Source organism: Mycobacterium sp. SMC-4, assembly GCF_025263265.1.
Taxonomy (GTDB): domain Bacteria; phylum Actinomycetota; class Actinomycetes; order Mycobacteriales; family Mycobacteriaceae; genus Mycobacterium.
On the sequence record NZ_CP079869.1, the window covers coordinates 57,672 to 170,402 of the forward strand.

Sequence of the window (112,731 nt, forward strand, 5' to 3'; positions counted from 1 at the left end):
CCGCGCACTGAACAGCGAATCATCCTGCAGCTCACTGCGTTCCACGCTGATGTCACGCAGAGTGTCGCGGTGCACCAGCCGCGCGCCCTGCACCGCGTGCGCTGCCGACGGCGTCGAATCGACCACCACGAACAAGCACTCGCCGGGGGAGCCGCGACTGGCCAGCAGCGCCGCGACCTCGCTGTAGTCCGAGCCGAACTTCGCGTAGGCGGTCCGCTGGGCAAGGTAATTGGGCATCGCGGCGACACCGATCACCAGCAGCGCCAGCATGATTCGCCGAGATGTGCCCGCCGCGACCACGACGCAGAGCCCGGCCAGCAGCGCCAGCGCCGGGGTGGTGAAGGACAGGTAGTGCGGCTGATACAACGGATCGACGAGAAGCGAGTAGGTGATCAGCGCGGCCGTCGGCACCAGAATCCACACCCCGCAACCCCACAGCAGGACCCGTGCGCTGCCGACACGTCCGGCCACGTCTCGCCGGCGCAGCACCGCGACGACCGCCAACCCGACCAGGACGATGATCATGGGCGCGACCCGCGCCCATCCCTGCATCGCCACCCCCAACTGCTCGGCGGTGAGCTCCTGCTGATCCGGCCCGACCACGCGCAGTCCGTCGGAGTACACCGACGGGAAGTACTGCTCGCCGAAGAACTGACCCAACGTGACGGTGCTGATCGGCCAAACCCAACCGATCTGGCCCCGCTGGGCGAACACCGCCGTCGCGAACGGCAGGACCGCCACAGCCGCGGCGGTCGTCGTCACCGCCCACGTCAGTACCACCCGCCGGGCCGCCGCACCGGCAACCAACATCGCGCCGTGGGCGAGGATCACCAGCGGCACAAGGATGTTGACCACCGCCGACACGACGAGCAGAGCGCCGTAGCCCAGCCACCACCACCGCCGTCGGTGTCGCGCGGCAGCGACGAACACGACGGTCAGCCACACCGCACACACCATCGTCAGCGCGTACGGGCGGGCTTCGATGCCGGCCAGCGTGACACGCGGCAACACGGCGAACACCAACCCGGCAGCCAGGCCGACGCTGCGGGTGCTCAGCTGGGTTCCCAGCACCACCACCCCGGCCGCGGCCAATCCGACGAACACCGCGCTGGGCAGCCGCATCCAAAACTCGGTCACCGGGAAGACCGTCAGCCAGCCGTGCATCAGCAGGTAGTACGCACCGTGGACCAGGTCCACGTTGCCCAGTAGCGCCCACAGCGCACCGAGGGACCGGGTAGACGCCGACACCGTGGCCGCTTCGTCCACCCACAGTGACGGGCGGCCCCCGCCGAGCGCACTGATCACGGCCGCGAACACCCCGACCAGCACGGCAGCGCCACCGGAGCCGGACCGGTTCGCTATCGCAAGCACACGACCCCGACCTGCATGCCGAGCCATGTTGCCACTCATGCTGGGTGCCAAACCGCAGGGGCCGCGTTACTCTCGGCGCGTGAGCAGCCAACAGGTCCTCGGCGGGGTGGTCCACGAACTGCCACCCGACCTGGCCACCGCGCTGGCCGACAACGCCACCGCGCTGGCCGCCTGGAACGACATCACACCGCTGGCCCGCAACGAATTCATCTGCTGGGTCGAAGACGCCAAGCAACTCAAGACCCGGGAACGCCGAATCCGGCGCACCCAGGAAGAGCTCGAAGAAGGTAAGCGTCGGCCCTGCTGCTGGCCCGGCTGCAAGCACCGGGAACGGACCGGCAAACCCTAGCGGTTGCGCTGCGTTTCGCGCCGATTGGCTTTCTCGATCTCGGCGACCAGCTCGTCCTTGTTCATCGTCGAGCGGCCCGAGATGTCGAGTCGGCGCGCGACGTCGAGCAGGTGCTTCTTGGTGGCGTTGGCGTTGACGCCCTCGTGGCTCTCGCCGCGGGGATTGGGCCCGCCGCTCTCGGCGCGCTCGTCGGAGGGGCCACGCTGGTCCTTCTCCTCCCAGTGGTCGCCGACCTTCTCGTAGCTGTGCTTGAGCGCGCTGTAGGCGACCCGGTGGGCCCGTTCGTCGTCGTCGTACTGCTCGACGGCCGCATCGTGCGCCTTAGCGAACGTCCGCTGCGCTTTGTCGTCGGATTTCTGCAGGGTGCTGGGTAATTCGCTCTGCTTGGGTTTTCCGGACTTCGTGGTCTTGGGCATGATCTCTCCTTACCCTTCTCCGCCGAGCAGACGCGTAAACCCCTCAAAGTGGCCCATATTGGGGGCCTACGCGTCTGCTCGGCGGAGAAGTTACGCGCCCCGGCCGGTCTGCTGCTGCAACGTATCGATCAGTTCGGAGGCCTGGGCCTTGGTCAGGTTTTCGTCCACCTCGGTGCCGGCCTCCTGGGCCAGCGTCTGCAGATAGCTGCGTTGCGGTCCGGTCATCGGTTCCTCACCGGTCACCCACTGCGACGGGTCCTTCTCGGCGTTCTCGTTGGGGGCCTGCTCGATGTTGTCAGTCATGGTTTCCGTTCACCTCCGCAGCGGGTGTAGCCATCGCACACGCGTTCGAAACCTGGTGGTGGTCTGTCGCTGCGGCGGCTCACCTGAAACCATGCTTGATCGTGGGCAGAAACGAACGCGCGAAGATCGTCATGACCGACGGCGAGATCGCCGAATTCCTCGAACGAAGCCGGACGGCGACCATGGCCACCCTCTTGCCGAACGGCCGACCGCACCTGGTGGCCATGTGGTACGCGGTGATCGACGGGGAGATCTGGTTCGAGACGAAGGCGAAGTCGCAGAAGGCGGTCAACCTGCGCCGCGACCCGACCGTGACGGTGATGGTCGAGGACGGCCTGACCTACGACACCCTGCGCGGGGTGTCGGTGGACGGGACTGCAGAGATTTACGACGACCCAGAGACCAATCTGCGGATCGGGATCAGCATCTGGGAGCGCTACACCGGTCCTTACACCGACGACGTGAAACCGTTTGTCGACCAGATGATGAACAACCGCATCTGCGTGCGGGTGGTGCCGTCGCGGATGCGCAGCTGGGATCACCGCAAGCTGGGCATGCAGGCGATGCCGCTGTCGGGCAGCACAGCGCAGTACCTCTAGCCGATACCACCGGCCGGGGTGAAGCCCGGGTTGGCCAATGCGGTGGCGGTGGCGGTACCGATCGGTCCGTCGGTGTCGACGAGCACCGCGGTCCCGGTAGCGACGCCGTCGTCGCTGTGATGGGTCAGGGCGGCCAGTCCCAGGTACTCGCTGCGCGGCAGCCGGCTCAACGTCAGTGTGTAGTCGGCGTTGATGAACGGCAGTCCGTCGGCCCCGAAGTGGGTCAGCGAGCTGGCCATGTCGCCGGCCATCGCGGCGCGGGTGAACGGCGTCAATTCCACGCCGTCGACCAGCGGAACCAGGTCGCGGACCCACATGTACTTGGGCCCGGCGTGTGCCCACCCACCCAGGCCGCGGCTCGGCCGATCGCCGTCGTTGCCGAACGTCCACACCAGTGTGGTGACGTCGGCCTCGATCGGGTCGGGGTCGGGAGGCAGCGGGGGCATGGTGATCGGAGTGGTCCACCGATCGCCGGACGGCTGCTCGCCGCGGCGCAGGTACAGCGCGCCGGCCCGGGCGACTTCGACGCCGTTCTGGGTCATCGACGCGTCGAGCAGGTGCAGTCTCCGACCGGAACGGCGCACCGAGGTCTGCAGCTGCACGGGCGCCATGGCCACCGGCCGGAGCAGGTCGACGGTCAACCGGGCCGGGTGCAGCTCGGTGTCGGTGACCGCGTTGTCCACTGCATAGCCGAGAAGTCCGCCGGCGTAGTTGCCGCTGACCATCTGCCCCCAGGGACCACGTGCCCACGAGGTGGGGACGAAATCCTCACCGTCGACGTCGAAGAATGCCCGGCTGCTCATCGCCGATGACGATAGCGGGCGGTGTGTTCAGCGCCGCGCGAGCAGTCGTTTCACGTCGGTGGTCACCGGGTCGGTGATGTCGGCGAACTCGGGATGTTTGTCGATGAACGCCGCCACCATCGGACACACCGGAACGATCCGCAGACCGGCGTCGCGGGTCTGTTCGAGTGCCTCCCGCACGAGAATGGTGCCCAGTCCGCGGCCGCTGAACTGGTCATCAACCTCGGTATGCGGGAAGATGCGCTGCCCGTCGTGGTCGACGATCTGGGTGAACCCGGCCTGCTGACCGGCGACGGAGATGGTGAAGCGGTCGGCTTCGGCGTTCACCTCGGTGGGTGCGCCGGTCTTGTCGGTGGCCATCACGCCTTCCTTTGCACCAGGCCCGCGAATTCGGGGTTCTTGTCGATGAACTCGGCCACCATCCAGCATTGAGGGAGGACCTGCAACCCGGCTTCGCGGGTGGCCTCCAAGGCCTCGCGGACCAGGATCGTCGCCAGACCGCGGCCCTGATAGGTCGGGTCGACCTCGGTGTGCGGGAAGACGCGGGTGCCGTCTCGGTCGTGGAAGTCGGCGAAGCCAACCGTGCGGCCCTCGACGGCGATGCTGAACCGGTCGGAGTCTGCGGTCACCACGGTCGGGGCGCCTGTTCTGTCGGTGCTCATCTGTCCTCTATACCCGCGACGCGAAAGCGAACACAGCTCGGCTACAGCACCACCGGTCTCGGTGCGAGAACGACGCGCCAGCCGTCGGGGTCTTCGAAGGTGAGCGCGCCGGTCCGCTCCCAGTAGGGGTTGTCGGCGTCGACCGGTTCATGGCCCCGTTCGGCGAGGCGGGCGACAGTGTCGTACATCGCCGACTCGACCTCGAAGTACAGGACGAGCAGATTCTCTCTCGACGGCGCTGGGCAGGGGCTGCCGGCGTGGCTACTGGTGAACTCCAGGTGATGGCGGCCACCGGGTAAGCCGAGCATGACGCCGTCGAAACCGTCGTGATCGGCGAATCGGTACAGCACCGGCAGCCCCAGATGGCCGGCGTAAAACTCTTCGACCTCGGCGAGCTTGTCGGTCGGTCGCGCGACACGCACTTGGGCGACGCGTAACGCGGCGGGCCAAGAATCTTCGAGGATCGGTGTCGTTGCTGTCACGGGAACTCCTGACGACGTTGAGCGCCAACATGGTTCGCAGGTCGACCGAGGTGGCCGAGACCTGCGCCGTCGACCGTAGAACCTCAACCATCATTGAGGTCAAGCGGCACAGGTGTGACAGACCCATCCCGTGCGGCACTCAGCCGAGCGTCGACGGGTTAAGGTCGCGCCATGGGTGAGGGTGGTTTGACGGCCGAGGATCTGCGCAACGTGACGTTCGACAAGCCGCCGTGGGGGCAGCGCGGCTACAGCGAGAAGTCCGTCGACGACTTCCTGGCACTGGCCGCCCGACGACTGGACGGGCGCGGCCACCTGTCATCTGATGACGTGCGCCACGTCGCGTTCAACAAGCCCCGCATCGGCAAGCGCGGCTACAACACCGCCCAGGTCGACGAGTTGCTGGAGCGGGTCGCCGCGGCGATCGACGCGCTCGACGCCTGAGGCAGGGATTAAAGAACGCGGTACGTGCCCACACGCGCGCGGCGCGCTGTGGGTGGGGGACATTTGGGGACGGTGCCGCCTGCGCCTCTCGGCGGATGGTCGCTCGAAGCGACTGATGTGGATGGGGCCCGGGGCATGCCCGGCACCGTCGGGAGATGTAACTGGTGCGGAGGTGTGGGTATTCCCCTGGGGCGCCCGTCCGCCGCCGACCCCCCGCGCTCGGCGGCGGACGGGACAGCGTTAGGCGGTCTCGGCGTAATACACGCGACGGGGCCGCACCGGGTAGCCGTGCTGTTCGGCCAGCGACTTGAGTTGGCGCAGTGCGAAGGTGCGCCCGCGGCCGGCCTCTGGGACGTAGATGCCGGCCCACAGGCCTTCGGCCCGCGGTGACTCACACGCTTCGCGCGCGCACAGCCACCGTCGCGGGCAGGACCGGCAGATGGCCTTGGCCTCGTCGTCGGCGGTGGTGGTCCACCGCTCGGGGTCTGCGGTGCACGCGCCCACCGGTGTCTCGTCAATCGGCGTTGCGTTCATCGTGTCGCTCCTCTGTGCGTGACGGCTGGATGCCGTGATGCCGCAGAAACTATCCGACAAACCGTAGCGATGCAACAGTTACTGCTACAGGTTGATCGGCGGCGGTGGTGCAGCGACTCGGTCGTGGACCCGCCGGGGACGCGTCGACCTGCTAGATGACCTGCGGACATGCCGGGGATCACGCCAACGGTTCGGTGGGCCGCGGCTGAGCGCAAACACCGCAGCATTGATGCAGTTTCTGCCGCCGCAACGGTGTAACTTTGATCTCGAAGCCCGGCGGTCGAAGTCGTAGCGGTCAGACCGTTGCGGATGACGGCGGCGACCGGCCGAGCGCAATGATTCGAGCAAGTACGAGGTACCCGGGCCACATGACGAACGCGGAGTCGATCGACGGATCGGCCGGCGCACCGGATCCCGGGATGCTGCGCGCAGGCGCCGCTGCCGCGGCTCGTCGACGCGAACTCGATATCAGTCAGCGTCGGTTGGCCGCCGAGGGAATCATCAACGCCGGCGCACTGATTGCGTTCGAGAAAGGCCGTAGTTGGCCTCGGCAGAGAACCCGGGCGAAACTCGAAGACATTCTGCGATGGCCGCCCGGAACCATCGAGCGACTGCGACGCGGAGAGCCGGCGCGGCCCACGCCGCAATCGGCGGGGCCCAGGGGCGACGAAATTCCGTTGATCGCCCAGGCGGTCATCACAGCGGCCAGCACGCTGCGGACGTCGATGGCAGCGCTGCCCGGTGTCGATGACGAGGCTTTCACGCCGCGGGCGACGTCATTGCTGGCAGATCTGCGGCAGCTCGAGGCAGTCGCATCCCGCGCCGCGCGCATCGGGCAGGTCACCCCGTCATTGATCAAAGCCCTCAGTACCGTGCGCAGCCTGTACGACGAGCTCACGCTGCTCGCTGCCGGGGCCCCGCACGCGACATTGGGTCAGCGGCTCTATGCCGTCCGCCGCGGTGCCAATCTCACGATCGCCGAAACCGCCCAGGCGGCCGGGGTTTCGGAGGATGCGGTGCGCAATGTCGAGTCCGAGGAGACGGTGTCACCTGCTGATGTCATCGCCATCGAAGCGCTGGTCGAGCAGATCGCTTGAACATTCAGCAAACTACTCGAAGCGATCCGTAGGTCCTGCGGGTTGCGGTCGTGCGCATTCGGTCGAGGGTCGTACGGGTGGCGCTTGCGGCATCACCCCTCTCGTGTCCCTGGACCGCAGTACCTCTGCGGCCGGACTCTTCGGTAGCTGCATGACCTGCTGTTAAGGGTGTGCCGCAGTCTCCAATTCCGCGGCAGGTGGTTGCGAATTCGTATACCGAATTGGTGTCGGAAAGGGTTGCGCAGCGCTGGTACTGTGCTCCAGGGAAGGGGGTGAACGGGTGGATCTCAGCGACCTTTACGGTCTGTCGGGCAAATCATTGCCCCACGCCGATACAACGTCTGCGCGGGTCGCGCATCGGCGGCCCACCGACATTGCAGCACTCAAGAACGCGGTGGGATCGCCGATCCTCGACGCCGGACAGCTCGTCATCTCCGGGATGCGACTGACCACCGGATGGGGCGACCCGGAGGACGGCGACGTGTTCGAGCGGGCCGCCACGCGGTTCGACGCCGCCGCAGCGACGTTGGCGACCGCGCACCCGACCGCGGACTGGGAAGGAGCCGGCTCGCAGGCTTATGCCGTGGCCAACCATCAGCAGGCCGGCCGGACCGACGCGATCGCCGTACTGGACCGAGGCGTGCACCGGGTGGTCTCCCGTCAGGCGCGTCAGGTGGCGATCCATCGCGACAACCTCGACGAGCAGTCGAACTTCCTGGCTGACTTGAGCTACACCACCTGGGCTCTGGCCTTGATCCCCGGCGTCGGCAAGGCCGCGAAAGCGACGGTGGAACTGGCCGCGGTGGCCACGGCGCTGCAGATGAGCGGCCAAGAGTTGCACCTGCTGTCCCAAGAGGTATCCGAGAATGCGGCCGAACTGAACCAGCTGGCGACGCAGTACACGACGTTGACGGTGCCTGAGAGCCCACCGCTGCTCGACCGGGACCTACGCGCCGACGACGACGTGCAGGACGACACCCCCACCGGCACCGAGGATCCGTCACCTCCGGATACCGCACCCGTGGACGACCCAGACACGGTCGCACCCCTGGGCGCAGCCGGCGGTCCTTCCCGTGCGGCCTCACCTGGTGCGCCACCGGTAGTGGCCATGCCTGCACCGGCGGTAGCGGGCCATGGTGCTCCCGCCGGCTCCCAGCCTCCTGCCGCGATGCCATCCGCCCAACGTTCCGATCCGTTATCCGGGATGACGTCGGCTTTCGGCGCCATCGGTGGAGTCGTCGGCGCCATCGTGGCTCCGCTCACGGCCGCGGTCGCCGGTGCGGCCGGCGCGGCTGGCCAAGCACTTTCGGCACTGACAGATGCCGGACCCGACATCCCCGAGGAAGACAAGGATGCGCCCGCCACCGAGACGATCGATGCCGCCACGACGGCTGCGGAGGACGAGCCGCTCACCGGCGACAGCACCGAGGCGGTGAGCTCAGTCGACTCCGAAAGTGCCACGGGCCCCCCGCCTTCTACGTCGGCGCCGGTAGAAGCCGTGCCGGCGCCCGCAGAGGCCGAGGATCGCCGCGCTCCTGCGGCTCCGCCTGCCGCGACTCGGCCCCCGCAGTGAGGAACAGCTATGCATGACGAAGCGCTACGTGTCGCGACCGCTCATCTGCGTGAGCTGGCCGCCAAGCAGGGGCAGGCAGCTGTCGAACTCGTCTCCGCGGCTGAACTGGTGAGTGGCGTGGACAGCCGAATCCGGGTATCGCACGGCGTCATCGCGTTGTCGTGCGCGAGCGCCGTGGAGACCGTAGAGCGTACGCGGCGCACAGCCGCGCGCGGTATCGCGCAACGATCCTCCACGCTGTCCAGCGCGCTGGTCGGGGCCGCTGAGCGCTACCAGGCCACGGACGACGTGTCGGGGTCTGCATTGGACAGGCAGGTGGTGCCGCAGTCACGGAGGCCCCGATGACGGCCGGACCATTCCTGGGCGACGGCGAACCCACCCACTATGACGACGTCGTCGGTGTCGAGCTCACCATCGACGGCATCCAGTTGATCGCCGACCTGCTGCATCTCGTCGATTTTCCGCTGGCGCTGGCCATTCGGCCGAACATCCCCTACGAGGAGCAACGCGCAATCGTGCGGGAGCACGTGACACGGGACTTGACCGCGCAGGGCGTCTTGACAGCATTCGGCGACCCACATCCGGAGGTCGCGGCGATGGTCGATGTGCTGAGCCGGCCCGACCGGACCCTCGACTGCCGGTGGTGGCGGCGCGATGTCGGTGGCAAAATGGTGCGCTTCGTGGTTTGCCGCAAGGGGGAGCGTCATGTCGTCGCCGCGCGCGATGAGGACATGTTGGTGCTGCAGCGCGTCGCACCGCAGATCGGACTGGCCGCCATGGTGAACGTCGTGATCGGGGATGCGCCGGCGGCCGACGTCGAGCCGCTGACCGGCCTGGCCCATCGACTGTCTGGTGTGCGCTCTGCCGACCAACTCGCCAGCTACGGGCAGCCACCTTCGTCAGCGAAGATCTATGCCGAGGCGACGGCGACGCCTACCAGCTGGGTCGAGATCACCGCCAACGAGCGGCATCCGGGCGGTACCTACTCGCCTGCTGGTGTGGGCGCTGGTGTGCTGGATTCGGCGCACGGACGAATCGTCTCCCTGCCCAGACGAGTCAACGGCGAGCTCTACGGCAGCTTCCTGCCCGGCACCCCGGAGAACCTGCAGCGCGCCCTCGACAGTCTCGTGGAATTCCTGCCGTCGGCGGAATGGTCCGACCACACAGCTGCCGGCGACTGCGCGTCTGCGAACCTTCCCCACTGACAAGAGAGGCGAGACAACGGTGCCCAACCCGCCCGGCAACCCTGGCGGTCCCCCCACGGAGGGGGGCGGCGAGGACATGGCTGCGCTGGATTTCAGCGCGACCGACGATGCCGTGGACGACATCGATCTCGGGCTTGTGCTCGGCAACTACAACCCCCGCGAGGTCGAGGATGCCGATACCGCGCTCACGATCGAGGGCGGCCGCAGGCACGACGAGGACGCCCCGGCGACGTTCACTGTGACCAACCCGCCAGGGACCGTGTCGGTGACCACCTTCATCGACGGTCGCGTTCACCAGATCGACCTGTCACCGAACGTGGTATCGATGACCGAGCGCGGACTGGCTGACGAAATCGTGGTGATCGCGGGGCTGGCGACCCAGGACGCCCGTTCCGCGCAGTACATCTTCATGTTGGAAGGCATGCGGGAACAAGGGCATGACAACGCCGCCACCCGGGACTTCCTCAGCCGCGATCTGGATCTGCCCACCCCGGAACAGGCGCAGGCGGCCCGCGCCGAACTGTTCATGACTCGATATGCAGGTGAGGAATGACCGAGCATCTGGCAAGTCTGTTCGGCACCGCGGTGGGCATGTTGCCGACCGCGCCGCAGCGATCGCTGGAACTGTTCACCGAGATCACCGATATCGACGAGTCCGCCTGTGACGCATGGGTGGGCCGTATCCGATGCGGGGACACCGACCGGGTCACGATGTTCCGCGCCTGGTACTCCCGCAACAACTTCGGCCAACTCGCCGGCGCCGCGGAGTCGCCGATCATCGGCCTGGGTGCCCGCGTACCGATTGGTGGGATGTACGGCGACATCACCTATCCGGTCAACTCGCCGTTGGCCATCACTATGGGGTTCGCGGTCAAGGAAGCCGAGGTCGCCAACTACACCGACGCGCTGGAGGCGCTCGAGGCGATCCCATCAGCCGGCGCAGAACACCTGATCTCCTGGGGCAGGGCGGTGGTATACGGCGCCGCTCAGCGCTGGACCGATGTGATCGACGAGGTGCGGGGGGCCAACTCGTGGCCGGACCCGTTTCTGGCGGCCGCCGCCGGGGTTGCCCATGGCGTCGCCGCAGCCAATCTCGGTCTGTTCACCGAGGCCGAACGTCGCCTCGTCGAGTCGAATTCGTCGCCGGCTGCGGAAGCGTGCGCTCGGGCGATCGCGTGGTACCTGGCGATGACGCGGCGTGGCCTGGGCAACGAAGATGCGGCGGTGGCTTTGCTTGAGTGGTTACAGGCGACCCACCCGACTCCGCAGGTCACTGCTGCTCTGCGGGATCCGAACGTACGGCTGCACACCACCACCGCTGAACAGATCGCCTCGCGTCGCGACGTCTGGGACCCCGACAGCGTCGAGGCGGATACATCGGGCCGGGACACGCTGCTCGCCGACGCTCAGTCCGAACTCGACCGGCAGATCGGATTGACGCGGGTCAAGGAGCAGGTCGAGCGATACCGCGCTGCCACCCAGATGGCCAAAGTCCGTGCGGCGCGGGGTATGAAGGTCGCGCAGGCGTCCAAGCACATGATCTTCACCGGGCCGCCGGGCACGGGCAAGACGACCATCGCCCGAGTGGTGGCCAACATCCTCGCGGGGCTGGGCGTCATCTCCGAACCAAAGCTGGTAGAGGCCTCTCGTAAGGACTTCGTCGCGGAATACGAAGGCCAGTCAGCGGTCAAGACTGCGCGCACCATCGACCGTGCGATGGGTGGAGTGCTGTTCATCGATGAGGCCTACACGCTGGTGCAGGAGCGCGACGGGCGGGCTGACCCGTTCGGCACCGAAGCCCTCGACACCCTGCTGGCGCGGATGGAAAACGACCGCGACCGACTGGTGGTGATCATCGCCGGCTACAGCGGGGATATCGACCGCCTACTGGAAAGCAATGACGGACTGCGCTCTCGGTTCGCCACCCGCATCGAATTCGACTCATACTCACCGGAAGAAATCGTCGACATAGCCAAAGTCATTGCTGCTAGTCATGATTCGTCGATCAGCGAGGAGGCGGCCAAACATGTGTTGGAGGCTGCGACGTTGTTGAGCTCCAGCGCGGTCAACGGCAAGCCCGCCCTGGACGTGGCCGGGAATGGCCGCTACGCCCGCCAACTGGTCGAAGCCGGCGAGCAGATCCGCGATATGCGCTTGGCCCGCTCGCTGGACATCGACGCGCTCGACGACGACCAGCTCAGCGAGATCAACAGTGACGACATGGCCGCGGCGATCGAGTCGGTGCACGCCCGACTCAGCATCGGCGGGTAACCATGGCGGGATTTCGGCTCACCACCAAGGTCCAGGTCAGCGGCTGGCGCTTCCTGTTGCGTCGTGTCGAGCACGCCATAGTGCGTCGCGACACCAGGATGTTCGACGACCCCTTGCAGTTCTACAGCCGCGCCGTGACCGCTGGAATTGTGATCGCCGTCCTCATCTGTCTGGGCGCTGCGCTGTTGGCCTACTTCAAACCGCTGGGAAAACGCGGTGGCGACAACCTCCTGGTCGACCGTGCGACCAATCAGCTCTATGTGGTACTTCCCGACAACGGCCAGCTGCGGCCGGTGTACAACCTGACGTCGGCCCGGTTGATCCTCGGTACCAACGGGACGCCGGTCGCGGTGAAATCCGAAGAACTCGACAGAATGCCCAAGGGGCAACCGTTGGGCATCCCGGGTGCCCCGTACGCCACTCCGGTATCGCCGAGCCCGGAGTCACAGTGGGGCCTGTGTGACACCGTCGTCAAGCCTCAGAGCATTGCGCCCCAGGTGGACTCGTCGGTTCTGATCACGGCACTGGCGCTGGACAACTCGGTCGGCCCGATGAGGCCAGATCAGGGCATGCTGGTGACCTTCAACCAGCAGGACTGGCTCGTCACCGCGGCCGGACGACACGCCATCGACATGTCCGACCGTGCTGTGACCTCCGCAGTGGGCATCCCGGTGACTGCCCGCTCGGCACCGATCTCGCAGGGGTTGTTCAATGCGCTGCCCGATGCCGGGCCGTGGCAGCTCTCCGACATCGCGGGCGCCGGGGCCCCCAACAGCGTCGGGCTGCCCCCGGAGTTGGTCGTCGGCACCGTATTCAAGACCGTCACAGAATCCGACCAGCAACACTATGTGGTGCTGATCGACGGGGTGGCCAAGGTCAACGACACCACCGCGGCCGCACTTCGCGCCACCAATTCCTACGGGCTGATCGAACCGCCGTCGATGGAGCCCAGTGCGGTGTCGCGGATCCCCGAGCAGGTCTACGAATCGCCGTTGCCCGATGCCGCGATGACGATGCTGTTACGCCAGGACATCCCGACGCTGTGTTGGTCGTGGGTTCGCGAGCCAGGTGATCAGGCCCCCAGAACCATGGTGATCGCTGGACGCCGGTTGCCGCTACCGCCTGGTGCTCTGAACACCGGGATCGACCAAATCAATGGGGACAACACGGTGTACGTCGACGGCGGCCAATACGTTCGGCTGCAGGCACCAGACCCCGACTTCGGGGAAAGTCTCTACTACGTCGACCCGCAAGGGGTGCGCTACGGTCTGCCCGACGAGGACACCGCACGCGACCTCGGACTGTCCGTCCCACGCACCGCGCCGTGGCAGGTCGTCAGCCTGCTCGTCGACGGCCCGGTGTTGTCCAAGGATGCCGCACTGGTCGAACACGACACCCTGCCGCCGAATCCCAACCCCCGCAAGGTCAACAGCGGAGGTGCGGTACATGCGGGCTCGATGACCGGAGGTGGCCGATGACGACCAGGAAGTTCACCCCGATCATGAAGCGGGGCCCACGCCTGACGCCAGGTGAGATCAACGTGACGCCCCCCGACGACCTGGGTATCGACATTCCGCCGTCAGGTATGCAGAAGGCGCTGCCGTGGGTATTGGGCGGGTGCATGCTCGGGATGATCGCCATCATGATGTTCAGTGGTATACGCCAACTTTCGCCGTACATGCTGATGATGCCGCTGATGATGGTGATGGCCGCGGTCGGCCTGATGGCCAGCGGTGGAACCGGCGGCAAGAAGGTGCCCGAGATCAATGCCGACCGTAAGGAGTACCTGCGGTACCTGGCTAATCTACGTACCCGGGTGACGTCGTCGGCAGCAGCGCAGGTGACGTTCTTCAACTACCATGCGCCACACCCCGAGGACCTGCTGTCGATCATCGGGACTCACCGGCAGTGGTCGCGAGCGGCCAACGCGGACTTCTATGCCGCGGCCCGTATCGGCTTGGGATCCGAGCCGGCGGTCGATCGCCTGCTCAAGCCCGCCGTCGGCGGGGACCTGGCTGGGCCGTCCGGTGCGCCCCAACCGCATCTGGAACCCGTGAGCCACATGTGGGTGACCAAGTTCTTGCGCACCCACGGATTGATCCACGACTGCCCGAAACTGGTTCAGCTACGTACATTCCCGACAATCGCCCTGGGTGGCGATGTCGACGGCGCTGCTGCGCTGCTGCGCGCCATGGTCTGCCACCTGGCAGTCTTCCATCCCCCAGACCTACTCCAGATCCGCGTGCTGACCGACGACCCGGAGGATCCGAACTGGGCCTGGTTGAAATGGTTGCCCCACACCCAGCACCCGTCCGACGTCGACGCTTCCGGCCCGACTCGGATGGTGTTCACCCGGCCCGACGGACTGAGCGATCTGGCGGCCCGCGGTCCGCACACCGCCGATGCCACGCCGAGTGGCGCCTACGTTGTGGTCGTGGACCTCACCGGCGGTAGAGCGGGCTTCCCGATCGACGGCCGGGCCGGTGTCACCGTCTTGACCCTCGGTAACCACCGCTCGTCGTATCGTATTCGCGTCGACGCGGACGGGACGGCTGACGACAAGCTACCCAACCAGTCGTTTCGTCTGGTGGCCAATCGGGTGGATGCGATGACACCTGGCCAGGCCGAGCGGATCGCCCGCAAGCTGGCCGGTTGGTCGATCACCGGGACGATCATCGACAAGAGCACCCGCGTACAGAAGAAAGTCGCCACCGAGTGGCACGAGATCGTCGGCGCCCAATCGGTGGAGGAGGTGACGCCTGCGCGGTGGCGGATGTTCGCTGACACTGACCGCGACCGGCTTCGCATTCCGTTCGGCCACGAGCTCAAGACCGGCGATGTGATGTATCTCGACATCAAAGAGGGTGCGGAGTTCGGCGCCGGTCCGCACGGCATGCTGATCGGTACCACCGGCTCTGGCAAGTCGGAGTTCCTCCGTACGCTGATCCTTTCGCTGGCCGCGACGCACCATCCTGACCAGGTCAACCTACTGCTGACCGACTTCAAGGGCGGATCGACTTTCCTTGGTATGGAGAAACTTCCGCACACCGCTGCAGTGGTGACCAACATGGAGGAGGAGGCCGAGCTCGTCAGCCGGATGGCGGAGGTGCTCTCCGGCGAACTCGACCGCCGCCAATCCATCCTTCGGCAAGCCGGCATGCAGGTCGGAGCAGCAGGTGCGCTCTCCGGCGTCGCGGAGTACGAGAAGTACCGCGAACGCGGAGCCGACCTGGCCGCGCTGCCCACGCTGTTCGTCGTGGTCGACGAGTTCGCCGAGTTACTGCAGAACCATCCCGACTTCATCGGCCTGTTCGACCGGATCTGTCGGGTGGGCAGATCACTGCGTGTGCACTTGTTGCTGGCCACGCAGTCACTGAATACCGGCGGCACCCGTATCGACAAACTCGAGCCGAACTTGACCTACCGTATTGCGTTGCGTACCACCAGCTCTGCGGAGTCCAAGGCGGTGATCGGCACACCGGAAGCCCAGTACATCTCCAACAAGGAGAGTGGGGTCGGCTTCCTGCGGGTGGGCATGGAGGATCCGGTGAAGTTCCAGAGCGTATACACCGGCAACGCCTACGCACCGTCCGTCCTGGACCTCGGTGACGACGATGCCCCCGGCAAGCATGCCGACAGGTCTATCCGCATCCACCGCTTCACCGCGGCGCCGATCACCGACGAGCGCTTGCGCGAGGAGAAGATGGGCACCGACGAGCGCTTGCGCGAGGAGAAGACGACTCGCGATGTGGCGGTGACCCCATGAGCATCGATACCGGGCAGAAGGTGTTGCGGGAAGTGGTGCTCGAACAACTGTCGACGAGCGAGAACCACGCGTATCGAATGTGGTTACCGCCGTTGGCCGACCCGACGCCGGTCAATGAACTCGTCGCCCGCGACTACGACCGGCGGCCGCTGCGCATCGGTCTGGGTGTGATGGACGAGCCGCGGCGCCACCGCCAGGAGGTCTGGGGTATCGATGTGTCCACCGCGGCCGGCAACATCGCCATCGGTGGTGCGCCGCAAACCGGCAAGTCGACCTTCCTGCAGACGTTCATCCTCTCGGCGGCTGCGTCACACACCCCGCGGCAGATTCAGTTCTACTGCGTCGACATGGGCGGTGGCGGGTTGATGTACGTCGAAGACCTTCCGCATGTCGGCGGCGTCGCTACCCGCGCTGAGCCCGACCGCGTCAACCGCGTCATCGCAGAGGTGAAAGCGGTACTGAGACAACGTGAGCAGACCTTCAAGCAGTACCGGGTCGGTTCTATGGCCGACTACCGACAATTGCGCGACGACGCTGCCCACCCGGCGTCCGCAGACCCGTTCGGTGATGTGTTTCTCGTCGTCGACGGCTGGCCGGCGTTCGCGGCGGAGTTCCCTGATCTCGAGGCAACGGTCCAAGACATCGCGGGGCAGGGTTTGTCCTATGGCGTGCATGCCATGATCTCGACGCCGCGCTGGACGGAGCTCAAGGCCAGGATCCGGGACTACCTGGGCACCAAGGTGGAGTTCCGGCTGGGTGACGTCAACGAAACGCAGATCGACCGCATCACCCGTGAGATCCCGCTGAACCGGCCGGGCCGGGCGGTCTCGACGGAGAAGCACCACTTGATGATCGGGGTGCCGCGGATGGACGGGGTACACAGTGCCGAGGGACTCGTCCCCGCGCTGACCGCGGCGGTCCAGGAGATCGCCGGCCGCCACACCGACGAGGCACCGCCGGTTCGAGTGCTACCGAGCTGGATCCATCTGCAGCAGCTCGATCCGACTCCGCCCGGGCCCGAGTCGGACTACCGGACGCGGTGGACGGTTCCCGTCGGCGTGCGGGAGTCGGACTTGACCGTCGCCTACAACAACATGCACACCAGTCCGCATCAGCTGATCTTCGGGGCGCCCAAGTCGGGCAAGACCACGATCGCCGCCGCGGTCGCGCAGGCGATCTGCGCGCGCAACAGCCCCGAACAGGTCCGCTTCATGATTGCCGATTACCGGTCGGGTCTCCTCGAAGCCGTCCCCGACGGGCATCTGCTGGCGGCCGGTGCGATCAACCGCAACCACACGACCTTGGAGACGTCGATCAAGGCCCTGGCGATCAACCTGACCAAACGGTTACCGCCGGCCGACCTCACGCCGGCGCAATTGCGGGCGCGCTCGTGGTGGACCGGACCCGACATCGTGTTGTTGGTCGATGACTGGCACATGATCGTCGCCGCCGGGGGGATGATGTCGCCGATGGCACCGCTGTCACCGTTGTTGCCCGCGGCCGCGGACATCGGACTGCACCTGATCGTGACGTGCCAGATGAGCCAGGCTCACCGCGCGACGATGGACAAGTTCGTCGGCGCTGCCTACGGTGCTGGGACCCCCACGCTGTTTCTCTCCGGCGAAAAACAGGATTTCCCGTCGCGCGAGATCGTCGTCAAGAAGAGGCCTCCTGGCCAGGCATTTTACGTCTGCCCGGACGGCAAGGAAGTCATTCAGGCGGCCTATGTCGATCCACCGTCAGAAGAAGTGTTCGTAGCACCCCCGGAAGGCGGTTAAGATGGCATTCTGGCGGTTCTAGCAAAGTCGCAGAACATGCCTGGAACATTTGAGTCGGGGGATTCAAACAGCAACCACCGGCCATTGGCGCGCGCCGATCGGCAGACCGGCGCCTGGATTCGTGAACGAGTGGCAGGAGTCAGCAAATGCAACCGTTGAGTCATAACGCCGGCGCTGCAGGTATCGGGGGTCAGGTCGCCGCCAATGGTGCCCGTGGGCTGGCAGCGGGTACGGCAGCGACCGCTGAAGTCAGCGCGCTGGCCCCGGCCGGAGCCGACGAGGTGTCGGTGATGGCTGCTGCGGCCTTCATGGCCGAGGGAGTCCAGACCTTGGGAATCAACGCGTTGGCCCAGGAGGAACTGGCCCGGGCGGGTGCCACCGTCATCGAGATTGCCGGCATCTATCAGGCCGTCGACGGAGAAAACGGCGCCACTCTGGCGTGAGCCGGAGAGCCGACTGAACGGTAGCTGCCCATGGCTGTGCCTACGATTCCGATCCCGCCCATCTGGGGAGCGTTTCCTCCTGAGGTGAACACCTCCCGCCTGATGGCCGGAGCTGGGCCCGCTCCCATGTTGCAGGCTGCTGCGGGGTGGGAGGCGTTCGCGATCTCGTTGGAAACCCAAGCCGACGAATTGGCCGCGAGCTTGGCGTCGTTGGCGCAGATGTGGCAGGGCATGGGAAGTGAACGGGCGATCACCGCAGCGATGCCGATGGTGGTGTGGCTGCGGATGTTATCGCTGCAGGCTCACAAGCGGGCGATGCAGGCTTCGGCGCAGGCCACCGCTTATTCCACGGCGATGGCAACCACTCCACCGCTGGTCGAGATCGAACTCAACCACATCACACACGCGGTGTTGGAGGCCACCAATTTCCTTGGTGTCAACGCCATCCCCATCGGACTGAATGAAGCCGACTACGTGCGGATGTGGGATCAGGCTGCTGCGGTGATGGGCCTTTACGAGTCCGAAACGATGGTCAACGCGACCTTCGAGCCGGTGGCCATGCCCAAGCCGATCGTCCTCCCGGGGGCCGCCGAGGCAACCCTGGCCAGTGGGATGGCCGGGGCGGCCCCGTTGATGGGTGGTGCCGCGGTGCGTAACGCGGTGTTCGCACAGGTCAGCGGACAGGGCAAAGCCGACGAGGCCAACCTGAAGGCCGGTCGCGCCGAGCAGGCTGCCGCGCAGGCGGCCAATCAAGGTCGCACGCACAGCGATCCGGGCCGAGGCCCGCTTCAGGACCCTTCTCAGGGAATGCAGATGGGTATGCAGATGGCCTCACAGCTGGGATCCACCCTCGGTCAGTTACCCCAGCAGATGATGCAAGGTGTCACGCAGCCATTCCAGCAACTGACACAACCGCTGCAGCAGGTGTCCTCGATGTTTGGCCAGATGGGCACCATGATGGGTGGTGACCGAGGTGCACAGGTCGGAATGCTGGGTGCGACACCATTTTCCAACCACCCGGCAATCGGCGGCAACGGTGCTGCAGCCGGCGCCGGACTGGTTCGGGCCGCGTCGCTTCCCGGGGCCGGTGGTACGTCTGCCCGCACGCCGCTGATGTCCAACCTGCTCGGTACGCCGGGCATGAATCCGGTGTCTGTGGGCGTCGGTGCGGCGGCGGCCGGAGCCGGCGCGGCGGGGCTCGCGCCGGTGGCCGCTGGCGGCGGCATGGGTGGCCCGATGGGCATGATGGGCCAGCGGGGCCAGGCCGGCGGTCACCGCTCCGGACTGAACGCTCCGGCCCCGTTGGCGCACGACCTCAGTGAGGACGAAGAAGACGACTGGTAGGTCGTCGCACATACAAAGACTTGCCGGCCGCCTGGGTCGGGGAGCTCGTCGAGCAGACGAGAGCACAGGTAACCAAAGAGAGGGTCAGCAATGGGATTGGTGAATGCGGATACCCCGCAGTTGATGGCGGAGGCGGCAAATTTCGACCGCATCTGCGGCGAGCTGGCTACCGTCCTCGCCCAGGTCGAGTCGACGGCCGCGGGTCTGCAAGCCAGTATGAACAGTGAAGGTGCCGGCGCTGCGGCGCAGGCGGCGTTGATTCGCTTCAATGAGGCCGCCGGGCAGCAGATCCGTCTGCTGGAGGACATCTCGCAGAACATCAACATCAGCGGGCAGTCGTATCAGAACACCGATGCGCAGAACGCTGACGAACTCGCAAACCAGATGCTCTGACCGAGACCACAAAGACGAGGAGAACTGACATGGGACTTATCGAATACAACTTTGCCGGAATCGAAAGCGGTGCAGGCGAATTGCAGGCCGCAGTGCAGCGCACCCTGGGCCTGCTCGAAGAGGGACAGGGCTCACTGGCTCGGCTGCAGGCTGCCTGGATGGGCGAGGGCTCGATGTCCTATCAGGCTGTGCAGCAGCGCTGGGACAACAACTCCATGGAGATCAACCAGGCCTTGCAGAGCCTCGGCCACGCGGTGAGCAATTCGGGTCAGAACATGGGAACCACCGAGAACGGTGTGATCGGAACCTTCACATAAGCGCAATCGTGCACGCCGGTGGGTGATCGACCGACACTGAATGATCGCCCACCGGGTGTGCCTGAGCCCACGACAACAACCTTGAGAGGTGCACATGTCGGCCGACTATGACCGGCTTTTCCACTCCCCGGATGCGCTGCGCACCGTCGATGAGGACCCGGATCGGGAGACACCACCGATTGGTCGGGATGTGTCGCCGCCACAAGGTGGCGTCCACCGCACCGACGCGCCGGCCCCCATTCCCGCCGTTCCCCTCAACCCCCAGGCCGCCGCGGCACCACCGCCTCGCCAGACTGAGGTGACCGCGCAGATTCCGCTCACCCAGGCGCCGATTCCGCAACCGTTGCCCGACAACGGGTTGATGCGCATACCGCAGTCACAAAGTCAGACGGGGGCCCGGCATGAGGCGGCACGTCCCGCTCCTGCGCCGGCACCGCGGCAGGCTTCCGCGCCGCCGCCCAGCCAGCATTTCGCCGACGTGCCAGCGGAGCGCCGGCCGGCAGTTGCGCAACCGCCGACATCGGCGGCAGCGATGGGTAACCACCGCGCGATCGACGCCTTGTCGCATGTCGGCGTGCGCTCAGCGGTGAAGTTGCCCCCGCAACGCGGGTGGCGGCACTGGCTTTACCTGCTGACCCGCGTCAACCTTGGGCTGTCGCCCGATGAGATGTACGAGATGGAGCTCCACACCAGAATTCGCCGCAACGCCCGCGATTCGTACCAGATCGGAGTGTTCGGCCTCAAGGGTGGCGTGGGCAAGACCGCTGTGACCGTTGCCTTGGGCTCTGCGTTGAGCAGCATCCGCGGTGACCGCATTCTGGCCATCGACGCCGACCCGGACGGTGGTAACCTCGCCGATCGGGCGGGTCGGCAGTCCGCGGCGACCATCGCCGATCTACTGTCGGACAAGGAACTGCACCGCTACAACGATATTCGTGCCTACACCAGTATGAACAGCGCCAATCTCGAGGTGCTGTCCTCCGAGGAATACAGTGCAGCCCGTCGTGAGTTCAATGACGAGGACTGGCGGTCTGCGACCGAAATCGTTTCGCGCTACTACAATCTGGTTCTTGCCGACTGCGGGGCGGGACTTTTTCAGCCAGGGGCCCGCGGTGTGCTGTCCACGGTGTCCGGGCTGGTGATCGTGGCCAGCGCGTCCATCGATGGCGCGCGCCAAGCTGCCATCACGATGGACTGGTTGCGGCAGAACGGATATCAAGATCTCCTGGGCCGATCCTGCGTCGTGATCAACCACGTGGTGCCCGGTAAGCCGAACATCGACGTCGAGGATCTGGTGCAGCAATTCGAGCGGCATGTTGCACCGGGACGTGTCGTCGTCCTGCCCTACGACAAGCACATTGCTTCGGGCACCGAGATCCAACTCGGGTTGCTGAACAAAGCTTTCGAGCGCAGGGTCGTCGAGTTGGCTGCCGCGCTGTCTGACGACTTCGACAGGATCGAACGGCGTTGACCTCGACAGCTGCGTCCCCGGCGTCGGCCGATGTCGCACCCGGCCGGCCGGCCACCACGCGGGTGACCATCCTGACGGGTCGGCGGATGACAGACCTGGTCTTGCCGTCCGCTGCGCCGATCGAGACATACGTCGACGAGACGGTGTCCGTGTTGGCCGACACGCTGTCTGACACGTCGGCAGAGGATCTGGCAGGGTTCGACTTCAAGGCACAAGGAGTGTGGTCCTTCGCCCGGCCCGGAGCGCCGCCGATCAGACAGTCCGCCTCACTCGACGAAGTCGGGGTCGTGGACGGGTCGCTGTTGACGTTGGTTCCCGTCAGTCGCACCGAGCGGTACCGCCCCCTGGTCGAAGATGTCATCGATGCGATCGCGGTTCTCGACGAGGCACCGGAGTTCGACCGCCAGGCATTGAACCGCTTCGTCGGCTGGATGCTGCCCTTTGCCGCGGCCACAGTGACCGTGGTCGCGGTGCTGTCGTGGGCCTCGGCGGGACAGCACTGGTGGTGGGCTGTTGGGTTGGGCGTCCTGGGGATGTGCCTACTGGCGGCAAGCCTGCGGGCGCAGAAGCGGTTTGATGATGTCGACATGGCGGAGAGCCTGTTGGTGTCCTCGCTGCTGACGCTGATCGGAGCGGTGACGCTGGCCATACCGTTGCCGCGAGGGGTGGACTCACTCGGAGCCCCACAAATCGCCGGTGCGGGGGCGCTGGTCCTGCTGATGGTGTTGGCGACGCGTGGTGGGCCGCGGCGACGAGCTGAGATCGCGGCGTTCTTGGCGATGCTGGCGCTGGCGGTGACGTGGGCGGCGATCGCGTTCGGATACGGCTGGGGTGACTGGGTTCCCGCGGGGGCTATCGCGTTCGGCCTGATCGTCGTGACGAATGCAGCGAAGCTGACCGTTGCTGTGGCCCGAATCGCGCTGCCGCCTATTCCGGCACCTGGGGAAACGGTGTCCAACGACGAATTGCTCGATCCCGTCGTCACGCCTGACACGTCGGAGGAGTCCGAGACGTGGCAGGCCATCATCGCATCGGTGCCGGATTCGGCCGCTCGGTTGACCGAGCGCAGTCGCCTCGCCAAGCGCCTGCTGATCGGATTCCTCACCTCCGGCGCGACTGTCCTCACCGTCGGCGCGGTTGCCGTTGTCGTGCAAGGACATTTCTTTCTGCACAGCATGATCATGGCCGGCCTGGTGACCCTGGTGTGCGGATTCCGAGCCCGTCTCTATGCCGAGAGATGGTGTGCGTGGGCGCTGATGGCAGCCGCGGTAGCCATCCCTACGGGTGTGGCCGTGCGCCTGTGCCTGTGGTATCCCGAGCGAGCCTGGCTGATTCTGGCGATCTACATAGTCGCGGCGCTGTGCGCGGTCATCGTCATCGGTGCCACCACCGGTATCCGACGGATATCACCGGTGACCAAACGGATCCTCGAACTGTTCGACGGCGCAGCGATCGCCGCAGTAATACCGATGCTGCTGTGGATCGCCGGCGTGTACGACCTCCTTCGCAATCTGCGGTTCTGAGATCGCATGGCTGGAAAGTTGAGGGTCAACACCGACGAATTACGCACCGTCGGCGATACTTTCACCGCCGCCGGCGATCGTCTGGCATCCAGCGACGTTGACCGGCTTCTCGGTGACGCGGCCGTGGGGGTCACGGCATTGCAGACCGCTGCCGCGTGCCGAAGCGCGCAGAACACCATGGCTGCAGAACTGTCAGCGCTTGCCCGTGCCGCGCGCAGCTACGGGGACAAACTTCGTGACGCGGCCACGCAATATGAGCAGACCGACCACCGCTCGGGCGAACAGATTCGCAGAGTCGACATTCCGCCGCCGGTGCCGAGCTGAGTTGAACACACCGTGGCTGCGGAAGCCGACGACGTCCTCAGGCCGTCGCGATCCCGCCCGGTGACATCGGCCGAACGGGGCGCCACGCGGTAACCGTCACGCTCCGTCGGAGAGGTCGGAGGTGATCTCGGCAACCACGGCGTCGATCCGTTCCCGGTCCGCGTCAATGGACGCCGAGGCCTCGTGGTTGGCTTGGTGTAGCGCCTCGTTGACGCGATCCTCGACGGTCTCCGCGCCCAGCCGCAGGAGGCCGTCCCGGATGTGGACGTCCTTGATCCAGTGATGTCCGTTGAGCGTGACTTTGATGGTCTCGTCCTCGTCGGATCCGCTGAACGAGTCGGAGGCCATCTTCTCCAATTGGTCGTCCATCAGCGACTGCAGTCGCCGGGCCTGCTTGAGGACCGCGGCGACCTCGGGGTGCATGTCGTCGGTCACTACGACTCCTTCCTGCTGTCGTCGGACGCACCACGGCGCCGTGCCCGGTTGCCGACCACCGGCTCTGTCCACGGACGGTCTTCGGTGTAGAGTTCCTCGTCTTCGGAGAGCTGCGGATTACGCTTCTTCTCGCCGGTATTGCCCTGCGCGCCATGCATCATCGGGGCCATCCCACCCATGCCGCCGCCCATCGCGGCACCACCAGAGCCACCGGCACCCTGCGCGGGCGCAGGTGCGCTCGGCGCGACGACCGGGGTCGGCGCCACGGTCTCGGCACTGACAGCCGGCTGCAGCGGCCCGGCCGGAACCCCGGCGCCACCACCACCGCCGCCCGCCCCGGCGCCGCTGTGCGCGGCCGGCTGGACCGATGGACCCCGCGGGAATGTGGGCTCGGGCTTCGGGTGGGTGGGCGCGGTCGAGCCCGGGGAGCCTGCACCCGGAGCGCCCCCAGGTGTCGCCCCGCTCGGCGCCCCGGAGGAAGGGGCACCGCCTGAAGGGCTCCCGGCCGGCGAATTGCCTTCGGGTGCTTGCGTTGCTGCGGGCGATCCCCCAGCCGGCGATGTCGCGGCGTGCTGGGTGGGCCGTGGGGCACCGCCGCCGGCTTCCGAACTGCTGCCGTTACCCGCGGACGGGGCGCCGCGACGGCTGTCATCTGATCGGGGGTCTGCGCGGCGGGCGTGTCGATGATCCTGCAAGGTCACCGGGACGCCCGACACCACCGGGTTGGGTGGTTCCTCGGGGGTGATCTGGTAGGGCTGTCCGTCGCGGGCGTAGGCGTTGCGTAGCGACTCAGACCGCGCCTGCAGTTCGGCCATTCGTTCCATCGTCGAATACGTATAAGGGCTCAGCGGTTTACCCATGACAGAGTCGTGGAGCTGTTGGTACTCGTCAGCCACCGGGTGGTGGTCCTGTCGAGCCGTGCGATGCGCCTGGGCGATGCGATCGGCCTCACCGGCGAGCCGTTTCCACGACTCGGCCAGCCCGATCAGCCAGTCGCGGTATCTGGTGAACTTCGCGTAGGCGGCGTCCGCGGCCGCGCCTTCCCACAGCACACTGTTGACTTCGAACTGACGTGCAGAGCCCTCCAAAGTCTGTGCGTTGGAACGCCACAACTGCGCGACTGCCTGCAGCGATGCACCGTGGTCGCCGGCATCGAGTGCCCGTTGGGCATCTGGAGGGAACATCATCTGATCAGCCGGAGGTTGCCCTTTCGGGATCGGCATCGCCGGCGGCCGTGGTGGGGCGGGGGTGGTCACCGCCTTCGGGTACACCGTGGTGTCGGCGAGCGGGGTGCCGTCGCCATCGATCGTCGCCGCGATGTCCTGGGCCGAGGCCTGGTCGATCTGAGCGTACGCGTCGGCCACGTTGTGCAGTGTCTGAGCCAGTCGGGTGCCTTCGATCTTGCCGAACTGCTGGTGCGCCCATAGTGCTCTGGCATTGACCGCCAAATTGGTCACGGCCACGCTGCTGACAATCAAGGCGTCGGGTGCCACCAGTTCGGGCTGCGCCGATGCAGACGTCCACACGAGACTCTCGATCTGGGTCGCCTTGCGGTGCAAGTCCTCAGGCTCGACCTGAACCTCCTCGGAGCTCATGATTCCAGCACCATCTGGTAGCGGCTTTCCTCGCGGGGATTGATCAGTCTGATCGGCAATTGCTTATGCCGGGGGGTGGCTATGAAGTTGTCTCGCAGCACAACCCGTCCCAGTCCCGGATGGGTGCCGAGATACGTGGTGGCATGCGGCCATGACACCTTGGCGACCGGCCCGGTCCGCGCGTTGACGTACCCGGCGAACTCCCGGAACTCTGGCGCCAGCGTCACCTCGGCGCCGGCGGCTGTCGAGCGCACGACGAACTGCGTGAACAACCGCGCGTCACCGAGATTGATGCAACTGTCGACGTCGTCGAAGGGCATGTACACCGGATAGCGGTCAGCAGTCTCGCCGACCAGGACACCGGCAGAGCCGACCGGCAGTTCGTAGTGTCGGTCGGTGACCGGGCTTTGACCCAGCAGGGCGGCGCGCTGACCTCCGTACAAGCAGGAAAACCCGCGCGGTGTCGAGGGGTTGGCCAGCGTGGTGAGTAGCACGGTAGCCGTCGGAGCCGACCCCGGCGTGATGCGCACCTGGGTAACGGTGTGGTCGGCGCGCGCAGACCACCAGACATCGGGTCCCCCGGGGGCGGCGTAGGCCGCGGTAAAGGTGCTGCGGCCCTTGATCATCGACCAGGTCTCGCGTTCGAAGCTGATCTCGGTGGCACGGTCGAAGTCGTCGAAACTGCGTGCCGGACGGGCGTCGACCCCGCGGCTGGCGAGGTGGTCGGCGATGCGGGTGGTCGAGGACACCAGGTACTGCGCCAGCCCTGCGACTCCGACGTTGCGGCGGACGGCGGATTTCTGTGTGCGCTCGGGGTTGGCACGCAACACAATCCAGGTTCGTCGGCGGGCCGGCGCCGGATACGGTCCGACGACCTGTTCGTAGAGCGCGACCAAAGCCGACGGTGCGGTCTTCCCGACACGGTAACCAGCTGAAACCACATCGGCGTGGAGGTCGGGGCAAAACGCGCGCAGGAGGTCCTCGACGACGCGGGTGTGGATCACGTCGTCGGTGAACGCCGCCCCGTTGACGATCACCGTGGGTGTGAACGGCCGCGGGACCAATTCGATCACCGACACCAAGTGCTCACCCTGCCACCGCACCGCGACGTGGTCGGCAGGGACCACCGTCGCCCCCACGGCCGGCTCCGACGGTGCCGGCGGAGGCTGGCGATGCCGGCGCCGCCAGGCGACGAGCGCACCCACCCAGCCGGTCAGACGCCGGCCCCGGATGGTGACCACGGCGCTGAGCCCGGTCACAACCGCCAGCGTGATGCCCAGCCACGACAGGTTGATCGCGTTGAAGAGCAGGACAACGGCGGGAATCAGCACCGCGGCCCCCAGCGCGTGGCCGGTGGTGAAGCGCAGACCGAAGATCGACCGGAGATTTCTCATCGCCGCCTCAACGATCGTCGGGCCAGTGCGCCGATGCCGAGAGTGAGGGCGACGCCGAAACTGACGAGGACAACCGCGGTGATCGGGCCGCGGTCGGGTGGTGGCACGTGTACCGGCGGGGGGATCGTCTTGACCTGGTAGGGAACCTGGGCCGGGCCGGGCGGCACCTCCCACGTGAGCGCGGCGACCGGGTCGATCACCCCGGCCCCGACGACGTTGTCCACTCCGCCGCCGGGATGCCGCGCGGTTGCCGTGATCCGATTGATGACCTGAGCGGGGGTGAGCTCGGGAAAACGCTGGCGCACAAGCGCTGCCAGTCCGGAAACGTAGGCGGCGGAGAACGAGGTACCGGAGATGGGGATGGGACCGTCCTCGCCTTGCAGCGCGTTGACCGGGTTCCCGTCGTAGCCGAGGGCTACCAGGTTCTCACCCGGCGCGGCCGCGTCCAGCCACGGCCCGTGCATCGAGAATCCGCTGGGCTGGCCGTTCGGTGCGATGCTGCCGACGGTGAGCACCAGCGGGGAATACCACGCCGGCGAGACGATCGAAGACACTTTCTGCCAGCCGCGCGGATCCGCGGGTACAGCCGGATCGGGTCCGGGGTTCTGCGTACAGTCGCCGCCGGTGTTACCCGCGGCGACGACGATCACTGCACCCTTGACGTTGACCGCGTAATCGATTGCGGCACCGACCGCGTTCTCGTTGATCGGGCGGGTGGTCTTGTAGCAGGCCGCCTCGCTGATATTGATGACCTGGGCGCCGATATTGGCGGCGTGCACGATGGCGCGTGCCAGGCTGCGCAGTGACCCGGCGGTGCGGGTGGTGTTGGGATCATTGGGATCGTTGCGGGTGCCGACCGGCTGGAAGCTGTCGGAGGTCTGCCGCAGCGACAGTATGCGGGCATCCGGGGCGACACCGACGAACGCGTCGGTGGGAGCGGGCCGGCCGGCGAGGACAGCCGCGGTGAGCGTCCCGTGCGCGTCGCAATCGGACATGCCATTGCCGGCCTGGTCGACGAAGTCTCCACCGGGCTCGGCGGGTACCCGGGCCGATCCATTGGCTCCGGTGTCGATGACGGCGACCGTGATGCCCGCCCCGGTGGCAAAGCGGTGAGCATCGGACAGGCGTAGGTAGTCGCTGGCCCACGGGCGGTCGGCGAAGTTCGAATCCGGAAACACCGTAGGTGCTGCGCACACCCGGCGCTGCTCCATCGGTTGGTCGGGACCGGTTTCGTCGGGCGGTATCGCCGCAGGGTCGATCACCGGCGGTTCGATCGCCCCAACCGGCGGTGCACACACGACCAGCAAGAGCAATGCGGCGACCACCCCCGCTACACGCCGCATTTGGTGTCACCCCCTGCCGACATCCACCCGTGGATAGTGTGCCGACAGCTACCCGGCAAACCCAAAGCACCCCCCGCGGGTCAGGCAAAGAGCTACGTTAGGCGCCCCTGTCGGAAGCACACCGGCTAGCTTAAGGGCGCCGCACGGGGAGTCATTTCGCTTTCTTGTGGCGACGACGTCGCGCCGCGATCAGCCACGACGTAATGCGCTCCCCGTCGTTCCCCTTGCATGGCCAGAGCCCCGCGCTCAACGAGGCGTTTCAGGGTTTCGCGCGCGTGTTGGGGCGTTGTCTGACAGAGCTCTGCAGCTTGGCCACGGGTGATCGATCCGTAGGCTCCGACGTAATCGAGGATCATACGTTCCTGCTGGAGGGGATCTGCGCCCTTCACGCGTACGTAGGCACTACGGTCCTGCGCGAGGTCGTAGAACCGAGCAGTGAGATGGAACTTCCGGCTGCGGCCAGCCCCACGTGCTTCAAGAATCCCCGCTTCAACCAGCCGCGCGAGAATGCCCCGGACTGTCGCAGGTATCAGATTGAGCGCGGAGGCGACCTCAGGACCAGTCGCGGATCCGGATGACTTGACTTCGTGCACAGTGCGGATCTCGTCGAGGCTCAGAGGCTGTTGATGAGCGTCTTCCCACGTGAGCAGGAATCGCACCAGGTCGAGGTCCGCGCTTCCAAGTGGCACTGTCACGACGACCGATTCGGCGGTGCTGCGAGAGTAGTCGGGGGCGTCTCGGCCAGCTCGCAACTGTTGTTCGAACATGTCGTTGACACCCTTGCCGCGACGCTCCACGAGACCCGCGCGCTTGAAGGTGGCAGCGAGTATCGGACTTCTCGGCCGCGACTGATCGAGGATGTTGGTAAGGGTCACTCCCGGTGGAAGGCCACCGGGATTCGAAACCACGAACTCGCTGCCGGTGATTTGCACGAGAGTGGGACCAACGGCCGCGTAGTCGCGGTGGACCAGCGCGTTGGCGACGGCTTCTCGGCGCGTCACCGAAGGAATGAGTGAGATTTCGACCTTCTGCAGACCCACCGTCAGCTCGGTAGTTGTGTTGCGCTGATCGATCAGCTTGCGCAGTTCTTCCGCGGCTCGTAGGAGCGGAGCCATGATACGAACGTTGGCTGACATGTTGTCCGCACGAAGGTCCTGAAAGAGACACTCGGCGTTGGGAACCCAACGCTGTAGGGACTCCTCTGTTCCGAACAGGAGAATCGCGCCGAGGCTCACGGGTTCGTTGAGTGGCACAAGACCCAGTGCGCGCAGAATGTCGATGTCGGACAAGCCACCTAGGTCATCTCCAGCGGTGCGACAGAGTTTCCGAAAACGGTCGAATTCTGCCGGATCCAGGTCCGCCAGCGTGGCTCCGCGTGCCTGGGCTGCGGCGAAATCCTGCCCACGCGTCACCATTCCCATGCTGACGATCTCATGGGGGGTCATCGGCACGCAGGCAGGATGACCTGTCGTGTCGAGGACCCTTCGGGTGAAGACACCGAGCTTCGTGCCCACAGGTCCGGGGTCCGCCCGCGGAACGTCGACACGGATGATCTCGCGCTTGTCGATGATTTCGACTGCGACCTCAACCGCTAGCGCCGGCTCGGTGTTGGCCTGTACGTATGCAGCGACCCTGGCGGGGTCGGTGCGAGTACCGTGACGGGGTCTCGCGCCTATCACCGTGCCGTCGTCCTCGACCCCGATCAGTAGCACCCCGCCGTCGCCGTTTGCTAGGCAGGCGACTACTCGCGCCAGCTCCTTGTCATTGATCTCGGACTTGAACTCGGCAGTCATACTTTCGCCGGCTTCGAGGATGGCGGACGTGTCCACACAGTCCATTATGCATAACTATGGAGATGTTATGCCATGAACTTCATGGAATCATAACTTATGATTCCGTAAGGTCCCGCGTTCCGGGCAAGCGGTGATGTCTCGTCAGGTTCTGTGGCCGTCGTTCAACTCCCGTGCCAGTCCGACGCGGCGAGACTAGTCAGATACTTCGCGTAGTTGGGACCGCGTGATTAGGCGGGACATATGTGTACATGAGTGTTCGCATGCCGCCGATTTGATGCCCCGATGCCCGACTCTGAGCAGGCAGGTATTCACACTGCCGCATCAGTTATGAAACAGCCCCCATATTCCTTCCACGGAGTCATAACTTATGAAAGTTATGAAGTCGGCAAACTGGCGCGCAAGATGGTGCATCAGCTGGGCTAGCCGTCCAGCAAATGTCGTGTCATGCAGCAACCTCGGAAGGTCCACTCCACCAGTTACCGGATCGGGCCGGTGGGCAGGCTTCGGCAGAGAGCTGTTGTAGGAGCCCTCAAACCGGTGGTCCTGAGCCCGCGACGGACCAAGGCGCACCCGTGTCGTTCAAGTTGCGGCGTGGAGTGAGCTCTGGCGCTGCGTTACGACCGAGATCCCAGCACCCTCAGCACTCAGGCGTCGAGGTCCTGCTGCACCAGCTCGGCGACCTTGTTCAGGGCGGCCTCGTCGTCGGAGGCGACGGTGACCTCGGCGCCGTTGCCGGCACCCAGCGTCATGATCATCAGCGCCGAGCCGGCGTCCACGGGCTCACCGCCGTCCATCGACAGGGTGACGGGCACACCGGCCTCGACGACGGCCTCGGCGATGATCGCCGCGGGCCGGGCGTGCAGTCCGATGGCCGAGCCGACGATGACGGTCTTGGTGGGCATAGGGGTTCTCCTCTGAGTGGTGGGTTGGGTGTCGGTCGGGTCGGTGGATGGGGTGACGGTCAGGCGGCCACGAGCTCGGATTCGGTTCTGGCGCCGGGCTTGATGAACTGCTTGGCCACCACGACGGCCAATGCGCCGGCGATGGTGCCCGCGATCAGCGCGATGACGAAGCCGAGCTTGTTGTCGATGGCGAACAGCACGAAGATGCCGCCGTGCGGGGCCCGTGAGGTCGCGCCGAAGGCCATGCACAGTGCGCCGGTGATCGCGCCGCCGAACATCATCGACGGGATCACCCGCAGCGGGTCGGCCGCGGCGAACGGGATGGCGCCCTCGGAGATGAACGACGCGCCCAGCAGCCACGCCGCGCGGCCGTTCTCCCGCTCGGGCTCGCTGAACAGCCGGGGCCGGATGGTGGTGGCCAGCGCCATCGCCAGCGGCGGCACCATGCCCGCGGCCATCACGGTGGCCATGATCTCGAACGAGGCGGTGGTGGCCGCGGCCAGCCCGGCGGTGGCGAACGCATACGCCGCCTTGTTGACCGGGCCGCCCAAATCGAAGCACATCATCAAGCCGAGGATGACGCCGAGCAGGATCGCCGAGGTGCCCGACATTCCGCTGAGCCACTCGGTGAGGCTGGTGTTGACCCAGGCCAGCGGACGGCCGACCAGGAAGAACATGATCAGCCCGACCGCCAGCGACGCGAACAGCGGGGTGATCACCACCGGCATCAGGCCCCGGAACCATTGCGGCACCTTGATGTTGGAGATCCACAGCGCCGCGAAGCCGGCGATCACACCGCCGACGATGCCGCCGATGAAGCCGCCGCCGATGAACACCGCCAGCGCGCCGGCGGTGAAGCCGGGCGCGATGCCCGGCCGGTCGGCGATCGCGAACGAGATGTAGCCGGCCAGCGCGGGCACCAGGAAGCCGAACGCCAACCCGCCGAGGGTGAACAGGATCGCGCCCAGGTATTCCAGGAAGCCGCCCGGCGGCAGGCTGGTCAGCGAGTAGTTCAGCGCGATGTCGTTGCCGGTGTCGGCGATCTCGTAGCCGGCGAACAGAAAGCCCAGCGCGATCAGCAGACCACCCGCGGCGACGAACGGGATCATGTAGCTCACGCCGGTCAGCAGGATCTGACGGGTCCGGGTGCCCCAGCCGACGTCACCCGACGGTGCCTGTGCGGCGTCCGCACCCGACCCCTCGACGCGCGGTGCATTCGGATTGTCGGCTGCGGCAACGGCTTCGGCGATCATCTTGGCGGGCTCGTTGATGGCGCGCTTGACGCCCGAGGCGATCACCGGCTTGCCGGCGAAGCGGCCCTTGTCCTTGACGCCGACGTCGGTGGCGAAGATGACCGCGTCGGCCCCGGCGATGGTGTCAGCCGGCACCGGGGTGCTGCCCGAGGAACCCTGGGTCTCCACCACCAGCGTGACGCCGGCCTCCTTGGCCGCGGCGGCCAGCGCATCGGCGGCCATATAGGTGTGGGCGATACCGGTCGGGCAGGCGGTGATCGCGACGACCGTCTTCGTGGCCGTCTCGACCGGCGAGGCCGCGGGCTGCGCGGCCGGGGCAGCCGGTGCCGGGTTGACCACGCCGTCGACCAGCTCGACCACTTCGGCGGCGGTGCCCGCGCTACGCAGCGACGCGACGAAGTCCTTACGCACCAACGCCCGCGCCAGGCTGGAGAGCAGCTTCATGTGCTCCTGCCCGCCCGACTCCGGGGCGGCGATCAGGAACACCAGGTCGGCCGGGCCGTCCGGGGCGCCGAAGTCCACCGCCGGGGTCAGTCGCGCGAACCCGATCGTCGGGGTGTCCACATAGGGGGAGCGGCAGTGCGGGATCGCGATGCCGCCGGGCAGGCCGGTGGCCGACTGACCTTCGCGGGCCATGGCGGCGCCGAGCAGGCCCTCGGCGTCGGAGGTGCGGCCCGCACCGGCCAGGCTGGCGGTCAGCCGGGCGATCACGGCTTCCTTGTCGCCGTCGACGGCGACGTCGAGCAACACCAGATCGGTGGTGATGATCGGCGCTGAAGGAGTGGGGCTGGTCATGGCACTACTTTCGTCGTCCGGCGTTACCGGTTGGCAGGAATCGGTGAAATCGGCGACACCACAACGGCATCGAGATCGAGTTCGGTGGGACCGGGCAGGGTGGTCCCGGGCAGGGCCGCCGCGGCACTGCCGTAGGCCACGGCCATCCGCAGCCGCTGCGGCGGCGTGGCAGCGCCGACCTCGGCACGCACGTACCCGGCCAGCGACGAATCACCGGCGCCCACGGTGCTGCGCGGCACGATGGGCGGCGGCGTGGCCATCCACGCCCCGGTCGCATCGACGAGCACCGCGCCGGCCGCCCCCAGGGTGGCCAGCACCGCGCCGATGCCGCGGTCGGTCAACCGGCGCGCGGCCACCACCACGGGTTCGGGATCGCCCTGGGCCACCGCGTCTTCAAGGGCCTGAGGGGATTCGCCGAGCACTCCGGCGAGCTCCTCGGCGTTGGGCTTGATCAGATCCGGGGCGCCGCGGTCCAGGGCGGCCACCAACGCGGCCAGCGGAGCGTCGGAGGTGTCCACCGCGACGCGGCAGCGCTGCTCGGCCATCAGCGCGACCACGTCGGCGTACCAGGAGTCCGGCATACCGGGCGGCAGTGACCCCGACATCACCACCCAGTCGGCGTCGCGGGCGGCCTCGAGCACCGCATCGGTCAGCGCGGTGACGGTGCCCGCATCCAGCGTCGCACCCGGTTCGTTGATCTTGGTGGTGGTGCCGTCCGGTTCGGTGATGGTCAGGTTGGTGCGCGCGGGCTCGGATGTCGGCACCGCGCGGGCCGTCACCGCGGCGGTGTGCAGCGCGGACAGCAGTGGGTCGTTGGGTCCGGCCGGGAGCACTGCGACCGCGTCGAGGCCGGCCAGGGTCAACGCGCGCGCGACGTTGACGCCCTTACCCCCGGCCTGACTGGTCACCGACGTCACCCGGTGCACGGCCCCGCGGGTCAGCGGCGAGGGCAGCGTGACCGTGCGATCGATGCTCGGGTTGGGCGTGACGGTGACGATCACTGGTGGCCTCCTGCGCAGATGACCTCGACGCCCTGCTCGGTGAGCTCGGCGCTGTCGGCGGGACTGATCTCGGTGTCGGTGATGAGGGTGTCGACGCTGGTAATGGGGGCGAAGCTGACGAAGTCCTCCCGGCCCACCTTCGACGAATCGGCCGCGACGACGACGTAGTTGGCCGCGCGGACCATGGCGCGCTTGACCGCGGCCTCGTCGCTGTCGGGGGTGGACAGCCCGTGGCGCACGCTGAGCGCATTGGTGCCGATGAAGGCGATGTCGACGCGCAGGGTGTCGAGCACCCGCAGCGTCTGTTCGCCGACCGCGGCCTGGGTCAGGCCGCGCACCCGCCCGCCCAGCAGCTGCAACGACACCGTCGGCATGGTGGCCAGCCGGGCGGCGATCGGAACCGAGTTGGTGACGACGATCAGCTCGCGGTCGGTCGGCAGCTGGGCGGCGATACGCATGGTGGTGGTGCCGGCGTCGAGCAGCACGGTGGCGCCGGTGAGCGGGAAGAACTCCGCGGCAGCGAGCGCGATGGCGTCCTTGTGCTCGGCGCGGGTGGTGTCGCGCTCACCGACGCCGGGTTCGACCAGGTGCAGGGCGCGGACCGGGACGGCTCCGCCGTGCACGCGGCGCACGATGCCGGCCTTGTCCAGGACCGCCAGATCACGCCGCACCGTCTCGGTGGTGACGTCGTAGGCCTGCGCCAGCTCGGTCACCGAAGCCCTACCCTGGGCGATCACCAGGGACGCGATGGCCTGTTGACGCTCTTCGGGATACATGGAGCTCCGTAGCTGCGGTGCGGGTTTATGTGACTGTAGGTCCGAATTGATGTTGATACATTTGGTTTTACTCGTGAATGTGTTGACTTGTCAACAGTTTCTTGTAACCTGGTTCACATGACCGCGTCGCCATCGCTCAGCTCACTATCCGCCGGCACCGTCCTGCGTGGGGTGCCCGTTGTGGCCGGAGTTCAGTACGCACCCGTGATCCGCCCGGGCAAGCTGCCCGACATCGACGCCGGCGCCAGCCCGGACCTCGGCGAGGCCGACCGGCCCGGCGAAGTCGAGCGTTTCACCGCCGCCGCGTCAGCGGTCGCGACCCGGTTGCGCGAGCGCGCGACCCATGCCAGCGGAGCTGCCGCCGAAGTGCTCACCGCGACGGCGACGCTGGCCCAGGACCGGGCGTGGATCAGTGCGGCGCAAAAACGCATCACCGACGGCGCGCCGGCGGTGCGGGCGGTGACCGGCGCGATCGACCAGTTCGTCGACATGTTCACCAAGATGGGTGGCCTGATGGCAGAACGGGTCACCGACCTGCGTGACATCGGCGACCGGGTGGTGGCCGAGCTGGCCGGCCTGCCCGAACCCGGGGTGCCGGTGCCCGACGTGCCGTCGATCCTGTGCGCCGAGGACCTGGCCCCGGCCGACACCGCCGGACTGGACCCGACGCTGGTCGTCGCGTTGGCCACCACGCTGGGCGGCCCCACCAGCCACACCGCGATCATCGCCCGCCAGCTCGGCATCCCGTGCGTGGTCGCCGTCACCGGACTCGACGACGTCACCGAAGGCACCGCCGTCCTCGTCGACGGCACGCTGGGCACCGTCACCGTCGAGCCGGACCAGGCCACGGCCCGCGACGCGGTCGCCGAGGCACAACGACTGGCCGCCGAGGCGGCCCACTGGTCGGGTCCGGGCGCCACCGCCGACGGGCATGCCGTCGCGGTGCTGGCCAACGTCCAGGACGGCGGGGCGGCGCGCAAAGCCCGCGACACCCCGGCCGAAGGCGTCGGCCTGTTCCGGACCGAGTTGTGCTTCCTCAACCGCGACACCGAGCCCACGGTCGACGAGCAGGCCGAGATCTACGCCGAGGTGCTCACCGCGTTCGGGGGCCGCAAGGTCGTGGTGCGCACCCTCGACGCCGGATCGGACAAGCCGCTGAAGTTCGCCGGTCATCCCGACGAGGCCAACCCCGCCCTCGGGGTGCGCGGCATCCGGATCGCCGAGGGCAACCCTGGGCTGCTGACCCGTCAGCTGGAAGCGATCGCGGTGGCCGGCCAGCGCACCGGCAACCCGCCGTGGGTGATGGCGCCGATGATCGCCACCGCGCTGGAAGCGCAGAACTTCGCGGCGCAGTGCCGCGAGCACGGGCTCACACCCGGGGTGATGATCGAGGTGCCCGCGGCGGCGCTGCTGGCCGACAAGATCTTGGCCCACGTCGATTTTCTGTCGATCGGGACCAACGATCTGGCGCAGTACACGATGGCCGCCGACCGGATGTCGGCTGAGCTGGCCACGCTGACCGATCCGTGGCAGCCGGCGGTTTTGGCGCTGGTCGCGATGACGGTGCGGGCCGGCACCGCGGCCGACAAGCCGGTGGGGGTGTGCGGTGAAGCCGCGGCCGACCCACTGCTGGCGTGCGTGCTGACCGGGCTGGGAGTGACGTCACTGTCCGCGGCGTCCGCAGCGGTGCAGTCCGTCGGCGCGAAGTTGGCGCAGGTGAGTCTGCAGCAGTGCCGCGAGGCCGCCGATGCGGTGCTCGCGACCGCCAGCGCTGCCGACGCGCGGGCGGCAGCGCTGGCAGTGCTGAGCTAGAACCAGACTTTTCGACCGCCGACGGGCCGGCCCACCGCGCCGAGGATGAACAGCACGATGCCGATGACGATGAGGATGCCGCCGATCGTGTAGAGGAACGGCAGCGTGGTGAAGTAGCCGATCAACAAGAGGATGATGCCGAGCACGATCATGGGTGATCCGTTTCTGTAGGTTTCCTGACAACTACGTCCGCGTTGTATTTGCCCACTTCGTCAGTAACGAAACCCTGACGGAATGCTGCGCTGGCAGACCGATGAAACGGAATCGAGTAAAACCGGCGAGTCGGAGTTGGGTGGCGTCCGGGCTTCGCAGACGAAGCCCGGACGTTCCCCCTCCTGAAACACCCCCCGGCGCCGATCAGAACTGTAAGAACAGCGACGTCCTCGGCGCGCGCGTAGTGCACTACCTGTTTCTGCGTAGGCCCGCAGACAGCGCTGTCGCTCACTGCTGTCGCGAGGGGATCGGGGCTCTGATCAACGGCGCCACGGCGCGCGCCATGCGTAGTCTTCTTCTTCACGACGCGCAGAACCCCGACCGCCGGGGTGGTGCTGGGGGGCAGCCACATGAGCTTGTCGATCGGTGACGTGCCGGAGAAGACCGACTACCTGGTCATCGGAACCGGTTTCGGCGGTTCGGTGATGGCGGCGCGGTTGGCGCAGGCAGGCCGCCAGGTGTGCGTGCTGGAGCGGGGCAAACCCTACCCGCCGGGATCGTTTCCCCGCACACCCGACGGTCTGGCGGCCAACTTCTGGGATCCCGGCCGCGACCTGCACGGCATGTTCGACGTTCGGTCCTTCATCGGCATCGACGCAATCGTGGCAAGCGGTCTGGGCGGCGGATCGCTGATCTACGCCAACGTGATGCTGCGGATGGAGCCCGACGCCTTCACCCAGCCGCACCCGGACAATCAGACCCTCTGGGAGAATTGGTCATTCGACTACGAGGATCTGGAGCCGCATTACCGTGCCGTCGAGCGCTTCCTCGACATCCAGACCGTGCCGGTGGACCACGCCGATTTCGACCTGACCAAGACGCGGCGGTTTCTCGACGGATCGGACGGCCAGGCCGAACTGGCCAGCCTCGCGGTGCAGTTCCGCGGTCCCGATGGCCGGCCGGTGGTCGGTGGCGAGATGCCGAAAGCGCACTACGGCAACATCTTCGGAACTTCTCGGCGCACATGCAAGCTGTGCGGCGAATGCGACATCGGATGCAACGAAGGTGCCAAGAACAGCCTCGACCACACCTACCTGTCCGCCGCGTCGCACTGGGGTGCGTCGATACACACGATGACCGAAGCGCGCATCATCGTCCACCGCCGCTGTGACCCCGACGGCTACCTGTTCGAGGTCGCCTACACCGTTCATCCCTGTGACCCGGCCGACGAGACCGGATGGCGGTGGGTGAAAGCCAAGCAGGTGATCCTCGCTGCGGGGTCGTTGGGCTCGACCGAGCTGCTGCTGCGCAGTACCGCTGGCAATCACGTGCGGTTGCCGTATGGCGTGTTGCTGGGATCGCGATTCTGCGGCAACGGGGACCTGCTGGGCTTCGCAGTGCCGCGCACCGCGTCGCAAAACTTCGAGGGGACGCGGGGGCCCGTGATCACCGCCTACCGGCACCTGCGATACCGGACCGAGCGCGACAGCACGGGCCTGCGCGCCGACGTCGACATGTACCTGGAGGACGGTGGATTTCCCCCGCTGATCGCCTGGCTGGCCACCATCGGCGACCCCCGGCTGCTGCTGGGCAACCTTGCCCGAGGCGCGGCGCCCTATCTGTGGGGTCGGTTCCGAAACGCCCATGAGACCAACGTGTCCGCACTCGTGGGCGGTCTGCTGAAAGGCTCGGCGGCCGCGCGGGCTCTGCCGCTGCTGGGGATGGGACGCGACACTGCGGATGGGGAACTGTTCCTCCGTCGTGGTGGTCCACTCGACAGCACCTGGCGGCTGAAAAGCTCGCGCGCCTACTTCGAGCAGGTGCACACCCAGATGCGGGCGATGGCGGCCCGGCTGGGCGCCCGGTACGTCACCAACCCGCTCTGGGGCCTCAACCGGGTGATCACGGTGCATCCGCTCGGCGGATGCCCAGCCGACACCTCACACTCTCGCGGTGTGGTGGACCGATTTGGCCGCGTTCACGGCGTGCCAGGCCTGCGGGTCTGCGACGGCTCGGTGTTCCCCGGTCCGATCGGCGCCAACCCGTCGCTGACCATCGCCGCGTTCGCCGACTGGTCAGCCACTCAACTCCTGGACGAAACAGACGTATGAGCTGACGGCGCGGTTCACCACCGCGCGCGCAACAGGTAGGTCTTGGCCAGCCCGGCGAGAAAGAACCGGGCGTAGCTGAACACCAGACGCGGTGTGTCCAGAAAGCCGACGTCACCGTGCGCCCGCATCGTGGTCAGTTGCGCAAGGAAACCGGAGGGACTGAGCCGGACGACGCCGGCCGCGCCGCGGGGACGCGCCGATTCGGGGTCCTGCGGCGACGGCGGTGTCTCGTCGACGAGTGCGAGGTGCAGCGTGGTGGTGTCCCGCCACAGCCGCCACGGCCAGCCGGGCTCGAGGATCTTCCGTGCGAACATCCGGTAGACCCGGTCGTTGTTGAATATGACTGCGGTATAGACCATCTGCTGCACCGGTCGGCCGTTGTGCCCGGCGCCGCGTTCGAAACAACTGAACTGCCCATCGCGGGACAGAAAGTGCCCGCCCAGCACCGGAATGACCAACTCGACGCGCAAGCTGGCGCAGTGCCGATCGGCGCCGACGAAATCGGCCACGTCGTCGATATCGACGCGCGCATGCAACGACACTGCTACCGCCGTCGCGGACGCGTACCCGGCCACCGGATCGGCGCTGCGCAGATCGATCAAGCCGGTCATCGTCTCCCGGAACCGCAGGCCCTTCACTGGTTCTGCCGTGCTCGATTGGCCATCACGGCGAACCACCCGGCCACCGCGCACCACCCGGCCGCCCACGCCCACACACTGCCGAGGGGGACGGTGGGCCTGCCCCACAACAGAATCAACCCGATGACCGCGGCCACCAACGCCGCCACCGCCAGCCAGCGAAGGCCCGACAGTACCTCGGTGCCGACCATGACGGCGGCCAGAACTGTGGCCGTGATCGCCCAGGACCTGGCGTCAGCCGGCGTCATCGTCATCACGGTCTGACCGCGCAACCCCGAGCCGAGTCCAGAGCCAGCAAGCACCGAAAGGCAGAGCAACAGAACACAATTGCTGAGCATCAGCGTCTTCGGCATGGTCAGTCCCGCAGCCATCCGAGGATATGCGGGAATACGTCGTGGGCAGCGTACTGGCCTAGGAAGATGTCGAGATGGCCGTATCCGCTGAAGGTGTGGAAGCGGTGTTTGTCCGGTGTGTGACGGTCCAGATAGGCGAAGCTGCGCTGCATCCCGGACGGATGGAAGGTGCGGTTCTGCGTGCCGGTGATCAGGGTGAACACGGCGTCGGTCTTCGGGGCGTCGACGCCCAGGCGGTGCGGCAGTTGCGGATAGTTGCGTGCGGTGACCAGGTGACCGGCCACCAGACAGTCACGCGTCTGCCGGAACAGGCTCACCGGGACGTGAGCGAACTCGCCCTTGATCCAGTCGTGGGTGGCGTCGTCGAGGTTGTCGTGGTCCCACATCGTCGGGAAACCGAACCCGTAGACGAAGCTCGAATGCTTGCACACCGCGTTGCGGCACTCGTGATGGAAGGCGCGCACCATCCAGTCCATCACCTTGGGCAGTACCCGCGGGGCGTACAACCCGTACTGCGGATTGAAGTAGTCGGTCAAGTTTCCGAAAGTCCACAACGCCAGCGGCAGCTTCACCATGGCGGCGCGCCGAACCCGGGGGTGCAGAGCTGTCGAGTTCGCGACCACCCGGGTGACGTCGGGCAGCAGGCCCGCGGTGATCGACATCATGAAAGCGTGCGATCCCTGACAGTGCACGACTGCTTTGACCTTGTCGTGGCCCGTGCGGCGGGTGATCTCGGCGACGGCAGCGGGAAAGTCATGGACCGCAGCATCATCGAAGGTGTACTGCGACGGTTCCAGATCGATGCTGGCCCGCCAGTTGAGCATCCACACGTCAAACCCGGCAGCGGCGAGCATCGCCGGCAGCGTGATGATGCTCGGTGAACAGAACAGGTTGGCGCGCACACCAGAGCCGTGCACGAGCATCACGGGCCCCAGGTCCGGTGTGCCGGGCGCGCGCGAAAGATGCTTGAAATTCAGCGTGAAACCGTCACCGGCGGTGAACCACACCGTCTCGACCGGCGCGAGCGTGCCACCGTGCGGTGCGCGCAGCACTATCTCGGTATGCGCGGTGCTCAGGTGCGAGGTGAAGGACATCAGCGTGCCTTCCGGGTGGGGCCGTTCGGCACGTCCTGAAGGTGGCCCGCGGTGACAGCGGCCGCGAGCTGGCCGCGATCGGCGACCTCGAGCTTCGAACACGCCCGGTAGACGTGCCCTTCGACGGTGCGCACCGACACGCAGAGCCGGTCGGCGATGTCCTTGTTGGACAGGCCATGCGACACCATCACGGCGACTTCGCGTTCCCGGCCGGTCAGCGGCAACGGCTGCAGAAGGCGCTCCAGTGCCGGTGTCGACGGCCGTCCGCAGCGCTGTGCCCGCTGCACGGCAACCGATTTCGCGTCAGCCGCGGCAGAACGCTGCCCAGCGGTCTCGAACGCTGCCGCGGCCTGGGCCGCCACGTCCGCGGCTGCGGCGACCATGCCGATGTCGGCGAGTTCCTGGGACACCGCCTGCAGCCGGTCGCCGTCATGGCGGCTCAGCGCGTGGGCGTGGGCCCGCAGGATGGTCTCGAACCGGCACGACGGCGGTCCGTCGGCATCGAGGACGCGACGGGCGGTGCGTCCGTCGCCCAGGCGCAGCCCGTCCTGCAGCGCGCGAAGTGCGATGGCCTTCTGCTCGGTGCCCGTCGCCGCGGCTGCTGCGTCACGGGCAGCGCTGATCGCCCCCGGCATGTCACGTGCCGCTGCGCGGGCCCAGGCCTTGGCCAGGGCCAGTTCGGGCGCGTAGAGCCGTGCGCGCATCCCGAGGTTGGCCTGGGCCCGCTCGAGGTGTGCGGCTGCCTCGGCCGCCCGACCCAGCTGACCCAACGCTGTTGTGACGTTGACCAGTGCGAGCGGACCCCACGAGTATCCGGTCGTGGTCAACGCCGCGGCGGCCTGCTGCAGCAGCGACACCGCCTGGGGGAGGTCACCGCGTGCGAGCAGGGTGTGAGCGAGCAGCACCTCGCCGATCGCCCGGCCGGGCTGTGCGAAGCTGGCGAAGCCGAGGTAATGCCGGGCGATGTCCTCGGCAGCGGCCAGCTCACCGTCCATGATCATCGCGGTGGTCTGTCCGAGACCGATGGTGAAGCGAAGCAGGCCCGGGTGGCTGGCGGCCAACCCCCGTTCGGCCAGCGTCGCAACCTCGGCGAACCGACCCAGCCGAGCCGACGACAGGGTGGCCGTGGCCGACGCCCACGCCACAGCCAGGTCGTCGGCGTCGGGCGCAGCGAGCACGTCGGTGGCCAAATCCGCTGCCCGGCGCGGTTGCCCGGAGCTCATCGCGAAGGTGGCGCGCAGGGCGTCGATGGTGTGCAACGCCGCGGGCAGCTGGAGCCGGTTGCGCACGTTCTCGAGGAAATCGATGGCGTTCTGCGAATCACGCAGCATCCAGAACTGGTTGGCAGCCTTCGGTAGGGCCCACGCCATCAGCTCCCACTCGGACAACGACTCCGGGTGCACCGGATCCAGGACGTCCTCGGCGTCTTGTCCACGGCCCTGCCAGGACAATGAGTGGGCCAACGGCAGACGGGCCGCAATGTCACCGGTCTTGTCGAGCGCGGCGCGCGCGAACTGTTCACCAAGGACCAGATCGCCGAGTTGCATTGCCTCCCAGGCAGACGACACCAGCTCCGACGGTGCAGGCGCAGAATCGGTGTCGAGTGCGAGCGCCGCCAACCGCAGCCGGTCCACGACATTGCGCGCCGGCGCACTGGCGAGCTGTTGGACCAGCTCGGTGCGTCGCCGACGCGCCGCCAGCCGTGGCGTCGAGGCCCGCACCGATTCGGCGTAGAGCGGATGCGCGGGAAAGATGAGTATCTCCCCGTGGTGGTCCTGCGCGGTGATCGCGTGGGCGGCTTCGGCGTGTTCGACCGCATCGATCCCGCACAGCTCGGACAGGTCGGACAGACGCAGCGGCTCTTCGACGGCGAGGTATTCCAGCACGGCGCGCACCGGTGCGGGCAACGCATCCAGATGCGAGTCGATCAGCGTCGACAGTTGCGGAGTCAGCGGCGCGGTGCCGCGCATCTGCCACACGCCCTCGACCGGCCGTAAGGCGCCGGAAGCCAATCCGCCTTCCACCAGATGGCGAAGATACAGCGGGTTGCCACCACTGAGTGTGTACAGCCGCTCGGCGCTCGCGGTCTCGATGAGCCCGTCGAGTACGGCGCACAGCAGCGCGTCGGTCTCGTCTCGGGTCAGCGGCTCGAGGTCGACGCGGGCCAGGACGCGGTCCTTCCACAGCGCGGTGACGGCGTCGGGCACCGGACTTTGGCTGCGGACCGTGAGCAGGATCCGGGCCGAGCCCGCCAGCGCCAGTTGATGAATGAGGGTGGCTGACAGCGAGTCGAGTTGATGCGCGTCGTCGACGGCCAACAGCAGGCCATCGCCAGTGTCGGCGAACAGGGCGTGGCGAGCCGCTTTCAACAGCGTGACCGATTCGCCCGACGCCGAGCTTTCGATGAGGTGACTGAAAGCGCCCAGCGGGATGTTCTTCGCCGAGGCCGTCCCCGCCGCCCAGTGTGTGGTGGTGCCGGCGTTCTCCGAGACGTACTGCTCGACGACTGAACGCAACGCGACCGTCTTGCCGACACCGGCGGGTCCGACGATGACGGCGCCGAGTTGCGCGCCACCGGCCATGGACTCGACCAGTTCACCGAAGCCGTCATTTCGCTGGGCCGTGATCCAGCGAGTCCCCCTCATTCGGAGATCGTAAGCGAGCGCGACGCTGGTCACCGAGGCAATCGGCCGATGTCAGCCGTAACGCCATCTGCCATTGGGCACTGGCGGAATGGCCGCCATCGGTTGCCGAGGGCAGCCGCGCTGCGGAATTATTCGGACTATAGTCCGGTTGCATCAGGCATGCCTGCTGTCACAGCCGATACCCTGACCCTCCCCCGTCTGGCCGGCCCATCCGCGTCGGACACCGAGCGCCCGGTGCGCTCGGTCACCGCCGGACCGACCGGCTTCGAAGGTGAAGGCTTCCCAGTCGTCCGGGCCTTCGCCGGCGTCAGCCACCGTGACCTCGACCCTTTCGTCCACATGGACCAGATGGGTGAAGTCGAATACGAGCCCGGTCAGCCCCGCGGCACCGATTGGCACCCGCACCGTTGCTTCGAGACGGTGACCTACATGATCGACGGGCGCTTCGCCCACCAGGATTCGCACGGCGGTGGCGGGCTGATCACCGACGGCGCCACCCAGTGGATGACCGCCGGCTCGGGCATCCTGCACATCGAGACACCGCCGGCCGAACTGGTCGAGAGCGGCGGACTGTTCCACGGCATCCAGCTGTGGGTCAACCTGCCCAAGAAGGACAAGTTCGCCGCGCCCAGATACCAGGCCATCGAAGGCGACCAGGTCACCCTGCTGGCCTCGACCGATGGCGGAGCGCTGGTCCGGGTGATCGCCGGCGAGGTCGATGGCACCAACGGCCCCGGCGCGACCTATACGCCGATCACCATGGCGCACGCCACGATTGCCCCCGGCGCACTGCTGAACATGCCGTGGAACCGTGACTTCAACGCGCTGGTCTACGTGTTGTCCGGCCGCGGTTCTGTCGGGCCGGTGGGACATCCGATCCGTCAGGGACATCTCGCGGTGCTCGGACCAGGTGACCGCATCACGGTGGCCGCCGAACCGACCCAGGACGCGCACCGTCCGGCGCTGGAAGTGCTGCTGCTGGGAGGAAGGCCGATTCGTGAACCGGTCTTCCAGTACGGACCTTTCGTGATGAACTCCAAGAGTGAGCTCATCGAAGCCGTCGAGGACTTTCAGGCCGGCAAGTTCGGCACCATTCCGCCCGGCGCGCTGATGCCGCACCATCCGTAGCGGCGAAAGTGCCGCTGCGGTAGTGGATTCAGCGGTAGAACTACCGTGGCGGCACTTTGGCTGACGGGTCGGGATCGGGCTGCAGCGGGTAGATCAGCTCCAGCTCGCCGAGCAGCGCAGCCACCGTGAGCAGTGGCAGCGCGGCGGCCACCCCGAGGTCGTCGTGGCGGACCTCGGAGCGCAACGCGCACACGAACTCGTCGCTGATCGGCGCCGAGGGCCGGTCCGGGTGCGGCGTCCCGCACGCCCGCGCGTACACCGCCTCGGTGTGCGATTCGAGAACCTGCCGGACGCCCGGATAAGCCGTCAACGGCGGCGGTGTCGGGATGTCGGCGATCAGGTCGGCCGCCGAACGCAGCCGGATGGCCCGGTTGAACGCCCGCACCACAGGGGCCCGAAAGTCCGTCTCACCGCTGCTCTCCGAGAGATACTGGCGCACCGCATCATCGATCACCCGCGAGGCGTTCAGGGCCTGATGACCGGCCGTCGCGACCTGATCGGTGCGGCCTTCGAACGCGCCTCGGGTGATGCGCAGGACCGCCACCTGCAGATAGCGGGCGAAGATGCTGCGGGCCGAGTCGATGGCACGGGTGACCGATGCGGTGGCGCCCCGCGGCCACAGCAGTACCGACACCGTCACACCGACCAGCGCGCCCACCACCACGTCCTCGACCCGGATCAGGCCGACCTGCCACCCGCTCGGCGCGATCAAGTTGAAGAAGATCAGCACCATCATCGTGAACGCGGCCTGCCCGGCGGTGAACGACGCGATCTCGGGCACATACGTCGAGCCGAACACCGCCAGCGGCATCAACACCCACAGCACGGCAGGGTCGACACCGACCACCGCAATCAGCAGCGCGCCCAACAGGAATCCGACGCCGGTGCCCAACACCGCGCGCCACACCCGCGTCCCGGTGGTCAAGGCGCTGCTACGCAGCACCGACAGCGCGCCGAGCACCACCCAGAACCCGTGTTCGACCGGGAACAGGTGGGTGACCGCGACCGCCGCGGCCAAACCCAACCCGGTGCGCAGCGCGTTGCGCAACGCCACCGCCCGGTTGGCCACAAACCCCGCCGTGATGTGTGCGAGGGCAACGGTTTCCGGCAGTAGACGGTCCGAGGCGCCGGTCGGTGGCAGCCGCAACCCCAGTGCCCGGGCCCATACCGGCCGGGCATCGGCCGCGGCCGCGGCGACGATGATGCGCCCGGTGGCTCCGATCGTGGCGGCCACGGTGCGTCGCTGCAGCAACAGGCGACCAAGGGTGACCGCCTGCTCGTCGTCGGCGGCCCCGAGGATCGCCTCGAGGTCCTCCCGCCACCGGCCCTGCGCCACCGTGCGCAGCTCGCTGAGCGCGGCATCCAGATCGGCACGGGCCGCATCGCGGCGCGCGGGACGGGAGATCCGCAGCACCGCCGCGGCCGACCGCAGTACCGCCACCACCGCGGCTCTGTCGCGCAGTGGCACCCCGGTGTCGTGACCGATCCGTTCGGCGACCCATTCCAGGTCGTCGACGACGCGGACCAGCGCACGGCTGCCGGCCGACAGGCCGACCGGCCGGAAGTCGGCGTTCAGGAAGGTTCTACGAAGGGCGTCCATCGCTGCGGTGACGTCGGCGGCCGAGGCTCGACCATCGAGCCGATCGGCCAGCGCCTGACAGGCCCGGGCGGCACGTCGGCGCAATTGCCCGTGGTGGCGCGGCGGGAGCACGAACAGCGCCGCCGGCACGCACACCGCCAGCGCGATGGCCCAGCCGAGCAGACGCTCGCCGATCGGCCCGACCGGGGTGCAGGCCGGCAGCACGAAGACCATCAAGGTGGCGCGCTGGCCCGCGGCCAACGTCTCGCTCAGCACACCGGAGAAGGTGACCACGACGCCGAGAACGAACATCACCAGCACCGCCGGCCCGGCATACGGGGCCACCAGGGTGCCGAGCGTGATCAGGACGAAGCCGTTGACGCCCAGCCCCGCGTAACCCAGCGCGCGGCTCTGCCGGTTGCCCGGAAAGTCCGAGAGCACCAGCAGGGCCACCGAACCGAACAGCGTGAACAGCGGCGTCTGGGCGGAGTCGCCGGCCACCGCGAAGCTGACCGCCGCAGCCAGCGGCACCACCACCGCGGCGCGCACGGCCCGCCGCAGCGCGTCGTTGTCGGGGTCGCGGTGCTGCAATCTCCGGGAAATGCGCGCCCGCCCGCCGACCGCGCGGGTGGGCATCAGTGTGCGAACACCTTGATCGCGATGACCAACAGACCCAGCCCGGCCAGCGTCACCACGGTCACGATTTGCTGCCACAACGGCAGCCGGGTGCGGCGCACCGCGGCCAACGCGATCACCCCCAACTCGAACACCAGAATCCACTTCGCGATCCACATCGCGTCGTCGGTGTCGAGCAGTCCGATACCGGCGGCGCCGAGCACCACCAACGGAAGGACACTGGCCTGCAGGATCTGTCCAGAGGACTGCAGGACGCGCAGACGCTCGATGCCGCGCGGCGACTGCCCGTGCACGCTGAGGTGCGCGACCCAGTCGGCCAGCAGACTGGCCGCCCACAACCCGCCCATCGTCACCGCGACGTCGAGCATTCGGGCCCAGGCGCTGGTGTCCTCCCCGGTGTAGCGGGTCAGCACCGCCAGGGTCGCCAGGCAGGAGATCGCGCCGTAGAGGCGTTCCCGCAGCATCGCCACGACGTGCGGGATCGGGACATCCCCGCCATCGCGGTCGGGCCCGGAGGCATGCTCGGTGGCTTCAGTCATCGTCGGGTACCGAGGCGAATCGGCCGGAGTCCAGCGTGTCGAGCATCTGGTCGACGATCCACCCGAGCCCGGCGAGATCGGCGGGCAGGGTGGCCTGCTCGTAACCCACCAGCAGGTACACGCCCCACGCGGCGAACAGCTGCGCCTGCCGCGGGTGGTGCAGGATCTGCAGCGCGCAGTCATGCAGGGCGTCGAAGCGCTGACGGTCGACGGCGGCCTGTACCGCACGCACGTCCGGGTCGACGGCACTCCAGGCCCGGATGGCGCCTTCGGCACTGTGCGGCAGGGTCAGCCCGTTCTGGATCAGCCGGTCGATGCGCAGCCGCGGATCGGGTTCGGAACCGGCGGCCTCGATCACCGCGTCGGTCGTGCTGTCGCGCCAGTGCATCACCAGCTCGCGGGTGTAGGCCGACCAACTGGAGAAGTAGTGGTAGAAGGAACCGGTCGTGACCCCCAACCGCTGACACACCACGGCCAGCTTCAAACCGCCGTAGCCCAGATCGGCGAGCACCGTCAGCCCGGTTTCGAAGAACGCCTCCCGCGACGACACCGCCCCCACGGCCGCCACCCTAATTCCCCCTCGGTGGTGCTGTCGGGGCGTCGCGTCGATTACCCGTCCGAACACCCGCGAGAAGGGCGCGCCGCGGTTTGCTGAATCGTCGCCGCCGCGCGCGTCGCCGCGCCGGGCGAACCGGTCCCAAGTGGCGTGTGGCACAATTTGACCGTGCCGTACACGGCGAGTCGAGGGCCAGGCCGTCCTCCCGCAGCGAAGGCCGCGGAGACGCGGGAGCGCATCGTGCGCGCTGCTCGTGAAGTTTTCAGCGAACTGGGTTACGACGCAGCCACTTTCCAGGCTATTGCGGTTCGTGCCGATCTCACGCGTCCTGCGATCAACCACTACTTTTCCAGCAAACGCGTGCTGTGGGCTGAGGTGGTGCGGCAGACCAATGCCTCGGTTGTTAGCGCCGGCATTGCCCGCGCGCACGATCACACCCGTCTGGTGGACCGGCTGGCGGCGTTCCTGGTCACCGCCACCCAGGTCGATTCGGACAACCGGGGCGCGGCGGCGTTCCTGGTGACCTCGGTGCTGGAGAACCAGCGCCATCCCGAGTTGATCGACGACGAGCACGACCCGCTGAAGAACTCACGGGCGTTCGTCGGCTGGGTGGTCGAGGACGCGATCACCCGGGGTGAGCTCAGCACCGACACCGATATCGAACAGCTGGTCGAGATGTTGGTTGCGGTGTTGTGGGGGATCGGTTTCTACGCCGGTTTTGTCGGTGATCAGACCAACCTGAGCTCGGTCATCCACAAGCTGGAACTGCTTCTCGCGCACAAGCTTTGGAATATCAGCGAATAGTCCTCAGGACAGCGGACCGATGGCGGCCGCTGCGGGCCGTCATTTTGTTAGATAGACTTCCCAAGTAACGGTCTGCTGCTGTAGGAGGTTCTCGACCATGAGTTCACTGCGCACCGATGACGACACCTGGGACATCGCCTCCAGTGTCGGCGCCACCGCGGTCATGGTCGCCGCGGCCCGCGCCGCCGAGACCGAGCGCCCGGACCCGCTGATCCGCGACCCGTACGCCACCCTGCTGGTCACCCATGCCGGAACCGGAGCCTGGGAACACATGCTCGACCGGGCCCTGGTGGAGCGGATCACCGAGGCCGACCCCGAGATCGGCGCGTTGTTCGAGCACATGGGCGCCTACCAGGCCGTGCGTACACACTTCTTCGACCGATTCTTCGCCGAGGCCGCCGACGCGGGCATCCGCCAGGTCGTCATCCTGGCTGCCGGTCTGGATTCCCGGGCGTTCCGGCTGTCCTGGCCGGCCGGTACCACCGTCTTCGAGATCGATCAGCCCAAGGTGCTGGAGTACAAGGCCGCCACCCTGTCTGCCCACAGTGTGGCCGCCACCGCGCAGCGGCGCGCGGTCGCCGTCGACCTGCGACAGGACTGGCCGGCTGCGCTGAAGGCCGCCGGTTTCGACGCCACAGTGCCCACGGCGTGGCTGGCCGAGGGACTGCTGATGTATCTGCCCGCCGACGCCCAGGACCGGCTGTTCACCCAGATCACCGACCTCAGCGCCGCCGGGAGCCGGGTTGCCGCCGAATCGATGGGCATCCACGCCCCGGACCGGCGCGAACGGATGCGGACGCGATTCGCCGCCGTCACCGCCGAACTCGGGATCGACGAACCGATGGACATCGCCGAGCTGACCTACGACGATCCCGACCGCGCTGAGGTCGCCGACTGGCTCAACCGGCACGGTTGGCGGGCTGCGGCCACCGCGTCGCGGGACGAGATGCGCCGGCTCGGACGCTTCGTCGAGATCGCCGACAGTGACGAAGAGTCATTCTCGACGTTCACCACCGCGGTGCGGGGCTGAGCACGGGAAGGCGACCTGTTCACCAACTGGATGGTTGGCTACCATGCGGGTACTCCGAGGTCAGGAAGGAGACCCCGCCATGACCACTGAATCTGCCGCCCCGGTCCACACACCCAACCCCACCAGCACCGACATCCCCGCCGTCGTCGGCCGGCTGCGCAAGACGTTCGCCACCGGGCGTACCCGCAGCGTCGAATGGCGCAAGAATCAGCTGCGCGCCCTGGAACGCCTGATGACCGACAACGAAGGCGCGATCGCCGAGGCGCTGGAGAAGGACCTCGGCCGCGCCCCGTTCGAAGCCTGGCTCGCCGACATCGCCAGCACCGCCGGCGAGGCGGCCTATGCAGCCAAGAACGTGCGCAAGTGGATGAAGCGCCGCTACCGGATGCTGGAGATGTCGCAGCTGCCCGGCCTGGGCTGGGTGGAGTACGAGCCCTACGGCACCGTCCTGATCATCGGCGCATGGAACTTCCCGTTCGCACTCACGCTGGGCCCGGCCGTCGGCGCCATCGCCGCCGGAAACACCGTGGTGCTCAAACCGTCCGAGGTTGCCCCGGCATCCTCGGCGTTGATGGCCGAGCTGGTGCCGCGCTACCTGGACAACGACGCGATCGCCGTGGTCGAGGGTGACGGCGCGGTCAGCCAGGAACTGATCAACCAGGGATTCGACCACCTGATCTTCACCGGCGGCACCGAAATCGGCCGCAAGGTCTACGAGAGCGCGGCATCGCATCTGACGCCGGTCACCCTCGAGCTGGGCGGCAAGAGCCCGGTGATCGTGGCCGCCGACGCCGACATCGAGGTCGCCGCGCAGCGCATCGCCTGGACCAAGCTGATCAACTCCGGCCAGATCTGCATCGCGCCGGACTACCTGCTGGTCGAGGCGCCGGTGCGGGACAAGCTCGTCGCCGAGATCCGCAAGGCGGTCGACAAGTTCGAAGCCGGCAACCCCGGCGGCAAGAAGATCGTCAACGAGCGGCACTTCAACCGGCTGGCCTCGGCACTGGCCGCCACCAAAGGCTCGGTGGCCGTCGGTGGCCAGACCGATGCGGTCAACGTCAAGATCGCCCCGACCGTCGTGGTCGACCCCGACCCCGCCGAGCCGCTGATGACCGACGAGATCTTCGGGCCGATTCTGCCGATCGTCACCGTGAAGAACCTCGACGAGGCCATCTCGTTCGTCAATGCCCGGCCCAAGCCGCTGGCGGCCTACCTGTTCACCAAGTCCAAGGCGGTGCGCGAACGGGTGATCAAAGAGGTCCCGGCCGGCGGCATGGTGGTCAACCACCTGATCTTCCACTTCGCCACCCACAAGCTGCCTTTCGGCGGTGTCGGGCCGTCCGGCCTGGGTGCCTATCACGGCAAGTTCGGCTTCGAGACTTTCAGCCACAGCAAGTCGGTGCTGACCAAGCCGACCCGACCCGACATCGGCGCCTTCATCTACCCGCCGTATACAGAGAAGGCGTGGAAGCTGGCGCGCAAGCTGTTTTAGTTGTAGCCGGACCAAAACTTTCAGAGAGGAAGATCAGTGCCAGGAGTGCAGGATCGCGTCATCGTCGTCACGGGTGCCGGAGGTGGTCTGGGCCGTGAGTACGCGCTGACGCTGGCCCGCGAGGGCGCCAGCGTCGTCGTCAACGACCTCGGCGGAGCACGCGACGGAACCGGCGCCGGGTCGGCCATGGCCGACGAGGTGGTCAAGGAGATCAAGGACGCCGGCGGGCGCGCCGTGGCCAACTACGACTCCGTCGCCGAACCCGAGGGTGCGGCCAACATCATCAAGACCGCTGTCGACGAGTTCGGCAAGGTCGACGGCGTGGTCAGCAATGCGGGCATTCTGCGCGACGGCACCTTCCACAAGATGGAGTTCGCCAACTGGGACGCCGTGCTCAAGGTGCACCTCTACGGCGGATACAACGTGATCCGGGCCGCCTGGCCGCACTTCCGTGAGAACGGCTTCGGCCGGGTCGTCGTCGCGACCTCGACCAGCGGTCTGTTCGGCAACTTCGGACAGGCCAATTACGGGGCCGCCAAGCTGGGCCTGGTCGGGCTGATCAACACGCTGGCCCAGGAGGGCGCGAAGTACAACATCAAGGCCAACGCGGTCGCCCCGATCGCCGCGACCCGGATGACCCAGGACATCCTGCCGCCGGAGGTGTTCGAGAAGCTCACCCCGGAATACGTGGCGCCGATCGTGTCCTACCTGTGCACCGAAGAGGTGCCCGACACCGCGTCGGTGTTCATCGTCGGTGGCGGCAAGGTGCAGCGGGTGGCGCTGTTCCAGAACAGCGGGGTGACGTTCACCGAGGTGCCCTCGGTCGACGACGTCGCCGCCAAGTGGGGCGAGATCACCGACCTGTCGGCAGCCGAGCGGGCTACCTTCAGCCTCGGCTAGATGAAAGCCCTTGTCGCACAAGAGCTCATCGGCCCTGCTGGACTGGCCTACACCGACGTCGAGGATGTCTGCGCTGACGATGCGGTGGTGCTCGACGTGGGTGCGGCCGGTGTGTGCTTTCCCGACCTGCTGATGCTGCGCGGCGAGTACCAGATGAAGGTGCCCGCCCCGTTCGTCCCAGGACTCGAGGTCGCCGGAACGGTGAGGTCAGCACCGGAAGGCTCGGGACTGGATGTCGGACAGCGGGTCTCGGCGTTCAGCCTGCTGGGCGCCTGGGCCGAGCAAGTGGCGGTGCCGGTGGGCAGCGTGGTGCCGACCAACGATGCGCTCGACGACGGGTCGGCGGTGTGCCTGCTGGGCAATTACTACACGATGTATTTCGCGCTGCACCGCCGCGGCGGGTTGCAGCCCGGTGAGACGGTGTTGGTGCTCGGGTCCGGCGGTGGAGTCGGCACCGCTGCGGTGCAGATCGCGAAAACATTGGGCGCCAAGGTCATCGCAATGGTGCACCGGGCCTCGGCCCGCGAGTTCGTCGAATCGCTGGGCGCCGACGTGGTGCTGCCCTTGACCGAGGGCTGGCTCGATGCCGTCAAGAGTGAGACCGGTGGCCGCGGTGTGGACCTGGTGGTCGATCCGATCGGCGGAACGGCCTTTGACGATGCGATAAGAGCCCTGGCCACCGAGGGCCGGTTACTGGTGATCGGCTTCGCCGCCGGTGGCATCCCGACCGTCAAGGTCAATCGACTGTTGTTGCGCAATGTCAGCGTCGTCGGCGTCGGCTGGGGTGAGTTCGTCAACCGCACACCGGGCGCGCAGGCCGAGGTCGGCGCGGCGCTGGCGGGTCTGGTCGCCGCCGGGCTCAGACCGCCCGCCCCGGTGCGTTTTCCGCTGTCCGACGGGGTGGCGGCGCTGCAGGCACTCGCCGACGGCACGATCCACGGAAAGCTCGTCCTGGAGCCGTGACCGGCATGCCGATCCGCGCGCTGGCCTTCGACGTGTTCGGCACGGTGGTGGACTGGCGCTCCAGCGTCATCGCCGAACTCACCGACTTCGGCGACCGCAACGACGTCTCGGCGGACTGGCAGCGCTTCGCCGACGACTGGCGGGCCGGCTACGTCCCCGCGATGGATCGGGTCCGTCGCGGTGAGTTGCCGTGGACGCGACTCGACGATCTGCATCGCGGACGCCTGGTCGAACTCCTCGACGGGGCCGGAATCACCGTCGGCGACAACGAGATCGACGACCTGAACCGGGTGTGGCACCGGCTGGACCCGTGGCCGGACTCGGTTGCGGGCCTGCAGCGCCTCAAGCAGCGCTACCTGATCACCACACTGTCGAACGGCAACGTGTCCCTGCTGACCCACATGGCCAAGCGCGCCGGTCTGCCGTGGGACTGCGTGCTCTCGGCGGAGATCTTCCGGCACTACAAGCCCGACCCGCAGGCCTACCTGGGCTGCGCCGAGATCCTCGACGTCGCACCCGAAGAGTTGATGCTGGTCGCCGCGCATCCGGCCGACCTGCGCGCCGCACGCTCAGCGGGGTTGCGCACGGCGTTCGTCTTCCGTGCGCTCGAACACGGCCCCGAACGCACCTTGCGCAGACCGGCGGCCGGCGAATTCGACATCACTGCAGATGATTTCCACGACCTCGCCGACCAGTTGGGTATCTGAGCTGCGCGCGTAACGTGGTGTCATGAGTGAAGTCACCACGACGCTGCCGCCCGCACTGCAGAAGGCGTTGCGGCTGCTCACCGACCCACCGGAGAATCCCGACGCCAGCCGGGGATATCTGGACCTCGTCGGGGAGCAGCCCGCCGCGCAGAAGAACACCGGCCCGATCCAGGCGCTGTGGGCGTCGCGGCTCGGATCGCTGTTCTATGACAATGCCCAGACGGTGATGCGCCGGGTGCTGACGGCCTGGCACCAACCGACGGAATGGCTCAACCTGCCCGTCGGCGGCGTCGCCCTCGACGTCGGCAGCGGACCCGGCAATGTGACCGCAGCGCTGGGGCGTGCGGTCGGCCCGGGCGGGCTGGCGCTGGGCGTCGACATCTCCGAGCCGATGCTGGCCCGCGCTGTGGCCGCCGAAGCGGGACCCACCGTCGGATTCCTGCGTGCCGACGCGCAACATCTGCCGTTGCGCGACGAGTCGGTCGACGCGGTGGTGTCGATCGCGATGTTGCAGCTGATCCCGGAACCGGCCACCGCGATCGCGGAGATGGTGCGAGTGTTGCGCTCCGGCCGACGGATCGCGGTGATGGTGCCGACCGCCGGTCCGGCCGCGGCCCTGTCCCGGTTCCTCCCCGACGTCGGTGCGCACCTGTTCGACGACGACCAGTTGGCCGATACCTTCGAGGAGCTCGGTCTGGTCAGCGTGCGCACCAAGGTGATCGGGACCGTGCAGTGGGTGCGAGGCCGGAAGCCCTGACCGCCTAAGCTCGCTGGCGTGAGTGTCGCCGGCATCCTCCTGGTCGCGCTGGCGATCGCCGTCGGGCTGGCCGGCATCATCGTGCCGATCCTGCCCGGCGCGGTGCTGGTGATCGCCGCGATCGGGGTATGGGCGTTCGTCGTCGGCACCGCCACCTCGTGGATTGTCTTCGCCGTGGCCGCCGTGCTGATCGGGGCAGCCACGATCGTCAAGTACACCTGGCCGGTGCAGCGGATGCGGCGGGCCGAGGTGCGCACCTCGGTGCTGGTGGTCGGCGGGGTGGCCGGTGTCGTCGGCTTCTTCGTCGTCCCGGTGATCGGCCTGCTGATCGGATTCGTCCTCGGCGTGTTCGCCGCGGAGATGGGGATCCGTCGCGACGTGGTACGGGCCTGGGCCTCGACAGTGCACGCGCTCAAAGGGGTGGCGCTGTCGGTCGGCGTCGATCTGATCGGTGCCCTGCTGGCGACCGCGGCCTGGGTGGTCGGCGTCTTCCTGACGCTTTAGCCGACGCGCCGCACCCGACTGATCCACGCATCAGCGAGCCGCAGACGCACCGTGGCTTCGCTGTCGAGGGAGGTCACGCGGATCACGGTCCAGTCGAGGTCGATCATCTCGTCGTAGCGGCGGATGTCCTTCGCGAACTGGGCAGCGCTGAGCCGATGCTGCTTGCCCTCGTACTCCAGCGCGATCTTGTGCTCGATCCATCCGAGATCGACTGTGCCGACGAGAGCTCCGTATTCGTTCAGCACGGGTAGCTGGGTGCGAGGCTTCGGGTACCCGGCACGCACGACGACAAGCCGCAGCCAGGTTTCCTGCGGTGATTCCGCACCGGGATCGACGAAGCTCAGCACCTCGCGCACGCGGGGCACGCCATGGCGGCCGGGATACCGAACTGCGGCGTCTGCGATAGCCTCCACACTCAGCCGGGTCGCCCGCGCGAGTGCGTCGACGGCGGTGATCGCCGTGTCGAGCGGATACCGACGGGCAAGGTCGATCGCGGTGCGTGCAGGTGTCGTCACGCGCATACCGTCGACGGTGCAGACCTCGTCCTCGGCGAGGACGGCGGCCCATGTGAGCACACCGGGCGTGCGTCTGCGGTTGTTGTCGATGACAGTGGCCGGCACATTCGGGTCGATCCACTTGGCGCCGTGTACGGCGGCCGCGGAAAAGCCGGCCAGCACACCGTGACCGCGTGAACGGAGCCAGCATGCCTTGGCGCGATTGAGAGCCGTCGGTTGCGTGCCCTTACGTACGTAGACGTCTTTGTGGATCGCGACGAACCGGGTGCGCAACGCGTGACGCGTCACCGCGCCGGTAGCGAGCGCTTCACTGCCGCGGAACGGACCCTCCATGCCGGCAGTGTGGCCCAGGGCCCCGACAACCTATGTGCGGGACTCGGCGGGCGATGTGGAGCTCGACGGGCGATTTGCGTAACCGTGTGGCGAATATCGGGCGCTATTTCGCCGTGTGGTTACGCAAGTCCGGGGGCGGGCCCAGCTCCACGGCTCCGCCGGCAGGAGTCAGCCGTGCAGGGCCTTGCGCAATCGTGCCAGCTCGTCGTCGGTCACCCCGGACGCTTCCAGATAGCCACGCAGCGAACCGAATTGCTCGTCGATGGTGCGCCGAGCCGCGTTCAGATACTCCTCGCGGACACCCAGCACCGATTCGGTCAGCCGCGCCTCGGCCAGCTCGACGATCTCCGGCGCCTCGGCGGCACGTGCCCGGATCGTGGCCAGGATGCTCTCCCGCAGCTGGGGCACCGCGGCGTTGCTGCGTAGGTAGTCGGCCATCACCGCGTCACGGTCGACGCCGGCGGCCTCCAGCACGACGGCGATGGTGAACCCGGTGCGGTCCTTGCCGGCGAAGCAGTGCGCCAGCACCCGCCGCTGCGAGCCCAGCAGCGTGGCCACCCGATACACCGCCTTCTGCGCCAGCGGCGCGGCGGCGATGCGCCCGTACTCCTCGGTCATATAGCGCGCTGCGGCGTCGGCGACGGATTCATCGGCGGGCTTCTCGGTCATCATCCGCTGGAACGCATGCTCGTGCGGCGCTTCGTCATCGGCAGCGGTGGTCTCGACGAACGGCAGGTGGTGGATGTCGACGCCCGCCGGCACCAAGCCCGGGCCGTGTCGCTCCAGTTCGCGCAATGTGCGCAGATCGGCGACGTCGGTCACGCCGTAACTGACCAGCGCAGCGCGGCCGGCGTCGTCGAGCTTGGAGAGCTCGCTGGCGCGGTAGAAGTGCCCGGGTGCGATCCCGGTCTGCTCGGAGACGTCGCGGAAGTTCCACGCCCCCGACAACTCGCTACCCGGCGCGGCCACTAGCCGGTCACCGCGCGTTCCAGAGCCGATTTCTCCCGACCGAGCTCGGCACGGGCGATGGTGCGCATGTGCACCTCGTCGGGCCCGTCGAACAACCGCATCGCCCGATGCCAGCTGTAGAGCCGGGCCAGCGGGACGTCGTCGGACACCCCGGCGCCACCGTGCACCTGGATCGCACGGTCGATAACGTCGCAGGCCATCTGCGGTGCGACGGCCTTGATCTGCGCGACCAGCAGCTGCGCGTCCTTGCTCTTGTTGCCGTGCTGGTCGATGGTCCAGGCCGCCTTGTGGCAGAGCAAACGAGTCTGCTCGATCTCGTTGCGCGACTTGGCAATCGACTCGCGCACCACGCCCTGCTCGGAGAGTGGCTTGCCGAACGCGACTCGCTTCTGCACGCGGTCGACCATCAACGCCAGCGCCCGCTCGGCCGCACCGATCGCCCGCATGCAGTGGTGGATACGGCCCGGGCCCAGCCGCGCTTGGGCGATCGCGAAGCCGGACCCTTCCTCGTCGAGCAGATTCGACGCCGGCACCCGCACGTTGTCGAACACGATCTCGCAGTGGCCATGCTGGTCCTGCCAGCCGAACACCGGCAGCGAGCGCTGGATGTCGACCCCGGGGGTATCGGTGGGCACCAGGATCATGGACTGCTGCTGGTGGCTGGCCGCATCGGGATTGGTGCGGCCCATCACGATCAGGATCTTGCAACGCGGGTCGGCGGCACCGGTGATCCACCACTTGCGGCCGTTGATGACGTAGTCGTCACCGTCGCGCAGCATGGTCGTCTCGATGTTTCGGGCATCGCTGGACGCGACCGCGGGCTCGGTCATCGCGAACGCGCTGCGAATCTCCCCGGCCAGCAACGGCTCGAGCCACTGCTTGCGCTGAGCTTCGGTGGCGAACAGGTGCAGGGTCTCCATGTTGCCGGTGTCGGGGGCGGCACAGTTGGTGGCCTCGGGGGCGATCTCCATGCTCCAGCCGGTCAGCTCGGCCAGCGGTGCGTACTCCAGGTTCGTCAGTCCGGATTCTGCGGGCAGGAACAGATTCCACAGCCCGCGCTCTTTGGCGAGCTTCTTCAGCTCCTCGACCACCGGTGGCACCGTGTGGTCCGTGGGCCCCTTTTCCTCGCGGTACGAGTGGTAGGACTCCTCGGCCGGGAACACGAACTCGGTCATGAATTCGGTCAACCGCTGGTGATAGTCGGCTGCCTTGGCTGACATCGAGAAGTCCATGCCGCCACGATATGACACGTGTAAACGGCGCCTGCCTGCGGTGGGTCAGGCCGGCGGTGCAGTCAACGGCGCGACCGGCCGGCCTAGGTCTTGACGCGGCCGCGCGCTGAACGACAGACCGAACTGGTTCAACGTGGCCGGCAACCGACGCCCCGGTGCCAGCGACTGGCCCGACTCCAGCGTCAGATGCGCTTGGGCCAATACCGCGGCCAGGAAACTGCTGGTCGTGAACAGCACGACGTTGCGTCCCGGGCATTCGCCGGGACCGGCACTGAACGGCACCAGCTGCGGATGGCTCCGGGCCCGGCCGTCGAGCCAGATGTCGGGGGCGAACTCGTCGGCGAAGTCCAGCAGGTCGGGGTCACGGTGAAACGCGGGCACCGGGATCAACACCGAGGCCGGCGGGGAGACGCTGACCTGCTCGGCCGTACCCTCGTGCCAGGTGGTCGTGGTCGTGACCTCGCGCAGGATGGCCGGCGTGGTCGGCCACAGCCGGACCGACTCCAGCACACAAGCGCGCAAGAACGGCCGCACGGCCACCGAGTCCGGGTCGTCGACTTCGCAGCGTGCCAGCGCTTCGGGATGGGTGGTCAGCAACGCCAGCGCCCGCAGCGACGCCATGCCGGCGGCGTCGAAGGCGAACAGCCAGTGCGGTACCTGGCCGACTGGGTCGACGGCGCCGTGCGCGGGGGTCCGGACCAGCGCGCCCAGCAGACTGTCCGGGTCGGGGGTCTCGGCGTAGCCGTAGAGCCGCTCGAAGAAGCGGTCCCGTCGGCGTTGGTGCGGCAGGCTCGCGAAGGACCAGTTGCCCGCTTTGCGTAGCCGCCACAGGTCGTCGGTGATCGCGTCGTCGTCCTCGGCATCGGCGCCGAGCACGACTCTGCGCACCAGCCGCCACCAGGCGACGGTGAACCGTGCCGAGTCGAACTCCTCGGCCGCCAGTACAGCTTTGGCGAAGGTTTCGGCGTGCCGCACGATCGTGCGGTTCATCGGCTCGGCCAGGGTGTGCAGCTCGGCGTCGATCTCGAGAACGGCCTCGTTGTAGGCCCGCCGGTGCCGGCGGATCTCCCCCCGGGAGACCAGCACGCCGCGGGGCTGGAATTGTTCGAGGGCGTGGCGTTTCTCCCAGCTGGCGGGGTGAAACGGGGACGGGGCCCGATCGAGGACGGTGCCGACGTCGGCCGGGTCTAGCGGCACCACGATGTGGCGGCCCGGGACGGCGACCTCGACGGGGCCACGGCCGTAGCGTTCCCGCAGCTTGTGCAGTCGAGCGACACCGCGGGCGTCGGCTTGCCACCGATCCAGCAGTCCCGTCACCGAGCGGCGTCGAGCGATGGCGCCGGCCGCGATCGACGGCAACCCGAGATCGGCGAGGGTCAGCGCGGCCTCGATACCGGTCAGGCGTGGGGCGGGACGGCTCATTGCGCTCCGCGCCCCTCGCGGCTGTTGCGGTACGCCGAGCGGCGCACCGTCGTCAGCCAGCGCGGCAGCAAATGCACCTCGGTGCCGCTGCGTACGGTCGGGTCGAACGGTTGGTCACACCCCGGCTCGTCGCGGCAGATCTCGCGGTCGAGCGTCAACGCGGCCAGATTGTTGAACGGACCGCTGCCGCAGGCCTGCTCGACGGTGAACTCCAGTGGTCCGGTGGCCAATCGGCCGCGCAGCCGGTCGAGTGACAAACCGCCGCTCGCAACCGGGGTGCGCAGCCGGACCCGCAACCAGAAGACCTCGCCGCGGTAACCCAACGGCATCAATGTCGAGTACTGCGCCGACGGCCAGGTCCTCACCGGACGCAACACGACGCGCGCCGATGCCGACACCGTCAGCACGTCCCACGGCTGGTCCCCGTCGGCGTCGCGGGGCATCCGCCAGGCCAGACCGGCGAAATCGGGCAGCGCGCCCGGCGTCCCGACGCCTTTGGACAGTCGCCCGACGACCTCACCGGACACCAAGGGCAAACCCGTGCCGTTCGCGGCGAGGCGGCTGACAGTGCCGGCGCACAGCACTCCGGTGGGATGGAAGACGCGTTTGTCGCGCAGCGCCGCGCCGGCGCGCAGCGGCAGCGTGGTCAACTCCGAAAGGGTCACGATCCTGGTCTGCCCGCTACTGCGCCGATCAAACGCGCGACCCGGCCCGGTTTGACGCAGCGACCATCGGGTATCCGCGCGGCCATGCCGTCTCTGTGGACCGATGGACGCGTCCAGATCCCCGTCTCGGCCGGCGCGGCCGAGGATGTTCGCCGCGCCGACGCCGTCGTCGTCGGTGCCGGGCTGACCGGGCTGACCACCGCACTGTTACTGGCTCGCGCCGGTAAGAAGGTCGTCGTCCTGGAAGCCCGTCACGTCGGCGCCTGCGCGACCGGCAACACCACCGGCAAAGTCAGTGTGCTGCAAGGCAGCAAGCTGGCCCGGATCGCCGGCAAGCACAGCACCGACGTGCTGCGCGCCTACGTCACCGGCAACGCCGAGGGCCGTGACTGGCTGCTGCGCTACTGCGACGAGCACGGTCTGAGCGTTCAACGCGAAGACGACCACGCCTACGCACAGAGCACCAAGGGGCTGAGCACCGCGCGCGACATCCTCGACGCCTGCCGAGACGCCGGACTTGCCGAGGCGACGTGGGTCGACGACGCCGACGTACCGTTCCCGTTTCGCGGTGGTGTCCGGATGCCCGAGCAGGCCCAGATCGACCCGGTGCCGGTGCTGACCAGCCTGGCGGCCGAACTGGAACGCCACGGCGGCACCCTGCTGCAGGGCACACGGGTCACCTCGGTGTCGGGAACGGGACCGGTCGACGTGCACGCGCGGCTGGCCACCGCACCCGATGACTCCCGTGCAGCACAGCTGGTCGTCAGTGCGCAGCATTGCATATTGGCCACGGGCACACCGATTCTCGACCGCGGCATGTTCTTCGCCCGGCTGGAGGCGCAGCGCTCCTACTGCCTGGCCTTCGACGTCCCGGGACAGCTCACCCGGTCGATGTACATCGCGGTCGACTCGCCTACCCGCTCGGTGCGATACGCGCCGACGGCCACCGGGGAGAAGTTGATCGTCGGCGGCGCCGGACATCCGGTGGGCCGCTCGGCCACACCGAGCCAGAGCGTCAGTGAACTGGCCGACTGGGCCCGCGAGTACTACCCGGGTGCGGCGCAGACCCACTTCTGGTCCGCCCAGGACTACCACCCGGCCGCGGAGTTACCCTACGTCGGACCCATCCTGCCGAAGCAGGAAAACGTGCTGGTGGCAACAGGTTTCGACAAATGGGGGATGACCAACGGGGTGGCGGCAGCGTTGGCGCTGTCCGCGCGCATCCTGGGCGGGCGGATGGACTGGGCGCAGGCATTTGCCAGCTGGAGCTCCCACGAACTGACCGGCGTTCCCACCGCGATTGGGGCCAATGCCAAGGTCGGGTTCCACATGGCGCGAGGCTGGGCCAAACCACTGGTACCCAGTGGCAGCCCGGACGACGGGCAGGGCACGGTCCGGGGCGTGCCGTGGCGGCTGCGCGCCGAAAGCGTGCTCGACGGCGCCCACCGCGCGGTCTCCCCGATCTGTCCCCACCTCGGCGGCATCGTCGAGTGGAACGACGCCGACCAGGCCTGGGAATGCCCGCTGCACGGGTCGCGGTTCGGGCCCGACGGCGCGCTGCTGGAGGGGCCGGCCACCCGGGGATTGGCGGCCAAGGACTGAAACCCGGCTCAGCTGCGCAGCGTTTCCGACGGCGTGCGACCGTAGCTGCGCCGGTACCTGGCCGCGAAGCGGCCGGTGTGCGGGAATCCCCACCGCGACGCCACCGTCTGCACGCTGGTGGTTCCCGGGTCGGCACGCAGGAGATCTCGGTGGGCGTGCGCGAGTCGGACCTTGCGCAGGTAGGCCATCGGCGACAGGCCCAGATGCCGGCGGAACATGTACTGCAGCGCGCGTGGGGTCACATGAATGGCCTCGGCGATGTCGGTCAACGCGATGTCGCGGTCGGCGTGACTGTCGAGGTAAGCCATTGCACGGCGCAGCAGTAGCGGTGTGGCGTCATTGCGGTCGACCGCAGTGGGCTCGGTGACTGCGGTGTTGGGCAGCGCCGACAGCACCGCAGCGGCCAGCAGGGAGGCCGTCGTCGACGCCACCAGCGGGCTCGGCGGCTCGTCTGCATAGGCGACCGAGCGGACGTACTCGATGGCGGCGTTGAGCTGCTGTTCGGCGTCGGCCGACACCGGTCGGTGCCCGACCAGGCGCACCGCGCCGGACCGGTGACCGGGTCCTGTAGTTGCGACCCGCGCCAACAGCGACTCGTCGAACATCGTCAGGTCGTATCGGGCCGCGCAGGCGCGTCCGGAAGAGGGCAGGTCGGGCGGGGAGAGCAGCGTGACGTCACCGGGCGCGAACACATCGTTCGGTGCGTCGAGGTAATTCTCTTCGATACGGCCCTCGTGCACCCGGCACAGGCAGATGCGCTTGATCGGGGCGGCGTCGTAGGACATGGTGAAGCCGAGCTGCACCTCATCGAAGCTGACCGAACCGGCCCACCGGCGCTCGATGCGGGCTTGAGTCTGCTCGCCGGCATCCGCCGTGATCGACATCTTGGTGTAGGTCTGAGTGAGGAAATCCTCGGTGGCAGCCAGGTCGGTACTGGCGAACCGCAGTTCGCCATTCTGGGGCGCTGGCGCGCCGGTCGACGACATCTGTTTATTCATCAGGGCCATCCGCAGGGGCGGTGGTTGGCGGGGCGGTCTGCTGCACCTCGTTTGGCCCCACCATACCGTCACCCATCGACACAAGCGGATCGAGCATGTTGTCAGAGACCCGTTATGACATGCTGACGCCGTGGGGGCCCGGTGACGACGGCGAAGGTGCGGGTGGTGGTCGGCGACGATCATCCGATGTTCCGCGACGGGGTGGTGCGTGCGCTGCAGTCCAGCGGAACCATCGAGGTGGTCGCCGAGGCCGACGACGGGCCGGCGGCGCTGGCGGCCATCCGGGAGCATGCCCCGCAGGTCGCTCTGCTCGACTACCGGATGCCCGGTATGGACGGTGCCGAGGTGGCCGCCACCGTGCGTCGCGACCGGCTGGACACCCGGGTGCTGTTGATCTCGGCACACGACGAATCGGCAATCGTCTACCGGGCGCTGCAGGAGGGGGCGGTGGGATTTCTGCCCAAGGAATCCACCCGCAGCGAACTGGTGACCGCGGTGCTGGACTGCGCGAAAGGCCGCGACGTCATCGCGCCGAGTCTGACCGCCGGACTGGCCGGGGAGATCCGGCGCCGCGCCGAACCCGAGCCGGTCCTGAGCCCGCGCGAACGTGAGGTGCTCGCCCTGATCGCCTCCGGCGCCAGCATCCCGGCGATGGCCAAGGAACTCTTTTTGGCGCCCTCGACGGTCAAGACCCATGTGCAGCGCCTCTACGACAAGCTCGGTGTCAGTGACCGGGCCGCCGCGGTCGCCGAGGCGATGCGACGCAAGCTCCTGGATTGAGGGTGTCCGGTCTGCTGCGGTACCTGACCGAGGAGCCGGTGCGCGTCTCGGCGGCGCTGCGGTTGCCGCTGATCGCGCTGATCAGTGTGCTGGTCTGGGTCTGGCAGGTCGAGCACTGGCTGCCCGAGCTGTATGCCGCCATCCTCGGCGGTTACGCGGTGATCGCGGCGGTGTGGCTGGTCGCCGTGCTGCGCGGACCCGTGCCGCGGTGGGCCGGCTGGGCCTCGACCGGAGTGGACCTGCTCGTGGTCCTGGCGCTGTGTCTGGTCTCCGGTGGGGCCACCGCTGCGCTGCTGCCGGTGTTCTTCCTGTTGCCGATCTCGGTGGCGTTCTCCGATCGCCCCGCGCTGAGCGCCGTCATCGGCGGTGTCACCGCAGTCGGCTACCTGGCGGTGTGGGTGTTCTACTCCAAGCGCGACGACGATGTCGGATTGCCCGACATGGTCTACATCCAGTTCGGGTTCCTGGTGTGGCTGGCGCTGGCCACCACGGCGTTGAGCGTCGTGATGGCGCGGCGCGCCGCTGGTCTGCGCGCGCTGCAGGAGGTGCGCCGGCAGTTGGTCTCGCAGGCCCTGCACGCCGACGAGCGCCACAGCCGCGACGTTGCCGAGCACCTGCACGACGGGCCGCTGCAGACACTGCTTGCGGCCCGGATGCAGATCGACGAGGCCCGGGAACGCCGCCCCGATCCGGCGCTGGACGCGGTGTACACCGCACTGCAGGATGCCGCGTCCGGACTGCGCTCGACGGTCACCGAGCTGCACCCGCAGGTGCTCGCTCAGCTGGGGCTGACCGCCGGGGTGCGAGAGTTGTTGCGCCAGTTCCAGTCCCGTAGCACCGTCGACGTGATCGCCGAACTCGACGAGGTCGGCAGCCTACCGGCCGAGTCGCTGCTCTACCGTGCGGCGCGGGAACTGCTGGCCAACGTCGGCAAGCACTCCCAGGCCTCGACGGTGTGGGTCGAGCTGCGTCGCCGCGGCGACCGGGTGGTGCTGACGGTGCGTGACGACGGACGCGGATTCGACCCGGACACCGTCGCAGACTCCGTCGCCGCCGGCCACATCGGGCTCGGATCGCTGCTGGCGCGCTTCGAGGCGATGGGCGGGAGCCTGGCGATCACCTCCGACTTGGACAGCGGAACCGAGGTGACGGCCACCTCGCCGCCGGCCGGCTGAGCGCTACGCGTGTTCGGGCACCGTCAGCGCGGCGTTGATCGCGTCGACCCGGTCTTTGGCGTCGCCGAAGAGCATCTGGGTGTTCTCCCGGAAGAACAGCGGGTTCTGCACGCCGGCATAGCCCGAGGCCATGGATCGCTTGAACACGATGACGTTGTCGGCGTTCCACACCGTCAGCACCGGCATGCCGGCGATCGGGCTGCCCGGATCCTCCGACGCCGCGGGGTTGACGGTGTCGTTGGCGCCGATGACCAGCACCACCGATGTGCCGTCGAAATCGTCGTTGATCTCGTCGAGCTCCAGCACGATGTCGTAGGGCACCTTCGCCTCGGCCAGCAGCACATTCATGTGCCCGGGTAGTCGGCCCGCCACCGGGTGGATACCGAAGCGCACCTGTACGCCGCGTTCGCGCAGCTTGCGGGTCAGGTCGGCGACGCCGTACTGGGCCTGGGCGACGGCCATGCCGTACCCGGGGGCGATGATCACCGAGCTGGCGGTGGCCAGCAGTTCGGCCACCCCCTCGGCGGTGATCTCGCGGTGCTCGCCGTAGTCCTTGTCGTCGGACGGACCGGCCTCGATGCCGAAGCCACCGGCGATCACCGAGATGAACGAGCGGTTCATCGCCTTGCACATGATGTAGGACAGGTAGGCACCGGAGGATCCCACCAGCGCCCCGGTGACGATCAGCAGGTCGTTGCCGAGCAGGAAGCCGGCCGCAGCCGCGGCCCACCCGGAGTAGCTGTTGAGCATCGACACCACCACGGGCATGTCGCCGCCGCCGATCGAGGCCACCAGGTGCCACCCGAGCAGCAGCGCCAGCACCGTCACCACCGCCAGTACCCACAACTGCGGTTCGATCACGAACCAGACACTGAGCGCAAAGAACACCACCAACGCGCCGACATTGAGAATGTTCTTGCCGGGCAACATCATCGGCGCCGAATTGATCCGCGCCGACAGTTTGAGGTTGGCCACGATCGACCCGGTGAACGTCACCGCGCCGATGAAGACGCCGACCACGACCTCACCGGAGTGGATGCCCAGCATCCCCTCAGCGGCGAGGAGGGCGGCGTCGGCGCCACCGGGATCGGCTTCGATGTGCAGGTAGCCGTTCCAGCCGACGACCACCGCGGCCAGGCCGACGAACGAGTGCAGCAGCGCGATCAATTCGGGCATGCCGGTCATCTCGACCAGACGCGCGCGCCACAGGCCGATCGCGGCGCCGATGGTCATCGCGACGATCAACAACGCCAGACCCAGCGGCTCGATGTGGCGGGCGATCGCCAAGGTGATGGTCGCGATCAAGGCCACGGTCATCCCGACGATCCCGAAGGTGATTCCCGAGCGGGCGGTTTCGTGTTTGGACAGCCCGGCCAGCGCCAGGATGAACAGCAGCGCGGCCACGACATAGGCTGCGGTGGCCGCAGTTTCCAAAGTGAACATGGTGTCAGCTCCTCGAGAACATCGCGAGCATGCGGCGGGTGACCGCGAAACCGCCGAAGACGTTGATACTGGCGACCAGGATTGCCCCGAAGGCCAGGGCGGTGATCACCGCGTTGCCGTGCCCGATCTGCAGCAGCGCGCCGACCACGATGATCCCGGAGATCGCGTTGGTCACCGACATCAGCGGCGTGTGCAGCGCGTGATGCACATTGCCGATCACGTAATAGCCGATGACGATCGCCAGCGCGAACACGGTCAGGTGCACCTGCAGCGCCGCCGGGGACGCCGCGATCAACGCGAACACCACCGCGGCCGTGGCGAAGGTCAGCCCGAGCTTGCGCTTACGGGTCATCGGTTGCTTGGCCGGCTTCGGTTCGACAGGCGCGGCGGCGGCCGCGGCCGGTGCGGCCGAGACCTGCACTGGCGGTGGCGGCCAGGTGACGGTGCCGTCGCGGACCACGGTCACCGATCGCTGCACCACGTCATCGAAATCGAGGGTCAGCAGTCCATCTTTTTCCGGGGTCAGCAGCTTGAGCAGGTTCACCAGGTTGGTGCCGTAGAGCTGAGACGCCTGAGCGGGCAGCCGGCCGGCCAGATCGGTGTAGCCGATGATGGTCACGCCGTTGTCGGTGACGACGGCCCGATCGGCGACGGAGCCCTCGACGTTGCCGCCGTTGGCCGCGGCCATGTCGACGATCACGCTGCCGGCCTTCATCGACGCGACCATTTCCGCGGTGATGATGCGCGGCGCCGGCTTCCCAGGAATCAGCGCGGTGGTGATGATGATGTCGACGTCCTTGGCCTGCTCGGCATACAGCGCCGCCTCGCGAGCCTTGTAGTCCTCGCCCATCTCCTTGGCGTAACCGGTGGCCGACACCTCGGCCTGGGCCGGGTCGACTGCCAGGTACTCCCCACCCAGCGATTTGACCTGGTCGGCGACCTCCGGGCGGGGGTCGGTGGCGCGCACGATCGCGCCCAGACTGCCGGCTGCACCGATCGCGGCCAGACCGGCCACCCCGGCGCCGACCACCAACACCTTGGCCGGCGGCACCTTCCCGGCGGCGGTGACCTGACCGGTGAAGAACCGACCGAAGGTGTGCGCCGCCTCGACGACAGCCCGGTACCCGGCGATGTTGGCCATCGACGAGAGCACATCCAGCGACTGGGCACGCGAGATGCGCGGTACCGCGTCCATCGCCAGCACCGTGATCGGGCGGGCGGCCAGTTTCTCGACGAGTTCTGGCCGCAGCCCCGGGGAAATCAGGCCGATCAGGGTGGCACCGTCGCGCAGACTCCCGATCTCGGCGTCCGAGGGCGCGTTGACCTTGAGCACCACGTCGGATGTCCACACCTGCTCGGTGGGACCGACCGTCGCGCCGGCCTCGGTGAACGCGGCGTCCGAGAAGCTCGCCGCCGCCCCCGCGCCGGACTCCACCACGACCTGATAACCCAGCTTGATGAGCTGGCCCACCGTCTGCGGTGTCGCTGCCACCCGCGTTTCCCCAGGTTGGGACTCTCTCGGTATCCCGATGATCATTGACGTCGATCCGATCTAGGCGTCTCTTTCGGTGCCACCGGACCGCCGAAAGGCAGCCCGACAACCCCCGTCATCCGACGGGGTAAGGATGAAGTGTAAGAGGGAGCCGCGGCATCTGACGTTCTCCGTAGCGCGACTAATCTTTTCGCGTGACAGATGCGCGGCGCACTGTAACGGTCGAATGGGGGCGCCGGGTGGCGGAGGTGGCCAGGTGGGCCGACTTCGGATCGCGATGATCGCAGGCATTCCCGGAGACTGACCGTTCCGTCAATCTCTGTCGGTGTCCGTTTTCGTCGATATCGCACCGGACGGCGCCGTCTCGTCGGAGCCGGGCCCGCACGCGCGCCCAGGACCGGGCCGCTGGCGAGGTCTGCTGACCCAAGCGGCGTTGCCACTGTTGTCTGTCGTGTTGTTCGGCGTGCTGTGGCAGCTGGCCGCGGCCAGCGGGATCTGGAACCAGACCTTCGTGCCATACCCGGCGACGGTGTGGAACGCCTTCATCGATATTTCGACGACTCGCGATGGTGTCCGCGGATACGCCGGTTACCCGCTGTGGGAGCACCTCTATATGACGTTGCGGCGGGTGCTCGCCGGTGTTGTCATCGGTGTCGTTGTCGGCGTGCTGCTGGGACTGCTCATGGGCTCGGTGAGTTGGGTGCGCAGCGTGCTCGAACCCTGGCTGACCTTCTTGCGGGCGCTGCCCCCGCTCGCCTACTTCTTCCTTCTGGTCATCTGGTTGGGCATCGACGAGGCACCCAAGGTCACCCTGCTTGCGCTGGCGGCGCTACCGCCCGCCGCCGTCGCGACCACGGCCGCGGTCGTCGCTGCGCCGGTCGGGCTGCAAGAGGCGGCACGCGCGCTGGGCGCCTCCAAGCGCGAAGTCATCCGTGACGTCGTCATCCCGTCGGCGCTGCCGGAGACCTTCACCGGCATCCGGTTGGCGGTAGGCATGGCCTACTCGTCGGTGGTTGCCGCCGAACTGTTCAACGGCATCCCCGGCATTGGCGGATTGGTCAAGGACGCAAGTAATTACAACAACACACCGGTCGTGCTGGTCGGAATCTTCGCGATCGGTTTTTCGGGCCTGGTCATCGACTCACTGCTGCGTTCGATCGAACGCCGCGCTGTTCCCTGGAGAGGAAAGATCTAGATGAAGGTGAAATCGGTACTTGTCGCGGTCGTCGCGGCCGTACTGGCCCTGGCGGGCTGCTCCGTGGACAACTCAGGCGGGTCGGCAGACAAGCCCACGATTCGGATCGGCTATCAGACGTTCCCGAGCGGTGACCTGATCGTCAAGAACAACAAGTGGCTCGAAGCAGCGCTGCCCGACTACAACATCAAGTGGACGAAGTTCGACTCGGGCGCCGACGTGAACACCGCGTTCATCGCCCGGGAACTCGACTTCGGGGCATTGGGTTCCAGCCCGGTTGCGCGCGGGTTGTCCGAGCCTCTCAACATCCCGTACCAGGTGGCGTTCGTGCTCGACGTGGCCGGTGACAACGAGGCACTCGTCGTGCGCAACGAATCGAACATCAACACGATCGCCGAGCTGCGAGGTACGCGAGTCGGCACCCCGTTCGCCTCGACCGCGCATTACAGTCTGCTCGCCGCGCTGAACCAGAACGGCCTGTCCCCGGCCGACGTTCAACTCGTCGACCTCCAGCCGCAGGCGATCCTCGCGGCCTGGGAGCGCGGTGACATCGACGCCGCCTACACCTGGCTGCCGACGCTCGACCAGCTGCGCGCCACCGGCAAGGATCTGATCACCAGCCGCGAGCTGGCCGACGACGGCAAGCCGACGCTCGATCTCGGTGTGGTGTCCAAGGAGTTCGCCGAGGCCAACTCCGACGTCGTCGACGTCTGGCGTCAGCAGCAGGCCCGCGCCCTCGATCTGATCAAGAACGATCCCGACGCCGCGGCCAAGGCGATCTCGGCCGAGATCGGCCTCACCCCGGAGGAGACGGCAGGCCAGATCGAGCAGGGCGTGTATCTCACTCCGCAGGAGGTCGCCTCCACCGAATGGCTTGGCTCCGAGGGCAATCCGGGCAACATCGCTGTCAATCTGGAGAGCGCCTCAGAGTTCCTGGCCGAGCAGAACCAGATTCCGGCCGCGGCACCGCTGAAGACCTTCCAGGACGCCGTCTACACCAAGGGCCTTCCGAATGTCCTCAACCAATAGCGGCGCGATCCACATCAAGTCGGTGTCGCATCGCTACGGCATGGGCGACGATGAGGTCACCGCGCTGGGGCCGGTCGACCTGACGGTCGACCGGGGTTCCTTCCTCGTCCTGGTCGGCGCGTCCGGGTGCGGGAAGTCCACTCTGCTGCGTCTGCTCGCCGGCTTCGAGACACCGAGCCAGGGCTCGGTGCAGATCGCCGGCGAGGCGCCGACGCCCGGTGTGACGGCCGGGGTGGTGTTCCAACAGCCGCGGTTGTTCCCGTGGCGCACCGTCGGCGGCAACGTCGAGTTGGCGTTGAAGTACGCCGGCGTGCCGCGGGATCGACGCCCGGCGCGACGCGATGAACTGCTCGACCGGGTCGGGCTCGCCGGGACGGCGCACCGACGGATCTGGGAGATCAGCGGCGGGCAGCAGCAGCGGGTCGCGATCGCCCGGGCGCTGGCTGCGGAAACCCCGCTGTTTCTGCTCGACGAGCCGTTCGCGGCGCTCGACGCACTGACCCGCGAACGGCTGCAGGAAGACGTCCGCCAAGTCAGCGCCGAGTCCGGACGCACGACCGTGTTCGTCACCCACAGCGCCGACGAAGCGGCGTTTCTAGGGTCACGCATCGTGGTGCTGACCCGCCGGCCCGGGCAGGTCGCGTTGGATATCCCGGTCGATCTGCCGCGCAGCGGGGTGGACCCCGATGAGCTGCGCCGCTCGCCGGAGTATGGACGGTTGCGGGCCGAGGTGGGCCGGGCCGTGAAGGCAGCCGCGGCGTAGCCGCGAATCGGACAGGTGCGGCGTAGCCGCGAATCGGACAGGTGCGGCGTAGCCGCGAATCGAGCAGATGCGGCGTAGGTCTCGAAACCGCACCGATCGGGCATCGACATTTCCTCGGCGATGCGTGAGACGGGCCGTGCGCCGCACGATGTGGATGTGAGTACGGTCGTCGAACGCGGGCACGCCCGCTGCCCGCGCTGTGTGTCGGTGGCGGACTACGTCTTCATCGAGTACGGGCGCGGCATGCGCTACGAGGTGTGCTGCCGAAAGTGCGGTGAGCGCTACGCGGAGGAGAGTCGGCCGTCGGTCGTGGTGGCTCCGGTCTCCGCACCCGAACCGCCGATCGAGTGGCCGCCCGACCATGACCCGGTTCCTCCGCGAGACCGGCGGGCCGAATTGCGGCGGCGGTTCTCAGATGCCGCTGGGCACGCGCGCACCGGGGTAGACCTGCTGAGTCGGCGGGTGGGCACGATCAGCGGCCAGGCGCGCACCTGGGTGCGCGACCATCGTCATCGGAGCGCGGCCGGGCAGCAGGTGGACGCCGATCAGACCGGCGGGTAGGCCGGCGGCGGATAGACTCCGCGCAGGATCCAGGCAAACCAGTTGATGCCGTACTCCAGTTCGTCGCTGGCGTCATAGTCCGGGTTGGGGTCCACGTCATCACCTCTCGCCTGGTGCGGGCTATGTCAGGAGTCTAGACCTGTCCGGCCACTGTCAACACCGCATCGACTTACACTGGCCAACCAGTTAGTAGACCGCCCGAGAGTCAGGCCTTCCTATAGTGAGTCGCCATGTCTGAGATCGCCACACCCAACGGGATGTCGCGTCGCGAGGAACTGCTGGCCGTGGCCACCAAGCTGTTCGCGGCCCGCGGCTACCACGGCACCCGGATGGACGATGTCGCCGACGCGGTCGGCCTGAACAAGGCGACGGTGTACCACTACTACGCCAGCAAGTCGCTGATCCTCTACGACATCTACAAGGGCGCGGCCGACTTCACCGTCGATGCGCTGCACGACGACCCGACGGCCTCGGCGCGCGAGACGATCTACCACTTCACCCGCCGGCTGCTGGTCGGCATCGCCAGCGACATCGAGCGGGCCGCGGTCTACTTCCAGGAGGCGCCGTACATCACCGAGTGGTTCACCGAAGAGCAGGTGTCCTACATCCGGGAGAAGGAAGCCCAGGTCTACGAACACGTCCGTGACGTCATCGACCGCGGCATCGCCAGCGAGGAGTTCTACGACTGTGACTCGCACGTGCTGGCGTTGGGCTACATCGGTATGACGCTCGGCTCCTACCGCTGGCTGCGCCCGCACGGGCGACGCACCGCTGCCGAGATCGCCGTGGAGTTCAGCACGGCGCTGCTGCGCGGGCTGATCCGCGATGAGGCGGTGCGGACCGGTTCGCCGCTGGGGACGGTCACCGAAGCCGAGCCGGCCGGCTAGCGCCTGGACGGGCCGACTGGCCGCCCGCGCAGCGGGTATCAGAGATCGGTGACGATCCGCATCGGCTGCTCGGGGTGGTCCTACCCGCACTGGAACGGAGTGCTCTACGAACGCGGGGTGACCTCGGCGGGGCGTCTGGTGCGCTACGCCGCCGAGTTCGACACCGTCGAATTGAACGGCAGCTTCTACCGGTGGCCGGCCGACGCGTGGTTCGCCAGGTGGCGCGATCAACTTCCGGCCGGCTTCGTGATGCGGTCAAGGCCGCGCGTGGGTTGACACACGCGCGGCGGTTGCGCTCGCCCGAGGTGTGGATCGAACGCTTCGTGCGGGGCTTCAAGGAACTCGGCGACCGGGCCGGGCCGCTGCTGGTGCAGCTGCATCCCGCCTTCGAACGCGACGACGCGCGGCTCGACCATTTCCTTGCTGGCATGCCACCGGCCATCCCGGTGGCCGTCGAGTTCCGCCACCCGTCCTGGGAGGACCCGGGCGTCTACCGGATCTTGGAAGGGCGCGGCGCGGCGTATGTGGTGATGAGTGGGGCGGGTTTGCCGTGCATCCTGCGGGCCACCGCCGACTTCGTCTACGTGCGGCTGCACGGCCCCGACCCGGATGCGCTCTACGGCGGCTCCTACAGTGCGCAGGATCTGCGATGGTGGGCCGATCGCATCGGCGAATGGCACGCTCAGGACCGGGATGTGTTGGTGTACTTCAACAACGATCTGGGCGGCAACGCCGTGCGCAATGCTCGCGACCTGCGGATGCTGCTGGGGTGCTGAGGTGGTTATGCTCTGCCAATGCCGCTGGTGAGTAAGACAGTCGAGGTCGAGGCGTCCTCGGACGCTGTGCTACGGATCGTCGAGGATTTCGAGAACTACCCGCAGTGGAACGAGGAGATCAAGGGCTGCTGGGTGCTGGCGCGTTATGAGGACGGCCGGCCGAGCCAGCTGCGCCTCGACGTGGTCGTACAGGGGATGGCGGGCACGTTCATCACGGCCGTGTACTACCCCGACGAGCGCCAGATCTACACGGTGTTGCAGCAGGGCGACCATTTTCAGAAGCACGAGCAACGGTTCGCAGTGGTTCCGGTCGCGTCGAACTCGCTGTTGACCGTCGAGCTCGATGTGGAGACTCAGCTGCCGCTTCCTGCGCCGATCGTGAAGAAGGTCATCGGCGACACGCTGGAATACCTCGCCGAGAACCTCAAGAAGCGCGCCGAGCAGCTCGCGGCGTCCTGACGACGCGTCGCGCCGTCGCCGTCAGTGGGCCGGCCGACGCCACAGACCGGCCTGATCCAGCCAGGCCAGCAGCCGCTGCAGCCCGTCGGTGAACTGCTGATCGGTCAGGTCGACGACGGTGTGCACGTCGCGCCGGCGCAGCGCGGCCACCAGTCGATCGTGGCTGGCGACCGTGGCCACCCCCCACGCCGGATCGGTGGCGAAAAGCTGCGGCGGCAGATAGCGGGTGGTGTGCAGCAGGAACCAGGCCAATTTGATTCGCCCGCTGGCGCGATTGAGCGAACGGTGAAAGGTGAACTCCGCCAGCGCAATCGCTTCGGGATCGCGCTGCTCGACGGCCGCCGCCAGGCATCGGTTCAGCCGGTCGAGCTCGTCGATCTGCTCGTCGGTGATCCGGCGGGTGGCCGTCGCCGCCAGCTCCTGAGCGATGGTCGACTGCAGCCAGAAGATGTCCTCGATGTCCTTGCGCGACAACGGCACGACCCGATGGCCGCGATGCGGTTGCAGCTCGACCATGCCCTCGCCGCGCAGCGTGCGCAGCGCCTCGCGCACCGGGGTGATGCTGACGCCCAGCCGCGCGGCCGTCTCGTCGAGTCGAATGAACGAGTTGGGCCGCAGTGTGCCGGTCATGATCTCCGAGCGCAGCAGTGCAGCCACCTCGTCGGAGAGTTGTTCGCGCCGTAGCGAACCGGCGCGCGATGTGCCGGTGGAAGCAATCATCGGAGCACCGGCCTTTCCTGCGGTCGAGCGAGGGCCTTGTCCCGAGGCCGGAGGGGCCATAGTGTGACCGAGGCAACACAATGTTTGATCAAATATCACCATTGCGCAACCCTCAGCCCAGGGAGTGAACGACGTTGACCGACCCCGCCGGCGCGACCGGCCCCCCGCCTGAGCAGCCCCACCTCGCTCGCCGGCAGAACTGGACCAACCAGCTGGCCCGCCATGCGCTCATGCAGCCGGCCGCGACTGCGCTGCGATACCTGGGACGCACCATCACGTGGACCGAGCTGGACCAGCGGGTCAGCGCATTGGCCGCCGATCTGCACCGCCGCGGTGTCGGCGTCGGTGATCGCGTCCTGATCCTGATGCTCAACCGTCCGGAATTCATCGAATCGTTCCTGGCGGTCAACAAGCTCGGTGCGATCGCGGTGCCGGTGAACTTCCGCATGACGGCTCCGGAAATCGCGTTCCTGGTTTCGGACTGCCAGGCGCGGGTGGTCATCACCGAATCGGTGCTGAGCACGGTGGCCACCGCGGTGCGCCAACTGGACCCGACGCTGGCCACCGTCATCGTCGCCGGCGCCGGCGCCGAGCCCGCCGACGGCGAGGTGCTCGACTACGAGCAACTGATCAGCGGCAGCGCCGACGACTGCCCGCTGGTCGACATCCCCGACGACTCGCCTGCCCTGATCATGTACACCTCCGGCACCACCGGCCGGCCCAAGGGCGCGGTGCTCACCCACGCCAACATCGCCGGTCAGGCGATGACGTTCCTGTTCACCAGCGGCGCCGACATCAACAACGACATCGGGTTCATCGGGGTGCCGCTGTTCCACATCGCCGGCATCGGCAACATGATCCCGGGCCTACTGCTGGGCCGGCCGACAGTCCTCTACCCGCTGGGCGCCTTCGACCCCGGTGAGCTGCTCGACGTCTTGGAGGCCGAGCGGGTCACCGGCATCTTCCTGGTCCCGGCACAGTGGCAGGCGGTTTGTGCCGCTCAGCGCGCCAGGGCCCGTGACCTGCGGTTGCGCACGCTGTCGTGGGGAGCAGCGCCGGCGTCGGACACCCTGCTGCGCGAGATGGCCGACACCTTCCCGGGCGCGCAGATCCTGGCCGCCTTCGGTCAGACCGAGATGTCACCGGTGACGTGCATGCTGCTCGGCGAGGACGCCATCCGCAAACTCGGCTCGGTCGGCAAGGTCATCCCGACCGTCTCGGCCCGCATCGTCGACGAGGACATGAACGACGTCGCGATCGGCCAGGTCGGCGAAATCGTCTACCGCGCACCGACATTGATGGCCGGCTACTGGAACAACCCCAAGGCCACCGCAGAGTCGTTCGCGGGCGGCTGGTTCCACTCCGGAGACCTGGTGCGCCAGGACGAGGAGGGCTATATCTGGGTGGTCGACCGCAAGAAGGACATGATCATCTCGGGCGGCGAGAACATCTACTGTGCCGAGGTCGAGAATGCGCTCGCTGCGCACCCCGATGTCGTCGAGGTCGCGGTGATCGGCCGTGCCCACCCGAAGTGGGGCGAGGTCCCGGTTGCTGTCGTGGTGTTGCGCAGTTCCCTGGACGCCGCGGCCGCCGAAACGTCCGGACTGGCCGATCTGGAGGATTTCCTGACCACCCGACTGGCCCGTTACAAGCACCCGAAAGCCCTCGAGGTGGTCGATGCGCTGCCGCGCAACCCTGCGGGCAAGGTTCTCAAGACCGAACTGCGTGCGCGGTTCAGCAGGGCAGAAATTGTTGACGCCGGCGAAAGTGTTGTTCCACCAACCGTTTCCGCTGCAAATCGGACAGATTAGCCCAGTCGGAAGGAGTTTGCTCGTGCTCAGGCACTCAATACCGCCGATGCGGTACGCGCAGGCCAATCCATCGGGTACAGTCCGGTGGTCTGTCTTACTACTGGCCAGTAGTGAGATGGAGCTCACTTGAACTGGGTCCGGGCGGGAAGGGAGCGTGCGACAGGTGCTGCCGGTGCGCTACGCCAGTGACGGATACGTCGCGGAGGCACCCCGGTGACGATCTCGTCGAAGTCCAACAACGTGACCGGTTACGTCCGTGACCAGGTGCGCCCAGGGCTCGAGGCCGTCGGGGGCTTCGTGCGGATGTGCGTGCTCGTCGGCAAGGCCCTGCTGCGGCCGCCGTTCCAGTGGCGCGAGTTCATCCTGCAGAGCTGGTTCCTCATGCGGGTCGCATTCCTGCCCACGCTGGCGGTGTCGATCCCGCTGACCGTGCTGCTGATCTTCACCCTGAACATCCTGCTCGCGGAGTTCGGCGCCGCCGACGTGTCGGGTGCCGGTGCGGCCATCGGTGCGGTCACCCAACTCGGTCCGTTGGTGACGGTGCTGGTGGTGGCCGGCGCCGGGTCGACGGCCATCTGCGCCGACCTCGGCGCCCGCACCATCCGCGAGGAGATCGACGCCCTGGAAGTTCTGGGCATCGACCCGATCCACCGCCTGGTGGTGCCGCGGGTGGTCGCCTCGACGTTCGTGGCGATCCTGCTCAACGGCGCGGTCATCACCGTCGGCCTGGTCGGCGGCTTCATCTTCGGCGTCTACCTGCAGAACGTCTCGGCCGGCGCGTACGTCTCGACGCTGACGCTGATCACCGGTCTGCCCGAAGTGCTGATCTCGATCGTCAAGGCTGCGACGTTCGGGCTGATCGCCGGGCTGGTGGGGTGTTATCGCGGCCTGACCGTCGGCGGCGGAGCCAAGGGTGTGGGCACCGCGGTCAACGAGACGCTGGTGCTCTGCGTCATCGCGCTGTTCGCCGTCAACGTGGTGCTGACGACCATCGGTGTCCGATTCGGAACGGGGAGCTGACGTGTCGACGACTGCCGTTCTGAAGTCCCGGTTCCCGCGCGGAGCCGCCGCCGCCCAGCGGGTCGTCGGCGCGCCCGCCCGCGGCCTGGATTCGCTGGGCCATGTCGCATGGTTCGTGGTCACCGCGGTCAGCTCGATCGGCCATGCGCTGCGTTTCTACCGCAGGGAGATGCTGCGGCTGATCGCCGAGATCGGCATGGGCACAGGCGCGATGGCCGTGATCGGCGGCACGGTGGCGATCGTCGGCTTCGTCACGCTGTCGGGTTCGTCGCTGGTGGCCATCCAGGGTTTCGCATCACTGGGCAACATCGGCGTCGAGGCATTCACCGGCTTCTTCGCCGCGCTGATCAACGTGCGCATCGCCGCACCGGTGGTGGCCGGCCAGGCACTGGCCGCCACGGTGGGCGCCGGTGCCACCGCCGAGCTGGGCGCCATGCGCATCAGCGAGGAGATCGATGCGCTGGAGGTGATGGGCATCAAGTCCATCTCGTATCTGGTGTCGACGCGCATCGTGGCCGGCTTCGTCGTGATCATCCCGCTCTATGCGATGGCGATCATCATGAGCTTCCTGTCGGCGCAGGTCACCACCACGATCTTCTACGGTCAGTCGGTCGGCACCTACGAGCACTACTTCCGCACGTTCCTGCGGCCCGACGACGTGATGTGGTCGTTCATCCAGGCGATCATCATCTCGGTGATCGTGATGCTCAACCACTGCTACTACGGCTTCTTCGCCAGCGGCGGCCCGGTCGGCGTGGGTGAGGCTGTCGGCCGGTCGATGCGCGCCTCTCTGGTCGCGATCGTCTGTGTGGTCCTGTTCGCTTCGTTGGCGCTCTACGGCGTCGACCCGAACTTCAACCTGACGGTGTAGCGCCATGACAGCACCTGCCGCCTCCCGGCGCGAACCCCCTTACAAGATCGCGGGCGTGGTCCTGGCGATCCTGACGATCATCGTGCTGGTCTTCGTCTACCTGCAGTTCCGCGGCGACCTGCTGCCGCGGGAGAAGCTGACGCTGATCTCGGCGCGTTCGGGCCTGTCGATGGACCCGGGCGCCAAGGTCACCTACAACGGCGTACAGATCGGCCAGGTGGGCCAAGTCGAGCAGGTCACCGTCGGAGACGAACCGCGCGCCAAGATCATCCTCGAGGTCAACCCCCAGTACCTCGACCTGATCCCGCGCAACGTCGACGCCGAGATCAGCGCCACGACGGTGTTCGGCAACAAGTACGTCTCGTTCAGCACGCCCGCCAGTCCCTCACCGGAGCGCATCAACACCAACGACGTGATCGACGTGACGTCGGTGACCACCGAGTTCAATACCCTGTTCGAGACCGTGGTCTCGCTGGCCGAGCAGGTCGATCCGATCAAGTTGAACCAGACCCTGACCGCCACTGCCGAGGCACTCGACGGGCTCGGTGACCGGTTCGGCGAATCGATCATCGACGGCAACGAGATCCTGGCCGAGATCAACCCGCAGATGCCGCAGATCCGGCGCGACACCCGACTGCTGGCCGACCTCGGCGGGGTCTATGCCGACGCGGCCCCCGACCTGTTCGACGGACTGCAGAACGCCGTCACCACCGCGCGCACCTTCAACGAGCAGCGCGCAGATGTCGACCAGGCCCTGATGGCCTCGGTGGGGTTCGGCAACACCGGCGGTGACATCTTCGAGCGCGGCGCACCGTATTTCGTGCGCACCGCCGAAGACCTGATTCCCACCACCGCGCTCCTCGACAAGTACAGCCCGTCGTTCTTCTGCATGTTCCGCAACTACCACGACGTGGAGCCGAAGATCAGCGACGCGCTCGGCGGCAACGGCTACTCGCTGAAAACCAACTCGCAGGTCCTCGGTCTCGGCGCCGGAAACGCCTACGTCTATCCGGACAACCTGCCCCGCGTCAACGCCAAGGGCGGGCCCGGCGGGCGGCCGGGCTGCTGGCAGCCGATCACCCGTGACCTGTGGCCCGCGCCGTACCTGGTGCTCGACACCGGCGCGTCGATCGCCCCGTACAACCACATCGGTCTGGGCTCGCCGCTGTTCACCGAGTACGTCTGGGGACGCCAAGTCGGGGAGCACACGATCAACCCATGAAAATCACCGGAACCGCGATCAAACTCGGCGCCTTCTCTCTGGTGCTGCTCATGTTCACCGCGATCATCGTGGTGGTCTTCGGCCAGATTCGCTTCGACCGCACCACCGGTTACTCGGCGATCTTCTCCAGCGCCAGTGGGCTGCGGCCCGGCCAGTTCGTGCGGGCCTCCGGTGTCGAGGTCGGCAAGGTCAGCGGTGTCGAGCTGATCGACGGCGGCACCAAGGTCAAGGTCGACTTCAGCGTCGACCGGTCGCTGGACCTGTTCGACGAGACGCGTGCCTCGGTCCGCTACCTGAACCTCATCGGCGATCGTTACCTGGAACTGTCCCGGGGCGACAGCAACACCAGAATCGGTGCCGGAGCGACCATCCCGATCGAGCTCACCGAACCCGCACTCGACCTCGACGCACTGATCGGCGGTTTCCGGCCGGTGTTCCAGTCGTTGGAGCCCGAAAAGGTCAACACCATTGCCCAGTCGCTGATCACGGTGTTCCAGGGGCAGGGCGGCACCATCAACGACATCCTGGACCAGACGGCGTCGCTGACGTCGGCGCTGGCCGACCGCGATCAGGCCATCGGTGAGGTCATCACCAACCTCAACACCGTGCTGGAGACCACCGTCAGACACCAGCAACAGTTCGACGAGACCCTGCAGAACTTCGAGGTCCTGATCACGGGTCTGAAGAACCGCGCCGACCCGTTGGCCGGATCGGTCGCCGACATCAGCGACGCCGCCGGCACGATCTCGGACCTGCTCGCCGACAACCGGCCGTTGCTGCGCGACACCGTCACCAAACTCGAGGTGCTCCAGGAACCGCTGGTCGAGCAGAGCGACGAGCTCAACAGTTTCCTGGACAACCTGCCCGACGCACTGGCGATCATCGGCCGGTCGGGCGGCATCTACGGTGACTTCTTCAACTTCTACGCCTGCGACATCACGTTGAAGCTCAACGGTTTGCAGCCGGGCGGGCCGGTGCGCACGGTCAAGATCTGGAGCCAGCCCTCGGGTAGGTGCACGCCGAAATGAGAGTCCTGGAAGGTTCCAACCGCGTCCGCGGCGGGTTGATGGGCATCATCCTCCTGGTCATCGTGATCGGGGTGGGCCAGAGCTTCGCCAGCGTGCCGATGCTGTTCGCCAAACCGACCTACTACGCGCAGTTCGCCGACACCGGCGGTCTGAACACCGGTGACAAGGTGCGTATCGCTGGTGTCGACGTCGGCACGGTGCAGTCCATGGAGATCGACGGTGACCGCGTGCTCATCGGCTACAGCCTGGGCGGGACGCAGATCGGCGAAGCCAGCCGGGCGGCCATCCGCACCGACACCATCCTGGGCCGGCGCAACATGGAGATCGAGCCTCGGGGCTCAGATGTGTTGCCGCCCAACGGGGTTCTCCCATTGGGCCAGACCACCACGCCCTACCAGATCTACGACGCGTTCTATGACCTCAGTGAGTCGACCGCCGGCTGGGACACCCAGACGGTCAGGGACTCGCTCAACGTGCTCTCCGAGACCATCGATCAGACCTATCCGCATCTGAGTGCGGCACTCGACGGGGTCGCGCGCTTCTCCGACAGCATCGGCAAGCGCGACGACCAGATCAAGCAGCTGCTCGCCAATGCCAACCGGGTCGCCGGTGTGCTCGGCAACCGCAGCGGGCAGATCAACGAGCTGCTGGTCAACGCGCAGACGCTGCTGGCGGCGATCAACGAACGCAATTACGCGGTCGGCCAGCTGCTCGAACGCGTCTCCGGATTCTCGGCGCAGGTCCGCGGTTTCATCGACGACAACCCCAACCTCAATCGGGTGCTCGAGCAGCTGCGGGTGCTCTCCGACATCCTCGTCGAGCGCAAGATGGACCTCGCCGACACCCTGTCGTCGCTGTCGAAGTTCATGGTCTCGCTCGGTGAGGCGCTGGCATCGGGCCCGTACTTCAAGGTGATGCTGGCCAACCTGGCGCCCTACTGGCTCCTGCAGCCCTTCGTCGACGCCGCCTTCAAGAAGCGCGGAATCGACCCAGAGGAGTTCTGGCGCAACGCCGGGCTGCCGGCCTTCCGTTTCCCCGACCCGAACGCGACCGGATTCCCCAACGGGGCACCGCCGCCGGCTCCGACACCGCTGGAGGGCACGCCGGAATTCCCCGGCCCCGCAGTGCCTCCGGGCTCGCCGTGCTCGTATACGCCGCCGGCCGACGGCCTGCCCCGCCCGGGCAACCCGCTGCCGTGCGCGGACCTGACGGTCGGCCCGTACGGCGACAACCCCTACGGCCCCAACTACGAGGCTCAGCGCCCCAACGTCGCGACCTCGGCGCCCAACGCACACGGCCCGCAGCCGTCGCCGGGCGTGCCGTCCGCGGCGATTCCGGGTCAGCTCTCGCCGGACGTCCCGGGTGCGCGGGTCCCGTTGCCCGAGGCGCCGCCGGGGGCGCGTACCGTCCCGCTGGCACCGCAGCCCTCGGCTCCGGACTTCACGCCCGGAATCGCGCCGCTGCCACCGGCTTTGACCGGTCCGCCGCCACCACCGGGACCGGGGCCGGCGCCTGCCCCCGCGGGCACGCCGGTGCTGCCGGGCAATCCGCCGTTCCTCCCACCGGGATCGCAGCAGGGGTAGGGGGAATCGAGTAGCCATGTCGACTGTCTTCAATGTCCGCAACTTCAAGGTCGCCGGGGTGTCCCGCGGTGCGGTGATCATCGGCGCGATCCTCGTGGTGGTGGCCATCATCGGTGCGCTCATCGGGTGGAACCTGTACAAGGGTCTGACCACCAAGACCGTGGTCGCCTACTTCACCCAGACGCTGGCGCTCTATCCCGGCGACAAGGTCCAGATCATGGGTGTCCAGGTCGGCACCATCGACAAGATCGAACCGGCCGGCGACAAGATGAAGGTGACGTTCCATTACGACCGCAAGTACAAGGTCCCCGAGGACGTCACCGCGTCGATCCTGAACCCGAGCCTGGTGGCCTCGCGCACCATTCAGCTTGCGCCGCCCTACACCGGCGGAAATGAGCTGCCCGACAACGCCGTTCTGGATCTGGACCGCACCCAGGTGCCGGTGGAGTACGACGACCTGCGCAACTCGCTGAACCGGCTGCTGACCGACCTCGGGCCCACTCCCGAACAGCCGCAGGGCCCATTCGGTGACATCATCGAGTCGGCGGCCGACGGTTTCGCCGGCAAGGGCCAGCAGCTCAACAGGACGTTGAACAACCTGTCCGAGGCGCTGTTCGCACTCAACGAGGGCCGCGGCGACTTCTTCAGCGTGATCAAGAGCCTGGCGTTGTTCGTCAACGCGCTGCACCAGAGCGATCAGCAGTTCGTGGCGCTGAACAACGATCTGGCCCAGATCACCAACGCCTTCACCAACACCGACGACGAAGTCGCCACCGCTCTGCGTGACCTGGACCAGCTGCTGTCCACCACAAGGGAATTCATCAACACCAACGGCGAGGTGTTGGCCCACGACGTGAACAACCTGGCCGAGGTCACCAATGCGATCCTGCAGCCCGAACCCCGCGAGGGTCTGGAGACCGCGCTGCACGCGTACCCGAACGTGGCGGCCAACCTGATGAACATCTCGGCACCGAACAACGGCGGCATCGTTACGATGCCGGTGATCAACAACTTCGCCAACCCGATGCAGTTCATCTGCAGCGCGATCCAGGCCGGTAGCCGGCTGGGATATCAGGAATCGGCCGAATTGTGTGCGCAGTACCTCGGGCCGATCCTCGACGCGATCAAGTTCAACCATCTGCCGTTCGGCACCAATCCGCTGCGCACCGCGATGACGCTGCCCAAGCAGATCGCCTACTCCGAGGAGCGCCTGCGGCCACCGGCCGGTTACAAGGACACGACGGTGCCGGGCATCTGGTCGCGCGACACGCTGTGGTCGCACGGCAACCACGAGCCCGGATGGATCGTGGCACCGGGCATGCAGGGCGTCGAGGTGCAGCCGTTGACCGCGAACATGCTGACCCCCGAATCGTTGGCCGAGTTGATGGGTGGGCCCGACATCGTGCCGCCGCCGGCGCCGCCGGCGTTCGGCACCACCCGGGACGGCAACCTGCCCGGGCCGCCCAATGCGTTCGACCAGAACAACCCGCTGCCGCCGCCGTGGTACCCGCAGCCCGGTCCGCCGCCGGCGCCCGCGCCGGGCGTCATCCCGGGCGATCCGCTCGGCGCCATGACCCCGGCAGCTCCGGCTGCACCCGCTGCACCCGCTGCGCCGTCGGGTCCGCTGTTGCCGGCCGAGGCAGGAGGCTGACCGATGGGTAGATGGAGCACATTGGCTCAGCGGGCCGGCGCACTGGGCGCCGCGGCGCTGGTGCTGACCTCGTGCGGGTCGTGGAAGGGCATCTCGAACGTGCCGTTGCCCGGCGGTCCCGGCACCGGTCCCAATGCCACCACGATCTACGTTCAGATGCCCGACACCCTGGCCCTGAACGTCAACAGCCGGGTGCGGGTGGCCGACGTCTATGTCGGCCGGGTCCGGGCGATCGAGTTGCGCAACTGGGTGGCGACGCTGACGCTGGATCTGGACCCGAGCGTGCAGTTGCCGGTCAACGCGCTGGCCAAGATCGGTCAGACCAGCCTGCTGGGGTCTCAGCACGTCCAGCTGGATATGCCGCCGGATCCCGAGCCGGAGATGCTGGAGACCGGCGACACCATCCCGTTGGCCAACGCGTCGGCCTTCCCCACCACCGAGCGGGTGCTGGCCAGCATCGCGACCATCCTGACCGGTGGCGGTGTGTCGAACCTGGAGACGATCCAGACCGAGGTCTACAACGTGCTCAACGGGCGCGCCGATCAGATCCGCACCTTCCTCAACCAGCTCGACACCTTCACCGCCGAGCTCGACGCGCAGCGCGACGACATCACCCGTGCCATCGACAACACCGATCGGCTGCTGGCGGTGGTCGCGCAGCGCAACAACACCCTCGACGCTGTGCTGACCGAATTCCCGCCGCTGATCGAGCATTTCGCCGAGACACGGGACCTGTTCGCCGACGCCGTGGAATCACTGGGACGGATCAGCAACGCCTCGGTGGACATGCTCGCTCCGGCCAGCGACAACCTCAACACCAACCTGGCCAACCTGCAGCGTCCGCTGCGGGAGCTGGGCAAGTCCGGCCCGTACCTGATCGGGGCGCTCAAGATCTTCCTGACCGCGCCCTACAGCGTGGAGAACGTGCCCAAGGCGATCCGCGGCGACTACATCAACTCGTCGCTGATGGTGGACCTGACGTTGTCGGCCATCGACAACGGCTTCCTGTCCGGCACCGGCGTCTCGGGCATGCTGCGCGCGCTCGAGCAGTCGTGGGGCCGCGACCCGGCCACCATGATCCCCGACATCCGGTTCACCCCGAACCCGAACTCGGCGCCCAACGGACCACTGATCGAAAGGGGGGAGTGAGCGATGCTGACGCGGTTCATCAAGCTCCAGTTGGTCATCTTCACCATCCTGACGGTGGTCGCGCTGGGCGTGCTGGGGCTGTACTACCTGCGGCTGCCCACCCTGGCCGGCGTCGGCCAGTACACGTTGCACGCGGAGCTGCCGCGGTCCGGCGGGCTCTACGAGACGGCCAACGTGACCTACCGCGGCACCCAGATCGGGAAGGTGACCTCGGTCGAACCGACCGAGACCGGCGCCCGGGCGACGATGAGCATCGACAACCGGTACAAGATCCCGGTCGACGTCAGCGCCAACGTGCATTCGGTGTCGGCCATCGGTGAGCAGTACCTGGACCTGGTGCCCGAACGCGACAGCGATCAGTACCTCAGCGCCGGCCAGACGATCACCAACAGCACCGTGCCCGCCGCAGTGGGGCCGGCCCTGGATGCGGCCAACGAGGGCCTGGCGGTACTGCCCAAAGAGAAGATCGACACGCTGCTGACCGAGACGTCGTTGGCCGTCGGTGGTCTGGGCCCGGCGCTGCAGCGGTTGGTGGATTCGACGACGAACATCGCCGAGGGCTTCCGTGAGAACCTGCCGCAGGTCAACGACATCATCGACAACTCGGCGCCGATCCTGCAGAGCCAGGTGGATTCCGGAGACGCGATCGGGCAATGGTCGCGCAACCTGAACACGATCGCCGCGCAGGCCGCCGGTCAGGACGCGGCGCTGCGCAGTGGACTCTCGCAGGCCGCCCCGACACTGGACCAGGTCACGACGGTGTTCAGCGATGTGCGCGAAGGGCTGCCGCAGACGTTGGCCAACTTGGCTGTGGTCAGCGACATGCTCAAGCGCTACAACAAGGGCATCGAGCAGACGCTGGTGATCTACCCGCAGGGCGCGTCGCTGCTGCAGATGGGCTCGATCTTCGAAGAGGGCGGTCTGCTGCACTTCGGCCTGTCGGTCAACCTGCCGCCGCCGTGTATGACCGGGTTCCTGCCGGCATCGGAGTGGCGTTCGCCCGCCGATACCAGCACCGCGCCGCTGCCGACAGGTACGTACTGCAAGATCCCGAAGGATTTCCAGGGCAACGCGGTACGCGGCGCACGCAACTATCCCTGCGCCGACGTGCCGGGCAAGCGGGCGGCCACCCCCGCGGAGTGCCGCAGCGAGGAGCCGTACGTGCCGCTGGGCACCAACCCGTGGTACGGCAATCCGAATCAGATCCTGTCCTGCCCGGCCCCGGGCGCGCGGTGTGACCAGGGGGTGGATCCGGGCCGGGTGGTCCCGGCGCCGTCGGTCAACAACGGTATGAACCCGTTGCCGGCCGACCAGTTACCTCCGCCGGAAGCCGCGGCGCCCACCAGCGATCCGGTCAGCGCGCCGGGCTCGGGTACCGTCAGCTGCAGTGGGCAACAGCCCAACCCGTGCATCTACACTCCGGCCCAGGGCCCGCCCGGCTCCACCGCCGCTTACAGCCCGAGTTCTGGCGAGGTGGTCGGTCCGGACGGCGTCCGCTACAACGTCAACAGCTCGAGCAACACAGGAGACGACGGATGGAAGGAGATGCTGGCACCAGCCAGCTGAACCGCACCATCGACGCCGACGCGGACAGTGCGCCGGGGCAGACTCCCGCCGCGGCAGCCGGGGACCCGGCACCGGATGAACAGACCGACACCCGACGCCCGGCTCGGCTGGGTACCGGCTGGGTCGCCGGCATCTGCGTGGTGTTGGTGCTGCTCGCCGCCGGAGCGGGCGTCGGCGGTTTCTTCGCGCTGCGGGCCAACGAGCACGCCGCCGAGATCGCCCGGGCGGACGAGGCTGCGCTGGCGGCGGCCAAGGAATGTGTGGCCGCGACGCAGGCGCCCGACACCGAGGCCATGACCATCGCGCAGTCCAAGATCCTGGAGTGTTCGACCGGAGAGTTCGGCGTGCAGGCCGGGTTGTACAGCAGCGTGCTCGCCGAGGCCTACCAGGCGGCCGACGCCACCGTGCAGGTCGATGATCTGCGGGCCGCCGTCGAGCGGCACAACGAGGACGGGTCGGTCAACGTGCTGGTCGCGGTGCGGGTCCGAATCACCAACGCCGAGGCCTCTGATCAGCAGGTCGGCTACCGGTTGCGCGCCACCATGGTCTACGACGAGGGCAGATACCGGATCGCCACGATGGAGCAGGTCACCTCGTGACGGCCGTTCTCGACAGCACCGCGACGCCCGACCACGAGACGACGACCGAGACGCCCGCGCTGGCGTCCTGGCCGGCGCGGGCCGGTGCCCTGGCCATCGACGTCATCGTCCCGTTGGGGGTGGCCGTGACGATGGCGTTGCTCGCTCTCAGCGCCCCGGCCGACGGGTGGGCGCGGTGGGTGTTCACCGCCGGGTTCGCGCTGGCGCTGCTGGCCATCGGAGTCAACCGGCTCCTGCTCCCGGTGGCCACCGGCTGGACCCTCGGTCGAGCGCTGTTCGGCATTGCGGTGCGCCGCGCCGACGACGGCAACCCGGAGGTACTGCGCCTGACCGCGCGCGACGCCGCGCACCTGCTCGACACCGCGGCGCTGTTCGCGGGCTGGCTCTGGCCACTGTGGGAGCGCCGCCGTCGCACGTTCGCCGATCTGCTGGCGGGCACCGAGGTGCGCCGGGTCCCGGCACCGGACCGCGACATGCGCCGAACCGTCGCCGGTGCGCTGGTCGGGGCGTCGGTGCTGTGCGCGGCAGCGGTCGGCCTCGGATACGTGGCGGTCTATCGGCAGGAACGGGCGATCGATACAGCCCGCGTGCAGATCACCGAACAGGGGCCGCGCATCGTCGAGCAGATGCTCAGCTACGGCACCGAGACGATCGACGAGGATTTCGCCCGCGCCCAGGCCCTGACCACCGACGCCTATCGGGACCAGCTGGTTGCCCAGCAGCAAGCGGTCCGCCAGGGGGACGCCACCAGCAACGAGTACTGGGCGGTCAGCAGCGCGGTGCTGCCCAACCCGCCGGTCACCCCGGACCGCGCCGCGATGCTGCTGGCCATGCAGGGCCAGCGCGGAGCCGACGCCGCGGACCTGAAGTTCATCACTGCCACCGTGCGGGTGGAGTTCGAGAAGTCCGGCGACGGTCAGTGGCGGGTGGCGAACCTGACCGTGCTCAAGGCTCCCCAGATGAATCCGGCGGGCCAGTGAGTCCGCGGCGCCGGTTCGCCGACCACACCGCCGGTGACGACACCGTCGGCAGGGACTATTTCGTCGCCGAGCCACCGCCGCCGCGGCGCTGGGGTTTGACGCTGGTCAGCGTGCTCACCGCAGTGGTGCTGGCCGCGGCGATCGGGGCCGGCACCTTCATGCTGATCCGGCAGGAATCAGACCGTCGCGCGCAGGTCAAGGAAGCGGCAGCGCTGGGCTATGCGCGGGAGTTCATGACGACCTACACCACCCTGGACCCGTTCAACGCCAACGCCTACGCCGACCGCATCTCCGCCGAGGCCACCGGGGAGTTCGCCGCGAACTTCAACGAGAAGCTCAACGAGATCCTGGTGCAGGTGGCGCGTTCGGAACCGTCGACCGGAGAGGTACTGGACGCCGGCATCCAACGCTGGAACGACGACGGCAGCGCCGACGTGCTGGTCGCCACCAAGGTGACCTCGACGATGCCCGACGGCCAGACCACCATCGAGAGCGGAAGCCGCTGGATCGCCACCACGATCAGGGAAGGACAACAGTGGAAGATCAGCAACCTGATCCAGGTGATCTGACGCCCGAGGCCGACCAGCCGGAAACCGAGCGGCCCAACACGCCTGTCGGCAAGGCCCGGCGCCAGCCCGTCGTCGATGTCGAGACCCCGCAGGAGCCCGCAGCGCCGGACGACCCGCCCGAAACCGTGCTGGTCGCGCATCGGCCGGCGGGGCGGCGGTTGCTGACCGCGGCCTCGGTAGCCGCGGTGCTGTTCGTCGGTGCAGCGGCGTTCGCCGGCGCGGCTGTGCAGCCCTACCTGTTGCAGCGGGCGCTGGTGCAGACCAAGCTCGATATCGCCCGCACCGCGACCGACGCGATCTCCGCGCTGTGGACCTACACCCCCGAGGACATGAACACCCTCGCTGATCGTGCGACTGCCTTCCTCGGCGGCGGCTTCGCCGAGGAGTACCGCCGCTACATCGACGCCATCGTCGAGCCCAACAAGCAGGCCCAGGTCACCAACACCACCCAGGTCATGGGCGCCGCGGTGGAATCCGTTGCGCCACCCGGCATCCCGACGGAAGCAACCGCCATCGTCTACACCAACTCGGTCGCGACCAGCCCGGTGACCAAGAACATCCCGTCGCTGCGCTACCTGTCCTACCGGTTGACCATGCAGCGCGAAGGCGGCGAGTGGCTGATCACGCGGATGTCGACCATCACGACGTTCGATCTGACGCCCCAGCTGTAATCCGGCCGCCCGCCGCCCGGCACCCTTGCTGTTTAGAGTCGCCAATACTAGAGTTTCGGCACCCCGAAAATTCTGTGAGGTGCAGGACGTGCGACGAGACGGCCGTTGGCGGGTGACCCGGTGGCTGGGCGCGGTGCTGGTCACTCTCGTCGCGGCCGCGACGGTGGGGTGCTCTGCGAGCACCGACACCGCGCAGCGGCCGGTGGTGCTCACGACGTTCACGGTGCTGGCCGACATCGCCGCCAACGTGGCCGGTGAACACCTCCAGGTGGAGTCGATCACCAAGCCCGGCGCCGAAATTCACGGCTACGAACCGACACCCGGCGATATCCGACGGGCCATCCAGGCAGACCTGATCCTGGACAACGGACTGGGCCTGGAGGCGTGGTTCGCCCGGTTCGTCGACGGCATCGACGTACCGCGGGTGGTGGTCAGCGAGGGCGTGCAACCGATGGACATCGCCGAGGATGCCTACGCCGGCAGACCCAACCCGCACGCCTGGATGTCGGCGCTGAACGTGCAGATCTATGCCGACAACATGGCTGCCGCCTTCGCTGAGCTCGACCCCGAGCACGCCCAGGACTACCGGGACAATGCCGCGGCCTACCGAGTGCAACTGCAGGACGTGCACGACGACCTCGTCGCGCAGCTCGACGTCCTACCGTCCGGGCAGCGCGCATTGGTCACCTGTGAAGGGGCGTTTTCCTATCTGGCGCGCGACGCCGGCCTGACCGAGAAGTACATCTGGCCGGTCAACGCCGAACAGCAGGCCACCCCGCAACAGATCGCCTCCACCATCGATTTCGTCAGGGCCAACGACGTGCCCGCGGTGTTCTGCGAATCGACGGTGTCCGACGGGCCGATGCAGCGCGTCGTCGAAGCCACCGGCGCCCGCTTCGGCGGTGTGCTGTTCGTCGATTCGCTCTCCGCCGCCGACGGACCGGTGCCGACCTACCTCGATCTGATCCGTCACGATGCCGCGACGATCGCGGCGGCGCTGACCGCCGACCGGATCCCGTGACCGCCCCGGTATTACAGGTTGCATCGGTGACGGTGCGTTACGGTCCGGTCGTCGCGTTGCAGGACGCCACGCTGACCCTCCAACCCGGCCGGGTCTGCGGGCTGGTCGGCATGAACGGTTCCGGGAAGTCCACCCTGTTCAAGGCGATCATGGGGTTGGTGCGCCTCGATGCCGGCACTGTGCGCATCCAGGGCGCGGACCCGGCTCGCGCTCGAAAGCAGGGTGTCATCGCGTACATGCCGCAGAGCGAGGCCATCGACTGGTCGTTCCCGCTGTCGGTGCGCGAGGTCGTGCTCACCGGCCGTTACGGCCACCTGGGCCCGTCTCGGCGCGCCCGCGGCGAGGACCACCGCGCCGTCGACGACGCGCTCGCCCGTGTCGAACTCACCGACTACCAGGACCGCCAGATCGGCGAACTGTCCGGTGGGCAGCGCAAGCGCGCGTTCCTAGCGCGGTGTATCGCCCAGGGGGCCGACGTGCTGCTGCTCGACGAGCCGTTCGCGGGCGTCGACACCCGCAGCGAATCCACCATCAGAACACTGCTGCGTGAGCTCGCGGGCAATGCGGCGACCGTCGTGGTCTCCACCCACGACCTGAACAATCTGCCTGAACTGGCCGACGAGGCGGTCCTGCTGATGCGCACCGTGCTGTTACACGACACCCCCGAACAGGTGCTGAAACCGCAGAATCTGGTCCGTGCCTTCGGTCTGGACGTCGACGGCGGCACGGCTTCGTGAACATCGTCGAGTTCTTCGTCGAACCGCTCCGGTTGGAGTTCATGGTGCGGGCTGCTGCGACGACCCTGATCGCGTCGGTGGTGTGCGCGACGCTATCGTGCTGGCTGGTGCTGATCGGCTGGTCGCTCATGGGTGACGCGGTCTCGCACGCGGTACTTCCCGGGGTGGTGCTGGCCTACGTCGCCGGGGCGCCCTTTGCCGCCGGCGCCGCACTGTTCGGCTTCGCCGCGGTCGCCATGATCGGCATCGTCCGCGATACCAGCCGGACCAAGGAGGACGCCGCCATCGGCGTGGTGTTCACCACCCTGTTCGCGCTCGGGCTGGTGCTGATTTCGGTGACGCCAAGCCATGTCGACCTCAACCACATCATCTTCGGCAACGTGCTCGGCGTCTCGCGCTTCGACCTCATCCAGGTCGCCGTGCTCGGAACCGTCGTCTGGGCGGTGCTGATCTACAAGCGCCGCGACTTCACGCTCTACGCCTTCGATCCCAACCATGCGCACGCCATCGGGATCAACCCGCGACTGCTCGGCGCGGCGCTGCTCGGGCTGCTGGCCCTGACGGCTGTGGTGGCGTTGCAGGCCGTCGGCGTCGTACTCGTGGTCGCCCTGCTGATCGCCCCCGGCGCTACCGCCTACCTGCTCACCGACCGATTCAGCCGGATGCTGCTGATCGCACCGGCGCTGTCCGCCGCCTGCGCCGTGGCCGGCCTCTACACCAGCTACTACCTGGATACCGCCGCCGGTCCCATGGTGGTGTTGGCCAACGGCGCGGCGTTCGCCCTCGCCTATGTGTTCAGCCCGACCCATGGGCTGCTCGGCACCCGACGGCGCCGGGGTGCTGCCGAACGGTCGGCGAGCTAGTTGAAAGCCAGCCAGGCGGGCTGGGCGCGTTCCCGAGAGTCGCACAGCACGGCCATGGTGTCGCACGAACCGCGCGGGGACCCTGCGCCGGCCCACATGCCGCCGGTGTCGCGGCGCAGCACGATCGCCGAGGACCCGCCCCCGTCGAGCAGCACCGCGGTGTCGCTACCGAGTCCCCGGAACAGATCTTGGATCTGGTCGGGCGTGTAGTTGCCGCCCTGGAAGACGAACATCTCGTCGCGGTCGCGGACATAGGCCAACGCGGTGCGCGCGGCGCTGGGGCCCGGATCGTTGAGCTGGCCGGTGTCGCCGGGGGCCAGCAACCCGATGCCGGCCACCGCGACGAATCGGGTTCCCTTGTCGATCAGATCGGTGATCACCGGTGTGGCGGCGTCGAAGTCGTCGAGGCTCTTCGGCGGTACCACGAACGGCGCGCCTTTGACCGGAAGCACCATCGTCGACAGCGCCATCCAGTTCTCGTTGCCGCCGGAGAGGCCTTGCTTACCGGCGTAGGCCAGCGTGCCGGTCACCTTGGTGTTGGTGCGCCCCAGGCCTGCGGTGTTGTCGACGTAGGTACCGAGCGGAGAACTACACCCCGTGGTCTTCCAGGAGCCGCCCTGCTGAGGGCGCACATCGAAGAAGTTGGCGTTGATCGCGATGGTCGGCGATCCGAGGGCCTGCCAGGCTTGGTGCGGGGTGTAGATCTCCGAGGCCTGCCACAAGCCCTCTGACGTCCGGGCCCGCGGATCCCGTTCACAGCGCGCCTGGTATCCGGTGTGGGAATCGGCGAGCAGCCGCGGCGCCAGGCGCTGCGAGGCGGCCTTGATGATCATCAGCCGTCCACCGTTGTTCATCTCGTACCAGTGCCCGGCGGCATTGCGCATCGGTGCCGGGAATCCCGAGCCGAAGTTGTACACCAGGTAGGACCCGCGGGTGTTGGCGATCGCGGCGGCCAGCAGATCGCGCGCACTGACTGCCGAGGCGGTAGGCGCGGCCAGCGTCGCGGCAACCGTCACCGCGAGGACCACCACGAGTGTGCGGATACCGGCGATGCGTCGCGAGGCAACGGCGAAGGCACCCACCGGGACTCCTCACATGACTACGCAGCAAACAACTCAGGTAAGACAACATTAATCACAATGACACCACTGTCAACTTTGATCACTGCCGTATCACGGCGTTGTTTCACGTGAATCACTGTCGCGCCGATATCCGGTAAGAACTGTGAGGTTGGCGTGACTTACGTGACTAATGAGGCGCAAGTTGGACGGACTGAGTGCACGCGCGTTGGTGCGGACTTCTCGGCGTAGCGATCGGCGCACGACCGTGCCAGCAAATGCGGGCAATCCCGTGCGGACGGGCGATCAGCGAGCGGCGCCAGCCGTAGAGCCCCTGCATCTGTTACCGCGCACCGATACCCGCATGCATCTCCCAGAGCAAGATCTCGGCGGGATCGACGACGGCGGTGACGCGTTGACCGCCGGAACCGGTGAACCGCACCGCGTCCCCTTCGCCGAGTACGCCGGCTCCTTCCAGGTCGACCTGCCCGCGGGCCACGAACAAATGCAGGTAGGGCGCTTCGGGCAGCTCGACACTCTGACCGGGCTGCAAGCGGGCGCCGTGCAGAGCGGCGTACCGATTGCCGATGGCGATGGCGGCGACGTCGCGGTGCGCCGGCATGCCCGACGCGATGGTCACCAGATCGCCGGCCAGAAGTTCGTCGCCGATCTCTAGCTGCTGATAACCCGGATCGACGCCGGCTTCGTCGGGTACCACCCACATCTGCACGAAATGCACTGGCTCGCTGTGGGATTGCTCTCCTGTCAGCGTCCAGGAGTCGTTCTTCTCGGAGTGCAAGATGCCCCGTCCTGCTGACATCCGTTGAGCCAGCCCCGGATAGATCACCCCGGAGTTGCCGGTCGAGTCCTGGTGCACCAGCGATCCCCGCAGCACCCAGGTGACGATCTCCATGTCCCGGTGCGGGTGGGTGTCAAAGCCGGTACCGGGCTGCACGACGTCGTCGTTGTTGACCAGTAGCAGCCCGTGATGAGTGTTCTCGGGTTCGTAGTGGTGACCGAACGAGAACGAGTGCTTGGAGTCCAGCCACTCGATCGTTGTGCCGGCCCGATCCTCGGCGCGGCGGATGTCGACGATGCTGGGGGTGGCGGTCATGCGATCACTCCTCGGGAGTCGGTGCCAGCCTAAGTGGCGGCCCTGGCGCCGACAACATGTATGACGTGTCATGTATTCCGGGTACGGTAGGACCCGTGCGCTGGCTCACCGCTGAACAGCAGCGGGTGTGGCGGGACTATCTGCTGCTGACCGGTCGGCTGCAGGCGGCGATGCACCGGCAACTGCACAACGACTGCGGACTGTCGTTGTCCGACTACGACGTGCTGGTGGCGCTGTCGGAGCGCGGCAGGATGCGGATCAGCGAACTGGCCCGGACCCTCGGCTGGGAACAGAGCCGGCTGTCTCATCAGCTGCGCCGGATGCGCGACCGCGGACTGGTCGAACGGCACGGCGACGACGACGATCGGCGCGGCGCCTGGTTGACGATGTCACCCGGCGGTACGGCGGCGCTGTCGGCTGCCGCACCGGCGCACGCCGACCTGGTCCGCACGGTGATGTTCGACGGGCTGTCGGTGCCGCAGCAAGGAGCCTTCGGCTTGGCGATCGAGACGATCCTGCAGCGGCTGGACGCTACGCAGCGGCGAGCACCTCGGGCAGACCGAACGCCCGGAAGAACCCGTCTTCCTTGAAAGCCACCACGTGGGCGATGCCGTCCGGGCGGACATCGATCACGTGCAGCTGGAACGCGATGTGTCGGCCGGTCCCGGGGTCGAGCATGTACAGCGCCACGGCGGGTTGACCGTTGGCGGTGGTGCGCAGGAAGCGCATGTCGCCGGCCTTCTCGGCCGGACAGTGCGTCTTGGACAGCGTCACGATGTTGGCCGGCCCCTGATACCAGCCGTCGAACGGTGGCATCTCCCACACCGCGTCGGCGGTGAACAGCTCGACCAGCCGGTCGATGTCGTACTCCTCGAAGGCCGAGGTGTAGCGGCTCAGCAGATCGGCGACCTCGGGCGCATCCGGCTCAAGGGACGCGCTGTCCAGGTCGGGGCGGACCTCGTCGAGCTGCGCGCGGGCGCGCTGCAGCAGACTGTTGACCGCCGCGGTCGACGCTCCGATCGCGGCTCCGACCTCAGCGGCTTTCCATTGCAGCACCTCCCGCAACACCAGCACCGCCCGTTGCCGGGGGGAAAGGTGTTGCAGCGCCGCGATGAACGCCAGCCGGACCGACTCCCGGGACTCGGCGATCACCGACGGGTCGGACGGATCGGCCCGGGGTGCGTCGGGTAGCGGTTCGAGCCAGGTGATCTCGCGTCGGTCGAAGATCTCCCCGGCCGGGTCGGAGGCAGGCTGGCCCAGACCACTGGGCAGTGGGCGACGTTGCCGGCCGTCCAGTGCGGTCAGACAGGTGTTGGTGGCGATCCGGTACAGCCAGGTCCGGATCGAGGACTTGCCTTCGAAGTTCGCGTACGACTTCCAGGCCCGCAGGTAGGTCTCCTGCACCAGGTCCTCGGCGTCATGCAGCGAGCCCGTCATCCGGTAGCAGTGCGCCAGCAACTCGCGCCGGTACTGCTGCGCCTGGGCGAGGAAGGCGTCTTCTGTCCCGCTGTCGTGAGCCACCGAAACCGTCACATTCAGCAGCTTACGCAGGGGGGCCGACAAACTCTGCGCCCGCGAACGACCGTCGACCCGACCGCCCGATAGGCTTGCCGGAATGGCCGTGACCCGCAGCGAACACCGATTCGACGGCGTCGGCGGGGTCCCCCTCGTCTACGACGTGTGGACCCCCGACGCCGATGTCGCGGTCCGCGCAGTGGTGGTGCTCGCGCACGGCTACGCAGAACACGCCCGCCGCTATGACCACGTCGCCGCGCGCTTCGGCGCTGCCGGACTGGTCACCTACGCGCTCGACCATCGCGGCCACGGGCGCTCCGGCGGCAAGCGGGTCCATCTTCGCAACATCAACGAGTACATCGAGGACTTCCACACCCTCGTCGGGATCGCGGCCCGCGAGCAACCGGGACTGCCGCGCGTGGTCGTCGGCCACAGCATGGGTGGGGCCATCGTGTTCAGCTACGGGGTCGACCACCCCGACGACTACACCGCGATGGTGCTCTCCGGCCCCGCCGTCGACGCGGCCGCGTCGGTGTCGCCGGCGAAAGTGTTGTTGGCCAAGGTCGTCGGGCGGTTCGCGCCGGGACTGCCGGTGGAAGACCTTCCCGCCGACGCGGTCTCGCGTGATCCGCAGGTGGTCGCCGCCTATGAGGCCGACCCGCTGGTGTTCCACGGCAAGCTGCCCGCCGGAGTCGGCCGCGCGCTGATCGGGGTGGGGGAGACGATGCCGCGCCGCGCCGCGGCGATCTCGGCGCCGTTGCTGGTGGTGCACGGCGAGCAGGACAGGCTGATCCCGGTGAGCGGTAGCCGTCGGCTCGTCGAGTGTGTCGGGTCGACCGATGTCCACCTGAAGGTCTACCCGGGCCTCTACCATGAGGTGTTCAACGAACCGGAGCAGACGGTGGTGCTCGACGACGTCACCGGCTGGATCGAGTCGAAGCTATGAAAGTCGTTGCCGCTCTGCTGCTTTCGATCGCAGTGGTGCTACCAGCCGGGTGTGCCTCGGAATCGGGTGACGCCGCCTGGACCGATGACGAGGTGAGCTTCGACGCCGACGGACTGACCATTCACGGCACCTACCGGCACCGCGGACAGGACCCCGGACCGGCCGCGCTGCTGATCTCCGAGAGCGGCAACACCGACCGCAACGGCGACAATCAGGTCGCCGGCCCGATCGGCAACATGCGTCAACTCGCCGAACTGCTCTCCGAGCGAGACGTGGCCAGCCTGCGCTACGACAAGGTCGGGACCGGGCGCACCGGTCTGGGTCGGTATGCGACCGATCCGGCGGCGGTGGTCAGCGGCGTGTACACCCAGGGAGCCGGGGCGGCGGTGCGGTTCCTGGCCACCCAACCCGGTACCGATGCCGACCGGATCTCGGTGTACGGGCTGGGTGAGGGCACGATCCACGCGATGGCCTTGGCCGGCGACGATGCGCCCGATGCACCGAGGATCCACGCACTGGGCCTGTTGCAGCCGCTGCCGGGCCGCTACCTGGACATCATCACCGCACGCGTGGCGGCCGACGGAGCGCCGGAGACGGTGGAAACCTGGCGCTCGGCGGTGGACCAGTTGCGTACCACCGCAACCGTGCCCGACGATCTGCCCGACGGGCTGACCGCCATCGTCAACCCGGCCAACGTGGCAGCGGTCGTGGAAGCCGACAAGATCGATCCGCTGGCGCTGGCCGCGGCGATACCCGCCGGCACTCGGGTGCTGCTGACCTGTTCGGATGCTGACAGCCAGGCGTCCTGCGACGCGATGCGCCCGCTGGCCGACGCACTGGACCACACCGACCTGATGCTGGTCGAACTCACCGGAGTCAACCATGTGCTGCGCGACGATCCGAGCGACAGCATTGCCAACTATGCCAACCAGGAGCCGCTGTCCCCGCAGCTCGTCACCGCTCTCGACGAGTTCGTCGCCAGCTGAGCTGTGGATGGATTCGGTTGTGGGGATACGGAGTTCGGTCGCCGATGACGCGTCGTAGGCGCGTTCTAGGGTCAGCGCCATGAACACTGACGAGAAGATGCTGGCCCGCATCGCCGCGCTGTTGCGCCAGGCCGAGGGCACCGACAATCCCCATGAAGCCGAGGCATTCATGGCAGCCGCGCAGCGGTTGGCCACGTCGACGTCGATCGATCTGGCCGTGGCACGCAGCCACAGCGCCCAACGCACCAAGGCTCAGGCCCCGGTGCAGCGCACGATCACCATCGGGGAGGCCGGTGCGCGGGGTTTGCGCACTTACGTGCAGCTGTTCGTGGTCATCGCCGCGGCCAACGACGTCACCTGTGATGTCGCGTCGAACTCGACGTTCGTCTACGCCTACGGCTTCGCCGAGGACATCGACGCGACCCACGCGCTGTACACCAGCCTGGTGATGCAGATGGTGCGAGCCTCCAACGCCTACATCGCCTCCGGTGCGCACCGCCCGACGCCCACCATCACCGCGCGCATCAACTTCCAGTTGGCCTTCGGGGCCCGGGTCGGCCAGCGCCTGGCCGAGGCCCGCGAACAGGCCCGCCAGGCGGCCACCGCAGGGCCGGCGAGCAACCCCGGCACCGCGATCGCGTTGCGCAACAAGGATCTGGAGCTCAAGGACTACTACCGGCAGGAGTCGAAGGCACGCGGCAGGTGGCGCGCGACCAGTGCGACAGCCGGCTACTCGTCAGCGGCGCGGCGGGCCGGCGATCGTGCCGGTCGGCGCGCCCGGCTGGGCGGTGAGGACGAGCTGGCGGGGGCGCGCTCGGCACTGGAGAGGTGAGCCGCGACGGTCAGCGCGCCAAGGTCTACGCCGCAGAACACTTCGTGCGCACCATGTTCGACCGGGCCGCCCAGCGTGGCAACCCGGTGGTCGACTTCTTCGGCGCAGCCTTGACGTTGCCGCCGGAGGCGCGGTTCGCTTCCGCCCAGAGCGTGCAGACCTATGTCGATGACGTGCTGGCCCACCCCGCGGTGCAGCGGCGCTGGCCGGATGCGTTGCCGCTGCGGGTGCGGCCGCGCCGAGGAGTCACCGCGGCGCACTACGAATACCGCGACGGAACTGCGGTGGTGGCCGTGCCGGACGAGCGCAGCGGGTGGGCGCTGCGAGAGCTGGTGATTCTTCATGAGATCGCCCACCACCTGTGTGACGCCGACCCGCCACACGGCCCGCAGTTCGTGGCGACGTTGTGTGAGCTGGCTGGCGCTGTGATGGGCGCCGAGGTGGCCCACGTGCTGCGGGTGGTCTATGCCAAGGAGGGTGTGAAGTAGCGTCGACGGTGTGACCACCCCCGACCGGATACCTGACTGGGCCGCGCTGGACGCGCTGTTCACCCGAGTGCTCGACAGCGAGGACGAAGCGCTACGCGCGGCTCGCGAGGCCGGCGCGGCGGCGGGGATGCCCCCCATCGAGGTGTCCGCCCAACACGCCAAGCTGCTGTCGCTGTTGGTGCGCATCGCCGGCGCGCGCCGGGTCCTGGAGATCGGCACGCTGGCCGGCTACAGCACCATCGCGCTGGCACGAGCAGTCGGCGCCGACGGATCGGTGACCACCCTGGAGTTCGAGCCGGCGCACGCCGAGGTGGCGTGCGCCAACCTCGAGCGCGCCGGCGTCGCCGCCCGCGTCGACATCAAAGTCGGTGCGGCACTGGACACCCTGCCCACGCTGCAGGGCGGTGCCCCGTTCGGCCTGGTGTTCATCGACGCCGACAAGGAGAACAACGTGGCCTACGTCGAGTGGGCCATTCGACTGGGCGCGCCGGGCACCGTCATCGTCGTCGACAACATCGCCCGCAACGGCCGGGTACTCGACCCCGCCCCCGATGATCAGCAGGCCCTGGCCATCAACGAGATGCTCGACATGATGGGCGCGCACCCGCGGCTGGACACCGCGGCGATCCAGACGGTCGGGACCAAGGGTTGGGACGGCTTCGCCGTGGCGGTCGTCGGTTAGCCGAGTTTCGGAGTGGGGATGAGCAGGCTCGGCGGCGACCGCGCATACCTCGGGTATCGGGGCCACGACAGCGCGACGGAGTTCGGCGGGTTCTTCAACCCGCGGATGGCCGCGCTGCCCGGCCATGTCGTCGACGCTTTGCACCACGGACCGCAAGCCGACCAGGTGCTCCTCGAATTCGACGATGCAGCAACGCTTCTCGACGACGGATACCACGTCACCGAGAACGGCTACGGCAGCGTGGGTGCCGGCGCCTTCCAGGTTTCGGTGCGTACCGACATGCCCGGCGTCACCCCGCAGATGTGGGACTGGTGGTTCGGCTGGCACGGCAGCGACAGCCGGCGGTACAAGTTGTGGCACCCCCGCGCGCACGCGTCGGTGCGGTGGGCCGACGGTGGTGGCGACGGGCACTACGTAGGGCGCACATCGCTGGTCGAGGAATATCTGGGTTCGAAGTACACCAAGGCCGCGATCCGATTCGTCGCTCCCGAGGAGGTGGGCATGGGTGCGGTCCGGCTCGGTGAATCGGTGGCGGTGTGCGCCCGGTTGGGTTCCTCGGAGCTACCCGTGGACATCGGCTGGCTCATCCACCACGTCAGGGCCACCCCGGCCGGTGCCGAGATGCGTTCCCGCTTCTGGATGGGTGGGCCCTGGGTGGCCGTCCGCCGCGGAAACCCCCTGACCGACGCGGCGGTTCGGCCAGTGGCCACTCGGCAGTTGCCCGATCCGCGCGACCTGCTGGTGCACTGTGCCGAGGAGATGAACCACCTCGCCGCATTCCTGCCGCAGCTGCACGCGCGATTGGCGTGACCGCGGGCACGTTGTCGAGGAAGTGGGTACCCCGCGAGGATGTGGACGGTGAGCAGGGACATTGCCGCGCCCGCCGACGCGGTGTGGCAACTTTTGGTCGACCTGCAGGCCTGGCCGCGGTGGGGGCCGACCGTGGCCGGTGCCACGCTTGATGGCGCCGGCTTCGAACTGGGCGCCACCGGCACGGTGCGCACGGCGGTCGGGGTCGCGCTGCCGTTCACCATCAGCGAACTCGATCCGGGCCGGATGTGGGGATGGCGCGTCGCCGGGGTACCGGCGACCCGGCACGGCGTGGACCCCGGTGGCCCGCGGTGTCGCGCGTGGATGAGTGCACCGCTGTGGGCTCCGGCCTACCTTCCGGTGCTGGCAGTGGCCCTACGGCGGATCGAGGAGATGGCGGTCGAGGGCGGGCCAGCACCACCGCAGGCCGCCGGCCGGCCTTGAGGTGTCCCGGTTTCAATCGGCGACAACCGGGTTAACCTGGCCGCCATGGCTGTCAGCGAGTCCCGCGAGATCGTCATCGAGGCCAGTCCCGGCGAGATCCTCGACGTGTTGTTCGACATCGAGACGCTGCCCGACTGGTCCTCGGCTCACGAACGCGTCGAGGTTCTGGAGCGTGATGAGCAGGGCCGGCCGACGCGGTCGCGTCAGGTCGTCAAGATCGTCGGGGTCAGCGACGAGCAGGTGCTCGACTACCAGGTGCACGACGACGGCGTCAGCTGGACGCTGGTCAGCTCCAAACAGCAGAAGGCGCAACAGGGTCGCTACACATTGACCCCGCACGGCGAGGGCACCCGGGTGCGGTTGGAGTTGACCGTTGACACGACGGTGCCGTTGCCAGGGTTCCTGATCCGCAAGGGGGCGCAGGGGTTGATGGACACCGCCACCAAGGGCCTGCGTAAACGGGTGCTGCAGATCAAGCGATCCTGAACCGGAGGCCTCAGTTCAGGTGGAAGGTGGTGGTCTCGGCCACTGACCGTCGCGGCACCGGGGGGATCGGGTCGCCGCTGATCGCCGACCCGATCCGGATCAACGCCTGCGGGTGGGCCTCGCCGTCGAAGACCTCGCACGCCAACGCCAACCGGTTGCGCTGCTCGCGCAGCGGGTCGGTCAGCGGACAACTGGCCAGGCCCAGGGCGGCCGCAGCCAGGGTCAGGTCGCTCAGCGCCTCGCCGGCGCGCAGTCGCATCACGTCGGTGTCGGTACCGGTTGCCAGCACCAGCATGACGGCGTCGTCGTCGGCGCGGTCGGGCGGGCGATCTCCGTAGCTCAGGGCGAACCTGTCGGCATCGACCCGGGCCCACCGGATGCTCGGCACCACCGCAAGTTCGACACCGAAGCGCTCGGCGCGGATCACCAGCAGTTCCAGCGTGCCCGCGGGCAGCGCGCCGCCGAACGGTCGCCGGTCGGACCGGCGCCGGGATATGGCACCGGCGAGATCACGGCTGCCGTTGCCGGCCGGCCGAGGATCCAGGGCGACCCGGGCCAGCATGCCGTCGTCGTCCGGGAAGCGTTGGATCCGGCTGGCCCATCCGGCTGCGGCCAACGCGACCGCGCAATGGTGCAATACCGCGCCGCAACCCAAGAGCACGTCGCGGCGGTCGGCCTCGGAGTCGCCGAGGCGGCGTTCCCAGTCGGCGAACAACTGCACGCTGTGCTCGTCGACGTACCACTGCCACGGCTGCGCGTTGCGTGCCGACGGGGCGTACGCCGCGAGGTCCAGCACGCTTTCCAGCACAGCGGTATCGGGGAACGCCGTGGCCAAAACCCCTCACCTCCTGCTGCCTGCAACCGCCGGTACGGCGCCATTGTAGGAGCTGGTGGCTGCTGAAATTGTGACGTCAGCGGCGGGTGTGGATCACGTGCAGACGGCGCCCACGGCGGCCGAGCCCACCAGCTTGGTGTACTTGGCCAGCACGCCGGTGGTGTAGCGCGGCGGCAGCGGTTCGAAGCCCACCTTGCGGGAATCGAATTCGTCCGCGTCGACCAGGATGTCCAACGTGCCGTTGGCGACATCGAGCCGAATCCGGTCACCGTCGCGGACGAACGCGATCGGTCCGCCGTCCACGGCCTCGGGTGCGATGTGGCCGACGCACAGCCCGGTGGTGCCGCCGGAGAACCGGCCGTCGGTCATCAGCAGCACGTCCTTGCCCAGGCCCGCGCCCTTGATCGCGCCGGTGATGGCCAGCATCTCACGCATCCCGGGTCCGCCCTTGGGGCCCTCATAGCGGATCACGACGACGTCGCCGTGGGTGATGGTGCCGTCTTCAAGCGCGTCCAACGCGGCCCGTTCCCGCTCGAAAACCCGTGCGGTGCCCTCGAACACATCGGAGTCGAAGCCCGCCGACTTGACCACCGCGCCCTCCGGGGCCAGCGAGCCGTGCAGGATCGTGATGCCTCCGGTCGGATGGATCGGGTTGTTCATCGCCCGCAGCACTTTGCCGTCGGGGTCCGGTGGCTCGATGTGAGCGAGGTTCTCGGCCATCGTCGCGCCGGTGACGGTCAGGCAGTCCCCGTGCAGGAGGCCGGCGTCCAACAGGGCTTTCATCACCACGGGCACCCCGCCGATCTCGTCGACGTGTTTCATCACGTGCCGGCCGAACGGCTTGACGTCGGCCAGGTGTGGGACCTTCTGCCCGATGCGGGTGAAGTCCTCCAGGGCCAGCTTTACGTTGGCCTCGTAGGCGATCGCCAGCAGGTGCAGCACCGCATTGGTCGAGCCGCCGAATGCCATCACCACCGCGATCGCATTCTCGAACGCCTCCTTGGTCAGGATGTCTCGGGCGGTGATGCCGCGGCGCAGCATCTCGACCACGGCCTCACCGGAACGGCGGGCGTACTCGTCGCGGCGCTTGTCGATGGCAACCGGAGATGCGCTGCCCGGCAATGACATTCCGAGCGCCTCGGCTGCGCTGGCCATCGTGTTTGCGGTGTACATGCCGCCACAGGCGCCCTCGCCGGGACAGATCGCGCGCTCGATGATGTCGACGTCCTCGCGCGACATCAGCCCGCGCGCACACGCACCGACCGCCTCGAAGGCGTCGATGATCGTAACCTCTTTCTCGGTGCCGTCGGTGAGCTTGGCGGTGCCCGGCATGATCGAACCGTTGTAGAAGAACACCGACGCCAGATCCAGGCGCGCCGCGGCCATCAGCATGCCGGGAATGGACTTGTCGCAGCCGGCGAGCAGCACTGTTCCGTCCAGACGCTCGGCCTGCACCACGGTCTCGACGCTGTCGGCAATCACTTCGCGGGACACCAGCGAGAAGTGCATGCCTTCGTGACCCATCGAGATGCCGTCGGAAACCGAGATCGTGCCGAACTCGAGGGGGAATCCACCGCCGGCGTGCACGCCGGCCTTGACCGCCTGCGCGAGCCGCTGCAGGGACATGTTGCACGGGGTGATCTCGTTCCATGACGAGCCGACGCCGATCTGCGGCTTGACCCAGTCATCGTCACCCATCCCGACCGCGCGCAGCATCCCGCGGGCGGCGGCCTTCTCAAGGCCATCGGTGACGTCGCGGCTGCGCGGCTTGATGTCGGGTGTGGACCGGGTGGGCTCTGAGGGCATGACCCCGATTATGCGCCTGGCGATTACCCCGGCAAAACCGATATCGATACCCCCACGGGGTACTTGTACGCTGGTCGCATGAAACGGACCATCGCGCTGGTGGGCGCCGTGCTGGCGGCGCTGACGGTAGCAGCGTGCGGCGGTTCGCCCGAGAACGGGGACACCGGTGAGCAGACCACGCTGGATGCGCCGGTGATCACCGGCGAGCCCGCGGGCTACAACGCCGACGACGTCGCGTTCGCCACCGGCATGGTGGCCCACCACAAGCAGGCCATCGAGTTGTCGACGCTGGCCGGTGAGCGCTCGGCCGATCCGCAGGTGATCGCGTTGGCCCAACAGATCGCCGCCGTGGCGCAACCCGAGATCAACGTGCTCAACGTGTTCCTGGTCCAGTGGAATGAAAACCCGGAGGTCGGCGACCCGGGCAGCCGCGCCGGACACCCGTCGACGCCGGGCACACCCGACGAGGCGACGACGGCGCGGTTGCGGTCGCTGCGCGGCGTGGAGTTCGACAGACTGTGGCTGGATTCGATGATCGACCACCACAGGGCGGCGGTGCAGATGGCCAAGGCTCAGATCGCCGACGGCGCCAATGTCGACGCCATCGCCATGGCCCGGCAGATGGTGGCCACTGCGCAAGCCGAGATCGATCAGATGGGACAGCTACAGAAGGAGCTCGGGTGACTGAAACGACCGACACCGGGGCATCTGAACCCGAAGCACCGCACGGCTATACGGCCCAGAAAGAGAACTACGCCCGGCGGCTGCGGCGCATCGAGGGACAGGTGCGCGGCATCGCCAAGATGATCGACGAGGACAAGTACTGCATCGACGTCCTGACCCAGATCAGCGCGGTGCACAGCGCGCTGCAGTCGGTGGCGCTGGGTCTGCTCGACGAGCATCTGGGCCACTGCGTGAGCCACGCGGTCGCCGCCGGGGGCGCCGAGGCCGATGCCAAGCTCGCCGAGGCGTCGGCGGCCATCGCCCGACTGGTGCGCTCCTGACCCGAGCCCACTCGTCGCCGCGGGCTGACGCCCACTCTGCGCAGGTAACAGACGGCCGCCAGATCGCGATGATCCGTGCAGGTCAGGGCTTCGTCCTGGGCATGATCCGGCTGCTGGACGAGGCAGTCGACCGCGACGCTGTGCCACACTGGGAGGCAGTCGCTGAACTGGAGGTATGTCTATGCGGCAGCGCAACAAGGTGCGTTGGACGGCCGTGATGATGGCATCGGCGGTGGTCGCCGTGCTGACGATGAGCGCCCCGTCGGCGCTGGCCCAACCAGGTATCGCACCCCCGCCGCCGCCACCGGCAGACCCCGCGGTGCCGGCGCCACCGGCCGAACCGGTTGCCCTGCCCAACCCGTCCGCAGCCACACCGGCCGTCCCGTCGGCCCCCGGCGAGAGGGCGACCGTCGACCCACTCGCGGTGGTGCCCGGCCAGCCGATGCCGATCCCCGCAGGCACCCCGGCCGGGCAGAATCCCACGCCGTTCACCGGGCAGCCGCCGTTCGTGCCGCCGTCGTTCAACCCGGTCAACGGTGCGCTCGTGGGTGTGGCCAAGCCGATCATCATCAACTTCCAGCGCCCGATCGCCAACCGTCCGCTGGCTGAGAGCGCCATCCACATCTCGTCGAACCCGCCGGTTCCCGGACGGTTCTACTGGATCACCGACCAGCAGGTGCGCTGGCGCCCGCAGGACTTCTGGCCGGCCCACACCACGGTCAACATCGACGCCGCCGGCACCAAGTCGAGCTTCCGGGTGGGCGAATCGCAGGTCGCGACCATCGACAACGAAACCAAGCAGATGGAGGTCATGATCAACGGTGAGTTGGTCAAGACCTTCCCGGTCTCGCTGGGCAAGGCGGGCTCGGACACCAAGAACGGCACCTACTACGTGCTGGAGAAGTTCAAGGACATGGTGATGGACTCCTCGACCTACGGCGTTCCGGTGGACGATCCGTCGGGCGAGGGATACCGCGTCAAGGTCAAGGACGCGGTCCGCATCGACAACAGCGGCATCTTCGTGCACGGCGCCCCGTGGTCGGTGGGCTCACAAGGCAGTACTAACGTCAGCCACGGCTGCATCAACCTCAGCCCCGCCAACGCCGAGTGGTTCTACGACACCTTCGGCAGCGGAGACCCGGTGGTCATCAAGAACACCGACGGCGGTTGGTACACCCAGCAAGACGGCGCGCACGACTGGCAGCTGTTCTGAGGTAGTCCGGGCCCGGTCCGCTCCGACCGTGCCACGATGGGATCAGGCTGACGGCCGTCTGAGACCGTCGGCACCGATTCTCGGGGTGGGCCGATGCCCGGTGACGGCAAGGCGGTGGCACGCACGGTCGCGGTGCTGGCTGCACTGCTGCTCGGCGCACTCGCGCTGCGCGGCTATCTGCCCACTGAAACGGCCGCCGCGCCGCCGCCGCCCGAACCCGACGACCGACCCGGCACGGCCTCGCCCCTTGCCGTGGTCGCCATGTTCGCCGTGGCGCTGGCCATCATGGCGCTCGCCGTCCTGGCCCAGCCGCGCCGTCGGCGGGTGCGCCACACCGAGGAAGCGCCGCGCCGATTCGGCGTAACCGGGGGACGGCCCCGCTGGCGGCTGCTCGTCTACGCCGCTGCTGCGCTGGCGATATGGCTGACGGTGATCCTGCTGCTGCAGCGGTGGGAGGTCGCCGTCCCCGAGGCCGAAAGTCCCGCTGGGGTTGATCAGCCGCCGCGTGAGGGCGCCGAGGGCGGATCGGTGCCGCGGCCCGCCGCCGGTTCCGACGCGCTGTTCGGCTACCTGCTGGTCGGCACGGTGGCCATGGTGGCACTCTCGATCGTGGCGGGGTTGCGGGCCGGCCGGGTCGCCCCCGCCGCGCCGCCACCGGTCGACGACGTTGACGACGTCGCGGCACCCGCCGGGTCGGCCGCACCCGACCTGGCGCGGGCGGCCGAACGCGGGCTCGCCGAGATCGATGACCGCCGGCGGGACCCGCGCGAGGCCATCATCGCCTGCTACGCCGTAATGGAAGCCGAGTTGGAGAAGTCGCCGGGAACCAGCCCGCGGGCCTCCGACACCCCCTCGGAGGTGCTGGCGCGCGCGGTCGATCGGCACGCGCTGCGGGCGGACAGCGCCGTCGGACTGGTGGAGTTGTTCGAAGAGGCACGGTTCAGCCGTCACGTGATGACCGAGCAGCACCGCGCGGAAGCGCTGGCCGCGCTGCGGGCGGTGCAGCGGGACCTACTGGGGGCGCCATGACGAAGCTGGTCGTCGGCGGCCTCGTGGTCGTGGTGTCGGTGCAGGTGCTGGCTCTGATGCTGGCCGACCGGCAGTTCGTGGTGCCGGCATGTGGTGCGGCGGTGGCCGTCGCGCTGATCACCGCCCGGTGGCGGATGTCGCACCCCGCACCCGCTGCGCAGGACATGCCGGCCGATGGCACCGGTACTGCGCTGCAGCGCTGGCTCACGCGCACCGAGACCCTGATCTCGTGGTCGGAGTCAACCCGCGCCGACTGGGACCGTCGGCTACGACCGCTGCTGGCGCGCCAGTTCGAGCTTGCGGCCGGAACCCGGAAGATCAAGGATCCGACTGCTTTTCAGGCCAGCGGACGCATGCTGTTCGGTCCTGTGCTGTGGGCCTGGGTCGACCCTGAGAACATCTCACGCACCGGTAGCCAGGAGCCCGGTCCGGGCCGCGCCACCCTCGACGACATCCTCAGACGGCTGGAGCAACTGTGAGCAGCTTGGCGACCACCACCGCGCGATGCGAGTCGGTCCTCGACGAGATCTCACAGGTGGTGGTCGGAAAACGTGACGCGCTCACCCTGATCCTGATCACCGTGCTGGCGCGGGGCCATGTGCTGGTGGAGGATCTGCCCGGTCTGGGCAAGACGCTGATCGCGAAGTCTTTTGCCGCGGCACTGGGACTGGACTTCACCCGCGTGCAGTTCACCCCCGACCTGCTGCCCGCCGACCTGCTCGGCGCGACGATCTACGACATGACCTCCGGCCGTTTCGAATTCCGGCGTGGCCCGGTGTTCACCAACCTGTTGCTCGGTGACGAGATCAACCGCACGCCCCCCAAGACCCAGGCGGCGCTGCTGGAGGCGATGGCCGAGCGGCAGGTCAGCATCGACGGAGTCACCCACCGACTACCCGAGCCGTTCCTGGTGCTGGCCACCGACAACCCCATCGAATACGAGGGCACCTATCCGCTGCCGGAAGCTCAGCTGGACCGCTTCGCAACTCGTCTTGAGCTGAAATATCTTTCGGCACAAGAGGAGACGACGATGCTGCGTCGGCGCCTGGACCGCGGTTCGGCGCAGCCGATCGTGCGGCAGGTGGTGGAGGCCGCAGATGTGTTGGCCATGCAGGAGTCGGTGGAGCTGGTCAGCGTGCACGAGGACGTACTGCACTACGTCGTCTCGCTGGCAGCCGCCAGCCGCAACCACCCGCAGGTCTCGGTGGGGGCGAGCCCTCGCGCGGAGCTCGACCTGGTCCAGTTGGCCCGAGCGCGGGCTTTGCTCGTCGGACGTGACTATGTGGTGCCCGAAGACGTCAAGGCCCTCGCGGTGTCGACGATGGCACACCGGATCACGTTGCGCCCGGAGATGTGGGTGCGCCGAGTGCAGGGCGCCGACGTCATCGACGACCTGCTGCGGCGGACCCCGGTACCACGCACCGGCGAGTCGCGATGAGACAGGACCGAGTCGATGTCGACATGTGTTGGCGGGCATCCCCGCTGGCCTACGCGTTGGCGACCTGCGCTGGTGCGGCCCTGATCGTGGCACTGGTCAGCGGTCGCTGGGACCTGGTGGTGTTCGCGGCTCCGCTGCTCGGCGTGCTGTGCTCGGTGTCGTGGCAGCGCAGGCTCCCGGCGGTGTGGGTCCGGGGCTCACCGGTGCTGCAGCGGTGCTTCGAGGGTGACCGGGTGCGCGTCGAGGTTTCTGCCGGCGCCGATGACGGCAGCGAAGTGCAGCTGCGGCCTACGCCGTTGCCCGAGCTCAAGCTCGTCGACGACGGCGCGCCGATGACGGTTGCGGTCGGCGCGCCGAGGTGGGGTCGCTACCCGGTGTCGGTCGAGGTGAGCGTCACGGGTCGGGGCGGCCTGCTGTGCGGCTCCGGGGTGGCCGTGGTGGCCGAGGTGTTCGTGTTTCCGGTCGCGTTCGCCCAGTCCACGCCGCTACCGCGCAGCGAACTGCTCGACCGGCTGGGCACCCACCTGACCCGCCATGTCGGGCCAGGGGTGGAGTACGCCGACATCCGCCCCTACGTACCCGGAGATCAACTGCGCACAGTCAACTGGCCGGTCAGCGCGCGGCGTGGCGCGCTGCACGTCACCGAGCGGCTCACCGATCGGGCCGCCGATGTGGTGGTGCTCTTCGATGTCTATCCTCAGCCACCCGGGCCGGCCACACTGGCCACCGAGCGTGCGGCGCGGGGCGCTGCCCAGGTGGTGCAGAGCGCACTGCGCTACGGCGACCGCGCCGGTCTGGTGGCGCTGGGAGGCCGCCAAACCCGTTGGCTGGGTGCCGATATCGGTCAGCGCCAGTTCTACCGGATCCTCGACACCATGCTCGGCGCCAGCGATGCCTTCGAGACGGCGACCGGCACTCTGGCGCCACGCCCCGCGGTGCCGGCCGGAGCCGTCGTGGTGGCCTTCTCGACGATGTTGGACACCGAGTTCGCGTTGGCCCTCATCGATCTGCGCCGGCGTGGGCACGCGGTGATCGCGGTCGACATTCTCCAGGGTTGCCCGGTGCCCGATGTGCAAGATCCGTTGGTGGAACGCATGTGGGGGTTGCAGCGCTCCTTCATGTATCGCGACATGGCCACTGTCGGAGTCGACATCGTGGCGTGGCCGCAGTCCTCTACGTTGGACCAGGCAATGATGCTGATGGCCGAGCCGCGCGGGGCCGGGCGATGAAACTGTTGTGGCCCATACCTTTCGGCGTCTTGATGGTGGTGAGCGCGGCCGTCGGGGCATCCGGTGCGGTGTTGGTGGTCGCGGCTGCGGCCGTGCTCGCCGTGCTGGTGTCGGGTTGGGTACGACCGGCCGCGACGGTCGCGGTGTTGCTGGCGGCGGGCACGTTGCTGTTCGGCGCGCCCGCGCCGATGTACAGCGCGCTGGCCGGGCTGGCCGCAGCCGGTTACCTGGTGCTGGCCCACAACGGGGGCCGAGCGTCGGTGCCGGTGATGTCGGCAGCGGTGACCTTCGCTGCGGTCGCCAGCCTGGCGGTGGTGGTGCCGCTGGAAGTCCGGTGGCTGCCGCTGGCTGCGCCGCTGGTGATGTTCGGAGCGTTCATGCTGGCGCTGAGCCCGTTTCTGCGTGATCGGACGCGCGGTTAGGAGAACCCACCGGCGGTGACGGGCGCGCAGGCCGGACCGGTGTGGGTGTTGGTCGGATCGAAGTTGCCGCCCCATGGGTTGGACCGGCTGATCCCCTGCGCCTGCCAGCCGTCCGATCCCACCCATTCGGGACCGGCTTCTTGAGCGGTCTGGTGGGGCACATCCATGTCGGAGGCGCGCACCGAAGAAGTTCCCATCGTGCCGACGTTGGTCATGCAGCGGTCGCTGCCGGCCACGCTGGCCGATTGCTCGGAGTGGACCTGTCCGTCGGCCGAGACCTGCGCCGGTGCTGGGTCGTTGGGATCGGCATGAGCCACGGCGATGCCGGGGGACAGGAACGCCGCGCAGACGGTGGCGGCCGACAAGATGCGGTATCGGTGCATGATCGGGTGCCTTCTGACGGGTCGCCGACAATGCCCAGCAAACCGCCATCTTCGGTGATGACGGTCCGCGGAGCGTGCCGCACGAGCGGGTACCTGTGAATGTGACTCTTGGAGGGCGGTTCACAACGAGGCTATGGCGCGCCTCGCGGCGCGTCCATCCGGGCCAGCGGGTCAGCAGCGAACTCTCAGCAGTCGGTCAGGTTTCCGATCGGCGGTGTCGGTGCACCCGGCTCAGTTCCAGATGCGCACGCGGTGTTGCGGTTCGAGATAGAGCTCACTGTCCTGGCCGACCTCGAAGGCTTCGTAGAACGCGTCCAGGTTGCGGATCACTCCGTTGCAGCGGAACTCCGGCGGCGAGTGCGGATCGACCGCCAGCCGCCGAATCGCTTCGGCTTCCCGTGATTTCGTGCGCCACACCTGAGCCCAGCCGAAGAAGACGCGCTGCACGCCGGTGAGCCCGTCGATGACCGGCGCGGGCCGGCCGTTGAGTGACAACTTGTAGGCGAGCAGTGCAATGGACAGGCCACCGAGGTCGCCGATGTTCTCCCCGACGGTGAACGCGCCGTTGACGTGATGGGATCCGTCGAGACCGCGCGGCACAAACTTTTCGTACTGCTCGATCAACGCCTGTGTGCGGGTACCGAATTCGGCGCGGTCGGCGTCGGTCCACCAGTCCACCAGGTTTCCGTCGCCGTCGTACTTGGAGCCCTGATCGTCGAAGCCGTGACCGATCTCGTGGCCGATGACCGCGCCGATTCCGCCGTAATTGGCGGCATCGTCGGCGTCGGCGTCGAAGAACGGCGGCTGCAGGATCGCGGCGGGGAAGACGATCTCGTTCATCCCGGGGTTGTAGTAGGCGTTGACTGTCTGCGGTGTCATGAACCACTCGTCGCGGTCCACCGGGCCGCCGAGCTTGGCCAGGTCGCGGTCGTATTCCAGGGCGTAACCGCGCTGATAGTTGCCGTACAGGTCGGCGCGATCGATCACCAGCGTGGAGTAGTCGCGCCACTTGGCCGGATACCCGATCTTCGGGGTGAACTTGTCGAGTTTGGCCAGGGCCTTCTGCCGGGTCTGGGGCGTCATCCAGTCCAGTTCGTTGATGCTGACGCGGTAGGCCTCGCGCAGGTTGGCCACCAGTTCGTCCATCCGGGCCTTGGCGTGCGGCGGGAAATGCCGCTCGACATAGAGCCGGCCCAGCGCGTCACCCATCAGGCTCTCGACCACCGACACCCCGCGCTTCCACCGGGCCCGGATCTCCTCGGTGCCCGACAACCGGCGGCCGTAGAACTCGAAATCGGCGGCGATGAGTTCATCGGTCAGCAGCGACGCCCGAGCCCGGATGACGCGCCACCGCAGCCACTGCTTCCAGTCCTCAAGCGGCTCGTCGGCCCACAACCGGGCAAACGCGGTCAGGAAGTCGGGCTGGCGCACCACCAGTTCGGCGGTCTGCTCGGAGCCGGCTCCCAGTGCGGTGAACCAGCGCGTCCAGTCGAACCCGGGTGCCTCGGCCGTCAGTTCGGCCGAGGTTCGCAGGTTGTAGGTCAGATCGGCGTCGCGGCGCTTCACCACGTCCCAGTGTGCGGCGGCGATCTTGGTCTCCAACGCGACGATCGCGGCCGCGGCTCGGGCATGATCGTCGGGCGAACCGCCGTGGACCAGCGCCAGCATCGTGGCGATGTGGTGCGGGTAGGCCGCCAGGATCTCGGCGTGCCGGGGCTCCCGGTAATAGGACTCGTCGGGCAGGCCGATACCGGACTGCGTCACATGCAGCAGGTAGCGGCTGGAGTTCTTGGAGTCGGTGTCGACATAGAGACCGGACCCACCGCCGATACCGGTGCGTTGCAGCGCACCCAGCACCGTGGCCAGCGCGTCGGCGGAGTCGGCGGCCTCGACCGTCGATAGTTCCTCAAGCAACGGGGCCAGCCCACGTCCGCGGATGGTCTCTTCATCCATGAAGCTCGCGTACAGGTCACCGATGCGCTGCTCGTCGGTGCCGGCTGCGGCACCGGACTGCGCGGCATGGGTGATGATCTCGCGGATGTGCTCCTCGGCCCGGTCATAGAGGGTGCGAAACGCGCCGTCGGTCGCCCGGTCGGCCGGGATCTGATACTCGGCCAGCCAGCGGCCGTTGACGTGACCGAAGAGGTCGTCCTGGGGACGGGCCGAGGGGTCGACGTGGCTGAGGTCGATTCCGGATCGAAGGGGGGCCGGGTTCGTCGCAGGGTTCGATGCTGTTTCAACCGTCACCCCACCAGCGTGCCAGAAGCCCGGTGCGGGGTCGGATCGTCGCCGGGAATGCTGTTCCGCGCCGGGTACGCTCACGCGCATGCCCGACGACGAGCAGGAGTCCCAGCCTGACGCGGGGCTGTTCTCCCGGTTCGGTGTCGCCTCGGCGGTGCTGGGGATCGTCGCCGTGGTCGCCGTGGTGCTCAGCGCGCTGATCTGGGGCGGGCACCGCGACAACACCGAGGAGGTCGAACACCGCACCCGGGTGTTGCAGA

The 112,731-nt window shown here is 67.7% G+C and carries 114 protein-coding genes and 2 pseudogenes (2 of these 116 running past the window's edge); 74 read left to right on the plus strand and 42 right to left on the minus strand.

Translation table 11 applies throughout. The annotated features are described in order from the left end of the window. Positions 1-1,371: the 5' portion of a glycosyltransferase family 39 protein gene (locus KXD98_RS00300; protein WP_260761335.1), read on the minus strand. It extends 150 nt beyond the left edge of the window; the window shows 1,371 of its 1,521 coding nt (coding positions 1-1,371); the start codon lies at positions 1,369-1,371; the stop codon falls past the left edge of the window. Between the two features lie 79 nt (positions 1,372-1,450). Here KXD98_RS00300 and KXD98_RS00305 point away from each other — a divergent pair, with 79 nt between their 5' ends. Further along, complete coding sequence (locus tag KXD98_RS00305; protein ID WP_260761336.1) at positions 1,451-1,720, plus strand: YdeI/OmpD-associated family protein; 270 nt, start codon at positions 1,451-1,453, stop codon at positions 1,718-1,720. On the opposite strand, the gene KXD98_RS00310 is transcribed toward KXD98_RS00305, so the two are convergent. Together KXD98_RS00310 and KXD98_RS00315 are read right to left on the minus strand one after the other, a co-directional pair. Next, the gene (locus KXD98_RS00310; RefSeq protein WP_260761337.1) at positions 1,717-2,136 is read right to left on the minus strand and encodes a ChaB family protein; all 420 of its coding nucleotides are present in this window, start codon (positions 2,134-2,136) and stop codon (positions 1,717-1,719) included. The two genes, KXD98_RS00305 and KXD98_RS00310, sit on opposite strands and share 4 nt — an antisense overlap. Positions 2,137-2,226: 90 nt before the next feature. Beyond that, entirely contained in the window at positions 2,227-2,439 is a 213-nt protein-coding gene (locus KXD98_RS00315) for a DUF3072 domain-containing protein (RefSeq protein ID WP_260761338.1), read from the minus strand. 101 nt (positions 2,440-2,540) lie between these two features. On the opposite strand from KXD98_RS00315, the gene KXD98_RS00320 reads away from it, so the two are divergent. Then, a complete protein-coding gene (locus KXD98_RS00320; protein ID WP_260761339.1) occupies positions 2,541-3,038 on the plus strand; it encodes a pyridoxamine 5'-phosphate oxidase family protein in 498 nt (165 codons plus the stop codon). On the opposite strand, the gene KXD98_RS00325 is transcribed toward KXD98_RS00320, so the two are convergent. Genes KXD98_RS00325 through KXD98_RS00340 form a run of 4 tightly spaced genes read right to left on the minus strand, consistent with a single transcriptional unit; the run spans position 3,035 to position 4,985 of the window. Next, positions 3,035-3,841: a thioesterase family protein gene (locus KXD98_RS00325; RefSeq protein WP_260761340.1), complete on the minus strand. Its 807-nt coding sequence runs from the start codon at positions 3,839-3,841 to the stop codon at positions 3,035-3,037. The two genes, KXD98_RS00320 and KXD98_RS00325, sit on opposite strands and share 4 nt — an antisense overlap. Before the next feature lie 27 nt (positions 3,842-3,868). After that, positions 3,869-4,201 carry a GNAT family N-acetyltransferase gene (locus tag KXD98_RS00330; protein ID WP_260761341.1) on the minus strand — a complete coding sequence of 111 codons (333 nt, stop codon included), beginning with the start codon at positions 4,199-4,201 and terminating at the stop codon, positions 3,869-3,871. After that, positions 4,201-4,503 (minus strand): GNAT family N-acetyltransferase, encoded by a 303-nt coding sequence (locus KXD98_RS00335; protein ID WP_260761342.1) that lies wholly within the window; start codon positions 4,501-4,503, stop codon positions 4,201-4,203. Before KXD98_RS00335 ends, KXD98_RS00330 begins: the two co-directional genes overlap by 1 nt. A gap of 41 nt (positions 4,504-4,544) precedes the next feature. Then, positions 4,545-4,985: a VOC family protein gene (locus tag KXD98_RS00340; RefSeq protein WP_396882162.1), complete on the minus strand. Its 441-nt coding sequence runs from the start codon at positions 4,983-4,985 to the stop codon at positions 4,545-4,547. A gap of 171 nt (positions 4,986-5,156) precedes the next feature. On the opposite strand from KXD98_RS00340, the gene KXD98_RS00345 reads away from it, so the two are divergent. Continuing rightward, a complete protein-coding gene (locus tag KXD98_RS00345; protein WP_260761343.1) occupies positions 5,157-5,426 on the plus strand; it encodes a DivIVA domain-containing protein in 270 nt (89 codons plus the stop codon). Between the two features lie 240 nt (positions 5,427-5,666). Here the strand turns inward: KXD98_RS00345 and KXD98_RS00350 are convergent, their stop codons facing one another. Then, positions 5,667-5,960 (minus strand): WhiB family transcriptional regulator, encoded by a 294-nt coding sequence (locus tag KXD98_RS00350; RefSeq protein WP_260761344.1) that lies wholly within the window; start codon positions 5,958-5,960, stop codon positions 5,667-5,669. Positions 5,961-6,328: 368 nt separating this feature from the next. Between KXD98_RS00350 and KXD98_RS00355 the strand changes: the two genes are divergently transcribed. The 16 genes from KXD98_RS00355 to KXD98_RS00430 all read left to right on the plus strand — a co-directional run bounded on the left by KXD98_RS00355 (position 6,329) and on the right by KXD98_RS00430 (position 23,465). Further along, a complete protein-coding gene (locus tag KXD98_RS00355) occupies positions 6,329-7,057 on the plus strand; it encodes a helix-turn-helix domain-containing protein (protein ID WP_260761345.1) in 729 nt (242 codons plus the stop codon). 280 nt (positions 7,058-7,337) lie between these two features. Beyond that, on the plus strand, positions 7,338-8,630 hold the full coding sequence (locus KXD98_RS00360; RefSeq protein ID WP_260761346.1) for an EspA/EspE family type VII secretion system effector: 1,293 nt from the start codon (positions 7,338-7,340) through the stop codon (positions 8,628-8,630). 9 nt (positions 8,631-8,639) lie between these two features. Next, positions 8,640-8,975 (plus strand): ESX-1 secretion-associated protein, encoded by a 336-nt coding sequence (locus tag KXD98_RS00365; RefSeq protein WP_260761347.1) that lies wholly within the window; start codon positions 8,640-8,642, stop codon positions 8,973-8,975. Then, positions 8,972-9,835, plus strand: a complete 864-nt coding sequence (locus KXD98_RS00370) for an ESX secretion-associated protein EspG (RefSeq protein ID WP_260761348.1) — start codon at positions 8,972-8,974, stop codon at positions 9,833-9,835. The genes KXD98_RS00365 and KXD98_RS00370 overlap by 4 nt, the downstream gene beginning before the upstream one ends. A gap of 76 nt (positions 9,836-9,911) precedes the next feature. Beyond that, on the plus strand, positions 9,912-10,388 hold the full coding sequence (locus tag KXD98_RS00375) for a hypothetical protein (protein WP_260761349.1): 477 nt from the start codon (positions 9,912-9,914) through the stop codon (positions 10,386-10,388). Further along, complete coding sequence (gene eccA, locus KXD98_RS00380) at positions 10,385-12,106, plus strand: type VII secretion AAA-ATPase EccA (protein ID WP_260761350.1); 1,722 nt, start codon at positions 10,385-10,387, stop codon at positions 12,104-12,106. Before KXD98_RS00375 ends, eccA begins: the two co-directional genes overlap by 4 nt. 2 nt (positions 12,107-12,108) lie before the next feature. Further along, positions 12,109-13,584 (plus strand): type VII secretion protein EccB, encoded by a 1,476-nt coding sequence (eccB, locus tag KXD98_RS00385; protein ID WP_260761351.1) that lies wholly within the window; start codon positions 12,109-12,111, stop codon positions 13,582-13,584. Further along, positions 13,581-15,872: a type VII secretion protein EccCa gene (gene eccCa, locus KXD98_RS00390; protein WP_396882168.1), complete on the plus strand. Its 2,292-nt coding sequence runs from the start codon at positions 13,581-13,583 to the stop codon at positions 15,870-15,872. The genes eccB and eccCa overlap by 4 nt, the downstream gene beginning before the upstream one ends. Continuing rightward, positions 15,869-17,650, plus strand: a complete 1,782-nt coding sequence (gene eccCb / locus KXD98_RS00395) for a type VII secretion protein EccCb (protein WP_260761352.1) — start codon at positions 15,869-15,871, stop codon at positions 17,648-17,650. Before eccCa ends, eccCb begins: the two co-directional genes overlap by 4 nt. Before the next feature lie 146 nt (positions 17,651-17,796). Further along, complete coding sequence (locus KXD98_RS00400) at positions 17,797-18,093, plus strand: PE family protein (protein WP_260761353.1); 297 nt, start codon at positions 17,797-17,799, stop codon at positions 18,091-18,093. Between the two features lie 30 nt (positions 18,094-18,123). Continuing rightward, the gene (locus KXD98_RS00405; RefSeq protein WP_260761354.1) at positions 18,124-19,437 is read left to right on the plus strand and encodes a PPE family protein; all 1,314 of its coding nucleotides are present in this window, start codon (positions 18,124-18,126) and stop codon (positions 19,435-19,437) included. A 90-nt stretch (positions 19,438-19,527) separates the two neighbouring features. Further along, complete coding sequence (locus KXD98_RS00410; RefSeq protein ID WP_260761355.1) at positions 19,528-19,830, plus strand: WXG100 family type VII secretion target; 303 nt, start codon at positions 19,528-19,530, stop codon at positions 19,828-19,830. Positions 19,831-19,859: 29 nt separating this feature from the next. Beyond that, positions 19,860-20,147, plus strand: coding sequence for a WXG100 family type VII secretion target (locus KXD98_RS00415; protein ID WP_098005647.1), 288 nt, complete (start codon positions 19,860-19,862; stop codon positions 20,145-20,147). A gap of 94 nt (positions 20,148-20,241) precedes the next feature. After that, a complete protein-coding gene (locus KXD98_RS00420) occupies positions 20,242-21,618 on the plus strand; it encodes a MinD/ParA family protein (protein WP_260761356.1) in 1,377 nt (458 codons plus the stop codon). Beyond that, on the plus strand, positions 21,615-23,141 hold the full coding sequence (eccD, locus tag KXD98_RS00425; RefSeq protein ID WP_260761357.1) for a type VII secretion integral membrane protein EccD: 1,527 nt from the start codon (positions 21,615-21,617) through the stop codon (positions 23,139-23,141). The genes KXD98_RS00420 and eccD overlap by 4 nt, the downstream gene beginning before the upstream one ends. A 6-nt stretch (positions 23,142-23,147) precedes the next feature. After that, the gene (locus KXD98_RS00430; protein ID WP_260761358.1) at positions 23,148-23,465 is read left to right on the plus strand and encodes an ESX-1 secretion-associated protein; all 318 of its coding nucleotides are present in this window, start codon (positions 23,148-23,150) and stop codon (positions 23,463-23,465) included. 96 nt (positions 23,466-23,561) lie between these two features. Here the strand turns inward: KXD98_RS00430 and KXD98_RS00435 are convergent, their stop codons facing one another. From KXD98_RS00435 to KXD98_RS00475, 9 genes are all read right to left on the minus strand, one after another. Further along, positions 23,562-23,900 (minus strand): YbaB/EbfC family nucleoid-associated protein, encoded by a 339-nt coding sequence (locus KXD98_RS00435; RefSeq protein ID WP_260761359.1) that lies wholly within the window; start codon positions 23,898-23,900, stop codon positions 23,562-23,564. Next, positions 23,900-25,495: a PPE domain-containing protein gene (locus KXD98_RS00440; RefSeq protein WP_260761360.1), complete on the minus strand. Its 1,596-nt coding sequence runs from the start codon at positions 25,493-25,495 to the stop codon at positions 23,900-23,902. The genes KXD98_RS00435 and KXD98_RS00440 overlap by 1 nt, the downstream gene beginning before the upstream one ends. Continuing rightward, on the minus strand, positions 25,492-26,889 hold the full coding sequence (gene eccE / locus KXD98_RS00445; RefSeq protein WP_260761361.1) for a type VII secretion protein EccE: 1,398 nt from the start codon (positions 26,887-26,889) through the stop codon (positions 25,492-25,494). The genes KXD98_RS00440 and eccE overlap by 4 nt, the downstream gene beginning before the upstream one ends. Continuing rightward, positions 26,886-28,232: a type VII secretion-associated serine protease mycosin gene (mycP, locus tag KXD98_RS00450; RefSeq protein ID WP_260761362.1), complete on the minus strand. Its 1,347-nt coding sequence runs from the start codon at positions 28,230-28,232 to the stop codon at positions 26,886-26,888. Before mycP ends, eccE begins: the two co-directional genes overlap by 4 nt. A 125-nt stretch (positions 28,233-28,357) precedes the next feature. Next, the gene (locus KXD98_RS00455) at positions 28,358-30,061 is read right to left on the minus strand and encodes an RNA-binding domain-containing protein (RefSeq protein WP_260761363.1); all 1,704 of its coding nucleotides are present in this window, start codon (positions 30,059-30,061) and stop codon (positions 28,358-28,360) included. 608 nt (positions 30,062-30,669) lie between these two features. Beyond that, the gene (locus tag KXD98_RS00460; RefSeq protein ID WP_098005662.1) at positions 30,670-30,927 is read right to left on the minus strand and encodes an HPr family phosphocarrier protein; all 258 of its coding nucleotides are present in this window, start codon (positions 30,925-30,927) and stop codon (positions 30,670-30,672) included. A 59-nt stretch (positions 30,928-30,986) separates the two neighbouring features. After that, positions 30,987-32,975: a fructose-specific PTS transporter subunit EIIC gene (locus tag KXD98_RS00465; RefSeq protein ID WP_260761364.1), complete on the minus strand. Its 1,989-nt coding sequence runs from the start codon at positions 32,973-32,975 to the stop codon at positions 30,987-30,989. Positions 32,976-32,998: 23 nt separating this feature from the next. Continuing rightward, positions 32,999-33,976 carry a 1-phosphofructokinase gene (gene pfkB, locus KXD98_RS00470; RefSeq protein ID WP_260761365.1) on the minus strand — a complete coding sequence of 326 codons (978 nt, stop codon included), beginning with the start codon at positions 33,974-33,976 and terminating at the stop codon, positions 32,999-33,001. Then, positions 33,973-34,752 carry a DeoR/GlpR family DNA-binding transcription regulator gene (locus KXD98_RS00475; RefSeq protein ID WP_260761366.1) on the minus strand — a complete coding sequence of 260 codons (780 nt, stop codon included), beginning with the start codon at positions 34,750-34,752 and terminating at the stop codon, positions 33,973-33,975. The genes pfkB and KXD98_RS00475 overlap by 4 nt, the downstream gene beginning before the upstream one ends. A 117-nt stretch (positions 34,753-34,869) precedes the next feature. On the opposite strand from KXD98_RS00475, the gene ptsP reads away from it, so the two are divergent. Beyond that, on the plus strand, positions 34,870-36,564 hold the full coding sequence (gene ptsP, locus KXD98_RS00480; protein WP_260761367.1) for a phosphoenolpyruvate--protein phosphotransferase: 1,695 nt from the start codon (positions 34,870-34,872) through the stop codon (positions 36,562-36,564). On the opposite strand, the gene KXD98_RS00485 is transcribed toward ptsP, so the two are convergent. Next, on the minus strand, positions 36,561-36,716 hold the full coding sequence (locus KXD98_RS00485; protein ID WP_260761368.1) for a hypothetical protein: 156 nt from the start codon (positions 36,714-36,716) through the stop codon (positions 36,561-36,563). The two genes, ptsP and KXD98_RS00485, sit on opposite strands and share 4 nt — an antisense overlap. A 411-nt stretch (positions 36,717-37,127) precedes the next feature. On the opposite strand from KXD98_RS00485, the gene KXD98_RS00490 reads away from it, so the two are divergent. Then, on the plus strand, positions 37,128-38,828 hold the full coding sequence (locus KXD98_RS00490; RefSeq protein WP_260761369.1) for a GMC oxidoreductase: 1,701 nt from the start codon (positions 37,128-37,130) through the stop codon (positions 38,826-38,828). 14 nt (positions 38,829-38,842) lie between these two features. On the opposite strand, the gene KXD98_RS00495 is transcribed toward KXD98_RS00490, so the two are convergent. From KXD98_RS00495 to KXD98_RS00510, 4 genes are read right to left on the minus strand one after another with little or no spacing between them, the layout of a single operon-like run. Next, a complete protein-coding gene (locus tag KXD98_RS00495; RefSeq protein ID WP_260761370.1) occupies positions 38,843-39,466 on the minus strand; it encodes a hypothetical protein in 624 nt (207 codons plus the stop codon). Beyond that, entirely contained in the window at positions 39,463-39,837 is a 375-nt protein-coding gene (locus tag KXD98_RS00500) for a hypothetical protein (protein ID WP_260761371.1), read from the minus strand. Before KXD98_RS00500 ends, KXD98_RS00495 begins: the two co-directional genes overlap by 4 nt. After that, positions 39,822-40,913 (minus strand): alpha/beta hydrolase, encoded by a 1,092-nt coding sequence (locus KXD98_RS00505; protein WP_260761372.1) that lies wholly within the window; start codon positions 40,911-40,913, stop codon positions 39,822-39,824. The genes KXD98_RS00500 and KXD98_RS00505 overlap by 16 nt, the downstream gene beginning before the upstream one ends. Beyond that, entirely contained in the window at positions 40,913-43,558 is a 2,646-nt protein-coding gene (locus KXD98_RS00510; protein WP_260761373.1) for a LuxR family transcriptional regulator, read from the minus strand. Before KXD98_RS00510 ends, KXD98_RS00505 begins: the two co-directional genes overlap by 1 nt. A 159-nt stretch (positions 43,559-43,717) precedes the next feature. Here KXD98_RS00510 and KXD98_RS00515 point away from each other — a divergent pair, with 159 nt between their 5' ends. Then, the gene (locus KXD98_RS00515; protein ID WP_260761374.1) at positions 43,718-44,686 is read left to right on the plus strand and encodes a pirin family protein; all 969 of its coding nucleotides are present in this window, start codon (positions 43,718-43,720) and stop codon (positions 44,684-44,686) included. A 40-nt stretch (positions 44,687-44,726) separates the two neighbouring features. Here the strand turns inward: KXD98_RS00515 and KXD98_RS00520 are convergent, their stop codons facing one another. From KXD98_RS00520 to KXD98_RS00530, 3 genes are read right to left on the minus strand one after another with little or no spacing between them, the layout of a single operon-like run. Next, positions 44,727-46,901 carry an FUSC family protein gene (locus KXD98_RS00520; protein WP_260761375.1) on the minus strand — a complete coding sequence of 725 codons (2,175 nt, stop codon included), beginning with the start codon at positions 46,899-46,901 and terminating at the stop codon, positions 44,727-44,729. Beyond that, positions 46,901-47,440, minus strand: a complete 540-nt coding sequence (locus KXD98_RS00525; RefSeq protein ID WP_260761376.1) for a hypothetical protein — start codon at positions 47,438-47,440, stop codon at positions 46,901-46,903. Before KXD98_RS00525 ends, KXD98_RS00520 begins: the two co-directional genes overlap by 1 nt. After that, a complete protein-coding gene (locus KXD98_RS00530; protein ID WP_260765462.1) occupies positions 47,433-47,999 on the minus strand; it encodes a TetR/AcrR family transcriptional regulator in 567 nt (188 codons plus the stop codon). The genes KXD98_RS00525 and KXD98_RS00530 overlap by 8 nt, the downstream gene beginning before the upstream one ends. A gap of 165 nt (positions 48,000-48,164) precedes the next feature. Between KXD98_RS00530 and KXD98_RS00535 the strand changes: the two genes are divergently transcribed. From KXD98_RS00535 to KXD98_RS00570, 8 genes are all read left to right on the plus strand, one after another. Further along, positions 48,165-48,800 (plus strand): TetR/AcrR family transcriptional regulator, encoded by a 636-nt coding sequence (locus KXD98_RS00535; RefSeq protein ID WP_260761377.1) that lies wholly within the window; start codon positions 48,165-48,167, stop codon positions 48,798-48,800. Between the two features lie 97 nt (positions 48,801-48,897). Further along, positions 48,898-49,830 carry a class I SAM-dependent methyltransferase gene (locus KXD98_RS00540; protein WP_260761378.1) on the plus strand — a complete coding sequence of 311 codons (933 nt, stop codon included), beginning with the start codon at positions 48,898-48,900 and terminating at the stop codon, positions 49,828-49,830. 79 nt (positions 49,831-49,909) lie between these two features. Further along, positions 49,910-51,322, plus strand: a complete 1,413-nt coding sequence (locus KXD98_RS00545; protein WP_260761379.1) for an aldehyde dehydrogenase family protein — start codon at positions 49,910-49,912, stop codon at positions 51,320-51,322. 36 nt (positions 51,323-51,358) lie between these two features. Then, positions 51,359-52,222 (plus strand): SDR family oxidoreductase, encoded by an 864-nt coding sequence (locus tag KXD98_RS00550; protein WP_260761380.1) that lies wholly within the window; start codon positions 51,359-51,361, stop codon positions 52,220-52,222. Further along, positions 52,223-53,185, plus strand: a complete 963-nt coding sequence (locus KXD98_RS00555) for an NADPH:quinone oxidoreductase family protein (RefSeq protein ID WP_260761381.1) — start codon at positions 52,223-52,225, stop codon at positions 53,183-53,185. A gap of 5 nt (positions 53,186-53,190) precedes the next feature. Then, a complete protein-coding gene (locus KXD98_RS00560; protein ID WP_260765463.1) occupies positions 53,191-53,892 on the plus strand; it encodes a haloacid dehalogenase type II in 702 nt (233 codons plus the stop codon). 22 nt (positions 53,893-53,914) lie between these two features. Continuing rightward, positions 53,915-54,649 carry a methyltransferase domain-containing protein gene (locus KXD98_RS00565; RefSeq protein ID WP_260761382.1) on the plus strand — a complete coding sequence of 245 codons (735 nt, stop codon included), beginning with the start codon at positions 53,915-53,917 and terminating at the stop codon, positions 54,647-54,649. A gap of 18 nt (positions 54,650-54,667) precedes the next feature. Continuing rightward, positions 54,668-55,153, plus strand: a complete 486-nt coding sequence (locus tag KXD98_RS00570) for a DUF456 domain-containing protein (RefSeq protein WP_260761383.1) — start codon at positions 54,668-54,670, stop codon at positions 55,151-55,153. Here KXD98_RS00570 and KXD98_RS00575 read toward each other — a convergent pair. The 5 genes from KXD98_RS00575 to KXD98_RS00595 form a co-directional block, all read right to left on the minus strand. Beyond that, on the minus strand, positions 55,150-56,001 hold the full coding sequence (locus KXD98_RS00575; RefSeq protein ID WP_260761384.1) for a type IV toxin-antitoxin system AbiEi family antitoxin: 852 nt from the start codon (positions 55,999-56,001) through the stop codon (positions 55,150-55,152). The two genes, KXD98_RS00570 and KXD98_RS00575, sit on opposite strands and share 4 nt — an antisense overlap. A 168-nt stretch (positions 56,002-56,169) precedes the next feature. Further along, the gene (locus tag KXD98_RS00580) at positions 56,170-56,970 is read right to left on the minus strand and encodes a tyrosine-protein phosphatase (protein ID WP_260761385.1); all 801 of its coding nucleotides are present in this window, start codon (positions 56,968-56,970) and stop codon (positions 56,170-56,172) included. Next, a complete protein-coding gene (locus KXD98_RS00585; RefSeq protein ID WP_260765464.1) occupies positions 56,970-58,190 on the minus strand; it encodes an acyl-CoA dehydrogenase family protein in 1,221 nt (406 codons plus the stop codon). The genes KXD98_RS00580 and KXD98_RS00585 overlap by 1 nt, the downstream gene beginning before the upstream one ends. A gap of 57 nt (positions 58,191-58,247) precedes the next feature. Next, entirely contained in the window at positions 58,248-59,624 is a 1,377-nt protein-coding gene (locus KXD98_RS00590) for a cytochrome P450 (protein WP_260761386.1), read from the minus strand. Next, on the minus strand, positions 59,621-60,289 hold the full coding sequence (locus KXD98_RS00595; protein WP_260761387.1) for a phosphodiesterase: 669 nt from the start codon (positions 60,287-60,289) through the stop codon (positions 59,621-59,623). Before KXD98_RS00595 ends, KXD98_RS00590 begins: the two co-directional genes overlap by 4 nt. Before the next feature lie 84 nt (positions 60,290-60,373). On the opposite strand from KXD98_RS00595, the gene KXD98_RS00600 reads away from it, so the two are divergent. Further along, positions 60,374-61,891 (plus strand): FAD-dependent oxidoreductase, encoded by a 1,518-nt coding sequence (locus KXD98_RS00600; protein WP_260761388.1) that lies wholly within the window; start codon positions 60,374-60,376, stop codon positions 61,889-61,891. Between the two features lie 8 nt (positions 61,892-61,899). Here KXD98_RS00600 and KXD98_RS00605 read toward each other — a convergent pair whose 3' ends face one another. Next, positions 61,900-62,889, minus strand: a complete 990-nt coding sequence (locus tag KXD98_RS00605) for a helix-turn-helix transcriptional regulator (RefSeq protein WP_260761389.1) — start codon at positions 62,887-62,889, stop codon at positions 61,900-61,902. A 186-nt stretch (positions 62,890-63,075) separates the two neighbouring features. Here KXD98_RS00605 and KXD98_RS00610 point away from each other — a divergent pair, with 186 nt between their 5' ends. Then, positions 63,076-63,669, plus strand: coding sequence for a response regulator transcription factor (locus KXD98_RS00610; RefSeq protein WP_260765465.1), 594 nt, complete (start codon positions 63,076-63,078; stop codon positions 63,667-63,669). Further along, positions 63,666-64,844: a sensor histidine kinase gene (locus KXD98_RS00615; RefSeq protein WP_260761390.1), complete on the plus strand. Its 1,179-nt coding sequence runs from the start codon at positions 63,666-63,668 to the stop codon at positions 64,842-64,844. The genes KXD98_RS00610 and KXD98_RS00615 overlap by 4 nt, the downstream gene beginning before the upstream one ends. A gap of 3 nt (positions 64,845-64,847) precedes the next feature. Here KXD98_RS00615 and pntB read toward each other — a convergent pair whose 3' ends face one another. Then, a complete protein-coding gene (gene pntB, locus KXD98_RS00620; RefSeq protein WP_260761391.1) occupies positions 64,848-66,287 on the minus strand; it encodes a Re/Si-specific NAD(P)(+) transhydrogenase subunit beta in 1,440 nt (479 codons plus the stop codon). A gap of 4 nt (positions 66,288-66,291) precedes the next feature. Beyond that, positions 66,292-67,824: a Re/Si-specific NAD(P)(+) transhydrogenase subunit alpha gene (locus tag KXD98_RS00625; RefSeq protein WP_260761392.1), complete on the minus strand. Its 1,533-nt coding sequence runs from the start codon at positions 67,822-67,824 to the stop codon at positions 66,292-66,294. Positions 67,825-68,104: 280 nt separating this feature from the next. Here KXD98_RS00625 and KXD98_RS00630 point away from each other — a divergent pair, with 280 nt between their 5' ends. The 4 genes from KXD98_RS00630 to KXD98_RS00645 all read left to right on the plus strand — a co-directional run bounded on the left by KXD98_RS00630 (position 68,105) and on the right by KXD98_RS00645 (position 71,327). After that, on the plus strand, positions 68,105-68,974 hold the full coding sequence (locus tag KXD98_RS00630; protein WP_260761393.1) for an ABC transporter permease: 870 nt from the start codon (positions 68,105-68,107) through the stop codon (positions 68,972-68,974). Next, positions 68,975-70,003 (plus strand): glycine betaine ABC transporter substrate-binding protein, encoded by a 1,029-nt coding sequence (locus KXD98_RS00635; RefSeq protein WP_260761394.1) that lies wholly within the window; start codon positions 68,975-68,977, stop codon positions 70,001-70,003. It begins immediately after the preceding gene. Continuing rightward, a complete protein-coding gene (locus KXD98_RS00640; protein WP_260761395.1) occupies positions 69,987-70,766 on the plus strand; it encodes an ABC transporter ATP-binding protein in 780 nt (259 codons plus the stop codon). Before KXD98_RS00635 ends, KXD98_RS00640 begins: the two co-directional genes overlap by 17 nt. Before the next feature lie 156 nt (positions 70,767-70,922). Beyond that, a complete protein-coding gene (locus KXD98_RS00645; RefSeq protein ID WP_260761396.1) occupies positions 70,923-71,327 on the plus strand; it encodes a hypothetical protein in 405 nt (134 codons plus the stop codon). Here KXD98_RS00645 and KXD98_RS00650 read toward each other — a convergent pair. Next, positions 71,312-71,422 (minus strand): annotated as a pseudogene (locus tag KXD98_RS00650) (CAP domain-containing protein); the annotation flags it as partial. The gene KXD98_RS00645 and the pseudogene KXD98_RS00650 overlap by 16 nt on opposite strands. Positions 71,423-71,557: 135 nt before the next feature. Here KXD98_RS00650 and KXD98_RS00655 point away from each other — a divergent pair. The 3 genes and pseudogenes from KXD98_RS00655 (at position 71,558) to KXD98_RS00665 (ending at position 73,449) form a co-directional block, all read left to right on the plus strand. Next, positions 71,558-72,214 (plus strand): TetR/AcrR family transcriptional regulator, encoded by a 657-nt coding sequence (locus KXD98_RS00655; RefSeq protein WP_260761397.1) that lies wholly within the window; start codon positions 71,558-71,560, stop codon positions 72,212-72,214. A 138-nt stretch (positions 72,215-72,352) separates the two neighbouring features. After that, a pseudogene (locus KXD98_RS00660) lies at positions 72,353-72,990 on the plus strand (DUF72 domain-containing protein). Positions 72,991-73,008: 18 nt separating this feature from the next. After that, complete coding sequence (locus tag KXD98_RS00665) at positions 73,009-73,449, plus strand: SRPBCC family protein (protein ID WP_260761398.1); 441 nt, start codon at positions 73,009-73,011, stop codon at positions 73,447-73,449. A gap of 21 nt (positions 73,450-73,470) precedes the next feature. Here KXD98_RS00665 and KXD98_RS00670 read toward each other — a convergent pair whose 3' ends face one another. Then, positions 73,471-74,169, minus strand: coding sequence for a GntR family transcriptional regulator (locus KXD98_RS00670; protein WP_260761399.1), 699 nt, complete (start codon positions 74,167-74,169; stop codon positions 73,471-73,473). A gap of 134 nt (positions 74,170-74,303) precedes the next feature. Here KXD98_RS00670 and fadD5 point away from each other — a divergent pair, with 134 nt between their 5' ends. The 16 genes from fadD5 (at position 74,304) to KXD98_RS00750 (ending at position 91,510) form a co-directional block, all read left to right on the plus strand. Further along, a complete protein-coding gene (gene fadD5, locus KXD98_RS00675) occupies positions 74,304-75,980 on the plus strand; it encodes a fatty-acid--CoA ligase FadD5 (protein ID WP_260761400.1) in 1,677 nt (558 codons plus the stop codon). 303 nt (positions 75,981-76,283) lie between these two features. Next, positions 76,284-77,000 carry an MlaE family ABC transporter permease gene (locus KXD98_RS00680; protein ID WP_396883315.1) on the plus strand — a complete coding sequence of 239 codons (717 nt, stop codon included), beginning with the start codon at positions 76,284-76,286 and terminating at the stop codon, positions 76,998-77,000. Position 77,001: 1 nt separating this feature from the next. Further along, the gene (locus KXD98_RS00685; RefSeq protein ID WP_260761401.1) at positions 77,002-77,871 is read left to right on the plus strand and encodes an ABC transporter permease; all 870 of its coding nucleotides are present in this window, start codon (positions 77,002-77,004) and stop codon (positions 77,869-77,871) included. Between the two features lie 4 nt (positions 77,872-77,875). Continuing rightward, complete coding sequence (locus KXD98_RS00690) at positions 77,876-79,093, plus strand: MCE family protein (RefSeq protein ID WP_260761402.1); 1,218 nt, start codon at positions 77,876-77,878, stop codon at positions 79,091-79,093. Next, positions 79,090-80,121: a virulence factor Mce family protein gene (locus tag KXD98_RS00695; protein WP_260761403.1), complete on the plus strand. Its 1,032-nt coding sequence runs from the start codon at positions 79,090-79,092 to the stop codon at positions 80,119-80,121. Before KXD98_RS00690 ends, KXD98_RS00695 begins: the two co-directional genes overlap by 4 nt. Next, positions 80,118-81,704, plus strand: coding sequence for a virulence factor Mce family protein (locus tag KXD98_RS00700; protein ID WP_260761404.1), 1,587 nt, complete (start codon positions 80,118-80,120; stop codon positions 81,702-81,704). Before KXD98_RS00695 ends, KXD98_RS00700 begins: the two co-directional genes overlap by 4 nt. Positions 81,705-81,720: 16 nt before the next feature. Next, complete coding sequence (locus KXD98_RS00705; RefSeq protein ID WP_260761405.1) at positions 81,721-83,355, plus strand: virulence factor Mce family protein; 1,635 nt, start codon at positions 81,721-81,723, stop codon at positions 83,353-83,355. A gap of 3 nt (positions 83,356-83,358) precedes the next feature. Next, entirely contained in the window at positions 83,359-84,504 is a 1,146-nt protein-coding gene (locus tag KXD98_RS00710) for a virulence factor Mce family protein (protein WP_260761406.1), read from the plus strand. Positions 84,505-84,507: 3 nt separating this feature from the next. Further along, positions 84,508-86,070 carry an MCE family protein gene (locus KXD98_RS00715; RefSeq protein ID WP_260761407.1) on the plus strand — a complete coding sequence of 521 codons (1,563 nt, stop codon included), beginning with the start codon at positions 84,508-84,510 and terminating at the stop codon, positions 86,068-86,070. Continuing rightward, entirely contained in the window at positions 86,040-86,669 is a 630-nt protein-coding gene (locus KXD98_RS00720) for a hypothetical protein (protein ID WP_260761408.1), read from the plus strand. Before KXD98_RS00715 ends, KXD98_RS00720 begins: the two co-directional genes overlap by 31 nt. Continuing rightward, a complete protein-coding gene (locus KXD98_RS00725; RefSeq protein WP_260761409.1) occupies positions 86,666-87,649 on the plus strand; it encodes an RDD family protein in 984 nt (327 codons plus the stop codon). Before KXD98_RS00720 ends, KXD98_RS00725 begins: the two co-directional genes overlap by 4 nt. Next, positions 87,646-88,218: a mammalian cell entry protein gene (locus tag KXD98_RS00730; protein WP_260761410.1), complete on the plus strand. Its 573-nt coding sequence runs from the start codon at positions 87,646-87,648 to the stop codon at positions 88,216-88,218. Before KXD98_RS00725 ends, KXD98_RS00730 begins: the two co-directional genes overlap by 4 nt. Next, positions 88,185-88,889 carry a mammalian cell entry protein gene (locus tag KXD98_RS00735; protein ID WP_260761411.1) on the plus strand — a complete coding sequence of 235 codons (705 nt, stop codon included), beginning with the start codon at positions 88,185-88,187 and terminating at the stop codon, positions 88,887-88,889. Before KXD98_RS00730 ends, KXD98_RS00735 begins: the two co-directional genes overlap by 34 nt. 112 nt (positions 88,890-89,001) lie before the next feature. Beyond that, entirely contained in the window at positions 89,002-89,910 is a 909-nt protein-coding gene (locus tag KXD98_RS00740; protein WP_396883317.1) for a metal ABC transporter substrate-binding protein, read from the plus strand. Next, positions 89,907-90,647 (plus strand): metal ABC transporter ATP-binding protein, encoded by a 741-nt coding sequence (locus tag KXD98_RS00745; RefSeq protein WP_260761412.1) that lies wholly within the window; start codon positions 89,907-89,909, stop codon positions 90,645-90,647. The genes KXD98_RS00740 and KXD98_RS00745 overlap by 4 nt, the downstream gene beginning before the upstream one ends. A gap of 41 nt (positions 90,648-90,688) precedes the next feature. After that, on the plus strand, positions 90,689-91,510 hold the full coding sequence (locus tag KXD98_RS00750) for a metal ABC transporter permease (protein ID WP_396883319.1): 822 nt from the start codon (positions 90,689-90,691) through the stop codon (positions 91,508-91,510). Here KXD98_RS00750 and KXD98_RS00755 read toward each other — a convergent pair. Together KXD98_RS00755 and KXD98_RS00760 are read right to left on the minus strand one after the other, a co-directional pair. Beyond that, positions 91,507-92,541, minus strand: coding sequence for a phosphodiester glycosidase family protein (locus KXD98_RS00755; protein ID WP_396883321.1), 1,035 nt, complete (start codon positions 92,539-92,541; stop codon positions 91,507-91,509). The two genes, KXD98_RS00750 and KXD98_RS00755, sit on opposite strands and share 4 nt — an antisense overlap. 370 nt (positions 92,542-92,911) lie before the next feature. After that, positions 92,912-93,682 carry a pirin-like bicupin family protein gene (locus KXD98_RS00760; protein WP_260761414.1) on the minus strand — a complete coding sequence of 257 codons (771 nt, stop codon included), beginning with the start codon at positions 93,680-93,682 and terminating at the stop codon, positions 92,912-92,914. Between the two features lie 95 nt (positions 93,683-93,777). Here KXD98_RS00760 and KXD98_RS00765 point away from each other — a divergent pair, with 95 nt between their 5' ends. Further along, on the plus strand, positions 93,778-94,272 hold the full coding sequence (locus tag KXD98_RS00765; protein WP_260761415.1) for a MarR family winged helix-turn-helix transcriptional regulator: 495 nt from the start codon (positions 93,778-93,780) through the stop codon (positions 94,270-94,272). Here the strand turns inward: KXD98_RS00765 and KXD98_RS00770 are convergent. Further along, positions 94,214-95,245: a sigma-70 family RNA polymerase sigma factor gene (locus tag KXD98_RS00770; protein ID WP_260761416.1), complete on the minus strand. Its 1,032-nt coding sequence runs from the start codon at positions 95,243-95,245 to the stop codon at positions 94,214-94,216. The genes KXD98_RS00765 and KXD98_RS00770 overlap by 59 nt on opposite strands. A 52-nt stretch (positions 95,246-95,297) precedes the next feature. On the opposite strand from KXD98_RS00770, the gene KXD98_RS00775 reads away from it, so the two are divergent. The 8 genes from KXD98_RS00775 to KXD98_RS00810 all read left to right on the plus strand — a co-directional run bounded on the left by KXD98_RS00775 (position 95,298) and on the right by KXD98_RS00810 (position 100,871). Continuing rightward, positions 95,298-96,143 carry an alpha/beta hydrolase gene (locus KXD98_RS00775; RefSeq protein ID WP_260761417.1) on the plus strand — a complete coding sequence of 282 codons (846 nt, stop codon included), beginning with the start codon at positions 95,298-95,300 and terminating at the stop codon, positions 96,141-96,143. Next, positions 96,140-97,129 (plus strand): hypothetical protein, encoded by a 990-nt coding sequence (locus KXD98_RS00780; RefSeq protein WP_260761418.1) that lies wholly within the window; start codon positions 96,140-96,142, stop codon positions 97,127-97,129. The genes KXD98_RS00775 and KXD98_RS00780 overlap by 4 nt, the downstream gene beginning before the upstream one ends. 79 nt (positions 97,130-97,208) lie before the next feature. Next, complete coding sequence (locus KXD98_RS00785; RefSeq protein ID WP_260761419.1) at positions 97,209-97,961, plus strand: DUF2786 domain-containing protein; 753 nt, start codon at positions 97,209-97,211, stop codon at positions 97,959-97,961. A 53-nt stretch (positions 97,962-98,014) separates the two neighbouring features. Next, positions 98,015-98,449, plus strand: coding sequence for a TIGR04338 family metallohydrolase (locus KXD98_RS00790; RefSeq protein WP_260765469.1), 435 nt, complete (start codon positions 98,015-98,017; stop codon positions 98,447-98,449). Between the two features lie 10 nt (positions 98,450-98,459). Beyond that, a complete protein-coding gene (locus KXD98_RS00795) occupies positions 98,460-99,131 on the plus strand; it encodes an O-methyltransferase (RefSeq protein WP_396882195.1) in 672 nt (223 codons plus the stop codon). A gap of 18 nt (positions 99,132-99,149) precedes the next feature. Further along, positions 99,150-99,941 (plus strand): DAPG hydrolase family protein, encoded by a 792-nt coding sequence (locus KXD98_RS00800; RefSeq protein WP_260761420.1) that lies wholly within the window; start codon positions 99,150-99,152, stop codon positions 99,939-99,941. 39 nt (positions 99,942-99,980) lie between these two features. Beyond that, positions 99,981-100,385: an SRPBCC family protein gene (locus KXD98_RS00805; protein WP_260761421.1), complete on the plus strand. Its 405-nt coding sequence runs from the start codon at positions 99,981-99,983 to the stop codon at positions 100,383-100,385. A gap of 45 nt (positions 100,386-100,430) precedes the next feature. Next, positions 100,431-100,871 (plus strand): SRPBCC family protein, encoded by a 441-nt coding sequence (locus tag KXD98_RS00810; RefSeq protein ID WP_260761422.1) that lies wholly within the window; start codon positions 100,431-100,433, stop codon positions 100,869-100,871. Positions 100,872-100,881: 10 nt separating this feature from the next. Here KXD98_RS00810 and KXD98_RS00815 read toward each other — a convergent pair whose 3' ends face one another. Then, positions 100,882-101,706 carry a nitroreductase family protein gene (locus KXD98_RS00815; RefSeq protein ID WP_260761423.1) on the minus strand — a complete coding sequence of 275 codons (825 nt, stop codon included), beginning with the start codon at positions 101,704-101,706 and terminating at the stop codon, positions 100,882-100,884. Between the two features lie 93 nt (positions 101,707-101,799). After that, entirely contained in the window at positions 101,800-103,512 is a 1,713-nt protein-coding gene (ilvD, locus tag KXD98_RS00820) for a dihydroxy-acid dehydratase (RefSeq protein ID WP_260761424.1), read from the minus strand. A 78-nt stretch (positions 103,513-103,590) separates the two neighbouring features. On the opposite strand from ilvD, the gene KXD98_RS00825 reads away from it, so the two are divergent. The 8 genes from KXD98_RS00825 to KXD98_RS00860 all read left to right on the plus strand — a co-directional run bounded on the left by KXD98_RS00825 (position 103,591) and on the right by KXD98_RS00860 (position 109,847). Further along, on the plus strand, positions 103,591-104,196 hold the full coding sequence (locus KXD98_RS00825) for a DUF305 domain-containing protein (RefSeq protein WP_260761425.1): 606 nt from the start codon (positions 103,591-103,593) through the stop codon (positions 104,194-104,196). Then, on the plus strand, positions 104,193-104,516 hold the full coding sequence (locus KXD98_RS00830) for a metal-sensitive transcriptional regulator (protein WP_260761426.1): 324 nt from the start codon (positions 104,193-104,195) through the stop codon (positions 104,514-104,516). Before KXD98_RS00825 ends, KXD98_RS00830 begins: the two co-directional genes overlap by 4 nt. Before the next feature lie 181 nt (positions 104,517-104,697). Further along, complete coding sequence (locus KXD98_RS00835) at positions 104,698-105,729, plus strand: L,D-transpeptidase (RefSeq protein WP_260761427.1); 1,032 nt, start codon at positions 104,698-104,700, stop codon at positions 105,727-105,729. Between the two features lie 93 nt (positions 105,730-105,822). After that, entirely contained in the window at positions 105,823-106,758 is a 936-nt protein-coding gene (locus tag KXD98_RS00840; RefSeq protein ID WP_260761428.1) for a DUF4129 domain-containing protein, read from the plus strand. Continuing rightward, the gene (locus tag KXD98_RS00845) at positions 106,755-107,237 is read left to right on the plus strand and encodes a hypothetical protein (RefSeq protein ID WP_260761429.1); all 483 of its coding nucleotides are present in this window, start codon (positions 106,755-106,757) and stop codon (positions 107,235-107,237) included. The genes KXD98_RS00840 and KXD98_RS00845 overlap by 4 nt, the downstream gene beginning before the upstream one ends. Further along, positions 107,234-108,196, plus strand: a complete 963-nt coding sequence (locus tag KXD98_RS00850) for a MoxR family ATPase (protein WP_260761430.1) — start codon at positions 107,234-107,236, stop codon at positions 108,194-108,196. Before KXD98_RS00845 ends, KXD98_RS00850 begins: the two co-directional genes overlap by 4 nt. Further along, entirely contained in the window at positions 108,193-109,425 is a 1,233-nt protein-coding gene (locus KXD98_RS00855; protein WP_260761431.1) for a DUF58 domain-containing protein, read from the plus strand. The genes KXD98_RS00850 and KXD98_RS00855 overlap by 4 nt, the downstream gene beginning before the upstream one ends. A 32-nt stretch (positions 109,426-109,457) precedes the next feature. Beyond that, positions 109,458-109,847 (plus strand): hypothetical protein, encoded by a 390-nt coding sequence (locus KXD98_RS00860; protein WP_260765471.1) that lies wholly within the window; start codon positions 109,458-109,460, stop codon positions 109,845-109,847. Here the strand turns inward: KXD98_RS00860 and KXD98_RS00865 are convergent. Continuing rightward, entirely contained in the window at positions 109,844-110,230 is a 387-nt protein-coding gene (locus tag KXD98_RS00865) for a hypothetical protein (RefSeq protein WP_260761432.1), read from the minus strand. The genes KXD98_RS00860 and KXD98_RS00865 overlap by 4 nt on opposite strands. Positions 110,231-110,461: 231 nt before the next feature. After that, complete coding sequence (locus KXD98_RS00870; protein ID WP_260761433.1) at positions 110,462-112,477, minus strand: M13 family metallopeptidase; 2,016 nt, start codon at positions 112,475-112,477, stop codon at positions 110,462-110,464. 79 nt (positions 112,478-112,556) lie between these two features. Here KXD98_RS00870 and KXD98_RS00875 point away from each other — a divergent pair, with 79 nt between their 5' ends. After that, a protein-coding gene (locus tag KXD98_RS00875) for a hypothetical protein (RefSeq protein ID WP_260761434.1) crosses the window boundary here: on the plus strand, positions 112,557-112,731 show its 5' portion. The gene runs 410 nt beyond the window's last position; 175 of the gene's 585 nt are visible here — the first part of the coding sequence; it begins with the start codon at positions 112,557-112,559; the stop codon falls past the right edge of the window.

Excerpts from the sequence above, each read along its gene's own strand:
- KXD98_RS00410 (WP_260761355.1), top strand. The coding sequence starts at position 19,528 with ATGGGATTGGTGAATGCGGATACCCCGCAGTTGATGGCGGAGGCGGCA.
- KXD98_RS00835 (WP_260761427.1), top strand. The coding sequence starts at position 104,698 with ATGCGGCAGCGCAACAAGGTGCGTTGGACGGCCGTGATGATGGCATCG.
- KXD98_RS00780 (WP_260761418.1), top strand. The coding sequence starts at position 96,140 with ATGAAAGTCGTTGCCGCTCTGCTGCTTTCGATCGCAGTGGTGCTACCA.
- KXD98_RS00825 (WP_260761425.1), top strand. The coding sequence starts at position 103,591 with ATGAAACGGACCATCGCGCTGGTGGGCGCCGTGCTGGCGGCGCTGACG.
- KXD98_RS00760 (WP_260761414.1), bottom strand. The coding sequence starts at position 93,682 with ATGACCGCCACCCCCAGCATCGTCGACATCCGCCGCGCCGAGGATCGG.
- KXD98_RS00440 (WP_260761360.1), bottom strand. The coding sequence starts at position 25,495 with ATGAGCTCCGAGGAGGTTCAGGTCGAGCCTGAGGACTTGCACCGCAAG.
- KXD98_RS00575 (WP_260761384.1), bottom strand. The coding sequence starts at position 56,001 with ATGGAGGGTCCGTTCCGCGGCAGTGAAGCGCTCGCTACCGGCGCGGTG.
- KXD98_RS00405 (WP_260761354.1), top strand. The coding sequence starts at position 18,124 with ATGGCTGTGCCTACGATTCCGATCCCGCCCATCTGGGGAGCGTTTCCT.
- KXD98_RS00805 (WP_260761421.1), top strand. The coding sequence starts at position 99,981 with ATGTGGACGGTGAGCAGGGACATTGCCGCGCCCGCCGACGCGGTGTGG.
- KXD98_RS00670 (WP_260761399.1), bottom strand. The coding sequence starts at position 74,169 with ATGATTGCTTCCACCGGCACATCGCGCGCCGGTTCGCTACGGCGCGAA.
- KXD98_RS00420 (WP_260761356.1), top strand. The coding sequence starts at position 20,242 with ATGTCGGCCGACTATGACCGGCTTTTCCACTCCCCGGATGCGCTGCGC.
- eccE (WP_260761361.1), bottom strand. The coding sequence starts at position 26,889 with ATGAGAAATCTCCGGTCGATCTTCGGTCTGCGCTTCACCACCGGCCAC.
- KXD98_RS00365 (WP_260761347.1), top strand. The coding sequence starts at position 8,640 with ATGCATGACGAAGCGCTACGTGTCGCGACCGCTCATCTGCGTGAGCTG.
- KXD98_RS00475 (WP_260761366.1), bottom strand. The coding sequence starts at position 34,752 with ATGTATCCCGAAGAGCGTCAACAGGCCATCGCGTCCCTGGTGATCGCC.
- KXD98_RS00720 (WP_260761408.1), top strand. The coding sequence starts at position 86,040 with ATGGAAGGAGATGCTGGCACCAGCCAGCTGAACCGCACCATCGACGCC.
- KXD98_RS00415 (WP_098005647.1), top strand. The coding sequence starts at position 19,860 with ATGGGACTTATCGAATACAACTTTGCCGGAATCGAAAGCGGTGCAGGC.
- eccCb (WP_260761352.1), top strand. The coding sequence starts at position 15,869 with ATGAGCATCGATACCGGGCAGAAGGTGTTGCGGGAAGTGGTGCTCGAA.
- KXD98_RS00500 (WP_260761371.1), bottom strand. The coding sequence starts at position 39,837 with ATGGCTGCGGGACTGACCATGCCGAAGACGCTGATGCTCAGCAATTGT.
- KXD98_RS00705 (WP_260761405.1), top strand. The coding sequence starts at position 81,721 with ATGTCGACTGTCTTCAATGTCCGCAACTTCAAGGTCGCCGGGGTGTCC.
- KXD98_RS00690 (WP_260761402.1), top strand. The coding sequence starts at position 77,876 with ATGACAGCACCTGCCGCCTCCCGGCGCGAACCCCCTTACAAGATCGCG.
- KXD98_RS00625 (WP_260761392.1), bottom strand. The coding sequence starts at position 67,824 with ATGATCATCGGGATACCGAGAGAGTCCCAACCTGGGGAAACGCGGGTG.
- KXD98_RS00665 (WP_260761398.1), top strand. The coding sequence starts at position 73,009 with ATGCCGCTGGTGAGTAAGACAGTCGAGGTCGAGGCGTCCTCGGACGCT.
- KXD98_RS00775 (WP_260761417.1), top strand. The coding sequence starts at position 95,298 with ATGGCCGTGACCCGCAGCGAACACCGATTCGACGGCGTCGGCGGGGTC.
- KXD98_RS00810 (WP_260761422.1), top strand. The coding sequence starts at position 100,431 with ATGGCTGTCAGCGAGTCCCGCGAGATCGTCATCGAGGCCAGTCCCGGC.
- ptsP (WP_260761367.1), top strand. The coding sequence starts at position 34,870 with ATGACCGCGTCGCCATCGCTCAGCTCACTATCCGCCGGCACCGTCCTG.
- KXD98_RS00750 (WP_396883319.1), top strand. The coding sequence starts at position 90,689 with ATGGTGCGGGCTGCTGCGACGACCCTGATCGCGTCGGTGGTGTGCGCG.
- KXD98_RS00370 (WP_260761348.1), top strand. The coding sequence starts at position 8,972 with ATGACGGCCGGACCATTCCTGGGCGACGGCGAACCCACCCACTATGAC.
- KXD98_RS00790 (WP_260765469.1), top strand. The coding sequence starts at position 98,015 with ATGTTCGACCGGGCCGCCCAGCGTGGCAACCCGGTGGTCGACTTCTTC.
- ilvD (WP_260761424.1), bottom strand. The coding sequence starts at position 103,512 with ATGCCCTCAGAGCCCACCCGGTCCACACCCGACATCAAGCCGCGCAGC.
- KXD98_RS00655 (WP_260761397.1), top strand. The coding sequence starts at position 71,558 with ATGTCTGAGATCGCCACACCCAACGGGATGTCGCGTCGCGAGGAACTG.
- KXD98_RS00375 (WP_260761349.1), top strand. The coding sequence starts at position 9,912 with ATGGCTGCGCTGGATTTCAGCGCGACCGACGATGCCGTGGACGACATC.
- KXD98_RS00460 (WP_098005662.1), bottom strand. The coding sequence starts at position 30,927 with ATGCCCACCAAGACCGTCATCGTCGGCTCGGCCATCGGACTGCACGCC.
- KXD98_RS00600 (WP_260761388.1), top strand. The coding sequence starts at position 60,374 with ATGCCGTCTCTGTGGACCGATGGACGCGTCCAGATCCCCGTCTCGGCC.
- KXD98_RS00840 (WP_260761428.1), top strand. The coding sequence starts at position 105,823 with ATGCCCGGTGACGGCAAGGCGGTGGCACGCACGGTCGCGGTGCTGGCT.
- KXD98_RS00785 (WP_260761419.1), top strand. The coding sequence starts at position 97,209 with ATGAACACTGACGAGAAGATGCTGGCCCGCATCGCCGCGCTGTTGCGC.
- KXD98_RS00325 (WP_260761340.1), bottom strand. The coding sequence starts at position 3,841 with ATGAGCAGCCGGGCATTCTTCGACGTCGACGGTGAGGATTTCGTCCCC.
- KXD98_RS00335 (WP_260761342.1), bottom strand. The coding sequence starts at position 4,503 with ATGAGCACCGACAGAACAGGCGCCCCGACCGTGGTGACCGCAGACTCC.
- KXD98_RS00565 (WP_260761382.1), top strand. The coding sequence starts at position 53,915 with ATGAGTGAAGTCACCACGACGCTGCCGCCCGCACTGCAGAAGGCGTTG.
- KXD98_RS00560 (WP_260765463.1), top strand. The coding sequence starts at position 53,191 with ATGCCGATCCGCGCGCTGGCCTTCGACGTGTTCGGCACGGTGGTGGAC.
- KXD98_RS00640 (WP_260761395.1), top strand. The coding sequence starts at position 69,987 with ATGTCCTCAACCAATAGCGGCGCGATCCACATCAAGTCGGTGTCGCAT.
- KXD98_RS00545 (WP_260761379.1), top strand. The coding sequence starts at position 49,910 with ATGACCACTGAATCTGCCGCCCCGGTCCACACACCCAACCCCACCAGC.
- KXD98_RS00485 (WP_260761368.1), bottom strand. The coding sequence starts at position 36,716 with ATGATCGTGCTCGGCATCATCCTCTTGTTGATCGGCTACTTCACCACG.
- KXD98_RS00635 (WP_260761394.1), top strand. The coding sequence starts at position 68,975 with ATGAAGGTGAAATCGGTACTTGTCGCGGTCGTCGCGGCCGTACTGGCC.
- KXD98_RS00330 (WP_260761341.1), bottom strand. The coding sequence starts at position 4,201 with ATGGCCACCGACAAGACCGGCGCACCCACCGAGGTGAACGCCGAAGCC.
- eccB (WP_260761351.1), top strand. The coding sequence starts at position 12,109 with ATGGCGGGATTTCGGCTCACCACCAAGGTCCAGGTCAGCGGCTGGCGC.
- KXD98_RS00355 (WP_260761345.1), top strand. The coding sequence starts at position 6,329 with ATGACGAACGCGGAGTCGATCGACGGATCGGCCGGCGCACCGGATCCC.
- KXD98_RS00400 (WP_260761353.1), top strand. The coding sequence starts at position 17,797 with ATGCAACCGTTGAGTCATAACGCCGGCGCTGCAGGTATCGGGGGTCAG.
- KXD98_RS00505 (WP_260761372.1), bottom strand. The coding sequence starts at position 40,913 with ATGTCCTTCACCTCGCACCTGAGCACCGCGCATACCGAGATAGTGCTG.
- KXD98_RS00710 (WP_260761406.1), top strand. The coding sequence starts at position 83,359 with ATGGGTAGATGGAGCACATTGGCTCAGCGGGCCGGCGCACTGGGCGCC.
- KXD98_RS00800 (WP_260761420.1), top strand. The coding sequence starts at position 99,150 with ATGAGCAGGCTCGGCGGCGACCGCGCATACCTCGGGTATCGGGGCCAC.
- KXD98_RS00700 (WP_260761404.1), top strand. The coding sequence starts at position 80,118 with ATGAGAGTCCTGGAAGGTTCCAACCGCGTCCGCGGCGGGTTGATGGGC.
- eccA (WP_260761350.1), top strand. The coding sequence starts at position 10,385 with ATGACCGAGCATCTGGCAAGTCTGTTCGGCACCGCGGTGGGCATGTTG.
- eccCa (WP_396882168.1), top strand. The coding sequence starts at position 13,581 with ATGACGACCAGGAAGTTCACCCCGATCATGAAGCGGGGCCCACGCCTG.
- KXD98_RS00465 (WP_260761364.1), bottom strand. The coding sequence starts at position 32,975 with ATGACCAGCCCCACTCCTTCAGCGCCGATCATCACCACCGATCTGGTG.
- KXD98_RS00680 (WP_396883315.1), top strand. The coding sequence starts at position 76,284 with ATGTGCGTGCTCGTCGGCAAGGCCCTGCTGCGGCCGCCGTTCCAGTGG.
- KXD98_RS00520 (WP_260761375.1), bottom strand. The coding sequence starts at position 46,901 with ATGCCCACCCGCGCGGTCGGCGGGCGGGCGCGCATTTCCCGGAGATTG.
- KXD98_RS00695 (WP_260761403.1), top strand. The coding sequence starts at position 79,090 with ATGAAAATCACCGGAACCGCGATCAAACTCGGCGCCTTCTCTCTGGTG.
- KXD98_RS00310 (WP_260761337.1), bottom strand. The coding sequence starts at position 2,136 with ATGCCCAAGACCACGAAGTCCGGAAAACCCAAGCAGAGCGAATTACCC.
- KXD98_RS00865 (WP_260761432.1), bottom strand. The coding sequence starts at position 110,230 with ATGCACCGATACCGCATCTTGTCGGCCGCCACCGTCTGCGCGGCGTTC.
- KXD98_RS00350 (WP_260761344.1), bottom strand. The coding sequence starts at position 5,960 with ATGAACGCAACGCCGATTGACGAGACACCGGTGGGCGCGTGCACCGCA.
- pntB (WP_260761391.1), bottom strand. The coding sequence starts at position 66,287 with ATGTTCACTTTGGAAACTGCGGCCACCGCAGCCTATGTCGTGGCCGCG.
- KXD98_RS00585 (WP_260765464.1), bottom strand. The coding sequence starts at position 58,190 with ATGTCAGCCAAGGCAGCCGACTATCACCAGCGGTTGACCGAATTCATG.
- KXD98_RS00855 (WP_260761431.1), top strand. The coding sequence starts at position 108,193 with ATGAGACAGGACCGAGTCGATGTCGACATGTGTTGGCGGGCATCCCCG.
- KXD98_RS00490 (WP_260761369.1), top strand. The coding sequence starts at position 37,128 with ATGAGCTTGTCGATCGGTGACGTGCCGGAGAAGACCGACTACCTGGTC.
- KXD98_RS00610 (WP_260765465.1), top strand. The coding sequence starts at position 63,076 with ATGTTCCGCGACGGGGTGGTGCGTGCGCTGCAGTCCAGCGGAACCATC.
- KXD98_RS00345 (WP_260761343.1), top strand. The coding sequence starts at position 5,157 with ATGGGTGAGGGTGGTTTGACGGCCGAGGATCTGCGCAACGTGACGTTC.
- KXD98_RS00430 (WP_260761358.1), top strand. The coding sequence starts at position 23,148 with ATGGCTGGAAAGTTGAGGGTCAACACCGACGAATTACGCACCGTCGGC.
- KXD98_RS00525 (WP_260761376.1), bottom strand. The coding sequence starts at position 47,440 with ATGACTGAAGCCACCGAGCATGCCTCCGGGCCCGACCGCGATGGCGGG.
- KXD98_RS00590 (WP_260761386.1), bottom strand. The coding sequence starts at position 59,624 with ATGAGCCGTCCCGCCCCACGCCTGACCGGTATCGAGGCCGCGCTGACC.
- KXD98_RS00510 (WP_260761373.1), bottom strand. The coding sequence starts at position 43,558 with ATGAGGGGGACTCGCTGGATCACGGCCCAGCGAAATGACGGCTTCGGT.
- KXD98_RS00515 (WP_260761374.1), top strand. The coding sequence starts at position 43,718 with ATGCCTGCTGTCACAGCCGATACCCTGACCCTCCCCCGTCTGGCCGGC.
- KXD98_RS00540 (WP_260761378.1), top strand. The coding sequence starts at position 48,898 with ATGAGTTCACTGCGCACCGATGACGACACCTGGGACATCGCCTCCAGT.
- KXD98_RS00860 (WP_260765471.1), top strand. The coding sequence starts at position 109,458 with ATGGTGGTGAGCGCGGCCGTCGGGGCATCCGGTGCGGTGTTGGTGGTC.
- KXD98_RS00315 (WP_260761338.1), bottom strand. The coding sequence starts at position 2,439 with ATGACTGACAACATCGAGCAGGCCCCCAACGAGAACGCCGAGAAGGAC.
- KXD98_RS00845 (WP_260761429.1), top strand. The coding sequence starts at position 106,755 with ATGACGAAGCTGGTCGTCGGCGGCCTCGTGGTCGTGGTGTCGGTGCAG.
- mycP (WP_260761362.1), bottom strand. The coding sequence starts at position 28,232 with ATGCGGCGTGTAGCGGGGGTGGTCGCCGCATTGCTCTTGCTGGTCGTG.
- KXD98_RS00715 (WP_260761407.1), top strand. The coding sequence starts at position 84,508 with ATGCTGACGCGGTTCATCAAGCTCCAGTTGGTCATCTTCACCATCCTG.
- KXD98_RS00605 (WP_260761389.1), bottom strand. The coding sequence starts at position 62,889 with ATGAATAAACAGATGTCGTCGACCGGCGCGCCAGCGCCCCAGAATGGC.
- KXD98_RS00555 (WP_260761381.1), top strand. The coding sequence starts at position 52,223 with ATGAAAGCCCTTGTCGCACAAGAGCTCATCGGCCCTGCTGGACTGGCC.